At 59.3% G+C, this 115343-nt stretch carries 86 protein-coding genes and 2 tRNA genes (2 of these 88 cut by a window edge); 58 read left to right on the top strand and 30 right to left on the bottom strand.

Going from position 1 to position 115343, the window contains the following annotated elements; translation table 11 throughout:
- On the bottom strand, nt 1-38 hold the 5' end (the start) of the coding sequence (gene cysS / locus KG007_RS10400; protein ID WP_213348675.1) for a cysteine--tRNA ligase. The gene continues 1438 nt to the left of window position 1, outside the view; only the first 38 of its 1476 coding nucleotides appear in the window; its start codon is at nt 36-38; its stop codon lies off the left edge, out of view.
- Between the two features lie 72 nt (nt 39-110).
- Nucleotides 111-782 (bottom strand): M15 family metallopeptidase, encoded by a 672-nt coding sequence (locus KG007_RS10395; RefSeq protein ID WP_213348673.1) that lies wholly within the window; start codon nt 780-782, stop codon nt 111-113.
- An 89-nt stretch (nt 783-871) separates the two neighbouring features.
- On the opposite strand from KG007_RS10395, the gene KG007_RS10390 reads away from it, so the two are divergent.
- The 3 genes from KG007_RS10390 (at nt 872) to asnA (ending at nt 7416) form a co-directional block, all read left to right on the top strand.
- A complete protein-coding gene (locus KG007_RS10390; RefSeq protein ID WP_213348671.1) occupies nt 872-2545 on the top strand; it encodes a DEAD/DEAH box helicase in 1674 nt (557 codons plus the stop codon).
- A 205-nt stretch (nt 2546-2750) separates the two neighbouring features.
- Nucleotides 2751-5978, top strand: coding sequence for a glycosyltransferase family 117 protein (locus KG007_RS10385; RefSeq protein ID WP_195461248.1), 3228 nt, complete (start codon nt 2751-2753; stop codon nt 5976-5978).
- Between the two features lie 403 nt (nt 5979-6381).
- A complete protein-coding gene (gene asnA / locus KG007_RS10380) occupies nt 6382-7416 on the top strand; it encodes an aspartate--ammonia ligase (RefSeq protein ID WP_195461247.1) in 1035 nt (344 codons plus the stop codon).
- A gap of 212 nt (nt 7417-7628) precedes the next feature.
- Here asnA and KG007_RS10375 read toward each other — a convergent pair whose 3' ends face one another.
- Nucleotides 7629-9299, bottom strand: coding sequence for an AMP-binding protein (locus tag KG007_RS10375; protein WP_195461246.1), 1671 nt, complete (start codon nt 9297-9299; stop codon nt 7629-7631).
- Between the two features lie 99 nt (nt 9300-9398).
- Between KG007_RS10375 and queG the strand changes: the two genes are divergently transcribed.
- Nucleotides 9399-10304, top strand: coding sequence for a tRNA epoxyqueuosine(34) reductase QueG (gene queG / locus KG007_RS10370; RefSeq protein ID WP_213348669.1), 906 nt, complete (start codon nt 9399-9401; stop codon nt 10302-10304).
- On the opposite strand, the gene KG007_RS10365 is transcribed toward queG, so the two are convergent.
- From KG007_RS10365 to KG007_RS10355, 4 genes are all read right to left on the bottom strand, one after another.
- Complete coding sequence (locus tag KG007_RS10365; protein ID WP_213348667.1) at nt 10294-12447, bottom strand: fimbrillin family protein; 2154 nt, start codon at nt 12445-12447, stop codon at nt 10294-10296. The genes queG and KG007_RS10365 overlap by 11 nt on opposite strands.
- A complete protein-coding gene (locus KG007_RS14060; RefSeq protein ID WP_262894109.1) occupies nt 12440-12565 on the bottom strand; it encodes a hypothetical protein in 126 nt (41 codons plus the stop codon). The genes KG007_RS10365 and KG007_RS14060 overlap by 8 nt, the downstream gene beginning before the upstream one ends.
- A gap of 193 nt (nt 12566-12758) precedes the next feature.
- A complete protein-coding gene (locus KG007_RS10360; protein ID WP_213348665.1) occupies nt 12759-13697 on the bottom strand; it encodes a tetratricopeptide repeat protein in 939 nt (312 codons plus the stop codon).
- A 99-nt stretch (nt 13698-13796) separates the two neighbouring features.
- Nucleotides 13797-14243 carry a nucleoside deaminase gene (locus KG007_RS10355; RefSeq protein ID WP_195461242.1) on the bottom strand — a complete coding sequence of 149 codons (447 nt, stop codon included), beginning with the start codon at nt 14241-14243 and terminating at the stop codon, nt 13797-13799.
- Between the two features lie 418 nt (nt 14244-14661).
- On the opposite strand from KG007_RS10355, the gene KG007_RS10350 reads away from it, so the two are divergent.
- The 5 genes from KG007_RS10350 to KG007_RS10330 all read left to right on the top strand — a co-directional run bounded on the left by KG007_RS10350 (nt 14662) and on the right by KG007_RS10330 (nt 24993).
- Nucleotides 14662-17976, top strand: coding sequence for a TonB-dependent receptor (locus KG007_RS10350; protein WP_213348663.1), 3315 nt, complete (start codon nt 14662-14664; stop codon nt 17974-17976).
- 20 nt (nt 17977-17996) lie between these two features.
- Nucleotides 17997-19940, top strand: a complete 1944-nt coding sequence (locus KG007_RS10345; RefSeq protein WP_213348661.1) for a RagB/SusD family nutrient uptake outer membrane protein — start codon at nt 17997-17999, stop codon at nt 19938-19940.
- An 18-nt stretch (nt 19941-19958) separates the two neighbouring features.
- Nucleotides 19959-20462 carry a DUF1735 domain-containing protein gene (locus KG007_RS10340; protein ID WP_213348659.1) on the top strand — a complete coding sequence of 168 codons (504 nt, stop codon included), beginning with the start codon at nt 19959-19961 and terminating at the stop codon, nt 20460-20462.
- A gap of 46 nt (nt 20463-20508) precedes the next feature.
- Nucleotides 20509-22689 (top strand): glycerophosphodiester phosphodiesterase family protein, encoded by a 2181-nt coding sequence (locus KG007_RS10335; RefSeq protein WP_213348657.1) that lies wholly within the window; start codon nt 20509-20511, stop codon nt 22687-22689.
- A 126-nt stretch (nt 22690-22815) separates the two neighbouring features.
- Nucleotides 22816-24993, top strand: a complete 2178-nt coding sequence (locus KG007_RS10330) for an alpha-galactosidase (protein ID WP_213348655.1) — start codon at nt 22816-22818, stop codon at nt 24991-24993.
- Between the two features lie 111 nt (nt 24994-25104).
- Here the strand turns inward: KG007_RS10330 and KG007_RS10325 are convergent, their stop codons facing one another.
- Entirely contained in the window at nt 25105-25638 is a 534-nt protein-coding gene (locus tag KG007_RS10325; protein WP_213348653.1) for a porin family protein, read from the bottom strand.
- Nucleotides 25639-25852: 214 nt separating this feature from the next.
- On the opposite strand from KG007_RS10325, the gene aspS reads away from it, so the two are divergent.
- On the top strand, nt 25853-27607 hold the full coding sequence (gene aspS, locus KG007_RS10320; protein WP_213348651.1) for an aspartate--tRNA ligase: 1755 nt from the start codon (nt 25853-25855) through the stop codon (nt 27605-27607).
- An 86-nt stretch (nt 27608-27693) separates the two neighbouring features.
- On the opposite strand, the gene KG007_RS10315 is transcribed toward aspS, so the two are convergent.
- Nucleotides 27694-28041: a hypothetical protein gene (locus KG007_RS10315; protein WP_213348650.1), complete on the bottom strand. Its 348-nt coding sequence runs from the start codon at nt 28039-28041 to the stop codon at nt 27694-27696.
- 310 nt (nt 28042-28351) lie between these two features.
- Here KG007_RS10315 and KG007_RS10310 point away from each other — a divergent pair, with 310 nt between their 5' ends.
- The 13 genes from KG007_RS10310 to KG007_RS10250 all read left to right on the top strand — a co-directional run bounded on the left by KG007_RS10310 (nt 28352) and on the right by KG007_RS10250 (nt 44763).
- Nucleotides 28352-29626: a replication-associated recombination protein A gene (locus KG007_RS10310; protein ID WP_213348648.1), complete on the top strand. Its 1275-nt coding sequence runs from the start codon at nt 28352-28354 to the stop codon at nt 29624-29626.
- Nucleotide 29627: 1 nt separating this feature from the next.
- Entirely contained in the window at nt 29628-30122 is a 495-nt protein-coding gene (locus tag KG007_RS10305; RefSeq protein WP_195461233.1) for a metallophosphoesterase family protein, read from the top strand.
- 384 nt (nt 30123-30506) lie between these two features.
- Nucleotides 30507-32960 carry an ATP-dependent Clp protease ATP-binding subunit gene (locus KG007_RS10300; RefSeq protein WP_195461232.1) on the top strand — a complete coding sequence of 818 codons (2454 nt, stop codon included), beginning with the start codon at nt 30507-30509 and terminating at the stop codon, nt 32958-32960.
- A 106-nt stretch (nt 32961-33066) separates the two neighbouring features.
- Nucleotides 33067-35112 (top strand): sensor histidine kinase, encoded by a 2046-nt coding sequence (locus KG007_RS10295; protein ID WP_213348646.1) that lies wholly within the window; start codon nt 33067-33069, stop codon nt 35110-35112.
- 119 nt (nt 35113-35231) lie between these two features.
- Nucleotides 35232-36590: an MATE family efflux transporter gene (locus KG007_RS10290; RefSeq protein ID WP_213348644.1), complete on the top strand. Its 1359-nt coding sequence runs from the start codon at nt 35232-35234 to the stop codon at nt 36588-36590.
- Between the two features lie 36 nt (nt 36591-36626).
- Nucleotides 36627-38195 (top strand): regulatory iron-sulfur-containing complex subunit RicT, encoded by a 1569-nt coding sequence (ricT, locus tag KG007_RS10285; protein ID WP_213348642.1) that lies wholly within the window; start codon nt 36627-36629, stop codon nt 38193-38195.
- Between the two features lie 4 nt (nt 38196-38199).
- The gene (locus KG007_RS10280; RefSeq protein ID WP_213348640.1) at nt 38200-38640 is read left to right on the top strand and encodes a hypothetical protein; all 441 of its coding nucleotides are present in this window, start codon (nt 38200-38202) and stop codon (nt 38638-38640) included.
- A 168-nt stretch (nt 38641-38808) separates the two neighbouring features.
- A complete protein-coding gene (gene trmB / locus KG007_RS10275; protein ID WP_213348638.1) occupies nt 38809-39558 on the top strand; it encodes a tRNA (guanosine(46)-N7)-methyltransferase TrmB in 750 nt (249 codons plus the stop codon).
- A 113-nt stretch (nt 39559-39671) separates the two neighbouring features.
- Nucleotides 39672-39929 carry a GNAT family N-acetyltransferase gene (locus KG007_RS13965; protein ID WP_394369669.1) on the top strand — a complete coding sequence of 86 codons (258 nt, stop codon included), beginning with the start codon at nt 39672-39674 and terminating at the stop codon, nt 39927-39929.
- A gap of 263 nt (nt 39930-40192) precedes the next feature.
- Nucleotides 40193-40567: a BlaI/MecI/CopY family transcriptional regulator gene (locus KG007_RS10265; RefSeq protein WP_195461226.1), complete on the top strand. Its 375-nt coding sequence runs from the start codon at nt 40193-40195 to the stop codon at nt 40565-40567.
- A 6-nt stretch (nt 40568-40573) separates the two neighbouring features.
- The gene (locus KG007_RS10260; RefSeq protein WP_213348634.1) at nt 40574-43081 is read left to right on the top strand and encodes a M56 family metallopeptidase; all 2508 of its coding nucleotides are present in this window, start codon (nt 40574-40576) and stop codon (nt 43079-43081) included.
- Between the two features lie 191 nt (nt 43082-43272).
- Entirely contained in the window at nt 43273-43935 is a 663-nt protein-coding gene (gene ung, locus KG007_RS10255) for a uracil-DNA glycosylase (protein ID WP_195461224.1), read from the top strand.
- 24 nt (nt 43936-43959) lie between these two features.
- On the top strand, nt 43960-44763 hold the full coding sequence (locus KG007_RS10250) for a hypothetical protein (protein ID WP_213348632.1): 804 nt from the start codon (nt 43960-43962) through the stop codon (nt 44761-44763).
- A 216-nt stretch (nt 44764-44979) separates the two neighbouring features.
- Here KG007_RS10250 and KG007_RS10245 read toward each other — a convergent pair whose 3' ends face one another.
- The 7 genes from KG007_RS10245 to KG007_RS10215 all read right to left on the bottom strand — a co-directional run bounded on the left by KG007_RS10245 (nt 44980) and on the right by KG007_RS10215 (nt 54718).
- Nucleotides 44980-45840 (bottom strand): sigma-70 family RNA polymerase sigma factor, encoded by an 861-nt coding sequence (locus tag KG007_RS10245; protein WP_010266169.1) that lies wholly within the window; start codon nt 45838-45840, stop codon nt 44980-44982.
- Nucleotides 45841-45895: 55 nt separating this feature from the next.
- On the bottom strand, nt 45896-47386 hold the full coding sequence (locus KG007_RS10240) for a Do family serine endopeptidase (protein WP_213348630.1): 1491 nt from the start codon (nt 47384-47386) through the stop codon (nt 45896-45898).
- Between the two features lie 176 nt (nt 47387-47562).
- Nucleotides 47563-48867: a methionine adenosyltransferase gene (gene metK, locus KG007_RS10235; RefSeq protein WP_195461221.1), complete on the bottom strand. Its 1305-nt coding sequence runs from the start codon at nt 48865-48867 to the stop codon at nt 47563-47565.
- 406 nt (nt 48868-49273) lie between these two features.
- Complete coding sequence (locus KG007_RS10230) at nt 49274-51307, bottom strand: transketolase family protein (RefSeq protein WP_213348628.1); 2034 nt, start codon at nt 51305-51307, stop codon at nt 49274-49276.
- A gap of 60 nt (nt 51308-51367) precedes the next feature.
- Nucleotides 51368-52636, bottom strand: a complete 1269-nt coding sequence (gene clpX, locus KG007_RS10225; RefSeq protein WP_195461218.1) for an ATP-dependent Clp protease ATP-binding subunit ClpX — start codon at nt 52634-52636, stop codon at nt 51368-51370.
- A gap of 5 nt (nt 52637-52641) precedes the next feature.
- Nucleotides 52642-53310, bottom strand: coding sequence for an ATP-dependent Clp endopeptidase proteolytic subunit ClpP (clpP, locus tag KG007_RS10220; protein WP_195461217.1), 669 nt, complete (start codon nt 53308-53310; stop codon nt 52642-52644).
- 82 nt (nt 53311-53392) lie between these two features.
- A complete protein-coding gene (locus tag KG007_RS10215) occupies nt 53393-54718 on the bottom strand; it encodes a trigger factor (RefSeq protein ID WP_195461216.1) in 1326 nt (441 codons plus the stop codon).
- Between the two features lie 163 nt (nt 54719-54881).
- Between KG007_RS10215 and KG007_RS10210 the strand changes: the two genes are divergently transcribed.
- From KG007_RS10210 to rnr, 5 genes are read left to right on the top strand one after another with little or no spacing between them, the layout of a single operon-like run.
- Complete coding sequence (locus KG007_RS10210; RefSeq protein WP_213348626.1) at nt 54882-55697, top strand: glutaminyl-peptide cyclotransferase; 816 nt, start codon at nt 54882-54884, stop codon at nt 55695-55697.
- Nucleotides 55698-59312 (top strand): methionine synthase, encoded by a 3615-nt coding sequence (gene metH / locus KG007_RS10205; RefSeq protein ID WP_213348624.1) that lies wholly within the window; start codon nt 55698-55700, stop codon nt 59310-59312.
- The gene (gene metF, locus KG007_RS10200; RefSeq protein ID WP_195461213.1) at nt 59309-60265 is read left to right on the top strand and encodes a methylenetetrahydrofolate reductase [NAD(P)H]; all 957 of its coding nucleotides are present in this window, start codon (nt 59309-59311) and stop codon (nt 60263-60265) included. The genes metH and metF overlap by 4 nt, the downstream gene beginning before the upstream one ends.
- A gap of 13 nt (nt 60266-60278) precedes the next feature.
- Complete coding sequence (locus tag KG007_RS10195; protein WP_195461212.1) at nt 60279-61391, top strand: M20 family metallopeptidase; 1113 nt, start codon at nt 60279-60281, stop codon at nt 61389-61391.
- Nucleotides 61391-63622, top strand: coding sequence for a ribonuclease R (gene rnr / locus KG007_RS10190; RefSeq protein WP_213348622.1), 2232 nt, complete (start codon nt 61391-61393; stop codon nt 63620-63622). Before KG007_RS10195 ends, rnr begins: the two co-directional genes overlap by 1 nt.
- A gap of 1 nt (nt 63623) precedes the next feature.
- On the opposite strand, the gene KG007_RS10185 is transcribed toward rnr, so the two are convergent.
- The 9 genes from KG007_RS10185 to KG007_RS10145 form a co-directional block, all read right to left on the bottom strand.
- Nucleotides 63624-65219 carry an ATP-binding cassette domain-containing protein gene (locus tag KG007_RS10185; RefSeq protein WP_213348620.1) on the bottom strand — a complete coding sequence of 532 codons (1596 nt, stop codon included), beginning with the start codon at nt 65217-65219 and terminating at the stop codon, nt 63624-63626.
- Between the two features lie 236 nt (nt 65220-65455).
- The gene (locus KG007_RS10180; protein WP_064974487.1) at nt 65456-65920 is read right to left on the bottom strand and encodes an ATPase; all 465 of its coding nucleotides are present in this window, start codon (nt 65918-65920) and stop codon (nt 65456-65458) included.
- Between the two features lie 25 nt (nt 65921-65945).
- A complete protein-coding gene (locus KG007_RS10175; protein ID WP_213348782.1) occupies nt 65946-67769 on the bottom strand; it encodes a V-type ATP synthase subunit I in 1824 nt (607 codons plus the stop codon).
- An 8-nt stretch (nt 67770-67777) separates the two neighbouring features.
- Nucleotides 67778-68386 carry a V-type ATP synthase subunit D gene (locus tag KG007_RS10170; protein WP_195461209.1) on the bottom strand — a complete coding sequence of 203 codons (609 nt, stop codon included), beginning with the start codon at nt 68384-68386 and terminating at the stop codon, nt 67778-67780.
- 6 nt (nt 68387-68392) lie between these two features.
- Nucleotides 68393-69715, bottom strand: a complete 1323-nt coding sequence (locus KG007_RS10165; RefSeq protein ID WP_195461208.1) for a V-type ATP synthase subunit B — start codon at nt 69713-69715, stop codon at nt 68393-68395.
- 12 nt (nt 69716-69727) lie between these two features.
- Nucleotides 69728-71482, bottom strand: coding sequence for a V-type ATP synthase subunit A (locus KG007_RS10160; RefSeq protein ID WP_195461207.1), 1755 nt, complete (start codon nt 71480-71482; stop codon nt 69728-69730).
- A gap of 163 nt (nt 71483-71645) precedes the next feature.
- A complete protein-coding gene (locus tag KG007_RS10155) occupies nt 71646-72482 on the bottom strand; it encodes a DUF2764 family protein (protein ID WP_195461206.1) in 837 nt (278 codons plus the stop codon).
- A 3-nt stretch (nt 72483-72485) separates the two neighbouring features.
- The gene (locus tag KG007_RS10150; protein WP_195461205.1) at nt 72486-73100 is read right to left on the bottom strand and encodes a hypothetical protein; all 615 of its coding nucleotides are present in this window, start codon (nt 73098-73100) and stop codon (nt 72486-72488) included.
- Between the two features lie 224 nt (nt 73101-73324).
- Nucleotides 73325-74530: an ROK family transcriptional regulator gene (locus KG007_RS10145; RefSeq protein WP_213348618.1), complete on the bottom strand. Its 1206-nt coding sequence runs from the start codon at nt 74528-74530 to the stop codon at nt 73325-73327.
- A gap of 364 nt (nt 74531-74894) precedes the next feature.
- Between KG007_RS10145 and KG007_RS10140 the strand changes: the two genes are divergently transcribed.
- Entirely contained in the window at nt 74895-76862 is a 1968-nt protein-coding gene (locus tag KG007_RS10140; RefSeq protein ID WP_213348617.1) for a glycoside hydrolase family 97 protein, read from the top strand.
- Nucleotides 76863-76967: 105 nt separating this feature from the next.
- On the opposite strand, the gene KG007_RS14055 is transcribed toward KG007_RS10140, so the two are convergent.
- Nucleotides 76968-77672 (bottom strand): L-rhamnose/proton symporter RhaT, encoded by a 705-nt coding sequence (locus KG007_RS14055; RefSeq protein WP_213348615.1) that lies wholly within the window; start codon nt 77670-77672, stop codon nt 76968-76970.
- On the opposite strand from KG007_RS14055, the gene KG007_RS10130 reads away from it, so the two are divergent.
- A complete protein-coding gene (locus tag KG007_RS10130) occupies nt 77565-78794 on the top strand; it encodes a glycoside hydrolase family 172 protein (RefSeq protein ID WP_262897748.1) in 1230 nt (409 codons plus the stop codon). The two genes, KG007_RS14055 and KG007_RS10130, sit on opposite strands and share 108 nt — an antisense overlap.
- Before the next feature lie 103 nt (nt 78795-78897).
- On the opposite strand, the gene KG007_RS10125 is transcribed toward KG007_RS10130, so the two are convergent.
- Nucleotides 78898-80886: a calcineurin-like phosphoesterase C-terminal domain-containing protein gene (locus KG007_RS10125; RefSeq protein WP_213348611.1), complete on the bottom strand. Its 1989-nt coding sequence runs from the start codon at nt 80884-80886 to the stop codon at nt 78898-78900.
- Between the two features lie 213 nt (nt 80887-81099).
- On the bottom strand, nt 81100-82533 hold the full coding sequence (locus tag KG007_RS10120) for a DUF4301 family protein (protein WP_195461174.1): 1434 nt from the start codon (nt 82531-82533) through the stop codon (nt 81100-81102).
- Between the two features lie 195 nt (nt 82534-82728).
- Here KG007_RS10120 and murB point away from each other — a divergent pair, with 195 nt between their 5' ends.
- The 23 genes from murB (at nt 82729) to KG007_RS10005 (ending at nt 109023) form a co-directional block, all read left to right on the top strand.
- Entirely contained in the window at nt 82729-83736 is a 1008-nt protein-coding gene (gene murB / locus KG007_RS10115) for a UDP-N-acetylmuramate dehydrogenase (protein WP_213348610.1), read from the top strand.
- A 13-nt stretch (nt 83737-83749) separates the two neighbouring features.
- Nucleotides 83750-84061, top strand: a complete 312-nt coding sequence (locus tag KG007_RS10110; protein ID WP_195461172.1) for a hypothetical protein — start codon at nt 83750-83752, stop codon at nt 84059-84061.
- Between the two features lie 30 nt (nt 84062-84091).
- Nucleotides 84092-85435 carry a tRNA lysidine(34) synthetase TilS gene (tilS, locus tag KG007_RS10105; RefSeq protein WP_213348608.1) on the top strand — a complete coding sequence of 448 codons (1344 nt, stop codon included), beginning with the start codon at nt 84092-84094 and terminating at the stop codon, nt 85433-85435.
- A gap of 1 nt (nt 85436) precedes the next feature.
- Nucleotides 85437-86507: a DNA polymerase III subunit delta gene (holA, locus tag KG007_RS10100; protein WP_213348606.1), complete on the top strand. Its 1071-nt coding sequence runs from the start codon at nt 85437-85439 to the stop codon at nt 86505-86507.
- Nucleotides 86504-87211: an aminotransferase class IV gene (locus KG007_RS10095; protein ID WP_213348604.1), complete on the top strand. Its 708-nt coding sequence runs from the start codon at nt 86504-86506 to the stop codon at nt 87209-87211. Before holA ends, KG007_RS10095 begins: the two co-directional genes overlap by 4 nt.
- Nucleotides 87212-87360: 149 nt before the next feature.
- Nucleotides 87361-87954 (top strand): DUF6549 family protein, encoded by a 594-nt coding sequence (locus KG007_RS10090; protein ID WP_213348602.1) that lies wholly within the window; start codon nt 87361-87363, stop codon nt 87952-87954.
- A gap of 78 nt (nt 87955-88032) precedes the next feature.
- Nucleotides 88033-89034 (top strand): FecR family protein, encoded by a 1002-nt coding sequence (locus tag KG007_RS10085; RefSeq protein WP_213348600.1) that lies wholly within the window; start codon nt 88033-88035, stop codon nt 89032-89034.
- A gap of 121 nt (nt 89035-89155) precedes the next feature.
- The gene (locus KG007_RS10080) at nt 89156-92671 is read left to right on the top strand and encodes a TonB-dependent receptor (protein ID WP_195461166.1); all 3516 of its coding nucleotides are present in this window, start codon (nt 89156-89158) and stop codon (nt 92669-92671) included.
- A gap of 19 nt (nt 92672-92690) precedes the next feature.
- The gene (locus KG007_RS10075; RefSeq protein ID WP_213348598.1) at nt 92691-94466 is read left to right on the top strand and encodes a RagB/SusD family nutrient uptake outer membrane protein; all 1776 of its coding nucleotides are present in this window, start codon (nt 92691-92693) and stop codon (nt 94464-94466) included.
- 33 nt (nt 94467-94499) lie between these two features.
- A complete protein-coding gene (locus tag KG007_RS10070; RefSeq protein WP_213348596.1) occupies nt 94500-95393 on the top strand; it encodes an endonuclease/exonuclease/phosphatase family protein in 894 nt (297 codons plus the stop codon).
- 30 nt (nt 95394-95423) lie between these two features.
- Nucleotides 95424-96485: a DUF1735 domain-containing protein gene (locus KG007_RS10065; RefSeq protein ID WP_195461163.1), complete on the top strand. Its 1062-nt coding sequence runs from the start codon at nt 95424-95426 to the stop codon at nt 96483-96485.
- 247 nt (nt 96486-96732) lie between these two features.
- A complete protein-coding gene (locus KG007_RS10060) occupies nt 96733-97272 on the top strand; it encodes an RNA polymerase sigma-70 factor (RefSeq protein WP_249413305.1) in 540 nt (179 codons plus the stop codon).
- A 73-nt stretch (nt 97273-97345) separates the two neighbouring features.
- Nucleotides 97346-97816 carry a pantetheine-phosphate adenylyltransferase gene (coaD, locus tag KG007_RS10055; protein WP_195461162.1) on the top strand — a complete coding sequence of 157 codons (471 nt, stop codon included), beginning with the start codon at nt 97346-97348 and terminating at the stop codon, nt 97814-97816.
- A gap of 2 nt (nt 97817-97818) precedes the next feature.
- The gene (gene lpxD / locus KG007_RS10050) at nt 97819-98859 is read left to right on the top strand and encodes a UDP-3-O-(3-hydroxymyristoyl)glucosamine N-acyltransferase (protein WP_213348594.1); all 1041 of its coding nucleotides are present in this window, start codon (nt 97819-97821) and stop codon (nt 98857-98859) included.
- Nucleotides 98860-98861: 2 nt separating this feature from the next.
- Nucleotides 98862-99920 (top strand): TlpA disulfide reductase family protein, encoded by a 1059-nt coding sequence (locus KG007_RS10045; protein ID WP_213348592.1) that lies wholly within the window; start codon nt 98862-98864, stop codon nt 99918-99920.
- Between the two features lie 91 nt (nt 99921-100011).
- Entirely contained in the window at nt 100012-100602 is a 591-nt protein-coding gene (gene ruvC / locus KG007_RS10040; protein WP_195461327.1) for a crossover junction endodeoxyribonuclease RuvC, read from the top strand.
- Nucleotides 100603-100627: 25 nt separating this feature from the next.
- The gene (locus tag KG007_RS10035; protein ID WP_213348590.1) at nt 100628-101695 is read left to right on the top strand and encodes a TlpA disulfide reductase family protein; all 1068 of its coding nucleotides are present in this window, start codon (nt 100628-100630) and stop codon (nt 101693-101695) included.
- 10 nt (nt 101696-101705) lie between these two features.
- A complete protein-coding gene (locus KG007_RS10030) occupies nt 101706-102767 on the top strand; it encodes a TlpA disulfide reductase family protein (protein ID WP_213348588.1) in 1062 nt (353 codons plus the stop codon).
- Between the two features lie 125 nt (nt 102768-102892).
- Nucleotides 102893-102966, top strand: a tRNA-Arg gene (locus KG007_RS10025).
- A 47-nt stretch (nt 102967-103013) separates the two neighbouring features.
- A tRNA-Val gene (locus KG007_RS10020) sits at nt 103014-103088 on the top strand.
- A gap of 458 nt (nt 103089-103546) precedes the next feature.
- Nucleotides 103547-104629, top strand: coding sequence for an efflux RND transporter periplasmic adaptor subunit (locus KG007_RS10015; protein ID WP_195461147.1), 1083 nt, complete (start codon nt 103547-103549; stop codon nt 104627-104629).
- Nucleotides 104630-104641: 12 nt separating this feature from the next.
- On the top strand, nt 104642-107683 hold the full coding sequence (locus KG007_RS10010) for an efflux RND transporter permease subunit (protein WP_213348586.1): 3042 nt from the start codon (nt 104642-104644) through the stop codon (nt 107681-107683).
- On the top strand, nt 107680-109023 hold the full coding sequence (locus tag KG007_RS10005; protein WP_213348585.1) for a TolC family protein: 1344 nt from the start codon (nt 107680-107682) through the stop codon (nt 109021-109023). Before KG007_RS10010 ends, KG007_RS10005 begins: the two co-directional genes overlap by 4 nt.
- 30 nt (nt 109024-109053) lie before the next feature.
- Here the strand turns inward: KG007_RS10005 and KG007_RS10000 are convergent, their stop codons facing one another.
- Nucleotides 109054-109614, bottom strand: a complete 561-nt coding sequence (locus KG007_RS10000; protein WP_213348583.1) for a hypothetical protein — start codon at nt 109612-109614, stop codon at nt 109054-109056.
- Nucleotides 109615-109700: 86 nt separating this feature from the next.
- Here KG007_RS10000 and trxA point away from each other — a divergent pair, with 86 nt between their 5' ends.
- The 3 genes from trxA to KG007_RS09985 are packed head-to-tail and all read left to right on the top strand — an operon-like array spanning nt 109701 to nt 110690.
- Nucleotides 109701-110150, top strand: a complete 450-nt coding sequence (gene trxA, locus KG007_RS09995) for a thioredoxin (RefSeq protein WP_195461144.1) — start codon at nt 109701-109703, stop codon at nt 110148-110150.
- Entirely contained in the window at nt 110150-110344 is a 195-nt protein-coding gene (locus tag KG007_RS09990; RefSeq protein WP_195461143.1) for a 4Fe-4S binding protein, read from the top strand. The genes trxA and KG007_RS09990 overlap by 1 nt, the downstream gene beginning before the upstream one ends.
- A complete protein-coding gene (locus KG007_RS09985; RefSeq protein WP_213348581.1) occupies nt 110337-110690 on the top strand; it encodes a MarR family winged helix-turn-helix transcriptional regulator in 354 nt (117 codons plus the stop codon). Before KG007_RS09990 ends, KG007_RS09985 begins: the two co-directional genes overlap by 8 nt.
- A gap of 75 nt (nt 110691-110765) precedes the next feature.
- On the opposite strand, the gene KG007_RS09980 is transcribed toward KG007_RS09985, so the two are convergent.
- On the bottom strand, nt 110766-111470 hold the full coding sequence (locus tag KG007_RS09980) for a FadR/GntR family transcriptional regulator (protein ID WP_195461141.1): 705 nt from the start codon (nt 111468-111470) through the stop codon (nt 110766-110768).
- A gap of 198 nt (nt 111471-111668) precedes the next feature.
- On the opposite strand from KG007_RS09980, the gene KG007_RS09975 reads away from it, so the two are divergent.
- Both KG007_RS09975 and KG007_RS09970 read left to right on the top strand, forming a co-directional pair.
- A complete protein-coding gene (locus KG007_RS09975) occupies nt 111669-112850 on the top strand; it encodes a FecR family protein (RefSeq protein WP_195461140.1) in 1182 nt (393 codons plus the stop codon).
- Between the two features lie 21 nt (nt 112851-112871).
- Nucleotides 112872-115343 carry the 5' portion of a zinc-dependent metalloprotease gene (locus KG007_RS09970; protein ID WP_213348579.1) on the top strand. The gene runs 216 nt beyond the window's last position, so only the first 2472 of its 2688 coding nucleotides appear in the window; the start codon lies at nt 112872-112874; the stop codon falls past the right edge of the window.

Genomic DNA, 115343 nt, shown 5'->3' with positions numbered 1-115343 from the left:
CGGGTAAGCGTATTGTAAAGTACGAGTTTGGAATTCATATCGTTATCGGTTATAATCGTTTTGAATGGGTAAAGTTACGACTTTTTCGGCAAACAACAGCCGTTTGGCCCCTAAAAATCGAGCAGGCGAAAGCGTTCGCGCACCTCGGGCATCGGCATCGGTTCCTCGTAGTGCCACCATTCGCGGCGGTAGGGAACCAGCCCGGCTTCGCGCATCACCGACCGGAGAAGTTCGCGGTTGCGGGCCGCCGCGGCCGTGATCTTCCCTGCGGCGACCAGCGCGGCTTCGTTCCCGGTGTGGGCCTCCTCGCCGAAGAAATCGACCGGCGTCCCCATGTCTGCCTCGCGCCCCGAGGCGTCGAGCAGCGTCACGTCGACCGCCACGCCGTAATTGTGCCGTCCTCCGCGGGCGCCGTTGGCCACGTAAACCTGGTTCGGAGTTCCCTCGACCAGGCTGTACATCAGCCGTTGGACGCTGATCGATCGCGCCGCATCGCACACCAGCAGCCGCCAGCCGGGTTTGCGCTGCCGCAGCAACCGCTGCGCCCGAACCACCTTCGCGGCGAAATGCGGCAGGAGGTAGGCCGTTTCGAGGTCACCGTAAACGTCGCGCCCCATGAAGTTGTCGGCGGTCGAATACATCAGCCGCACGCGCAGCGTCGAATCGGCCCCGAGGACATCCACCAGCCCCGCGGCCTGCATTTTCCGGTCGAGGCCGCCCTGCGCCCGCACGACGGCGCAAAGCAACAGGGCGCATGCCGCCAGCAGGAGTTTTCGTGTCATAATTTTTGCTCTATATGGCTGCAAAGATAAGAAATCTGCATACTTCCTGCGCGTCAACCGGGAAATTATCGTATCTTTACGCCGATTATATGAAATTTCAAGACTTACGACTCTCCGAGCCGCTGTTACGCGCCATCGAAGAAAAGGGGTACACGGATCCGACCCCCATCCAGCAACAAGCCATTCCTCCCGTACTCGAAGGCCGCGACCTGCAAGGCTGCGCCCAAACCGGAACGGGCAAGACCGCAGCCTTCACGCTGCCTATCCTCCAACTGCTCAACGCACAGCCCCCGGCCAAAGGCCGCCGCGAAATCCGCGCCCTGGTGCTCACTCCCACGCGCGAACTGGCTATCCAGATCGACGAATGCTGCCGCGACTACGCCCGCTACACCCCGATCCGCCACTGCGTGATCTTCGGCGGCGTCAACCAGCGTCCGCAGGTCGATGCCCTCCGGAAGGGCGTAGACCTGCTGGTCGCCACCCCGGGGCGCCTGCTCGACCTGATCGGACAGGGCTATGTGAAACTCGATACGATCCGCTTCTTCGTCCTCGACGAGGCCGACCGCATGCTCGACATGGGCTTCATCCACGACATCCGGCGCATCCTGCCGCTGCTGCCCGAACGCCGCCAGACGCTCTTTTTCTCGGCCACGATGCCCGAGTCGATCGCCGCGCTGGCCGCAAAAATCCTTCACGACCCGGTGCTCGTCACCGTCACACCCCCGGCCTCGGTGGTCGAGACCATCTCACAGACGGTCTATTTTGCCGAGAAAGCCGAGAAGAGCCAACTGCTGATCGACCTGCTCGGGGAATCGGACGCCGACCAGGTGCTGGTCTTCACGCGCACCAAACACGGCGCCGACAAGCTGGCCCGCATCCTCACCAAAGCCGGAATCAAATCCAGCGCCATCCACGGCAACAAGTCGCAGAATGCCCGCGTAAAAGCCATGAACGACTTCAAGTCGGGCGAATGCCGGGTATTGATAGCCACCGACATCGCCGCACGCGGCATCGACATCAGCCAGTTGCCGCTGGTGATCAACTATGAACTGCCGGAGGTTCCCGAAACCTACGTCCACCGCATCGGCCGTACGGGCCGCGCGGGATATGAGGGCGCAGCGTGGTCGTTCTGCTCGGAGGACGAGTACGACTACCTGAAGGACATCCAGAAACTCACCGGGCTGACGATCCCCACGGCGGGCCCCGTTCCGGAATTCGCCATTCCGAAGGCCGGACCGACACAAAAATCCACTCCGAAGAGCACACCGAAACCGGCCCGCGGCACAGGACAGCAACCCGCACAACGGAACGCCCGCAGCACAGGACCGCGACCTGCCCGCAGCGCAGAACAACAACCCCGCAACCCGGAGCCGAAACACGTTCCCGCAGCAGACACCGCCGAACCGGCCTCCCGCTCGCGTCGCAGACGGGGTACGCGTCCCGCCCCGGGAACCCCGATCCAGCCGACGGACAAAGCCGCCGACACGGCCCGCAAGCAGGAGCGGAAGCAGGCCTCCGGACCGGCTGCGAAGCAAAACACCCCGGCCGACACGTCCCGGAACCAAAACCGGAAACAGGGTTCCGGCAGCACCGCAAAACCCGCCGGAAACAAATCCGGGAACACCCCGGAAGCTCCGAAGGCCGCTTCGTCGCGCCGCCGCAAACGCCGTCCGGAAGGAGCGGGAAAACCGGCTGCTGCCCCGGCGGCAAAGCCGGCCACGGCCGAACCGGCTCCGCGCAAGAGTTGGTGGAAAATGTGGTAAAAACGGCTTTTCGCAAAATAAGGTTGGAAATAATACGTTAAATCACTACTTTTGACGATCAATTAAGGGATTTCCGGCCGCGCGCGACAAGCCCCTCCAGAGGGAGGGATTCGGGGTGAGGTCAGGTTTGCAAACGACGCCGAAAGCGGCGAATACGCCCTGCGGAACGCCGGATCGGTACAAAATTTAGGATAAACATTACGCTATGTACTTTTACAAACGCTGGAACAACATCACGGGCTGGGCGGTTTTCGCCATCGCGGCGATCGTCTACCTGATGACGATGGAACCGGTCTCGAGCCTCTGGGACTGCTCGGAGTTCATCGCCACCTCCTACAAACTCGAAGTGGGACACCCTCCCGGAGCACCGCTGTTCATGATGCTGGCACGCCTGGCTACGCTCTTCGCCTTCGGCAACCCCGACTACGTGGGCATCGCCGTCAACGCCATGAACTCGCTGGCCAGCGCCTTCTGCATCCTGTTCCTGTTCTGGACCATCACCCACCTGGCGCGCCGCCTCCTGACGCGCAACGGCGAGGAACTCTCGAAAGCCAACGTCTTCGCCGTCCTGGGCGCCGGAGCCGTCGGGGCCCTGGCCTACACCTTCACCGACACGTTCTGGTTCTCGGCCATCGAGGGCGAAGTTTATGCCCTCTCGTCGATGTTCACGGCCCTCGTGGTATGGCTGATGCTCAAATGGGAGGAGCAGGCCGACGAGCCGCACTCGTCGCGCTGGATCGTGCTGATCGCCTACCTGATGGGCCTCTCGATCGGCGTACATATCCTCAACCTGCTGTGTATCCCGGCACTGGTCTTCATCTACTACTTCCGCAAGACCGACAAAGTGACGTGGAAAGGCATCGGCCTCTCCACGCTGATCTCCGGGGCGCTGATCGTCTTCGTCAACAACTTCATCATCCCCTATACCGTCTGGATCGGGGCCCAGATCGACACGCTGTTCGTCAACACGTTCGGGCTGCCCGTCAACTCGGGCATCACGCTCTTCGCACTGGCGCTGATCGTCGGCATGGGCTGGGCTACGTGGGTCGCACACAAACGCGGCCACGTCCTGCTCAACATCATCCTGCTCTCGACGACGATGATCCTCATCGGCTACTCGTCCTACGCATCGGTGACGATCCGCGCCGCAGCCAACCCGCCGATGAACTCCAACAACCCCAACAACCCGCACGCCCTGCTGTCGCTCCTGAACCGCGACCAGTACGGCGACCGCCCGCTGCTGTACGGCGCCCAGTATTCGGCTCCCCCCGAAGGCGTGAAGGAGAAGACGGTGTGGTATCTCGACGAGGACGGCAAGTACAAAACCGCCACGGTGCTCACGGGCTACACCCACTCCCCGGAATTCCTGCAACTGTTCCCCCGCATGTGGAACTACTCGAAAGGCGAGAAGGAGTATAAGCAATGGGGCGCTTTCCGCACCAAGACCGAGACGCTGCGCGACGAGAAGGGCGAAATCCGCCGTGACTCCCAGGGCCGCCCGCTGCGCGGCGAGGTGCTCGACTTCGGCCGCAAACGGGCCTACACCGACTCCTACGGCGAAACCCGTACGGTCGTCCAGCCGACGTTCGCGGAAAACATCTACTTCTTCTTCAACTACCAGCTCTCGTACATGTACTGGCGCTACTTCATGTGGAATTTCGTAGGACGCCAGAGCGACATACAGCCTTCGCGCACGACGATCACCGACGGCAACTGGCTCTCGGGCATCAAATGGCTCGACGAGAAATACGTCGGTCCGCAGGACAACCTGCCGCGCGAAATCGCCGAGAACAAGGGGCGCAACACCTACTATTTCCTCCCCTTCATCCTGGGCCTCATCGGACTGATCTACCAGCTCAACCGCGACCAGCGGAACTTCTCGATCGTCCTGTGGCTCTTCGTCATGATGGGCATCGCGCTGGTCTTCTACTTCAACACCTCGCCCGGCGAGCCGCGCGAACGCGACTACGTCTATGCAGGTTCGTTCTACGCCTTCTCGATCTGGATCGGATTCGGCGTCCTGGCCCTGCGTGACTTCGCGGCGTGGATCACCAAGCGCAACAACGTCGCCACGGCGGCCGCAGCCACCGTCGTCTCGATGGCCGTCCCGGCTATCCTGGCGGCCCAGAACTGGGACGACCACGACCGGTCGCACCGCACCATGGCGCGCGACATCGGCTGGAACTACCTGATGTCGACACTCCCCAACTCGATCATCCTCAACTACGGCGACAACGACACCTTCCCGTTGTGGAACAACCAGGAGGTCTACGGCGTGCGTCCCGACGTAAGGATCATGAACACCTCCTACCTCGGCGGCGAATGGTACATCGACGAGATGAAGACCAAGGCCAACGAGGCCGAGGGCGTGCCCTTCTCGCTGCCCAAGCACAAGTACACCTATAACAACGACATGATCTACGTGACCAACAGCATCGACCGTCCCGTGGAGATCAAGGAGGTGATCGACTTCGTGCGCAGCGACGACCCGCGCAGCAAGGTGAAACTCGCCGACGGCTCGATGGCCGACTACATCCCGGCCAAGCGCATCGCGATACCCGTCAACAAGGAAAACGCCATCGCTTCGGGCATCGTGGCCGAAAAGGACCGCGACAAGATGGTCGACACGGTATTCATCAACATCAAGAAGAATTCGCTGGACAAAAACCAGTTGATGATCCTCGACATGCTGGCCAACTTCGACTGGAAACGCCCGATCTACATGACGCAGGTCTACATCCTGCAGGACTTCGGGCTGATGGACTACCTCCAGTTCGACGGCTACGCCTACCGCCTCGTGCCGATCCTCACCCCGACGACGAATCCCTATGAAATCGGACGCATCGACGCCGATTATGCCGCACCGCTGCTCAAAGACACGTTCCGTTACGGCAACCTCGAAGACCCGCGGGTATACGTCGACTATTTCATCCAGTACAACCTCTCGGCCTCGCACGCCCGCGACGCATTTGCCCGCGTGGCGAAGGAACTGCTGCGGCAGAACCGTGTGGCGGAAGCCGTCGAGCTGCTCGACCTGGGGCTGGAGCGGATGCCGACCTCGCAGATACGTTTCACCGACACCAACACCTATCCGTTCCTGGAGGCTTACTACGCCGCCTCGGCCCTGGGCGACAAGGAGGCCGCCGAAAAGGGCGATGCCCTGCTGCGCGCCTATGCCCAGACGCTGATCGAATACATCGAGTACTACCTCCGTTTCGAAGGAGCGCAGGGCGACATGGTTTCGGGTATCATCGACGAGAAACTCGACCAGTTGGGCGACATCTACTACCTGGCCAGCTACGCCAGCCGCAAGGATGTCATCGCCGAACTGAACGACTACTACCGTTCGCTGGGCGTCTCGGAAGAGAACCTCATCGACGTAGGCGACAAGCGCCAGCAGCCCGACTCGGCACTGCTGCCCGCCGCGAAATAACCGGAACATATTCCCGGTAACGAAACGACGCACGGAACAGTTTTGTTCCGTGCGTCGTTTTAATAAGGCAGCCCGGTGTTCGGCCTGCATCCGAAAGCAACCCGTAACCCCGGAAAACGCCGCATCCGGCCCACCCGGAACGCATATTTCGGCAAACTAAGAGCCTGTTTAAAAATGTTACCGAAGTTATTTACAGATGCTTTTCAGGGCTTTTTTCGTCTGGAAAGAGGCGCATAGTGGTTCTATACAACGATTTTCAGGCGAAAAAAGCGCAAAAAGAAGCATAAAAGAACGAGAGAAATATTTTTAAACAGGCTCTAAAACCCGGTCCGGTTTTTTTAAAACGACATTTTACGTATATTTGTGCGATAATCCGTATTTTACGAACCCAAACCCTGAACTTATGCCGCTTTTCATTCCGGAAGATTATACGGCCAAACTCGCTCCCGAAACGATGGAGCAGGCCATCAGCTACCTCAAGGAGATTTTCCCCGACATGCTCGCCCGCAGCCTGCGTCTGCGCCGCGTTACGGCCCCGCTTTTCGTACTTTCGGGCACAGGCATCAACGACGACCTGAACGGCGTGGAACGCGCCGTATCGTTTCCGATCCGCGACCTGGGCGACCGTCGGGCCGAAGTGGTGCACTCGCTGGCCAAATGGAAACGCATGAAACTCGGAGCCTACAAGATCGCCCCGGGATACGGGCTTTATACCGACATGAACGCCATTCGCGCCGACGAAGAGTTGGACAACATCCACTCGCTCTACGTCGACCAGTGGGACTGGGAACGTACGATGCGCCCCGAAGAGCGCAACCTCGGCTTCCTGAAGGGGATCGTCGAAACGATTTACGAAGCGATGAAAGCCGTCGAAGAAGAGGTCTACGAACTCTACCCGCACATTACGCCCATCCTTCCCGAGCGGATCACCTTCCTCCAGGCCGAAGAACTGTTGCAGGAGTTTCCTACCCTCACGCCCAAGGAGCGCGAGCAGGCGGCCGCCCGGAAATACGGTGCGCTGTTCCTGATCGGCATCGGCGCCGAACTGTCGAACGGGCAGCGCCACGACGGACGCGCCCCGGACTACGACGACTGGAGCACCCCGACCGAAGGGGGATACAAAGGGCTCAACGGCGACATCATCGTATGGAATCCGGTTCTGGAGAGCGCCTTCGAACTTTCGAGCATGGGTATCCGCGTCGACAGCGAGGCCCTCGAACGCCAGCTTGCAATCTGCGGCTGCGGACAACGCCGCGAAATGGAGTTCCACCGCATGCTGCTCGAAGGACGCCTCCCGCTTTCGATCGGCGGCGGTATCGGGCAGTCGAGGCTCTGCATGTTCTACCTGCGCTGCGCCCATATCGGCGAGGTCCAGGTCAGCATCTGGCCCGAGAAGATGATCGACGAGTGCGCCGCCCACGGCATCTATCTCAAATAACCCGCCCGCCTAAGAGGCGGGATTTAAGGGCGGAAGGGCCGCCGGCTCGCAAACTGTCCAGTTCTGCGCCCGGCAGCCTAAAAGGCGGGATTAAAGACGAAAGGATTGCGATACGCAGACGATCCTGTTCAACCGTATACCCCCCCCCTCCTGCGAAGAAGCCGCAGCCAACAGACAAAAACCCCGCTCCTTTTCGGAAGCGGGGTTTTCAATTATTGTTTCCCGGCGGCCGGCTGGTCGGGGGTCTTGTTGTCCTTCTTGTTTTTATTGTACAGGAAGCGTTTGATCTTATGCGTAGGGGTCTTGGCGAAGTCGTCCTTCTCCTCGACGACCTCGGAGATGCGCGAAAACCGGTTGACCTTGGCATTCACGAAATCCATGATCTCTTTCTTCAACTGCTCGGTCTTGGCCTCCCACGCCTCCTTTTTGCCTTCCCACTCTTCGCGCCAGTCGTCGATCATCGACTCGATCTCCTCGCGGTTGAAGTGCACGAGGGCGATCAGGCGCCCTTCCTGCTCCGTGACGATCGAATCGGCGATGCAGACATGCGAGTTCAACACCGTCTCGATGTCTTCGGGGTAGATGTTCTCACCGCCCGGGCCTACGATCATATTCTTCAGGCGGCCTTTGATGTAGAGCCAGCCGTCCTTGTCGAATTCGCCGAGGTCGCCCGTGCGGAACCAGCCGTCGGCCGTGAAAACCTCCTTCGTCGCCTCTGGATTCTTGAAATAACCCACCATGGCGCTCGGCGAGAGGGCCACGATTTCGCCCTGCCGGGTCTCGGGATTGATGTTTTCGAGCCGCAGCTGCACGCCCGGGGCCTGGGGCCCCGTCGAGCCCAGACGCACCATCGAAGGAGCCGCTCCGGCCAGCAGGGGCGCAGTCTCGGTCAGTCCGTAACCGATGGCGTAGGGAACCTTGGCTTCGAGCAGGAACTTCTCGGCCCCGCCGTCGAGTTTCGCCCCTCCGATTCCGAGGAAGCGCAGGCGGCCTCCGAAGAGCTTCGTCAGCTTCTTACCGGCAACGCGGTGCAGGTAACGGCGCATGAAACCGATCTTATAGAGCGTGCGCCAGAAGGAGTTCGAATTGAACTTGGCAAGCACCTGGTGGCGGTAGATTTTCTCGATGATCAGCGGCACGATCAGCATCACCGTCGGGCGGATGGCGCGCAGTGCGGGCATCAGCGCCGAGGCCGTGGGCGGACGGTCGAGATAGACGACCCGCGCACCCATCGAGAAGGGATAGATCATGCCGATCGAACACTCGTAAGTGTGCGACAGGGGCAGCACCGAAAGGAACGTGTCGTTGCCGTCGACCGGGAAGATCGACGACGAAATGCCGACTTGGGCACACAGCGCCGCATGGGTCAGCATCACGCCCTTGGGTTTGGACGTAGTGCCCGAAGTGTAGATGATCACGGCGATGTCCTGCGGCTGGGGGATACCCGTCGAACCCTCCTCCTTGACGCGCTGCGAAATGACCCCGAGGTTTTTGGTACGGACCACCACGTTGAGCCGTTCGATGGTCTGCTTCGAGAGTTTGGTGAAGAGTTTGTCCGACACGAGCAGGGCCTTCGCCTCCGAGTGCTCGATGATCATGTCCAGCTCCTCGCCCGAGAAGTCGGGCAGGATCGGCACGGCCACCATACCCGCCGACGTGACGGCGAAATAACAAACGCCCCAGTTGGGCATGTTGCTGCTCAGCAGGGCCACCTTGTCCCCGGCGCGAAGCCCCGCACCGGTCAGGATTTCCTGCACTTTGGCAATACGATTCCCCACTTCGGCGTAAGTCACGTCCTCGCCTTCGTGCATCGCAAAGGCGATTTTCGACGCGAACTTCTCCACGCTGTTGCGGGCCAGTTCGTACAGTGTATTGATCGTCATATTGTGTTCTCTTTTAACTACGTTTCGATAACGCGAAACTTTGGGGCGAAATTACTAATTTCCGGTTAAAAAACACTATTTTTGGCGTAAATTATCAATATGCTCGACCATCTGCACATCAAAAAACTTGCCGCCGATGCGGGGTTCGACCTCTGCGGCATTGCTCCGTGCCGCCACCTGGCCGAAAACGAGTCCTATTTCCGGGAGTGGCTTTCCAACGGCTACCAGTCGTCGCTGGACTACATGGAACGCAATACGGAGAAGCGTTTCGACCCGCGCCTTTTGGTGGAGCATGCCCGCACGGCGGTAGTCTGCGCCGTAAGCTACAAGAACCGCATCAGCGAAGGCTATCCCCCGCAACACCGCGCCAAAGTGGCCTCCTACGCCTGTGCAGCGGACTACCATACGACGATCCGGACGATGCTCACCCGGATGCTCGACGCCCTGCGGGCCGCTTATCCCGGGCTCTCGGGCCGCGCCTTCGTCGACACGGCGCCGCTGGCCGAAAAACAACTCGCCGTAGAGGCCGGACTGGGCTGGGTAGGCCGCCAGTCGCTGCTCGTAACACCCCGCTTCGGGACGTTCGTCCTGCTGGGCGAGCTGATCCTGACCGACGAAACGGATCTCTACGACACCCCGACCCGGACATCGCGCTGCGGAACCTGCCACAACTGTATCGACAACTGCCCCACGGGAGCCGTCACCCCCGACCGGACGATCGACACGGGGCGCTGCATTTCGTGCCACACGATCGAAAAAGAGCCCGCTGCCGGAATCAGCCTTCACGGCTGGATCTTCGGCTGCGACTGCTGCCAGAACACCTGTCCCTACAACACCCGAACCCCGCTGCACCGCAACACGGCTTTCGACCCTGTTTTCGATCCGCTGGCGATGGACGCCGCGGCATGGCTCGAAATGGACGACGCGGCCTTCGAAGCCCTCTGCGCCCATACGCCGCTGACGCGCAGCGGCCTCGCCCGCATCAAAGGCAACGTCAGGGAGTAGGCAGATCGCGCATGCAGCGCACCGGAAGCCCGAAGCCGCGCGGGTCCGAGATACGCTGGTAAACGGTCGTCGCAGTCAGGCCGAAGACCCATGCCCCGAACGTGTCGGACGGCGCCGGGGAACTCGACCAATAATAACCCGAAGGCGTGAACCGGAACAATCCGTATTCATCATAGCGGTAACCCACGCCCGGATAATAGGTCGTACCGGAATCGCCGTAGAGAAAATTCCATCCCTGCACGAACGGACCCTGCGTCCGCACCTCGCCGCTGGCGACGGTCGCCGTCGCGCCCGTTTTCGTGAAAGCCGTAAATGCGTAAGGGTGCGGCATGACCCACCCCGGGGGACAGGGGTCGAAAAGCGTCTTCACGGTCTTCTGTCCGACCTCATATCCCGTAGGATTGCCCCACAGTTCGTCGTTGCGGAACGACGGACCGTTGCCTTTGCCGCCGCCCCAGTACCAGTCGTAAGACGACTCGCCGGTCGTGGCAATGAAGGTAACGGGGTGCGCCGTGGCATACCGCGTGTTGCCCGTATAGCCGGCAGACTGCCCGGGCGATCCCGAGGTCTGCACGGCCGTCCACTCCGAAAGGTAGGTGTGCGGTGCATCCTGCGCATCGAAAATCACCGTTCCCCACGGGAAGGGATCCTTGCGGCCCCACTGGTAGAGCGGCGCCCGGAACGAGCGGGCATAAGGCCCGTCCTCCTTGTAGATCGCCCCCAGGTTGCGGTCCATCATCTGCACCGATCCGGAGCCGTACTCCTGTTCGTAATCGGACGAAAGGATATAGGTTTCGGCAAGCGATGTCAGGGTTTCGTTGTCCGCATCCGTAATCCAGATGTGCCAGCTCCACAGTGCCTCGTCCGACGACGCGTCGGCATAAAGTCCGATAACGGCATTGCCGCCCAGCGACGTGGGGCGCGTCGTAAGCGTGAAATAGATTCTGCCGCCCTCCACACGCACGCTCGCCGGGTCGATCAGGTGGGGATTGCTCTGCCACAGCAGGCGGGCCGCCGAGCCCGACAGCGAAGCCGAAAGCGTACGGCCTTCGTAACGCTGTACGGCTTCGGAAAGGGCCTGCGAAATCGAGCCGTTCCCGGCCATCGTGGCGTCGAACGAATACTCCTGCCCCGCTTGCGAAGCCACATAGCAATTTGCCCGGGGACCGCTGCCCGACAGGTCCGCCACAGGCTGCGGGGCCGTGCCCGCAGCGACAGCCTGCGTGATGACTTTCATTTGTGCCGCAGCGATCGCCAGTCCCGGACGGGTGTAGGTCGCCGTATAACCGTCGGCGGTCCGCACCACGACATATACTTTTCCGCCGCCGCGCGAATAATCCGCCGGATTGACCGTCAGATAGGCCTTTACGGGTTCACTCCCCAAAACCGGAGCCTCCGTAAACCCGAGGCTGCAATAGTTGATCTGCGCCGAACCGCCCGCATACGCCGCCGTGTTGTTGCCCGAAGCGGCCGTCAGGTCGAACGTGAACGCTCCGGTCATGTTGGACATCTCCCCGAGGTTGCCCGCCGAATCGACCGATGCGGCGTCCGTACAGTAGAGCGTCACCTCCGAGAGTCGTTTGCCGGCCATCGTCCCCGACCCCGTCAGGTCGACTTCGATCACCGCGAAGGCGTGGCGGAACGCCAGCGCCGGAAAATCCCCCGTCGCACTCACGACGGCTCCCGCCACGAGGAAATCGGAATCGCCCAGATGCGAAGAATCGCCCGCAGCGGCCTGTACCTGGGATGTTCCCAGCGTAAAGGCGACCGCCGAAGCGTCGTCCGACGCCTGCTCCGACCACGGGTAATAGGCATAAAGGGTATAATCCGAAGCACCTTCGGTAAGTGTAATATCGCCGCCGAAAGTGCCGTTGGCCGCGGCTTCCGTGCCTTCGAACGTCAGCGGGGCATTGACCGTGGTGAACGTATCGCCGCTTTTGACATAAATTCCGATCCGGTCGCCGGGCGTCCACAGGACGTTGTAACCGTCCGGAGCCAGTTCCGTGCGGGTCGAAGGGACCGCCGCCGCAATCCGGATGCTGCGCGTCACGGCCTGCGGCGGGACCGGGTCCCCGGTCCGATCGGCCGTACAGGCGCACAACAGCCCGCATCCGGCCAACGCCGCAATCGTAAACCTATTCATTCCAGTCCTCCCGGTCGAAACCTTCGACCCCGCCGTCTACGGTCGATCCGGCGAATCCGCGCCCGATGCGCACCTCCACCACTTCGACCTCCGGCCGCAAATACGTTTCCTTTTCCATTGCCAAAAATCGTTAAACGCCGGAAAAGGAAGCACATACCGTACCAAACCCCATTCACCGCAGGGCACGAAAAAGCGGACCCCACAGTGAAGTCCGCTTTCAGTTCGGCCCGTCGCCCGCGTAAAACGCGGAGTTCAGAGGCGAAAGGGTTGCCGCAGCGCGCACCGTCGGGTTTCGCGCACCGACTTCCCGACTATTTCGTCAGCTCGGCAAGCGCGGCTTTCGCACTTTCGACAGCGGGACCTGCCGTCACCTTCTGGAAGGCGGCGATAGCCTGCGGCTTCATCTCCTTGGCGTTGTAAGCAGCGCCGAGCGTCAGGTACATCAGGCTCTTGTCCTCGGGATCGGTCTGTGCATCGGCAGCAGACTGGCCCAGTTCGATCACCTTGTTGAAATCCTTCTTGCTGGCATAAGCCTGCAGGCGGACTTTCTCAGCCAGGGCGTTGGCGGGATTCTTCGCGAGCAGCGCGTCGGCCATCGCGATGATACCGTCGAAATCGTTCGCTGCCTGCAGCGTAGCCACTTTGTTATTGGTGTAAAGGGCAATCATCTCCTTGGCTTTGGCTGCATCCTCGGCATACTTGGGATGCGTCTTGGCAGCAACGGCCTCGTAGATGTCCATACCCTTCTCGTACTCGCCCATCTCGCAATAGCTCATCGCGAGGTTAAGCGCCATCGCGGTATTGTCGGGGTCGGCCTTGTAGCCCTTCTCGAACACGCTTGCAGCGGTTGCATAATCCTTGTTGTTGAAAGCCTCGCCGCCCTGGATTTGGTAGATCTTGGCTACCCACCCGTTGGCCTTGGCCATCTGGCTCATATCGCCGTAGAGTTCGGCCAACTCGGCAGACTTGGTGAAATTCTTCAGTGCCTCGTCGTACTTTTTGGTCCGGATGGCGCCGCCACCCATCATGAAATAACACGTGGGAAGCGTCTTTTTAGCGGTGGCCACCTGCGAAGCGGCATCTTCGTTGTCCATGCCCTGTTCGATCACCTGCTCGAATTTCGCGGCTGCGCCGGCAAAATCCTTGGCGTTGTAAGCGGCGCCCGCTTCATTGTAGATTGCTGTGACATCCTGCGCCGAGAGCGACCCCGCCGCCAACAGCACAATTGCAAGTACTAATAATTTTTTCATGGTTGTTTCCTATACGTTTTTTTAGTTTTCGGTTCATACACCCCGTTCCCGGAATGCGTTGGATGCAAAAGTATAAAAAAAATTCCTTTTTTACCAAATCTATCCGCGTAAACCCGCGAAAAAACTGCTCATCAACTCCTCGCACTCCTCCCGGAGCACACCCCGTGCCACTGTGGTTTTGGGATGGAATACCGCCTCGGAATAGCGCCTGTAACCCTTCTTGGGATCGTCCGCGCCCCACACCACGCGACTTACCTGTGCCCATCCGATCGCCCCGGCGCACATGATACACGGTTCGACCGTGACGTACAACGTGCAGTTTTGCAGGTACTTGCCCCCGAGCGTCGAGGCAGCGGCCGTCAGGGCCTGCATCTCGGCATGGGCCGTCGGGTCGGCAAGGGTTTCGACGAGGTTGTGCCCCCGCCCGATCACCGCACCGTCGGCCACGACGACCGCCCCGATGGGGACCTCCTGTTGTTTTAACGCTTTTTGTGCCTCGTTTAGTGCCAGGCGCATGAATTTTTCGTCGGTTTGCTGCTGTTCCATGTCGGATCGTTTTCGGCAAAAGTAACCATTTTTTCCGAAGAACGCACCTCTTTACCCTTCGAATCCCGCCCCGGAATGCCGCTGCACGGCTTATTTCGATTCAAAACAATACTTCCACCAAAAAGAATAAAATCAAAATTAAAAATTACTTGCATTGTACATCTTATTTTCTATATTTGCATATGGAATAGTCCACAAAACCTTTAAATTCAAGCCGATTCTACAAAACAGACATTTCAGACTCCAAACCAGACACAACCACACGCCCACTACATTTCGAAACTTCATCAATTACTAACCAGAACCTTATTAAAACCATTATGGAAGAAACTCGCCAAAAAACACTTGGGAACGGGCATTTTCCGGCAATCCTGCGATTCATCGCCGTTTTGCTGATGTCCGGAATTCTACCCTGCCTGTGGGGGGGGGAAATGTATCCGCCCAAATCCGCGGCATCTATGTAACGATAGATGTAACCAACGCAAGCCTCAGGGAGGTCCTCGAATCCATCGAGTCGCAGAGCGAACTGCGCTTCACCTACCCCGATGAGGTAAAATCCATCCTGACAAAAGTCGTCACGGTCAAGGAAAAAAATGTAAGCGCAAACAAAATTCTCGACCAGATCCTGCCCGGCGTCGGGCTGCAATACTCGGTCAGCGGCACTCAGGTCCGCATCCACCAGGCCGCCAGCGGTTCGCGCGATGTCGCCCAAACGGTCAGCGGCACGGTAATCTCCGGAACCGACAACTCCCCGCTCGCGGGCGTTATGATCTATGTCGAAGGCACGAATGCCGGCACGATCACCAACGGCGACGGTTCGTACACCTTCACCATTCCCGCCAAATCCAAATATGTAACCTTCTCGTATGTCGGTTTCGACACCAAGAAACTCCATACCGAGGACGCAGAGTTGTTCAAACTCGTATCGCTCGTCGAACAGAACAACACGCTCGACGAAGTCGTCGTCGTCGGCTACGGCACGCAGAAAAAGGAGTCGATGGTATCGTCGATCACCTCCGTCAAACCCTCCGACCTGAACATCACGTCGAGTTCGCTGACCACGGCGTTCGCCGGCAACATCGCCGGCATGATCTCGCGCCAGACCACCGGCGAACCCGGCTACGACAGCGCCACCTTCTACGTCCGCGGTATCTCGACCTTCGGTTCGAGCAACAGCCCGCTGATCATCCTCGACGGCGTGGAGGTACTGAGCAACATGCTGAACAACATGCCTCCCGAATCGATCGAGTCGTTCTCGGTGCTGAAGGACGCCGCCGCAACGGCCGTCTACGGTTCGCGCGGAGCAAACGGCGTAATCCTCATCAACACGAAAAACGGCCGCAACTCGGAGAAGATGAACGTCTCGGTCCGCCTGGAAAACACCTTCTCGCTGCCTACGATGGTGCAGGATGTCGCCGACGGCGTGACCTACATGCAGCTCTACAACGAAGCCGTTTTCAACACGGCCAAGGAGACCGGAACGCTCCACACCTACCAACCGTTCTACTCGGCCGACAAGATCAACGGAACGAAGGCGGGCCTCAACAAATACCTCTACCCCAACAACGACTGGTACGACCTGCTGTTCAAGGATTTCACGGTCAACCAGAACCTGAACCTCAATATTCGCGGCGGCGGCCAGAAAGTCAGCTATTTCCTCAACGCGGCGGTCTCGAACGAGAACGGCATCATCGCCGACATCGAGCAGAACCCCTATGACGTGAAGATGAACCACCAGAAATACATCTTCCAGAGCAACGTCAGCGCCAACATCACCAAGACGACGACCGTCGGCATCAAGGTCAACGCCCAGTTGGAGTACAACACCCGCCCGATCGAGGATATCGGCGACCTGTTCTACTACTCGATGCGCGCCAACCCCGTTCGTTTCCCGGCCACGCTTCCGGCCGAAGAGGGCGACACGTTCGTCCGCTACGGCAACAATGCTTCGTGGGACACCGGCGCCACCGACCTCAACCCGCTGGCCAAGTTGGCCCGCGGCTACGGAAAACGCTACTACTCCTACATGACAACGGCCTTTACGCTGGACCAGAACCTGGATTTCTTCACCAAGGGCCTGAGTGCCAACCTCACGGCGTCGTTCTACAACTACACCTATTCGGCGACCTACCGCACGGCGACCCCCTACTACTTCAAGGTCGAGGACGGAAGTTCGCTGAATCCCGACGGCACAGCCAACCTGATCACCAACTCGATCGGCGACACGGGTACGACCTACCTGACCAGCACCGACGGCAACGGCGGCCACCGCCGCTACGCGTTGCAGGCATCGCTCAACTACGCCCGCAAATTCGGCAGGCACGACGTGGGCGCGATGTTCGTCTACCGCATGAACGAGAAGAAGAACAACATCGCCGGCACGAGCGAGGAAAACCTGCTGCCTTACCGCGAACAGGGCATGGCCGGCCGTGTGACCTACGGATTCGACAACCGCTACCTGTTCGAGGCCAGCTTCGGCTACAACGGTTCGGAGAACTTCGCCCCCGGCAAGCGTTGGGGTTTCTTCCCCTCGGCCGCCGCCGGCTGGGTGATTTCGAACGAGTCGTTCTGGGACGGCATCCGCCAGACGGTCAACAACCTGAAGATCCGGGCATCGTACGGCCTGGCGGGTAACGACGCCCTGAGCGAACGTTTCCCCTACCGCTCGATCGTGGCCATGGGCGAAGATTCGGGGTTCTACTACAACTGGAACACCCAGGGCAAAGGCCCGAAGATCACCACCTACGGCAACCCCAACGCGACGTGGGAAGAGTCCAAGAAGTTCGACATCGGCCTCGAACTGGGGCTGTTCAACGCACTGAGCATCGAGGCCGCCTACTTCACCGAAGACCGTACGGGCATCTTCATGCGGCGCACCTCGCTGCCTTCGTCGACCGGCCTGCTGGGCGTTACGCCCTACGGCAACATCGGCCGCGTGAAGTCGCACGGACTCGATCTTTCGGCCGTCTATAACAAGCAGCTCAACAAGGATTGGTCGCTGAGCCTGCGCGGCACGTTCACCTTCTCGCGCAACGAAGTGATCGAGAAGGACGAAGGCGACCTGATGTACGACTATATGTCGGTCGTAGGCCATCCGGTCAACGCCATCACGGGCGTACTGATCGCCGACGGCCTGTTCACCTCGCAGGAGGAGATCGACAACTCGCCCAAACAGCAGTTCGGCAACTACACGGTCGGCGACATCAAATACCGTGACCTGAACGGCGACGGCATCGTCGACGGCAACGACGTGACGACGGCCGGCAGTCCCACGATCCCCGAAATCCAGTACGGCTTCGGCGCGACGGTGAAATGGCGCAGGTTCGATTTCTCGTTCATGTTCCAGGGCGCGGCCAACGTATCGCTGCGGATGTACAACATGCACCCGTTCTGCGACGCTTCGCACTTCGGATACGGCATCACGCAGTACATCGCCGACAACCACTGGTCGGAGGATAACAACCGCGCCGACGCGGCCTATCCGCGCCTGACCTCGCAGATGAGTTCCAACAACACCCAGAGTTCGACCTTCTACATCCACGATGCGAAATACCTGCGTCTGAAGACCGTGGAACTGGGCTACACCATCAAGAAATTCCGTGTATACCTCTCGGGCAACAACCTCTTCGTCATCTCCCCGTTCGACTACTGGGATCCCGAGAAAGGCGGCGGCCACGGCCTGACCTACCCGCTTCAGCGCACGGCGAAGATCGGTGTTCAATACCAATTCTAATCCATAAGAACGATACAGCTATGAAAAAAATAGTATTGGCTTTAGCCCTCCTTCTCGCAACCGCATCCTGCGATTTCCTGGATGTGGTCCCCGAGGGCAGTCCTACGCAGGACGACATTTACAAGACCCAGGCCCAGGCCGAGAAGATGCTCTTCATGATCTACGGCAAGTGTCCCGACCTCTTCCACGCACAGGCCATGCCCGACCTGAACGGCGGCGACGACCTGATTTCGAGCTACTACGGCTCGGTGCGTTATTTCTCGTGGAAGAGCCTGGTGTACGCCACCTCGCAGGAGTCCCCGACCAACACCTACTTCAACCTGTGGGGAACGACCACGGGGCTTCCGACGGGCAACTACTCGTATAACATTTACGAGGGCCTGCGTTACGCCTATAACTTCCTCAACAACATCGAATCGGTTCCCGACATCACGGAAGCCAACCTGCGATACTGGTCGGGTGAGGCGCACTTCCTGATCGCCCGCCTGCACCACATCCTGCTGGAGTACTACGGCCCGGTCGTGCTGGTCCGCGAGGAGATCGACCTGAATTCTCCGTCGAGCAGCGTAAACGTGCCGCGCAGCACCTACGACGAATGCGTCGACTTCATCGAAAGCGAGTACTGGAAAGCCTCCCAGATGCTGCCCGACTACTGGGGTCCCATCCAGTACGGCCGCGCCATCAAAGCCACGGCACTGGCTTACCGCGCCCGGCTGCTGCTCTACGCCGCATCGCCGCTCGTTAACGGCAACACGGAGTTCTACTCGGACTTCGTCAACAAGGACGGCACGCACCTGATCAACCAGACCTACGACGCCGAGAAGTGGAAGCGTGCGATGGACGCCGCCAAAGACGCCATCGACTGCGTCGAAGCCTCGGAAGACACGGGAGCCTACACGATGGACAGCCGCAAACTCGGCCTGTCGGTATCGAAGACCTCCGGCGTAACCGACCCCTTCGAACTGGGACGCATCAACTACACGTATATCTTCACCGGCGACGGCAACTCGACGCAGTTCATGAACCAGAACGAATACCTGATGAGCCTCAACAAGTCGGGTTCGATCACCTACACGCAGCGGCAGTTCGGCTGCCACCTGGCCAACGACTACACGAAGGTTTCGGGCGCTTACCGCGGCTATTCGTGTCCGACGGTCGAGGCCGTCCAGATGTACTACACCAAAAACGGCCTTCCGTGGGAGGACGACCCCGAAACGAAAGACATCGACCCGCTGGCCTACAACGCAGAGGCGGGAACGGTCGAGATGCACCTCCACAAGGAGCCGCGTTTCTACGCGTCGGTGGGTTACGACCGCGGCACGTACCGGTTCAACGGCGGTAAAATGACCATCAAGGCGCGCAAGGGCGAGCCCCAGGGCTTCACCGGCAGCTACGACAACGAGTACCAGTCCTACAACGGCTACTTCTGCCAGAAATGGGTCAACGAGCAGTCGAAGATGTCGCTCAATTCGAGCGGCAACTACGCCGTCAGCACCTACATGAGCTACGTCTACCCCTACATGCGCGTCGCCGAACTTTACCTGAGCTACGCCGAGGCCGATTTCGAATACGACGGCACGCTGAGCGACTACGGCTACGACTGCCTGAACAAAATCCGCCAACGCTGCGGCCTGCCGACGTTCCAGGAGTCGTGGAGCAAGGCCGGCGGCATCCCGTCGGGCCAGAAACTGCGCGACATCATCCGCCGCGAGCGTTCGATCGAGTTCATGATGGAGGGACGCCGTTTCCACGACATCCGCCGCTGGAAGATCGCCGAGGAGTGCCTGCGTCCCATCCCGAAAGCCTGGAACATCGAGGGCGACACCGCCGAGAAATTCTACAAACTGGGCGACATGAAGGAGAACGACACGCGCATTTTCTCTTCGCCGAAGCACTATTGGCTGGCGATTCCCAACTCGCAGCTCAACATCAACGGCCAACTGGTCCAGAATCCGGGTTATTAATCATTCAAGGAAACGACTATGAAAAAAATATTTTTAGCGCTTGCGTTGTCGGCGGCCGCCTGCGTCGCCGGGTGCTCCGACAACGAAGAGGTCGGATACGACATCGACTCGAAACTGCTGCTGCCGAAAAGCGGGCTGCAACAGATCGACCTGACCGAAACCGCGACCCGGGTCGACTACAACGTCTGGGTCTACCGGAGCGGCTACAACGACGGCCGTTCGACGGCTACACTGACCGTCGATGCCAAGGCGCTGGCCGACTATAACGCGGCGAACGGCACGTCTTACGTGCTGATGCCCGAGGCCTACTACGACCTCCCGGCTGCGACCGTGCGGCTCGGCAACGACGACAACACCGTCAAAGTCAGCGTCAGTCTGGACGTGTCGGCGATCACGGCGGGCAGTCTCTACGTACTTCCGATCACGGTCGGCAGTCCCGACACGGCGATCAGCGAGTCCGGAGCTACAGTACTGCTCCACCCGGTTCGGCCCGAAGCCGAAGAGCCTGAAAATGCCGGCTGACAACCGGATCAAACAACTGAAAAATTAACCACATAACCTTCCTATTATGAAAAAAGGTTTTTTATCGGTCTTCCTGTTCACGGCCTTTGCACTGGCTCTCAGCACATCGTGTAAAGACGACGAGACGGCCGAATGGAAAGACTTCGATTTCTCGGTAACCTCCAACCTTACCACCGAAACCGGAACCGTTCCCTATGAAGGCGCCACGGTCGTGTTCACCGTGACGACCAACGGCAAATGGACCTACGCAATCGACCAGAGCAAGACGAACTGGTTCACCCGACCTACGGTCGACGGCATGACGCTGGCGATCGTGATTCCCGAAAACTCCGTGAGCAAGGAGCGCTCCGGCGCACTCCGGTTCATCTCGGTTTCGGACCCCACCCTGATCGAGGAGTTCACCATCACGCAGGATCCTTCGCCCGAAGCCCCCGAGCCCGAAGCCCCGAAAGCCGACCTGCTCGACGTTGTTTTCCATGCGGACGGCACAGCCGAAGACGTATCGCCGCTGAAGAACGAGGTGATCAGCTACCCCGGAGCGGCGCTGACCTACTATTACCACGACGTTTACAAGCGCATCGTCAGCAATTATACGCATACCCCCGGCCAGGGCTCCCGCACCAACTCCTATTACCGGGTTGATTACTACCAGAACGAGACCTTCAAAAACGGGCTCGACGACGGTCACTCGATGGAGGTGGTCCTGCGTTCGAACAAGAACGACGGCACGAAAGAGTACAAACCGTTCTCGGCCCATGAAGCCGGCGGCACGGGCTTCCTGATCTGCAAGGAGGGCCAGGGAGGCCATTCGGCCTGCATTACGTTCCTTCCCAACGTGAGCACCACCGGCAGCAGCAAATGGATCTGGGCGCAGAGCGACGTTTATCCCGAACCGGGCCGCTACTACCACGTCGTGGGCGTATGGGACAAAACCGAAGGAAAAGCGTACATCTACGTCGACGGCGAGCTGAAAGGCACGGCCGACGCAGTCGGCAACCTCAACCACGCCAAGGACGGAGCGCGCTGGTTCGCACTGGGCGGCGACTCGGCAGTCGGCTCGATGGGCAACGCGTGGAACGGCGAGGTGGTCCTGGCCCGCATATTCGACGATGCGCTGACCGACGAGCAGGTAGCCCTGCTCTACAAGGACGCAAAGTTCGAGAACCAGGCTCCCGTCGAATTCGCCGTTTCGAACCTCACCTATCTGGCCAGGTGCGAGATCGGCGCGGGTTACACCTACACGATCTACGGCAACGGCTTCGAAACCGGCGACAAGGTCAGGTTCACCTCGGCGACCGATGTGACCGCAGCCTTCACGGCCGACGCCGCGCTTACCGAGCCCTCGGGCGAGGCGACCCAGCAGTCGCTGGCCGCAACGCTCCCGGCGCTTCCCGACGGACAGGACCGGTACTTCATGACGCTCGTCCGCGGCAGCAGCCAGTATCCGCTCGGCATCGTCGAATTCACCGTCAACGACAATCCCCGCATCGCGACGCCCAAAATCATCGCACACCGCGGCCAGCACCAGGACGGCGTACAGGACGCCACCGAAAATTCGATCGCTGCGCTGGCCAACGCCCAGAAACTGGGCATCTACGGCGCCGAGTTCGACGTATGGATCACGACCGACGACGTACTGGTCATCAACCACAATGCGACCGTCGCGGGCAGCGACCTGAAGATCGAAGAGAGCGCCTATGCACAGATCAAGGACCTCACGCTGGCCAACGGCGAAGTGCTGCCGACGTTCGACGCCTATCTGGAGCAGGGCGCCAAGGACGCCGCGATGAAACTGATCTGCGAGATCAAGACCCACAGTTCGGCCTCGATCAACACCCGGGCCGTCAACGCCGTCGTAGCCGCCGTCAAGGCGAAATCGATGGAGGCCCGGGTCGATTACATCGCCTTCGACTACGAGGTCTGCAAACAACTCAAGGCGGCCATGCCCACAGCCAGCGTACAGTATCTCGGCGGCGACAAGGCCCCGGCCGAGGTTGCGGCAGACAAACTCACGGGCATCGACTACCAGTATTCGACCGTCCTTTCGAAAAAGCCCGAATGGGTGACCGAAGCCCACGCGAGCGGAATCGAAGTCAACGCCTGGACCGTCAATTCGACGGCCGACATGATCGCCTGCATCGGGCTGGGCGTCGACTACATCACCACCGACAACCCCGCCACGCTGCAAAAACTGCTGGCCAGGCCGTTCGTCACGGCCCCGAAATAGCCGTGAACGCTTTGCTGTAAATTCCAGGGTTCGCAGGCCGGACGATCGTCCGGCCTGCACCTTTTCGGGATTTCACATTTTTTTTCGTATGTTTATACCGGAATTCAACCTTATACCAAACCCTTTATGAAGAGACTTTTAGTATTGGCATGGGTCGGCGCTGCACTGCTGTCCGGCGGCATGCTCCGGGCGGAAAACATCCTGCTCTCGACCAAAAACTCCTCGCTGCTGCTGACCGCCGAGAAGGGCAAAGCGCCCCTGTTCCAGTATTTCGGGGCGCATGTCGCCTCGCCGGGCGACATCCTCGACAGCGGCGTGGCATTCGGCGATCCCGCCTACCCGCAGTTCGGCGCCCAGTGTTACCGCGAAGTCGCCGTCCAGGCGACGCACAACGACGGCAGCATGTCGCTCGAACTCGTCGTCGAATCGGTATCGCGCGACCGGAAAGACGGGGCCGAAACGACCGCCATAGCCATGAAGGACAAACACTATCCGTTCTTCGTAACGCTCTATTACAAGACCTACGACGACTGCGAGGTCATCGAGACCTGGACCCAGATCAGCCATGCGGAGAAGAAACCCGTGACGCTCTACCGCTTTGCATCGGCCTACATGCCCGTCCGCCGTGGCGACACATGGCTTTCGCATTTCCACGGTACGTGGGGCGCGGAATGCTACCTCTACGAGGAGCCCCTGACCGACGGCATGAAAGTGCTCAAGAACAAGAACGGCGTGCGCAATACGCAGACCGACAACCCGTCGTTCATGATTTCGCTCGACGGACAGCCCCGCGAACTGGCGGGCCGCGTCATCGGCGGCACGCTCGCATGGGGCGGCAACTACCGCATCGCCTTCGACAACGACAACACCCACACGACGCACGTCTTCGCCGGCATCAACGAAGAGCAGTCCCAGTATACGCTCCAGCCCAAAGAGCTCTTCACGACCCCGGTTTTCGCGTTCACCTTCAGCGACGAGGGCAAAAGCGGCGTGAGCCGAAACATCCACCGATGGGCGCGGCTCCACCGGCTGAACCACGGGACCGAGCTGCGCGACGTGCTGCTCAACTCGTGGGAGGGCGTCTATTTCAAGGTGAACCAGGAGGTGATGGACCGGATGATGGCCGACCTCTCGGACCTGGGCGGCGAACTGTTCGTGATGGACGACGGCTGGTTCGGCGACAAATACCCGCGCAACGACGGCTCGACGAGCCTGGGCGACTGGATGGTCTGCAAAGAGAAACTCCCGCAGGGTATCGAAGGCCTGACGGAGTCAGCTAAAAAACACGGCGTGAAATTCGGCATCTGGATCGAACCCGAGATGACCAACACCAAAAGCGAACTCTACGAGAAGCACCCCGACTGGGTGATTCAGCAGCCCTACCGGGAGAACCGCCTGGGCCGCGGCGGCACGCAGCAGGTGCTCGACCTCTCGAATCCCGAGGTGCAGGAGTTCGTCTTCGGCGTGGTCGACAACCTGATGACCGCCCATCCTGAAATCGCCTACATCAAGTGGGACGACAACATGACCCTCTACAATTACGGTTCGACATACCTCCCGGCCGACCGGCAGTCGCACCTCTACATCGACTACCACCGCGGCATGGACAAGGTGCTGCGCCGCATCCAGGAGAAATATCCCCGCCTGGTGATGCAGTCGTGCGCCAGCGGCGGCGGGCGCGTCAATTACGGCGTACTGCCCTATTACGACGAGTTCTGGACCAGCGACAACACCGACGCCCTGCAACGCATCTACATGCAGTGGGGCGTGTCGAACTTCTATCCCGCCGCGGCGATGGCGTCGCACGTGAGCGCCTCGCCCAACCACCAGACAGGCCGCAGCGTGCCGCTCAAGCTGCGCTTCGACGTGGCCATGTCGGGACGCCTGGGGCTGGAACTGCAACCCGCAAAGATGAGCGACAAAGAGAAGGAGTTCGCCCGCAAGGCGATCGCCGCCTACAAGGACATCCGCCCCGTCGTACAGCAGGGCGACCTCTACCGGCTGATCTCGCCCTACGACAAGACGGGCTACGCTTCGCTGATGTACGTCACGCCCGGCAAGGAACGCGCCGTCTGGTTCGTCTATAAGCTGGAGCACTACCTCAACATGCCGTCCCCGGCTTTCCGGATGGCGGGCCTCGACCCCGGCAAGCGCTACACGATCACCGAGTTGAACATCGAAGGCAAGCCGATCCCACAGCACGGCAAAACTTTCAGCGGCGCCTTCCTGATGGAGAACGGACTCGAATTTTCGGTAGGCAAGGAGTACGCGAGCCGCGTACTCGAAATCAAAGCGGCGGAGTAATCCGGCCGCAGTAACACGATTCTAATCCCCGGGGCAAATGTCCCGGGGATTATTTTAATGCAAAAATCCGCCCGGGAATCCCCCGGACGGACCGTTCGCAGAGGTTCCGCCTCAGAACCGCCAGCCGACGTTGAGCTGGAACACGCCGTTCTTCGTGGAAGTGCTCTTCTCGATGTCGACGAATCCGAAGTTGTAGTTGGCCGAGAACATCAGTCCCCATCCGAACTGATAACCCACGCCGAGGCCCAGACCGAAATCGGCCGTCTTGACCAGGCTCTTTATGCTCTCGCCGCCGCTCTTGGCGCGTACGTTGAAGCCCACCTGCGGACCGGCGAAAACATTCAGCCCGCCCAGCACATAGTACTTCGCATAAACGGGAATGTTGATGTAGTCGAGATGGACCTTCTCGGTGTCGATCTTCGTTCCCTGCATCGAGAAGAGGACGCCCGGTTCGATGCCGAACTTCTCGGAAAGGAGGATTTCCAGCGCGACGCCGGCATTCAGCCCGGCGATCGATTTGCCGTCGACATGCGACAGGCTCGAAAGGTTCAGACCCACTTTGGGGATGATGTGGATGCCCTGTGCGTGGGATTCGACGGCCACGAGCGCAAAGGCAGCCAGCAGGAGCGTAGCGATTTTTTTCATAATTCAGTGCATTTAGAATTAAACGGTTTGACAGGAAACGAAGGCATACAATTTCGTGCCATTTCCGCCTGTTTTTCCCATGCGCCGTTTTTTTATCCCCCGCCCGGCCGGAACGGCAAATAAAATAACCGTCCCGATTCCGTTTTTTCGGGACTTTTACTTAACTTTGCGGGTTACTAGGACAAATCGTAAATCGTACAAAATAATTTTCCCTATGTACAGAACCCATACCTGCGGCTGTTTAAGGGCCTGCAATGTCAACGAGACCGTCACCCTGGCCGGCTGGGTGCAGAAAGTGAGAAACCTCGGCGCCATGACCTTCATCGACCTGAGGGACCGCTACGGCATCACCCAGATCGTCGTCGAGGAGCACTCCCCGGCCGAGGCGCGCGAAACGGCTTCGAAAGTGGGCCGCGAGTGGGTCATCCAGGTCGTCGGCAAAGTAGTCGAGCGCCAGTCGAAGAACCCGAAGATGGACACCGGCGACATCGAGGTCACGGCCGAAAAGATCGCCGTACTGCACGACGCCGAAGTGCCGCCCTTCACCATCGAGGAGGTCTCGGACGGCGGCGACGACCTCAGGATGAAATACCGCTACCTCGACCTGCGGCGCCCGCCCCTGCAGCGTAACATGATCCTGCGTCACAAGATGGCCCAGGAGATTCGCCGGTTCCTCTCCGACGAGGGATTCCTCGAAATCGAAACCCCCTGCCTGGTCGGTTCGACGCCCGAAGGCGCCCGCGACTTCGTCGTCCCCAGCCGCATGTCGCCCAACCAGTTCTACGCCCTGCCGCAGTCGCCGCAGACGCTCAAACAGTTGCTGATGGTCGCCGGCTACGACAAATATTTCCAGATCGTGCGCTGCTTCCGCGACGAGGACCTGCGCGCCGACCGCCAGCCCGAATTCACGCAGATCGACTGCGAGATGTCGTTCGTCGAGCAGGAGGACGTGCTGGAGATTTTCGAACGCTGGGCCAAGCACATGTTCAAGCATGTGATGGGGATCGACCTGACCGAACCGCTGCGCCGCATGCCGTGGATCGAGGCGATGGAGAAATACGGTTCGGACAAACCCGACCTCAGGTTCGGCATGGAGTTTTCAGACATTACCGATCTTGCCAAAGGACACGGCTTCAGCGTCTTCGACGATGCCGAATACATCACCGGATTCGCCGCCCCGGGCTGCGCCGCGTACACCCGCAAGCAGATCGACGCGCTGACGGAGTTCGTCAAGCGCCAGCAGATCGGCGCGAAAGGACTGATCTGGATACGTGTCGGGGAGGACGACGTGAAGTCGTCCGTCGACAAATTCTACGCACCCGAAGAGGTCGCCGCCATGGCTTCGCGCTGCGGCGCCAAGACCGGCGACATGGTCTTCATCCTCTGCGGCAAGAAGTTCAAGACGCTGACACAGTTGTGCGCCCTGCGCCTCGAAGTGGCCCAGCAGTTGGGCCTGCGCGATCCGCAGAAGTTCGCACCGCTGTGGGTCGTGGACTTCCCGCTGTTCGAGTGGGACGATGAGACGCAGCGTTACTACGCCGTACACCACCCCTTCACCTCGCCCAAACTCGAGGACGTGCAATACCTCGACAGCGACCCGGGCCGCGTGCGCGCCAACGCCTACGACTTCGTCTGCAACGGTACGGAGATCGGCGGCGGCTCGATCCGTATCCACGATTCGGCTCTGCAGGCCAAGATGTTCGGCCTGCTGGGCTTCACGCCCGAAGAAGCCCAGGTGCGTTTCGGCTTCCTGATGAACGCCTTCAAATACGGCGCGCCCCCTCACGGCGGCCTGGCGTTCGGTTTCGACCGCCTGTGCTCGCTGTTCGGCGGTTCGGAATCGATCCGCGACTATATCGCCTTCCCGAAGAACAACGCGGGCCGCGACGTGATGCTCGACGCCCCGGGCTACATCGACCAGGCGCAGTTGGACGAACTGTATCTGGAACTGCGGAAGCCGGAGGAATAACCCGGAAAACCGACAGCATACGGCAGGCGGACCTCTCGTCCGCCTGTTGTTGTTTTATTCGATTCCCAAAAACTGGCGGCGGACACTCAAACCGGCTCTTGCATTTTGATCCGCGTCTTTACGGCGGATTCTTCATAGCCTCTGGGCAACAAATTCAGGTTGAACCGCTTGAACAGGTTGAAGAACGACGAGAGGTCGCAGTTGACTTCGACAGCGACCAGCGAACCATCGTCTCCGGCCTGCATGTCGCGGCACAGAAGTGCGAAGATCATCTCTTCGTAACGTGCATAAAATTCGAATCCTACGACCGTATAACGTTCGAAGTCGGGAACATTCCGGGGAATCAATGTATTCAAACACTCCTTGTCGAGGTAATCGCTGATATCGGCCGCAACCGTGCCGATAAAATCATCATACCAGGTTTTCGCTTTCATGAAAATCATTCGTATTTGACGCAAGACACCCTTTGCAGCCCACATGTATACAGAAAGCGTGGTGCCGAAGACTTATTTCAGAATCGTAGGTCGTAGGATACCTTTGGCACAAAATAAGCAACAGCTCCCACGCCTATATCCAAATTATGGATACGACGCGGCAAGATGTCCGCCATTCCCATGCCAGAGTGAATTTCCTACGTTCACGATTCGGGAACAGACTTACACTTTCCGTGTTTGTCAGTATGTTTGACAAATATAGGAATAATTCTTGGAAATTCGTATCTTTGAACCATAAAACGAACCTGCCATGTCCGCACCCTTAGCCGAACGACTCCGTCCCCGCACGATAGACGAATATATCGGGCAGGAGCACCTTGTGGGTAAAAACGGGGTGTTCCGCAAGTTTTTCGAGACGGGCAACGTCCCGTCGTTCATCCTCTGGGGACCTCCGGGCGTGGGTAAAACCACGCTGGCCAAGATCGTCGCCACGCAGCTCGAACGCCCGTTCTTCACCCTCTCGGCCGTCACGTCGGGCGTGAAGGACGTACGCGAAGTGATCGAGTCGGCGCGCAAACAGCGTTTTTTCGACCAGAAAGCGCCGCTGCTGTTCATCGACGAAATCCATCGCTTCAACAAATCGCAGCAGGATTCGCTGCTGGGGGCCGTCGAACAGGGCGTCTTCACGCTGATCGGCGCAACGACCGAGAACCCCTCGTTCGAGGTGATCTCGCCGTTGTTGAGCCGCTGCCAGGTCTACATCCTCAAATCGCTCGAGGACAAAGACCTGCAGGTGCTGCTCGACCGCGCCCTGACGACCGACATCGAACTGAAGGAGCGCGACATCGAGGTCAAGGAGACCGGCGCGCTGTTCCGCTTCTCGGGCGGCGATGCGCGCAAGCTGCTCAACATCCTCGACATCGTCGTCGGAGCCACCGACGGCAAGGTGACGATCAGCGACCAATACGTCACCGACTGCCTCCAGCAAAACATCGCCCTCTACGACAAGAACGGCGAACAGCACTACGACGTTATCTCGGCCTTCATCAAATCAGTCCGCGGCAGCGACCCCAACGCCGCGATCTACTACCTGGCGCGGATGCTCGCCGGGGGCGAGGAACCGCGTTTCCTGGCCCGGCGGCTGGTGATCCTGGCCTCGGAGGACATCGGGCTGGCCAACCCCAACGCCCTGCTGCTGGCCAACGCCTGCTTCGACACGGTGCACAAGATCGGCATGCCCGAAGCGCGCATTACACTGGCCGAGACGACGATCTACCTCGCCACCAGCCCCAAGAGCAACTCGGCCTATATGGCCATCAACAAAGCCATGTCGCTCGTCGAGCACGACACGACGAACCGCCCCGTGCCGCTGCATCTCAGGAACGCCCCGACCCGCCTGATGGACAAGGCGGGTTATGGCAAAGGCTATAAATACGCCCACGACTACGCCGGCCATTTCGCCGAGATGGAGTTCCTGCCCGAAAGCCTTTCGGGTACGAAATTCTACGAACCCGACACGCAGAACGCCACCGAGGCCAAGATCGCCGAACGCATGGCTCTGTTGTGGAAAGATAAATATAAGTAAAGTGAAACGCATCGGCATCATATCCGACACCCACGGAACCTTCGACGCGACGCTCCGCGAATTTCTCAAGGACGTTGACGAGATCTGGCATGCCGGCGACATCGGCTCGATCGAACTTGCCGACCAGATCGCCGCTTTCAAGCCGCTGCGTGCCGTGAGCGGCAACATCGACGGCGGCATGACCCGCCGCGTCTACCCTGCGTTCCTCTGCTTCGAATGCGAACAGGTCCGGGTGCTGATTACCCACATCGGCGGCTATCCCCGCCACTACGATCCGCGCGCCGTGCAGAAAATACAGTCCCTGCACCCGAAACTCTTCATCGCCGGACACTCCCACATCCTCAAGGTCGTCTACGATCCCGTCTACGACCTGCTCCACGTCAATCCCGGAGCCGCCGGAGAGTTCGGATTCCATAAAGTCCGCACGGCCGTTCGCCTCACGATCGACGGCAGCGAAATGCGCGACATGGAAGTCGGCGAATGGCCCCGCAAATAAGCGGCGGCCGGAGCTAAAAGCGACTGCTTCGAAGAGCCTTTTCCGTCACAAAATCACCCGAAATAAAAATTTATACCCCAAAAAGCCGGGAACACATTCCCGGCGGATTTTCGTGATCGTCAACGAAATAATGGCGACATTCCGACTGGACGCACCACAAAAAAGAGTACGCTATACAATTCCGCCCCAAAAAGCTCCAATATCGCCCGCAACACACTGATCGCCAACCGGTAAACCCGAACGCTTGGGACGCCCTCGAAATCGCCTCCGGGACGGAATGCCCTCAGCGCCAACTGCCACAGTTCATACACTAAACAAAAACGCTCATATAATAATCACATATGGGCCTACGTTATTAGAGTGAATTCATAACGACGACGCAACATGCAATTAAAAATTTCGAAAACGCTGGAGGGCATCATCGCCCGATCGGCATTTAACACTACGAAGGCGGGAATGACGCATTCGCTCAAGGACTTCCTCACGCTGGAACTGCTGCGTGAAGAGGGTTCGCTCGCCTACCAGCTTTTGTCCGCCCGACTCAAGGACTGGGAACTTTACCAGGTACGCCTGCGCATCGAGCGCGAGGTGATTACCGCCAAACAACAGGAAACCCAGTCGCCGGAGGAATACTACCGCGACTTCACCGAAGAACTGCTCTCAATGCCGGGCGTCGCCCGGAGTGTATCGACGGCCCATGCGCTGCTGGCCATCATCAGCGACCGCACGACGGCTACCGCGCGCGTATTGGAGATGTACGGCGTAACACCCGACACCGTGTCCGGGGACCTGGAGAAATTCACCGTGGGCGACGATTTCCGCACCGAGGTGCAGGTCCACATGCTCGATTTCGGCGAGGAAAACAAGGCCGAGGAGAAAAGCGCGGCCCACTTGCTCGACAAGTTCGGCGTGAACCTCACGCGCCTGGCCCGCGAAGGAAAGATCGACCCGGTCGTAGGCCGTGAACAGGAGATCGAGCGCGTGGTACAGATCCTTTCGCGCCGCAAGAAGAACAATCCGATCCTGATCGGCGAGGCCGGCGTTGGCAAGAGCGCCATCGTCGAGGGGCTGGCGCTGCGCATCGCGCGCGGCGAAGTTCCCTACACCATTGCCGACAAAACGCTCTTCTCGCTCGACGTTTCGTCGCTCGTGGCGGGCACGAAGTTCCGCGGCGAGTTCGAGGAACGCATGCAGCAACTGCTCGACGAACTGCGCAAGGCCAAGGATACGATCATTTTCATCGACGAAATACATACCATCGTGGGCGCAGGCTCCACGCAGGGCAGCCTCGACACGGCCAATATTCTCAAACCGGCCCTCGCACGCGGCGAGCTGCAGACCATCGGCGCCACGACGCTCGACGAATACCGCGAGAACATCGAGACCGATTCGGCCCTCGAACGCCGTTTCCAAAAGGTGCTGATCGAACCGACGACGCCCGAGCAGACGCTCCAGATCCTGCACAACATCGCTCCCCACTACGAGCGCCACCACAAGGTGCGCTACACCGAGGAGGCGTTGCAGGCCTGCGTGACGCTCACCGGACGCTACATCACCGACCGCTATTTCCCCGACAAGGCCATCGACGTACTCGACGAGGCCGGCTCGCGGGCACACCTGCAGTCGGCCCGGGAACCGGAAGAGCTCCGCGCCATGAAAACAGCACTCTGCGACGCCAAACGCGAACGCCGCGAAGCGGTCGAAGCGCTGGTCTACGAAAAAGCCGCGTCGGCGCGCATGCGCGAAATCGCGCTGCGTTCGAAACTGGGTGAAACCCGTGCCGAATGGAAACGTTCGCTCGAAAACAACCCTGTGGAGATCACCGCAGGACACATCCAGGAGGTGATCACCGCCATGACGGGCATCCCCGCCGAGCGCGTCTCGGGCGGCGAGATCAGCCGCCTGCAAACCCTGCGCGAGCACCTCGCGAAGCGCGTCGTGGGACAGCAGGAGGCCGTGGAGAAGATTTCACGCACCATCCGCCGTTCGCGCGCCGGGCTCAAGGACGAGAACCGCCCCATCGGCGTATTCCTCTTCGTGGGTCCCACGGGCGTAGGCAAGACGCTGCTGGCTAAAGAGGTGTCGAAATGGCTGTTCGACGAACACCGCGGACTGATTCGCATCGACATGAGCGAATACGGCGAGAAACACAACGTGGCGCGCCTGATCGGCTCGCCCCCGGGATATGTCGGTTACGGCGAAGGCGGCCAGTTAACGGAGGCCGTACGTCGTCAGCCCTACGCCGTGGTGCTCTTCGACGAGATCGAGAAGGCCCACCCCGAGGTCTTCAACGCCATGCTGCAGATCTTCGACGAAGGACACCTCACCGACGGTTCGGGCCGCAAGGTCGACTTCCGGAACACGATCATCATCATGACCTCGAACGTAGGTTCGCGCGCCGTGGTCCAGAAATCGGTACAGGTGGGTTACAGCACCACTTCGAAGAGCGCCGTGGCCGATGTGACGCCCCAGAGCGAGTACCGCAAGGCGCTGGAGCACACCTTCGCCCCGGAGTTCCTCAACCGTATCGACGACATCGTGCTCTTCCGCACGCTGGAAATCGGCGACGTGGAACGGATCGTCGACCTGGAACTGCAAGGGTTGATGGCCCGCACAGGCAAACTGGGCTACAAGGTGAAGATCACCGACGGGGCCAAACGCCGGCTGGCGGCCATGGGCTACGAATCACGCTATGGCGTCCGATCGCTCAAGCGGACTCTGATGGACAACGTCGAAGAACCGCTTTCAGCACTGATCATCGACGGGAAACTCCACGAAGGCGATACCATTGTCGTGGAATCCGACAAAGCCCGCGGCGTGAAACTGCGTGTGGCGTAACAACGCCCAAACACCAAAAAGCCGGGGAAATTTCTCCGGCTTTTTTTATTTTCCTGATTTATCGTTAAATTTGTCCTGAATTTTTCATAAGCGTAACTGAACCGACATGCGTCCGATTATCTCGAAGACCCTTTCCGGGGTCGCATTCCTGACAATCTGCGCCGCTTTGACGGCGCATTCCGCATCCCCGGCAGCCGACAGTCTGCTGACAACACTGCCCGGCGCGCGCACCGCCGCCGAACGGGAACAGATATACATCCAACTGGCCGACCTGCACGCCGACAGCGTCATGCTCGCCACCGGCTATTGGGAAAAGGCGCTCGCCGAAGCCGACAAGGCCGGTGACGCTTACGGCTGCATGGATGCGCTCGATATGCTGGTATCCACACTCTCCGACAAGGATCCGCAGCAGGCCCTGGCCTGCGTCGAACTCGCCGACAGCCTCCTTCCCGAACGCCGCTATGCCCTGTTCCGCGCATCGCTCCGGGTTTTCCGGCTCTGGAAACAGATGATCGTCTCCGATTCGTCCGAAGCGGTCGACAGCGCGCTGGAGAAACTCAAACAGAAGGAACCGGGAGGTCTCACCCCCGAAGAACTGATCGAATGGGAGTTCCTGACGGGACTCTCCGTCGACTACTCGTCGATCGCCGCCGAAGCCTACGGCAATATCGGGCAGGCGATCCCCTATGTGGAGCGCGCCCTGCAAAAACTCGAAAAGTACCCGCTGGAAGAGCGGCTTCATTTCGAAAAACTCTGCCGCGAGGAACTCTGCGACCTCTACATGTACACCGAAGACAAACGGGCAGCGGGCGAAATCGAAAAGTGCATCGACCTGCACCGCCGGTGGATGGCGATGGAAAACCGCTTCGGAAGGCCCCACCGCGACACGACCAAATACCTGATGCGCGCCTACGGCAAGATGGTTTTCCTGCGCGACCTGATCACCCGCGAGCAGGCGACCGATTATTTCAACAAATGCATGCGGCTGGCCCGGGAACGGAACGACCGGGAAGAGATTTACACGACCAGCGCCCGTTATTACCAGTATATGGGCGACGACCTGCGGGCGATAGCCTATATCGATTCGGCCCTGATGTTCTACCGGCAAACCGGCAAAAAGGTCGACCTGGCGGCGATTTATGCCGTGCAGTCGCGCCTGTACGAAAAAGCGGGAGATTACAAAAATGCACTCCGGACCGTTCGGGAAGCCAACGAACTGCGCTATAACAACCGGATGGCGGAGGCGCAGCAACGCCTGGCCGAAATGCAGGCGCTGTTCGAAGTCAACCGGCTCGAACTCGAAAAGGCACAGCTGGACGACCGCATCAAGTTCTTCATGCTTATCGCCGGCGGTGTCATCCTGCTGCTGCTCGCTATCTGGAGTATCTTCCAGCACGTCATGGTGCGGCGGCTGAAACTGACGCGCACACAACTGCTGGCGGCCAACGGGGAGGCGCAGCGGCAAAGCTGCCGCGCCCAGGAGAGCGAAAAGATGAAGACCGCCTTCATCAACTCGATGTGCCACGAAATCCGCACGCCCCTGAACGCCATCAACGGCTTCTCGGGGCTGCTGCTGACCGAAGAGGACCCCGAAATCCGGCACGAGTTCCAATCGGAAATCCAGAAAAGCACCACGGCGCTGACCACCCTGCTGGAAAACATGCTCGAACTCTCGGGCCTGATCAGCAGCGAGGAACCCCTACCGCGGACCGAAACCGATGTCTGCCTGCTCTGCGCCGAGCGGCTCGAAGCGCAGCGGCAGCTGTCCGGCAACCCGGCTGTCGAATACGTCTACGAAGCGGGGGGGGGTGACGGCCTTGTTTCCACCAACGCCTTCTACCTGATGCGTGTCGTCGACAACCTGCTGCAAAATGCGGCCAAATTCACCGCCACGGGGCGTATCACACTCTCCTGCCGCAACGACGAAGTCCGGCGCACCCTGCAAATCAGCGTCAGCGACACGGGTATCGGCATCGAACCCGAAAAACGGGAGTGGGTGTTCGAACGCTTCACGAAAGTCGACCCCTTCAAACCCGGCTCGGGCATCGGGCTTTACCTCTGCCGCCTGATCGTCACCCGCCTCGGGGGAGACATCCGCGTCTGCCCCGAATACCGCGGAGGCTGCTGCATACGCATCGAACTGCCCTACTGATCCATTCCGGATATAAACACATTCCAACCCCTCCCGGTGTTTTTTTCAGCCCCGGGAGGGGCCTATGAATTGTAATCCTGCCGGAAATGGCTATCTTTGCACCCTAATATCCGAATCCGATGTACAAATTCGCAACATACAAGGACCAATATAAAGCCAACCTGAAACTGGCGCTTCCCGTGGTGCTGACGCAGTTGGGGCAGATCCTGACGCAGGTCGCCGACAACCTGATGGTGGGCCGCTACGGCGGCGACGACCCGGGACCGCTGGCTGCGGTGTCGTTCGGCGGCGCCGTCTTTTTCATCCTCTTTATCGCCGCCATCGGCATCGCGCTCGGCATGACGCCCCTCGTGGGCGAACTCTATGCCCAGGGCGACCGCGAGAAATCGTCGGGACTGTTGCAGAACGGCATTCTCTTCTACGGGCTGCTGGGTATCGCGATGGCCGTCGTGCAATACGCCGCCATCCCGCTGCTGTACCATCTCGGCCAACCCGCCGAAGTGGTCGACATGGCCATTCCTTATTACAAGATGCTGGTTTACAGCATGCCCTTCATCATGCTGTTCTTCACCTTCAAACAATTCCTCGAAGGCGTGGGCAACACAAAAGTCGAGATGGTCGTCACGATCGTCGCCAACCTGGCGAACATCGGTTTCAACTGGGTATTCATCTACGGCCGCTACGGATTCCCCGAAATGGGCGCCGAGGGCGCCGGCCTGGGCACGCTGATGTCGCGCATCATCGCCCCGATGCTGATGATCGGTTACTTTTACAGCCGCGACAAATACCGCGTCTACCTCGACGGATTCTCACCCCGCAAATATTCGTGGGCCGCGGTCAAACAACTGCTCCACATGGGCCTTCCGATCTCGCTGCAAATGTTCCTCGAAGCCTCGGCGTTCGTCGGCACGGGGATCATGATGGGCTGGTTCAACAAGGAGACGATGGGCGCCAACCAGATCGCCACCACCATCGGCAACTGCGCCTTCATGATCGTCATGTCGATCGGTGCGGCCACCACGATCCGCGTATCGCACTGTTACGGAGCCCGCAACATCGGCGAACTGTCGCTGGCGGCCAAGGCGTCGTACCACCTCGTGCTGGCGTGGAACGCTTTCGCTGCCATCGTCTTCATCTCGATGCGCCACATTATCCCGACCTTCTTTACCTCCAATGCCGAAGTGATCGCCATCGCCTCGCAACTGATGATCTTCGCCGCGCTGTACCAGCTTTCGGACGGCATCCAGAACGTCTCGGTGGGCATCCTGCGCGGCATCCAGGACGTAAAGATCATCATGCCGATCGCCTTCGTGTCCTACTGGCTGCTCAACCTGCCGGTGGGCTACCTGTTCGGTTTCACGATGGGCATGGGCCCCTCGGGCCTCTTCCTGGGCTTCTCGTTCGGACTGTCTGCCGCCGCCGTGATGATGATTCTGCGTATCCGCCGCAGCATCCGGAAACTCTACGTGACGAAATAAATTTTTTTTCGTATCTTTACGCAAATTATACCCATAATGGATACCGAAAAACAACATACAGGCGCCTGCAAACCCGAAGTGGGCCGCGGATGCGCCTTCTGCAACTGCGGCGCGGAACCCGAAGCCAAGCTCTGCGACGGATGCTTCAAGCTCCACGAAACGGCATGGCTCGACGAATACCCGGTCAACATACCGAGCGACATCGTCGAAGTGCGCTTCAAGAATACCCGCCGTTCGTTCTACCAGAACGTCAACAACCTGCCGCTCAAACGGGGCGATATCGTAGCCGTCGAGGCTTCGCCGGGTCACGACATCGGTGTGATCTCGTTGACGGGCGACCTCGTGGCGCGCCAGATGCGCCGCACGGGTTTCAACCCCTTCAACGGCGAATACAAAAAGATTTACCGCAAGGCCAAGCCCTACGACATCGAAAAATGGCAGGAAGCCATCGCCATGGAGCACGAGACGATGATCCTCTCGCGCCAGATTGCCGCCGACATGGGACTCAACATGAAGATCGGCGACGTGGAGTACCAGGGCGACAAGATCAAAGCCATCTTCTACTACATCGCCGACGAACGCGTCGACTTCCGCGAACTGATCAAGGTCTTCGCCGAACGGTTCCACATCCGCATCGAGATGAAGCAGATCGGCGCCCGCCAGGAAGCGGGACGCATCGGCGGACTGGGCGCCTGCGGCCGTGAACTGTGCTGCGCGTCGTGGATGTCGAGTTTTTCGAGCGTCACGACCGGAGCCGCCCGTGTGCAGGACATCTCGCTCAACCCCCAGAAACTCGCCGGGCAGTGTTCGAAACTCAAATGCTGCATGATGTACGAATACGACACCTACGTCGACGCCCGCAAGGAGTTCCCGCGCCTGCGCGAACCGCTGCAGGCCGCCGAAGGCGAATGGTTCCTCGTCAAGAGCGACGTGCTGGCCGGTACGATGACCTTCTCTTCGTCGAAGGATGCGATGGCCAACGTCACCACGCTGCCTGTTTCCCGCGTACGGGAGATCATCTCGCTGAACCGCCAGGGCAAAAAGGTCGAGCAGTTGCAGCATGCCGACGACATCCGCCCGGTGGTCGAAGAGCCGACTTACCGTTCGGAGGAGGACAGCATCACACGCTTCGACCAGGCCAAACGCCGCAAACGCGGCGGCCGCAACAACAAAGGCCGCGGCGAGCAGGGCCGCCCTGCAGGCCAGAACGGACAGGCGCAGGCCGCCCCGCAGGAGGGGAACGGAGAAGCCCGCCAGCCGCGTGAAGGCCAGTCCGGCCGTTCCGATCAGCGTCCGCGCCGCAACGACCGTCCGCGCAATGGCGGCAACGGCGGGGAACGTCCGAACAACGGGAGCGGGAACAACGACCGGCCGCGCAGCGAGCATAACAACCGCGGCGAAAACAACGGCAATCGCGACCCCCGCGAAAACAACGGCGGCAACGATAATCGCGAGCCCCGCGAAAACAACGGAGCTAACCGCGAAGGCGGAAACCGCAACCGCAACAACCGCAACCGCCGCCGCGGCAACGGAGGCAACGGAGGCAACGGAGGCGGCAACCAGGGCGGCCAGGGCAACGACGGCGGAGCGCCCCAAAACCAATAACGCATTGAGACACTCGGCAGGGCATATCGCTGCGGCCGCAGTCGCCGCGCTCCTGGCCGGAGGCTGCATTTCGCCCAACCAGTCGGCGGCGACCGATGTCGACCCCGTCCGGTGGGATTCCCGGGCCGAAATCCGCCTGCCGAATGCCGATACCGTAACGTTGCGCGATGCGACGATTTTCCTGCGCTGCAACGACCGTTTCACGGAAGACACGCTGACGGTCCGCATCACCACCATAACACCCGACTCGCTCCGTTTCGGCGAATGGTTCCTGTTGGTAGTTCCGCGCCCGGAAGGCCCTGCAGCCCTTGTGCGCGAAGCCGCCATCCCCTACCGCCGCCGCATCGGCCTCACCCAGGCCGGCGATTACCGCTTCGTCGTCATGCCCATCCGCCCCGTCCGCGGGATCGAGGCCATTGGCATCGACCTGGAAAAGAGCCGGTAATTCACAGGCTCTCCGAAATGCCGGTTTTACCGCAAAGAGGCAGCCCCACCCCGGGAGAGGGATTCGGAGAAGGGCCGGATTTGCAAACGCGGCAGTACGCCGCGCAAACGACGCCGTCGGCGCCATTTGCAGCCGACTTGTATATTATATCCTATTTTATTAACTGCCATGGGCAAAGACAAACTCCGCAGGTTCCGTGAGAACCTGACTTTCGAATGTTTCGTACAACCCGAATTCGACGAGGTGTTCCACAGCGACCACCCGCTCAAAGGGAACTGGAACCGTGATTTTTTCCGCAACGACAACCCCATCGTCCTGGAGTTGGGTTGCGGCAAGGGCGAATACACCGTAGCGCTGGCCCAGCGGGACCCGCTGCGCAACTACATCGGCATCGACATAAAGGGTGCGCGCATGTGGCGCGGTGCAAAGACTGCCACAGACAACAAGATGCATAACGTGGGCTTCCTGCGCACGCGCGTCGAGTTCATCAACGGGCTGTTCGCCGAAAACGAGGTGTCCGAAATCTGGATCACCTTCCCCGATCCGCAACTCAAGACCCGGCGCGCCAAGAAACGCCTCACCTCGCCGCTCTACCTCGACTATTACGCCCGCATCCTCCGTCCCGAGGGGTGGATCAACCTCAAAACCGACTCCAAACATCTCTACGCCTACACCAACGAGGTTATCCGCCACTACGGCCTGCCCTGCGAAGTCTCCCAGCCCGACATCTATGGTTCGGGCTATGCCGACGAAGTGCTTTCGGTCAAGACGGCCTACGAAAAACGCTTCCTCGAAATGGGACTTCCGATCACCTATACGCGCTTTGGGCTCGGCGGGAGACACGATTTTCCGTGGTTCGACTGGGACGGGGACGACGAGACCGAAAAGGACAACGAGGCCGAAAGGCAGCTTCGATAACCCGCCCACTCCGGCATGCAGATCGGGACCGAACGGCTGGAAATCAGGATCCTGACTCCGGAACACCTCGCCCTGTGGCTGGACGACCTGCCCCGGCTGGAACAGGAGTTCACATGCCGTTACCGGGCCGAACCGCTCGCGGGCGATTTCCGGACGACCGTCGAAATCGGCTACGGACTGGGCCGCGACTTCGAACACAACGGCACATGGCCGAGGCCGTCGAAGCCCTCTGCACCTGGACCTTGCAGCAGGAAGGCGTCCGGCACATCACGGCAGAAACGGATGCCGACGGATTCGCCTCGCAGCGGCTCCTGCTAAAATGCGGATTCCGGGAGCACAGCCGCGCCGAAACCTGCCGGTGGATCCGGTAAGCGGCTTCCCGATCCTACGACGCCTCTCCACGGCCATCATCGCCCGTCACCGCATCATTCCAACCGTTCTGTTCCGTATCTCTCCCACGATTCATTCTGTCTGCCGCTATACCCCTCCCCTCCCGTACTTCCCGGCTTTTTATCCCATATAAACATAGGTATCAATTATTTTCGCCCCATCTACTAAAATTTTAGATTGAAAATTTGTTTTACTAAAAATTTAGTAGTAAACTTGTATCGTAAACCTGAAAACAAGCGCAACTATGAATACCGACATCACGGAACTGACACGCGGCGAAGAGGAAATCATGCAGATTCTCTGGCGACTGGGCGACGCAGTGGTCAACGACATCATCGCCCAGACCGACGAACCCCATCCCAAATATACCACCGTCGCCACGTTCCTCAAGATTCTCGAAAACAAAGGCTTCGTCAGCCACACGTCCGAAGGCAAGAGCCATCGCTATTACCCGCTCATCGGCCGCGAAGCCTATGCCCGCGGTGTGATGTCGTCGATGCTTTCGACCTATTTCGACGGCTCGCTGGCCCAACTGGTATCGTTCTTCTCGCGCCACGAAAACATCCCTGCCCGGGAGATGGACGAAATTCTCGAAATCATGCGTAACGCCAAAAAATAACACGCCATGAAAGCCCTCGCCATCTACGCCCTCGAAGTGCTCGCCTGCAGCGGCGTGCTGCTGGGCGCCTACGCCATCCTGCTCGACCGGCGCGTACGGTTCCGCTGGTGCAGGGCCTACCTGCTCGCATCGACCCTCGTCGCGGCCCTCATTCCGTTGCTGCGCATCCCCGTCTGGCCGGGCAAGGTAATCGAGGTTGCCCCCACGGTCGCCCTCCCCGCAGAGGAGTGGACCGCCGAAGTGATCGAAGAGGCCGCCCCCGTCGTTACGCCCGAAATCCTGTGCCTCGCAGGCTATCTCGTGGGCGTCAGTCTGATCGCAGGCGTCATGCTGTGGCAGGTCGTGCGCATCCGCAGGCTCCGCCGGGGTGCAGCCATCACCCGCACCGACCGCTTCACGCTCGTACGGACTCCGCAGCGAATCGCATCGTTCTCGTTCTTCCGCTCGATTTATATCTGGGACCAAACCCCGGCCGCCGAGTTGCAGGCCATCGTAGCCCACGAAGCGAGCCACATCGCCCACCGCCACTCGGCCGAACGCGTCGCCATGGAGTGCATGAAGGCTGCCCTGTGGTGGAACCCCTTCGTGTGGCTCACCGCACGGCGGCTCACCGAAGCCGAGGAGTTCGAGGCCGACAGCGACGTGCTGGCCAGCGGATACGACATCGAACACTACATGAAAACCATATTCAGGCAGCTTTTCGGTTATAGTCCGGAAATAGCCAACGGGCTGCGGGATTCCTTAACCAAAAAACGCTTTAAAATGATGACAACTAAAACTCCCGGCAGGCACTCCCTGCTGCGACTGGCGGGCACGCTTCCCGCCGTGATAGGTCTCCTGTGCGCCTTCTCCTTCACCACGCGCGCCGCCGAAATCCGGATTGCGGAGACCGAAAAGACCCCGGCCGACAACGTTGCGACCGCCTCCGACGAGACGAAAAAGGAGGTTTCCGTTACGGTTATCAAAGACGGCAAACCGCTCTCCGGCGCCATCGTGCTGATCACGGGTACAAATGCCGGGACCGTTACCGACACCAACGGCACAGCCCGGATTTCAGCAGCTCCCGGCAGCGAACTGGCTATTTCCTACGTCGGCTGCAAAACGGAAAAAATCCGTGTATCCGACACTCCCGGCGGGGAGGCCCATGCCCTCACGCTGACCTCGACCGACAACCAGCTCGACGCGATCAGCATAACCCCCGGCGCCAAAAAGGCCGATAAAAAAGCTGCTGCCGGGAAAGCCGTGCTGAAAATCACGCTGGCGAATACAACGGAACCGGCCGTCGGCGCTACCGTAGTGATCGCCGGGACAAAGACGGGTGTCGTTGCCGACGCCAAGGGAGAGGCCTCGATCGAAGCGCCCGAAGGGGCCGTGCTGGAGGTGGGCTATCCCGACTACCTGTCCGCCTCGGTCGTGGTCGGCAAGCAGAGCGATTACGTGGTCCGGCTCGTCCCCGAAAATTCCAAAACAGGGAAGCACCCCGCCAGCGGGGACAACGCTACACCGAAACCGCTCTTTGTCGTCGACGGCGTCGAACAGGCGAGCATCGACAACCTGGACCCCCGGAGCATCGAGAGCGTCTCAGTCCTCAAAAACCAGTCCGCCACCGCATTATACGGCCCGCGGGGTAAAAACGGCGTAGTAGTAGTCACCACGAAAGGCGCAGCCAAGCCGGTGACCGAAGAAGCCGCTTTCGATGAAAAGACAGGGGCGATCAAAAAAACCGCCGTCAATTACGACGAAGTCGAACCGTTCATCATCGCCGAGAAGATGCCTTCGTTCCAGGGCGGCGACCTCAACACCTTCCGTACGTGGGTACAGGAACGCATCCAGTACCCTGCCGAAGCCGCAAAGCAGAATATCCAGGGCCGTGTCGTCGTGTCGTTCGAAATCAAAGCCGACGGTTCGCTGGCCGATCTGAAGGTGTTGCAGTCACCCGACAAACTGCTCTCCGACGAGGCCTGCCGCGTCATCGAATCTTCCCCCAAATGGACGCCCGGCGAACAGCGCGGCCAGAAAGTAACCGTGAAATATACGCTGCCGGTCGATTTCCGTACCGCCGCGGCGAAACAGGCAACCGCACAAACCGCTCCTGCCGGCGACGAGCCGTTCCTCATAACCGAAGTCATGCCCTCGTTCCAGGGCGGCGATCTCAGCGCCTTCCGCCAATGGGTGCAGATGCACGTAAGATACCCCGCAGAAGCCATGAAACAAAACATCCAGGGACGTGTCGTCACATCGTTCATCGTCGAGAAAGACGGTTCGGTAAGCAATATCAACGTATTGCAGTCGCCCGGCAAACTGCTCTCCGACGAGGCCAGTCGCGTGATCGGAAATGTACCGGCGGACGCCTGGGCTCCGGGCAGGCAGCGCGGGCAGGCCGTCCGGGTGAAACTCACCGTACCCGTGGATTTCCGCCTGCAAGGCAGCGGCAAAGCCCCCGGGCAGGCTGAAAAAGTCAGCGGCAGCGTGGATGAAATTGTCGTCGTAGGCTACAGCACTCCCAAAAAATAACCCTTTCCCGCCCCATCAAAGACAGGCGGCGTCCCTCTCAGGAGCGGATGCCGCCTGTTTTTTGCGTTTGCCGGATTTTTCATTATATTTACGAGATTAAAAATCCGACCCTTGAAAACCCGACGGTCCTTTCTACCGCTCCCGGCCAAGCCGCGCCATAGAAAGAACCGGTCCGATAACCCTCAAAAACCATGGATGTAAAGATAGCCTCCGACTGGAAAGAGCTCCTCGCTCCGGAATTCGAAAAACCCTATTTCGCCGCCCTTACCGGGTTCGTACGGCAGGAATACGCCTCGCAGCGCATCTTCCCGCGCGGCAGCAACATCTTCCGGGCCTTCGACAAGTGTCCGTTCGAGAAATTGAAAGTCGTCGTCATCGGCCAGGACCCCTACCACGGTCCCGGGCAGGCCAACGGGCTTTGTTTCTCGGTCGCGGACGGCGTACCTTTCCCGCCCTCGCTGCAAAACATCTTCAAGGAGGTCGCCGACGACACCGGAACCCCCGTACCGTCGACAGGCAATCTCGACCGGTGGGCCGAACAGGGCGTGCTGCTGCTCAACGCCGTGCTCACGGTCCGCGCCCATGAAGCGGCATCGCACGCCGGACACGGCTGGGAGACCTTCACCGACGCCGTAGTCCGCGCCATCGCCGAACGCAAACAGGGTATCGTCTACATGCTCTGGGGCAGCTATGCCCAGAAGAAAGGCGCCATCGCCGATCCGCAGCGCAACCTGATTCTCAAAGCCGTACACCCCTCGCCGCTTTCGGTCTACCGGGGATTTTTCGGCTGCCGCCATTTTTCGCGTGCCAACGAATACCTCCGCTCGATCGGCAAAGAGCCCATCGTGTGGTAAAACCATACTAAAAACGACCTTCGGATGAAACACTTCGCACTACTGATTACAGCAGCGCTTTTGGTGCTTGCACCCCAGGCCCTCCGGGCACACGACTACAAAGACGCCACCATGCGCTTTACAGTCCCCGACGATTACAGCTACGAGCCTTTCAACAACGAGCAACAAGGCATCACAGGCTTCACAGCCGAAAAGGACGGCGTTAAAACGACCCTTTTCCGCATCACGACCGACAAGCGGATCGACCGTTCGAGCTGCCTTTCGCAGCGCGACGACAAATGGCTGCCTGCCCTCTCCAAACTTACACTTATCAATCAATCCAATTCGCTCTGGAAACGCTACGACAAAGTCAGCGACTACCGCAACGACCAGGTATACCTGCGCGTTTACCGCTATGTCGACCGCAAAGGAATCGGATTCCTGATCGCCGAGAGCAAACAGCCGGAGTGGGAAATAGCAGACCGGATCGCTTCCGGCCAGCGCTATCAGCTCTCCGTCGGACATCTCCTCGACCGGGGCTGGTATCTCATCTCCCAACTGCTGGGATACCTCGTCCTCGGATTGGGCGGCCTGTATGTGCTCTATACCTTGCGGGAAAACGCCCATAACACCCGGATGTGGCTGTTCCTGCTGCTGATCGGGATTGTCGGCGGCCTGCTGATCTATTTCGAGCCGTTTTTCGGCCGGAAGCTATGGATGATCATCACGGCCATCAGTCTCTGTGTCTGCGTCTCCTCGTTCGACGGCACGGAATCCGACTCTTCGGGCGACGACAGCGATTCCGGCGGCTACGACGGAACCGGCACGACGATCAACTACGACGTGTAGCCTTTCGGGCCGTATAAAACTGAATAATCCGGATACCTTTGGCATCCGGATTATTTTATTGTGAATATATAACCGAGAAAAGCAGAACATCAGTTTTTGCATTTTAAGCGAGCAGGTTTCGTGCATCGTAAAGAACGGGACGGATGGATAGTACTCAGGTACATTCCATTCGTCCCGTTCGAGGGATGTGCGGAAATTGCCGCTTAAAATCGAAAACTACCCCAGGTAGGATTTCAGAAGCTTCGACCGCGACGAGTGGCGGAGGCGGCGGATTGCCTTCTCCTTGATCTGGCGCACGCGTTCGCGCGTCAGGTCGAACTTCTCGCCGATCTCTTCGAGTGTCATCTCCGAAGTTCCGATGCCGAAGAAGTACTTGATGATGTCGCGCTCACGCTCCGTCAGGGTCTCCAGCGCACGGTCCACCTCGGTCGACAACGATTCGTTGATCAGTCCGCGGTCGGCGTTGGGCGAATCGGGGTTCACCAGTACATCCAGCAGCGAGTTGTCCTCGCCGTCGGCGAACGGAGCGTCGACCGATACGTGGCGGCCTGCGACACGCAGCGTGTCGGTAACCTTCTCCTTCGGGAGTTCCAGTTCCGTAGCCAGCTCCTCGGGCGACGGCGTACGCTCGTGCTCCTGCTCGAAGCGGGCGAAGGCCTTGTTGATCTTGTTGAGCGACCCCACCTGGTTGAGCGGCAGACGCACGATGCGCGACTGCTCGGCCAAAGCCTGGAGGATCGACTGGCGAATCCACCACACGGCGTAGGAGATGAACTTGAAACCGCGGGTTTCGTCGAACTTCTCGGCGGCTTTGATCAGGCCGAGGTTACCCTCGTTGATCAGGTCGGGGAGGCTCAGTCCCTGGTTCTGGTATTGTTTGGCGACGGACACCACGAAACGCAGGTTGGCTTTGGTAAGCTTTTCGAGCGCTTCCTGGTCTCCTTTTTTAATTCGCTGGGCGAGTTCCACCTCCTCCTCGACCGTGATGAGCTCCTCCTTGCCGATTTCCTGCAAGTACTTGTCCAGCGAGGCGCTTTCGCGGTTGGTGATGGACTTTGTAATTTTTAATTGACGCATATTTTTTCCTAACTATCCAATAATATTCCATTCCATGAACCCGCCCGGGTTTCGCCTACTCCACAAGCGTGTAGCTTGCCGAACGGCCGTTGGGATAAACGCCGTCGATCGAACTGACCTTCTCTGTCATACGCTGCATATCGCTGAGCGAATAGACCGGGCGGTCGTTGATGTGAGTGATCACAAATCCCTGCTTAACACGGGCTCGGGCCAGAATTCCGTCGGCCTTGATGCCGACCACCTGTACGCCGCCCTTGATGTCGAGCTCGCGGCACAGTTTGGCGCCCGCATCGGCGAACTTACCTCCGAGCGCATCGACAACATCGACATCCTCTTTAGTAACCAATTCCGTTTTACCTGCTTTATTACGCAAAGTAACGTCAAATTGTTTCACCTTTCCGTCTCTTTTTACGGATAATTTAACCGTATCGTTGGGTCGGCGCTTTGCAATCTGCTCCTGGAGCGTCGAAGGCTCAACAATTTTCACGCCATCAATGTCCAAAATCACATCACCTTTACGGATGCCCGCCTCGGAAGCGGCTCCGCCTTCGACCACAGCGGCCACATAGGCTCCGCCGATCTCCTTAATTCCCAGTTCCTTGCCCTCGCCTTCGAGGAAGTCCTGATCCACGACGCGGAACTGAACGCCCAGCAGGGCCCGCTGCACAACGCCGAACTCCTTCAGGTCGACCACGACTTTGCGGACGATCGACTCGGGAATGGCGAACGAATAACCTACATAACTTCCCGTCTGCGACTTGATCAGCGTATTGATGCCCACCAGTTCGCCGTGGGTGTTGACCAGCGCACCGCCCGAGTTACCGGGATTCACCGCTGCGTCGGTCTGAATGAACGACTCGATGCGAAAATCGTTGGGAATGGCTCCCAACTGGCGGGCCTTGGCGCTCACGATACCTGCCGTGATGGTCGACTGCAGGTCGAACGGCGAACCGATCGCCAGCACCCACTCGCCCAGACGAAGGGCATCGGACGATCCGAACGCCAGCGTAGGCAGCTCCTTGGCTTCGACCTTCAGCAGCGCGAGGTCCGTCGCCGAGTCCTTGCCGATGAGTTTGGCGTCGAACGAACGGCCGTCGTTGAGTTTTACCCGCAATTTCGAAGCCCCGTCCACGACGTGGTTGTTCGTCACGATATAACCGTCCTCCGAGATGATCACGCCCGAACCGCCGGCCCGCTGTTCGCGGAACTGCGGCCGGCCGTCGCCGCGACCACGGCCATAGTCCTGCGGAATCCCGAAGAACTCCAGGAACGGATCGTAACCGCCCCGGCGCTGCGGCATCTCGACCTGCTGGATGGCCTCGATGTTGACCACGGCCTTCACCGCATTTTCGGCGGCATAGGTGAGGTCGGGATATTGTTCGGCCTGATAAGATGTAAAGTGATTCCCGAGCGCAGGCGTACGTTCCACCTCACGCTCGATGTATGCCACGGAACCGTCACGGTCTCCGGAAACAGTCCATGCCGTAAGTCCGCCGGCGGCAGCCGACACGGCAACGAGTCCTAAAATTAAAAATGCCTTTTTCATAATAAATTTAAAGTGTTAGTTTCTATTAATCAGAGGCAACTTCATCGCATAAGCTGTGTTTTTAGATTTCTATTTTCGAATGACAAACGATCAATAACGTCCGGTTAGTATGTTCATTTCGTACAAAAATCGGGACATCCATCGCGGATGTCCCGATTTCTCGGCATATACCGACACTAAAGGCCGAATTCCTTTTTGATCTGATCCACGGCGTCGAGTTTCTCCCAGCCGAAGAACTCGATTTCGCGCTCGGTCTCGACACCATTCTCCCAGACCTTCTCCACCGACGTATAGGGACGGTTGCCGAAATGTCCGTAGGAAGCCGTAGCCTCGAAGATCGGATTTTTCAGGCCGAAGCGTTTCACGATGGCCGCGGGGCGCAGGTCGAAGAGCTTGCCGATACGGCGGGCGATCTCGCCGTCGGTCATCCCGGCCAGTGCCGCGGGACGGGGCGAATTGTAGGTCTCGACATAAATCGACAGCGGCTGTGCGATACCGATGGCGTAGGAGAGTTCGACCAGCACCTGGTCGGCGACACCCGCCGCCACGAGGTTTTTCGCGATATGGCGCGCGGCATAGGCTGCCGAACGGTCGACTTTCGAAGAGTCTTTGCCCGAGAAGGCGCCGCCGCCGTGTGCACCGCGGCCGCCGTAGGTATCGACGATGATCTTGCGGCCCGTAAGGCCCGTGTCCCCGTGGGGACCTCCGATCACAAACTTGCCCGTCGGGTTCACATGCAGGATATACTCGTCGCCGATCAGCTCCGCGAGTTTGTCCCCGGCACGTTCCAGGCGCGCCTTGACACGCGGAATGAGAATCGTGCGTACATCCTCGCGGATCTTCTCCTGCATCTGCTTTTCCGCATCCTTCTCCGAGCGGCCTTCGCCCGGGAGGATAAATTCGTCGTGCTGCGTCGACACGACGATCGTGTGCACGCGCAGCGGTTTGTTCGTCGTCTCGTCGTACTCGATCGTCACCTGTGACTTCGAGTCGGGACGCAGGTAGGTCATCACCTCGCCTTCGCGGCGGATAACGGCCAGTTCCTTCAAGATTACGTGCGAGAGGATCAGCGTCGCCGGCATCATCTCGCGGGTCTCGTTGCAGGCGTAGCCGAACATGATACCCTGGTCGCCGGCGCCCTGCTCCTCCTCCGCTTCGCGGACTACGCCCTGGTTGATGTCCGACGACTGCTCGTGGATAGCCGACAGGATGCCGCACGAGTTGCAGTCGAACTGATACTCGCTCTTGGTGTAGCCGATGCGGTTGATGACGCGGCGCGCCACACCCTGCACGTCGACATACGCCTCCGAACGCACTTCGCCCGCCACGACCACGAGGCCCGTGGTGCAGAGGGTTTCGCACGCGACTTTCGAGTTGGCGTCGCGGCGCAGGAATTCGTCGAGGATTGCGTCGGAAATCTGATCCGAAACTTTATCGGGATGTCCTTCGGACACCGACTCCGATGTAAATAAAAAGCCCATTTTCATACATTTTTAATGGTTAAACGTATAAAATGGGAAAAATTGGCTGTTGGTAATAAAAAAAGATGCTGCTTTAGCGCTTTTTTATTGTGGTTTGCAATCAGTCAAATCTTTCCACATTTCCCCGCTTGACAGACGGGACTGCAAAGATAGGGATAATATCGCAATATGAAAAATATTCCGGGAAATTCTTTCCGGGCAGGCCGAACCCGGAATAAAACAGCGATTGTTCAGATACCGCCCGTCCCTTAGGTGACGCTCAGGATGCAGTAATAATTAAAAGATCCGATTCAGGACCCGGATTCGCATCCGGATAAAGAGGGCGCAAATGGGATGTACTACTACACTACCCATTTGCGCCCTGCAAGTGCAAAGATATGCCCCCTGAAACCAAAGGGCTATCGTCTTATTTTCCCAGCATCTTCTTCACTTCCGCGGCAACGGTCGCCCCGTTGTAGCCGAACTTCTCGTCCAGCACTTTATAGGGAGCCGACCAGCCGAAGTGGTCGAGGCCGTGGATCACGCCGTTTTCACCCACGAGGCCCTGGAGGTTCACCGGAAGGCCCGAGGTCATGCCGTAGCGCGGAATACCCACAGGCAGGATGCTCTCCTGGTAGGAACGGGGCTGGTCACGGAACAGGCCTTCACTCGGAACACCCACCACACGGACCGGAATACCTTCGGCAGCCAGCAGTTCGGCGCCCTCGACGAGCGTCGCGACTTCCGAACCCGTAGCGATCAGCACCGCAGCGGGTTTGGCGGCGTCGACAACCACATAACCGCCTTTGGCGACCTGTGCGGCTTCCTCGCGGCGGCTGGCGCCCAGCGTCGGCAGGGTCTTGATATCCTGACGCGAAAGCACGAGCGCCACGGGACGGTGCTCTTCGACAGCCAGTTTCCACGCCATGACGGTCTCGTCGCCGTCGGCAGGACGCAGCACGAGCATCGAACGCTCGTCGTGGTGGTTTCTGAGGTGCTCCATCAGGCGAATCTGCGCTTCGTGCTCGACAGGCTGGTGCGTCGGGCCGTCCTCGCCCACGCGGAACGAGTCGTGCGTCCAGACGTAAACCACATGCAGGCGCATCAGCGCCGAAAGGCGCACGGCGGGTTTCATATAATCGGAGAAGACGAAGAACGTGCCGCCGACCGGAATCACGCCTCCGTGCAGCGCCATGCCGTTCATCACGCAGGCCATCGTCAGTTCCGAGACGCCCGCCTGGAAGAATTTCCCGGAGAAATCGCCCTTCGTGAACGCCTTGGTCTTTTTGAGGAAACCGTCGGTCTTGTCCGAATTCGAAAGGTCGGCCGACGCGACGATCATGTTGTCGATCTTTTCGGCATAAACGCCCAGCACCGTCGCCGATGCGGCGCGCGTAGCCACGTTGGGTTTCATTTCGATGGACTTATAGTCGATCTCGGGAAGTTTTCCCGAGAGGAAATCGTCGAGTTTGCGCGCCAGGTCCTTGTGCTCGCTGCGCCACGATTTTTCGACGGCGGCCTGCTTGGCAGCCCACTCCCGGAGCGACTCGCGGCGTTCGGCGAACACTTCGCGGCTCTCTTCGAACACGGCGAACGGATTTTCGGGATCGCCGCCCAGATTTCGGATCGTGGCGGCAATGTCGGCTCCGGCAGCCGTCAACGGCTGTCCGTGGGTCGAAACCTTATCCTCGAAGCACTCCCCGGCAGGGCCTTTGGCGCCTTTGCCCATAACGGTATGGCCGATGATCAGCGTCGGACGCTCCGTCTCGCTCTCCGCGGCAACCAGCGCCTCGCGCAGTTCGTTGATGTTGTGTCCGTCGACCGACAGCACGTTCCAGCCCCACGCCTCGTACTTCATGGCTACGTTCTCGGTCATCACTTCGTCGACCTTGGTCGAAAGCTGAATGTTGTTCGAGTCGTAATACATCACGAAGTTCGACAGGCCCAGGTGGCCGGCGATACGGCCCACGCCCTGCGAAATCTCCTCTTCGACAGCACCGTCGGAGATGTAGGCATAAGTCTTGTGCGCCATCCATTCGCCGAAGCGGGCGACCATGAAGCGCTCCGCGATGGCGGCTCCCAGCGCCATGGCATGACCCTGGCCCAGCGGCCCCGACGTATTCTCCACACCACGCATCACATCCACCTCGGGGTGACCCGGGGTCACGCTGCCCCACTGGCGCAGCGACTGCAAATCTTCGGTCGAATAGTGCCCGGCCAGCGACAGCGCCGAATAGAGCATCGGCGACATGTGGCCCGGATCGAGGAAGAACCGGTCGCGGTAGGGATAAGCCATATTATCGGGATCGTAACGCAGAAACTCGGCAAAAAGCACCGTGATGAAATCCGCGCCGCCCATAGCACCGCCGGGATGGCCCGACTTGGCCTTCTCGACCATCGCGGCCGACAGGATGCGGATATTATCGGCAACGCGCGTAAGTTTTGAATTCGTTGTAGACATGGAGTTAGTGTTTTATGGGTTTTATGCTATTTATTCCCGGCAAAGATAGCCAAAAAGAAATTATCCAACTTGTTTAAGCTCTAAAATATTTGCCTTTTCTATCTTTTTCTTTGCATATGACAAAGTAACGGTAAATTTCCGGGCATCGGACGAGGGGATGTCGAACATCGTGTCCATCATGATCGCCTCGCAAATCGAGCGCAGTCCGCGTGCGCCGAGCTTGAACTCGACGGCCTTGTCGACGATGTAATCCAGCACGTCGTCGTCGAAAGTGAGTTTCACGCCGTCGAGTTCGAACAGGCGTTTATACTGCTTGACGATGGCATTCTTCGGCTCGGTGAGGATCGAACGCAGGGCTTCGCGCTCCAGCGGCTGCATGTAGGTCAGCACCGGGAGACGCCCCACCAGTTCGGGGATCAGGCCGAACGACTTCAGATCCTGCGGCGTGACGTACTGCATCAGGTTCGAGCGGTCGATGGGATCGGCGTTCAGCCGTCCGTAGCCCATTGCACGGGTGTTGAGCCGCTGGGCGATCTTCTTTTCGATACCGTCGAACGCACCGCCGCAGATGAAGAGGATGTTGCGCGTATCGACCTGGATGAATTTCTGTTCGGGATGCTTGCGGCCGCCCTGGGGAGGCACGTTGACCACCGTTCCTTCGAGGATTTTCAGCAGGGCCTGCTGCACGCCCTCGCCCGAAACGTCGCGCGTGATCGAGGGATTGTCGCCCTTGCGCGCGATCTTGTCGATCTCGTCGATGAAAACGATGCCGCGCTCGGCCTGCTCGACGTTGTAGTCGGCGACCTGCAACAGCCGCGAGAGGATGCTCTCGACATCCTCGCCCACGTAACCCGCTTCGGTCAAAACAGTTGCGTCGACGATCGTAAACGGCACTTTCAATAACTTGGCAATCGTGCGGGCCATCAGCGTCTTACCCGTACCCGTAGGACCTACCAGCACGATGTTCGACTTGTCGATCTCGACTTCGTCCTCCTTCGGGGCGTAAAGCAGCCGCTTGTAGTGGTTGTAAACCGCCACGGACATATACCGCTTCGCAGCGTCCTGCCCGATGACATACTGGTCGAGGAACTCCTTGATCTGCGCCGGTTTGAGCAGCTCCTCCATCTTGAGCGGAGCCGCCGCCGAACGCCGTCCCTGCTCGGAGGCGATATCGTTGTCGACGATGATCTTATAGCCGTTCTCGATACATTTGTTGCAGATGTTCGCTCCGTCCGAGCCCTGGAACATGATCTCCACGTCCGAGCGCTTGGCGCCGCAGAACGAGCAGCAGTCGCCGCCGTTCTTATTGTTGTTCTTGTTTTGTGCCATGCGGTTTATTTATCACGTTTGGAGAGGACTTCGTCGATCAGTCCGTATTCTTTCGCCTCTTTGGCCGACAGCCAGTAATCGCGGTCGGCGTCCTTCTCGATCTTCTTGACCGAGACGCCCGAGTGGGCCGAAAGGATTTCGTAGAGTTCGCGTTTGGTTTTCAGGATCTCGCGCGCCGTGATCTCGATATCCGACGCCTGGCCCTGCGCTCCGCCCAGGGGCTGGTGGATCATCACCCGCGAATGCGGCAGCGCCGAACGCTTGCCCTTGGCGCCCGCCGTGAGCAGCACGGCGCCCATCGAAGCCGCGAGGCCCGTGCAGATGGTCGCCACGTCGGAGTTCACGAGCTGCATCGTATCGTAGATGCCCAGTCCGGCCGAGACCGACCCGCCGGGCGAGTTGATGTAAATCTGAATATCCTTTTCGGGATCGACCGATTCGAGAAACAGAAGCTGTGCCTGGATGATGTTGGCCGCGTCGTCGTAGATCGGCGCGCCGAGGAAGATGATGCGGTCCATCATCAGGCGCGAGAAAACATCCATCGTAGCGATATTGAGCTGACGCTCCTCGATGATCGTAGGCGACACGTATGCCGCGCTTATCGACTGGAAATCGTGGAGTTTCAGCGAACTGATCCCGCAATGACCTTTTGCGTACTTTTCAAATTCTGACATGTTGCGTAGTATTTATTTCAAAACAAAGGACTTTGCAAACATCACGCCTGCAAAGTCCAAAGATACAAAAAATCCGGGAATCTTAAAGCTCCTTCGCCAATTTAGCGAAATCGTCCGCAGATACGGCTTTTTCAGTTACTTTGATCTTCGATTTGATATCCTCGACGACCTTCACTTCGTAGAGCTTCTCGAAAATCTTCTGGCCCTGCTCCTTGTCGGAGAGAATCTTCTCGGCATAGCCTTCGAGCATATCGTCGGGGGCCGACGGCATGCCGTACTGTGCGAACTGCGCAGCGGCCAGCGCCTTGGCTTCGGCCAGCGCCTCTTCCTTCGAAACGGCGAGGTTGTCGGCCTTGATGAAGTGCTTCTGGAGGTAGTTCCAGGTAAACATCGTCAGGAACTGGTCGAAATCCTTCTCGATGTCCTCCATCGAGAACTTGCCTTCGTTGATCGTGTAGAGCCAGCGTTTGAGGAACGTGACGGGCATCTTCAGCCCGGCCTTCTTCACGACGAAATCGCGCAGTTGCAGCGTGAAGAGGTAGTCGCTTTCGCGGCGCAGTTCGGCCTCGATCTGGGCGTCGATGAACTTGTCCAGCCCGGCCTCGTCGGTAACATTGCCGGCGGGGAACGCCATCTTGAAGAACTCCTCGTTCAGTTCCGGCTCGGCGAACTTGCGGATCTTGGTGATCTCCAGCTCGAATTCGGGGTTGATGCCCTCCAGCTCGGCCTCCTTCACCTGCAGGCAGGCGGCACGCTGGGCGGGATTTTTATAGAGTTCGTTGAGATTCACCTTCATCTTCGCGCCCACCTTCTTGCCGATAAAGGGCTTGCGATCGGCCTCGTCCATCGAGATCAGGCCCACGTAAGCATCCGCAACGTTCATTTCGCCGTTGTCGAGCGTCACCGACAGCGCCTCGTCCGAAGTCACCTTCTCGGCGTCCACCAGGCGGCCGAAACGGCGCAGGTAGTTGGCACGGTAGTCGTCGTGCATCTTCTTGTCGACCTTGATTTTGTTGTAGGTCAGCTTATCCTTGTCGGAGAACTCCAGTTTGATCTCGGGAGCCTCGCCGATCTCGAATACGAATTCGAACTCGGTGGCGTTGTCGAAATCGAAATCGCCCTGCTGCTCGGAGGGGATCACGTCGCCCAGGTAGTCGATACCCTCCTTCTGGAGGTACTCAAAGACGGAGTTCGAAGCCAGGCGGTACGACTGCTCGGCCAGCACGCCCTTGCCGTACATCTTCTTGACGATGCCCATGGGGACCATGCCCGGACGGAAGCCGGGGATGTTGGCCTTGCGCTTGTACTCACGCAGGGCCTTCTCGACCTCCTGCCCGTAATCCGACTCGCCGACGGTTACCCGGATCAGCGAGTTATTCTCTTCGCGTTGTTCTCTTACGATGTTCATAATGAATGTGTTCTATTTGTTATTTTTCGATTTTCTTCTCGGAATCGGGTGGCAAAGATATTAAATTATTCCCTTTCCGGCAAGATATTCCGTATATATATAATGAAATTATGATATATGGTTTGCTTTTCGTACCTTTGTAAGCTATTTTGTTGCGAATTGAATGAAAACGACCCCGATACTTCTGTTCTCCATCCTGCTGCTGGCCGCATGCGGCGGCCCGGCGGCACGCGCCAAACGCCCCGGCGAAAAGGCGCAGCCCGCTGCGGCACAGGTTCAACCGAAAGAGTACACCTACCGGATCGCGGCGGTCTATCCCCACTCGACGACGGCCTACACCCAGGGGCTGCAATACGTCGGCGGACAACTGTGGGAGGGCACGGGACAGCACGGCGAATCGGTCGTGCAGCGAATCGACCTCGCGACGGGAAAGGCTGACGTGATGGTGCGCCTGCCCCGCTCGGAGTTCGGCGAAGGGATCACCCTGCTCGGCGACAGGCTCTACCAACTGACCTGGCAGTCGAACACGGCCCACGTCTACGACCTGACGAAAGGGTGCGAAAAAATCCGCGACCACCGCTATCCGGGCGAGGGCTGGGGGCTGACGACCGACGGGAAGAAACTCTACATGTCGGACGGCACGGCCAGCATCCACACCGTCGACCCCGAGACATTCCGCCGCGAAAAACGTACGACGGTGACCTACAAAGGCGTTCCGGTCGAATACCTCAACGAGTTGGAATGGATCGGCGGCAAAATATGGGCCAACGTCTACACCACGGACCAGATCGTGATCATCGACCCCGCAACGGGCATCGTGGAGGGCATCGTCGACCTGACCGGCCTGCTGCCTGAAACGGAAGTCACCGAGACGACCGACGTGCTGAACGGCATCGCCTACGACGCCGAACGGGACCGCATCTTCGTGACGGGCAAGAATTGGAGCAAACTGTTTGAAATAGAGATTATCGAGAAATAAATGGCAACGACGCTATACGAACAACTGAACCGGCGCATCCTGCTGCTCGACGGCGGTTTCGGTACAATGGTGCAGGGCTACGGACTGCAGGAGGAGGATTACCGCGGCGAACGCTTCCGCGACTGGACGGTACTGCTCAAAGGCTGCAACGACCTGCTGGTGCTGACCCGTCCGGAAATCGTCGGCGAAATACACCGAAAGTACCTGCAGGCAGGAGCCGACATCATCGAAACCGACTCGTTCAACGCCAACGCCGTGTCGCTGGCCGACTACCGGCTCGAAGGCTATGCCTACGAGATTTCGAAAGCGGCGGCGGCGGTCGCCCGCAGTGCGGCGGAGGAATTCACGGCACGCAATCCGCAGAAACCGCGTTTCGTGGCGGGGTCGATGGGCCCCACGAACCGCACGGCCTCGATGTCGGCCGACGTGACGAACCCCGCGGCGCGCGAGGTCACGTTCCGACAGTTGGCCGAGGCCTACGCCGACCAGGCCCGCGGGCTGGTGGACGGCGGCGCGGACATCCTGCTGGTCGAGACCGTTTTCGACACGCTCAACGCCAAGGCGGCCCTCTACGCCATCGACACGCTCTGCGCCGAACTGGGCCGCGCGATCCCCGTCATGGTCTCCGGAACGCTGGCCGACGCCAGCGGCCGCACCCTCTCGGGGCAGACCGTCGAGGCCTTCGCCGCGTCGGTGTCGCACGCCCGCCTGCTCTCCGTCGGCCTGAACTGCGCCTACGGGGCCAAACAACTCCTGCCCTACCTCGAACGGCTGGCAGCAGTGGCCGAAACACGCATCTCGGCCCACCCGAACGCAGGACTGCCCAACGTGATGGGCGGTTACGACGAAACGCCGCAGATGTTTGCGAAGGATGTCGGGGAGTACCTGCGGCGCGGACTCGTGAACATCGTGGGCGGCTGCTGCGGCACGACGCCGGCACATATCTTCGAACTGTCGAAAATCGCCGGGAACTACGAGCCGCGGCCCGTTCCCGAACCGAAACATATCACGACGCTGAGCGGGCTGGAACCGCTGCGGATCGTCCCCGAGGCCAATTTCATCAATGTCGGCGAACGTACGAACGTCGCCGGATCGGCCAAGTTCGCCCGGCTGATCCGTGAAGCCAACTACGAGGAAGCGCTCTCGGTGGCCCGCGCGCAGGTCGATGCCGGGGCGCAGATCGTCGATGTCTGCATGGACGACGGAATGATCGACGGTCCCGAAGCGATGCGCACGTTCCTCAACCTGATGGCCTCGGAGCCGGAGATCGCCCGTGTGCCGACGATGATCGACTCGTCGAAATGGGAGGTGCTGGTGGCGGGCATGGAGGTCACACAGGGCAAAGCCGTCGTCAACTCCATATCGCTCAAGGAGGGTGAGGCGGAATTCCTGCGCCGAGCCGGGGAGATTCACCGTTTCGGCGCCGCGGCAGTCGTGATGCTCTTCGACGAACGGGGGCAGGCCGACACTTACGAACGCAAGATCGAAGTGGCCGAACGGGCCTACAAGTTACTCACGGAGAGCGGATTTCCGGCCGAGGATATTATTTTCGACCCCAATGTGCTGGCTGTTGCAACGGGTATTCCCGAGCATGACGGCTATGGCAAAGCCTTCATCGACGCGACGCGCTGGATCAAGGAAAACCTGCCCCACGCAAAGGTTTCGGGCGGCGTGTCGAACCTCTCGTTCGCCTTCCGCGGCAACAACGCCATGCGCGAGGCGATGCACTCGGCGTTCCTCTACCACGCCATCCATGCCGGGATGGACATGGGCATCGTCAACCCCCAGATGGTCCGCGTATACAGCGAGATCGAACCCGAATTGCTCGAACGCGTCGAGGACGTGATCCTCTGCCGCCGGGCCGACGCCGCCGAACGCCTCACGGAGTATGCCCACGAGGTGCAGCAAACGACCCAGGCGCAGCCGCAGGCCCCCGACGCATGGCGCGCGGGAACGCTGGCCGAGCGGATCGACTACGCGATGCTCAAAGGCGTGGCGGACTGCGTGGAGCAGGATGCACTGGAAGGCTACGAGGCACTGGGAAGCCCGATGGCCGTGATCGACACACTGCTGATGCCCGCGATGGAGAAGGTCGGAACGCTGTTCGGCGAAGGAAAGATGTTCCTGCCGCAGGTGGTGAAAACCGCCCGCGTGATGAAGCGCGCAGTGGCGGCGCTGACACCCTATATCGAACAGGGCTCAAGCGGCACTTCACATAATGCCGGGAAGGTACTGATCGCCACCGTGAAGGGCGACGTACACGACATCGGGAAAAATATCGTTGCGGTCGTGATGGCCTGCAACGGATACGAAATCAAGGACCTGGGCGTGATGGTCGAATCGGAGCGCATCGTCGACGAGGCGGTGGCGTGGGGTGCGCAGTGCATCTGCCTGAGCGGCCTGATCACCCCGTCGCTCGACGAAATGGCCCATGTCTGCGAAGAACTGGAACGCCGCTCGCTGCGCATCCCGGTCATCATCGGCGGTGCGACGACCTCGGACCTCCACACGGCGGTGAAGATCGCTCCGGTCTATACGGGCGTGGTGGTACACTCGCCCAACGCCAGCCGCAACAGCCAGATTCTGGCGCAGTTGCTCGGCACTGACGGCGACCTCTACGCCGACAAGGTGAAAGCCGACCAGCAGGCCATGCGCGAAGATTACACCCGCCAACTGCGGGCGCGCGACCTGATTCCGATCGTCGAGGTCCGCAAGGCCCTCCGCGGACGCACGCCCCACACGCCCGTCGTGCCGCTCCACCCGGGGCGCATGGTCTTCCCCGACTACGACGTGGCCGACGCCGAACCGTATATCGACTGGAGTTTCTTCTTCCTGGCATGGGGGCTCAAAGGACGTTATCCCGAAATCCTGGACCATCCCGACCGGGGCGCCGAAGCGCGCAAGGTCTTCGCCGACGCACAGGCCCTGCTGGCCCGCATCCGCGACGAGCGGTTGTTGACCCTGCAGGCTGCGGTGGGTATTTTCCCGGCACGCGCGGAAGGCGACGACATCTGGGTCACGAACTCCAAAGGGGTCGAAAAACGCCTTCCGATGCTCCGCAACCAGACGCGCGGGCAGGAGAACCGTTCGCTGGCCGACTGCATAGCCCCGAAAAACGACTGGATCGGCTGTTTCGCCGTAACGGCCGGCATCGGCTTGAAGGAGTTGGCCGAAAAGTTCCGCGCGGAGGGCGACGACTACTCCGCCATCATGGCCAAACTGCTGGCCGACCGCCTGACGGAAGCCTTCGCCGAAGCCGTACACGTGTTCGTACGCCGGGAGATGTGGGGCTACGAGACCGGCGAAGCGCCGACTCCCCAACAGATCATCCGCGGCGAATACCGCGGCCGCCGCATGGCATTCGGCTACCCGGCATCGCCCGATCACTCGCTCAAGCACGAGGTTTTCGACCTGCTGGCAGTCGAACTGACGACCGGCATGCGGCTCACCGAAAACTACATGATCGACCCCGGGGAGGCGCTGTGCGGCCTGCTGCTGGCCGATGCCGACTATTTCTCGGTGGGAACGATCGACACCAAGCAACTGCTCGACTATGCCCGCCGCAGGGGTATGGAGGTCGACGAGGTCAAGAAGATTATACCGAACAACGTATGAACGTAGTAGAGATCATAAACGACGCGGTCGCCTCCGGGCGCACCCGCTTTGCTTTCGAACTGCTCCCGCCGCTGAAGGGCGACGGCATGCAGAAGATTTTCGCCGCCATCGAGCCGCTGATGGAACTCGACCCGGCCTATGTCAACATCACCTTCCACCGCGAGGGAATCAAGGAGACCGAACGCGAGGACGGCAGCATCGAATGGCACGTCGTGCGGCGCCGTCCCGGGACGGTCGGCATCTCGGCGGCCATCCAGCACCGTTACGGCGTGGAGGTGGTTCCCCACCTGATCTGCGGCGGACTGTCGAAGTACGACATCGAAGATACGCTGATCGACATGGACTTCCTCGGACTGCACAACGTACTGGCGCTGCGCGGCGATAAGTCGCAGAACGAAAAGCGTTTCATGCCCCATCCGCAGGGCCACGCCCACGCCATCGACCTCGTGCGGCAGATCGCGGCCATGAACCGCGGGGAGTTCGTCGACGGCGAAGTCGAGGAGTGCCACCACTCGAAATTCTCGATCGGCGTGGCGGGTTATCCCGAAGTGCATTACGAAGCGCGCGACATCACCTCGGACATCGCCCACCTCAAGGCCAAGATCGACGCCGGGGCGGAGTACGTCATCACGCAGATGTTCTTCGACAACCGCAAGTATTTCGACTTCGTGCGCCGCTGCCGCGAGGCAGGAATCACCGTGCCGGTCATCCCCGGCATCAAACCCATCTCGACGCTGCGCCACCTGGAGGTACTGCCCGAGACGTTCGGCGTGGAACTGCCCGCGGAACTCGTAAGCGAAGCCCGGGCCCACCCGGACAACGTGCGCGAAGTGGGAACCGAATGGGCCATCGCCCAGAGCCGCGAACTGATGGCGGCGGGCGTTCCCGTGCTGCACTATTACACGATGAGCCGCACGACGAATATTCAGAAAATCGTGAAAACGGTATTTTAAAACATTGATACTTATGAATCCGGTCGAATTTCGCCGCCGTCTGCACGCGCATCCCGAACTCTCGTTCAAGGAACACGACACGGCGACGTTCATCGAACAGCAATTGAGCGAACTGGGCATCGAACACCGCAGGGTCGCCACGACAGGCGTACTGGCCCGCATCGCAGGCCGTAAAACCGCCGAGGGCGACCGGCGCGCCGTCGTGCTGCGCGCCGACATCGACGCCCTGCCCATCGCGGAGCACAACGCCTTCGAATGGAGGTCGCAGAACGAGGGCGTCATGCACGCCTGCGGCCACGACATGCATGCCGCAGTGCTCTTCGGCGTACTGAAAGAGTTCGCCGCGGCGCCCGACTTCCGCGGAACGCTCTTCGGGCTGTTCCAGCCGGGCGAGGAGTGCAACCCCGGCGGGGCGTCGCTGGTGCTGGCCGAAAACCCCTTCGAGGGTTACGACGTACGGGCCGTGGTCGGCGAGCACGTCGAACCGCAGTTGGAGGTCGGGACCTTCGGGTTCCGGGCCGGGAAATACATGGCCGCAAGCGACGAACTGCGCATCCGCGTCCACGGTACGGGCGGACACGGCGCCATGCGCAAACAACTCAGGGACCCCGTGGCTGCGGGGGCCGAGATGGTGACGCGCATGCTGGCGCTCAACAGCGAAGAGTGCGTCATGTCGATCGGGCGCGTGGAGGCCCAAGGCGCCACGAATATCGTTCCGGACGAAGTTTACATGGAAGGAACGCTGCGCACGTTCGACGAACGCGAACGCGAGATCATCCACCGCCGGTTGCAGATCATCGCATCGGACATCGACGCACGCATGGGCGTGAAGATCGACGTGGACATCAGCAGGGGGTATCCGTGCGTGGTGAACGACGAAATGCTGGTCAAGAAAGCCATCGCGCTGGCCCGGACTTCGAACCTCAAAGTCGAGATGCTGTCCCTGAGGACCACGGCCGAGGATTTCGGATTCTACTGTACACAATATCCGTCGCTGTTTTACCGGCTGGGCGTGGGCGCCGCGGCCGGACGGCCCCATACGGCAACATTCGCTCCCGACGAGGGAGCCATCGACGTGGGCATCGGCTTTATGCGCCGTTTAGCCCTGCAAATTTTGGAAAAATAATGAAAAAGCAAAACCACCGCTCCGATAAAGGAGCCCGGAAGACGGATCGTACTTCGATAATACTGAGTATGTTCCGGGAATTCCCCAACAATAAATTCTCGCTCAAGCACCTGGCTTCGGCATCTGGCGGCGCCACGAAAGAGGGCCGCCGCGAAACGCTCGAGATCCTCGGACGCCTCTTCGAAGAGGGTGTCGTGGAGGAGTGCTCGCGCGAAAAATACCGCCTGATGCAGACCCACCTGCCCCACTACGAAGGCATAGCCGACATGACGCCTTCGGGTTCGGTCTACGTGAAGGTCGAAGGGCAGGAGAACGACATCTTCGTCAACCAGCGCAATGCGGCCAACGCCCTGAACGGCGACCGCGTAGAGGTCGTGGTGATGCACCGCGGCCGCAACGGCCAGTTGGAGGGCGAGATCACCCGGATCGTCGAACGCAACCGCAAACCCTACGTAGGCGTGGCGGAGGTCGGGGCGCACCAGATTTTCGTGCGGGCCGACTCGCGGCGCATGCCGATGGACATCTACCTGTCGAAGCGCACCTATCCCGACGTGAAGGACGGCGAAAAAGTCGTCGTACGCATCGCCGACTGGCTGCCCGGCAGCAAGAGCCCCGTGGGTGAACTGGTCGAGCGGCTCGGCATGGCGGGCAACAACGACACGGAGATGCACTCGATCCTGGCCGAGTACGAGCTTCCGTATCACTTCGAACCGGAAATCGAGAGCGCGGCTGAAAGCATCGACGCCAGCGTTACGGCCAAGGAGATCGCCCAGCGGCGCGATTTCCGCAACGTCACGACCTTTACGGTCGACCCGGCGGACGCCAAGGACTTCGACGACGCACTGTCGGTGCGCCGCATCAAGGACGGCGTTTGGGAGATCGGCGTACACATCGCCGACGTGACCCATTACGTACGTCCCCACTCGGTGATCGACGACGAAGCCGTGGAACGCGGCACGTCGGTCTACCTCGTGGACCGCACCGTCCCGATGCTCCCCGAGCGGCTCTCGAACGAGTTGTGCTCGCTGCGTCCCAACGAAACGAGTCTCTGTTTCTCGGCAGTGTTCACGCTCAACGAAAACCTCGACATTCTCGAAGAGTGGTTCGGCCGCACGGTGATCCACTCCGACCGCCGTTTCACGTATGCCGAAGCGCAGGAGATCATCGAGACCGGCCGCGGCGACTACGCCGAAGAGGTATTGACGCTCAACCGGCTGGCGCAGGCGCTGCGCAAGGAGCGGTTCAAGAACGGCGCGATTTCGTTCGACCGCGAAGAGGTGAAATTCCGCCTCGACGAAAACGGGAAGCCGCTGGGCGTCTATTTCAAGGAGCAGAAAGAGTCGAACCAGATGATCGAAGAGTTCATGCTGCTGGCCAACCGCCGCGTAGCGGAGTTCTGCGGCAAACGCAAGACCGACAAAGACCGTACGGTAGAACGCACGATGGTTTACCGCGTGCACGACACCCCGAGCGAGGAGAAACTCGACCGTTTCAGGCAGTTCATCCTCCGCTTCGGGCACATCTTCAAGGCCACGAAGGGCCGCGCCGTGGCCAAAGAGATGAACAAACTCTTCAAGCAGATAAAGGGGACAACCGAGGAAAACGCCGTCTCGACGATGGCCGTACGCTCGATGGCCAAAGCCTACTACACGACCGACAACATCGGTCACTACGGCCTGGCATTCCCTTATTACACGCACTTCACCTCGCCGATCCGGCGCTATCCCGACATGATGGTCCACCGCCTCCTGGCGCGTTACCTCGCAGGAGGCAAGTCGGCCGACAAGACCGAACTGGAAGAACTCTGCGCCCGCGCATCGGACCGCGAAGTCGTGGCCGCCGAGGCAGAACGCGCGTCGATCAAATACAAAATGGTCGAATTTATGAAGGAGCACATCGGCGAAGAGTTCGAAGGCCATATTTCGGGCCTCACGGAGTGGGGCGTCTACGTGGAACTGGACGAAACCCACATCGAGGGCATGTCGTTCCTGCGCGACATCGAGGGCGACTTTTTCGCCTTCGACGAACAGCTTTACGAGATCGTGGGGCGCTCGACGGGAATCCGCATGACGCTGGGAAGCCCGGTGCGCATCCGCGTCAAACGCGCCGACCTGCAGAAACGCCAGCTCGACTTCGAAGTGCTGCTGCCCGAGGGTGCGGCGCGACGGACCGAAGAGCGACGCGGCAAAGGCCCGAAAGTAAGCACTTCGCCGCGCCGCAAGGGGCGATAGCTCAGGGAACGAGTTCCAACTCGTTTGTAATACCGAGATTCCGAAGGAACGGTTCGTCGTGGGAAACCACGACAACCGTTCCTTTGTATTCGGAGAGCGCCGAGACAAGTAGTTCCTGGCTCCGGAGGTCGATGTTGTTGGTCGGCTCGTCGAGCAGTATCAGGTCGGGCGCCGAAGCGCCGAGTGTCTCCCCGAACAGCAGCAACTTCAGCTTCTCGCCCCCGCTGAGGGTCCCGCACGCCTGCGTCCATTGCTCCTGCGCAAAGCAGTAGTGGTCGAGCCAGGCACGCAGTTCGCCCTCCGGGCGATGTGCCGTATCACAGCGCAAGACAAACTCTCCGACCGTTCCGCCGCCGGATAGCGCCGAATACTCCTGGTCGAGCAGGAGCGTGCGCAACGGCCCGGCCCGGCGGCACGAACCGCACGCAGGAAGCAGTTCTCCGGTCAGAAGACGCAGCAACGTAGTCTTTCCGGTCCCGTTGCCGCCGCGGATACGAAGCCGCTCGCCGGAAAAAAGTTCCAATGAAAGCGGCTCCGGCCACAGCATCCGACCGCCGAAGCAGACATTTACGCCTTCGAGCGCCGCGAGCAACCGACGGTCCTGCCGCTCGGGCGAATGAAGATGCACCGAAAGCGGTTGCTCCGCAGCGATCTGCGCCCGGACCGCATGCAACTCCGCAGCGATCCGTTCGATCCTCCGGCCGCGCTCCTCCTCCAGACGTGACGCCGACCGCTGCGACGCCGAAGCCAGGCCCCCGGCCACGATACGGGCCAATCCCCGGCGCTGGGTATGGCCTGCGGCACGGCTCTCCTGCCGCTGCCGCCGTTCGTCCAACTCCAGTTCGCGTTCCCGGGCCTGCCGGAGCGTACGCTGCCGCTCGTCGGCACGCCGATGGAGCGCCTCCAACTGCAGATCGCGCTGTTCGCAATAGAACGTATAATTTCCGCCGTAACGGACTGCCCGGCCCGAGCCCAGTTCGACAATGGCGTCCATTCGTTCCAGCAAAGCCCGGTCATGGCTCACGATCAGCATCGCCGCACGGCTCCGGCCGACGAAATCGTACAAAAGGTCCCGTGCCCGGGTATCGAGGTGATTGCTCGGTTCATCCAACAAAACGGTATCGGCCCCAGAGAGTTCCGCACCGGCCAACAGAACACGCGTACGTTCGCCGCCGCTCAGCGTACAGGACCGACGGTCGAGGGGGATTGCTTCGATGCCCCACCGTTCACGCACGAGGGCAAGCCGCTCTTCGATGCTCCAATCGTCATCGAGCGCCGAAAAATCGGATTCCGCACCCCGCCCGGCCTCGATGGCGTGCAAGGCGTCGAGTTTACGGGCCGCACCCAGCAGTTCCGCCACCGATTCATCGGGTCGGCAGAGGGCGTTCTGAGGCAGATACCAGCGATCGGCCGGACAGTCGACCGTACCCGCCGCAGGCAGCAATCCGGCGGCAATACGCAATAAAGTAGTCTTGCCCGAGCCGTTGGGCCCGACCAATGCGACCCGTTCGCCGGAACGGACCGAGAACGTAATATCGGAAAACAGGGGTTCTGAATCGGGGTATGCGAACGACACCCCGCTGAGAATAAGCGACATAAAACATCGGATTTAAAAATTTACAAACAGACTAGTCCCGCATCCGCAACAGCGGAGCGGCAGAAAAAAGTGTATGAAATTTTTAGATCCTCATCGCTTACAACAAATTTTGATTCGGGGCAAAGATACGGAAATTTTCCGAAACGACAAAAACAGGCTCTCAACGCATCCGAGGACGGATACCGAAAAAAGGGAGGTCCCGAAGGCCTCCCTTTTCAATGTCGCGAATATTTTCTTTAGAAGAGATTCACACCGTCGAGCGTTGCGATCAGGTAGGTGGCAGCCACCGTCAGGATGGCGTACAGCTCGGGGAAAGCCGCGAGGATCAGCGTCTTACCCATCACGTCGTGACCGTTGCCGATAGCGGCGATACCGTTGGCGCAAACCTTGGCCTGGTAGATCGAAGCCGCGAGGTTCACCATACCGACCAGCAGACCCGCACCGAAAATAGCGGCGCCCTGCACCAGCGTCGGAGCCGTCAGGCCCTTCTGTACGAGGAAGAAGCAGACAAAACCGTAAAGGCCCTGCGAACCCGGAAGGGCCGAAAGGATCATGTAGCTACCGAAAGCGCCGCCGTTCTTTTTCATGGCCCCTACTGCGGCCTGACCCGTAATGGCAGTACCGATCGACGAAGCGACACCTGCCAGGCCCACCATCAGCGCTACGCCGACGTAAGCCAATACCAATGCTGTTGTTTCCATAATGTTTTAAGTTTTTTAATTGTTATTATTCGTTAGTATCATTCATTTTCCGGATCGGGTCGAAATTGCGCGAGGCCATTTCGAAACCGGCATTCTTGAAAAACTCGACGAACGTCAGACGCAGCGGGTGCACGAACGACGAGATGGTCGACATGAAAAGGTTGATGCCGTGGCCGATCAAGAGGATCGGAATCATCACCAGCAGCCGCACCACGATCCCCGACCCCTCGGGGACGAAGCCCGCAGCCAGCGTATTGAACACCAGCGCCAACACGCCGCCCGAAAGGCCGATAGCGAACAGACGGATGTAGGAGAGCACGTCGCTCAGAAGCCCCGTGAGGTTGTTGTAAAGGTCCCACAGGCCTGCGCCGAAGTTGACGAGCGGATTGCGCCGCGGATTATTCAGCAGCAGCATCAGCACCGCCCCGACGCCCAGCGCGACGTAGAACGCCACCGAACCCGAAGTGAAGCCCGGAATGGCTAGGCCCGCCATCGGAAGTCCCATAGCCAGGCAGCACGAGACGAGGATGATGAACCACCCCAGCAAACCCAGCACGCGGCTGAAGCCGAAACTGCGGATCGTCATCCAGATGTTGAGCGTCATGCCGAAAAGGATCTGCACCACACCGATAACCAGCGCGATGGAGAAGAACTGTCCCTGGAAATCGAAGAACTTCACCGAAGGGAACCATTCGTTCATGTTGATACCGAAGAACGAGCCGCAGAACAGTCCGAAAAGAACCGTCGAGAGTCCGCACATCGTGGCGAACCACGCCGCCCGGCGCATCATGCCGGGCTTCTTGTTCTTGGCAAGCATCCACGCGCCCAACAGGGTCAGGATCAGTCCGTAGCCCGCATCGTTCAGGCAGATGCCGAAGAAGAGCACGTAGAACGGCGCGAAGAAAGGCGTGAGGTCCATCGTTCCGTATTTCGGACGGGCGTACATGTCGCCCACCAGTTCGAAATTGCGGGCGAACCAGCCGTTGCGGAGTTTCACGGGCGTATTGTCCTCGGGCGTAGGGTCGCTCTTGAGGAAAACCACGTTGGGGTATTTCTCCAGCAGGGCGTCGACCTTGTCCGAAGTCTCTTTCTCGGCCCAGCCCTCCATGACCACCAGCGTGCCGTCGGCGGCCTGCTGCGCCGTGGCTTTCACCTGCACGCCCTGCAAACGCTCTTTCAGCGAGCAGGCATGCTGCGCGAGCTTCTCCTCCGAAGCGGCCACGCGCGAAAATTCGGCGTCGAGGGCGCGGAGTTTCTTTTCAGACTCGGCAATGCGCCGCTCGGCCTCGCGGATGTCCATCGCAGGAGTTTTCATCTCCTGCGCATCGAGCGTCACCTCCTCGCCGGGCTTGGCCACGACGACGAACCAAACCATGGCATCGGTACGGCTGACCTCGGAAACGGTATAGCTCTCCGACCACTCGGCAAGCTGTTTGTCGAAGGTGTTGCGCTGTGTGAAGAAATAGCGCAGCACGATGCCCTGCGCGGCGAGTTTCTTCGTGGTTTCCACGTCGAACCGACCCCAGGGGCGCAGTTCGTCGGCAGATTTTTCGAGGCGGCCGATCTCGGCATGGAGCGCCGCAGCCTGCTGGTGCGCAGCGGTGTAGTGCTCGTAAGCCTCCCTGCCCGAAGCGAAGGGTTTAGCCCCGGCGTCGAAGCGGCCTTCGGCCCGAAGGGTTCCCAAAAAATCCAGGGCCTTCGTATGGCCTTCGATGTCCAGGAGCAACTGGCGGTCCTCCTCGGAGGGCTCCCAGCCGGTAGTGGTGATATCCACCAATCCCAGTTCGCGGAGTTTCTCAACGAAATCCTCGCTCTGCGCCGCAAAGAGCACAAAGTCGTATTTCGACATTTTCGCTATCATAACATCGCGCCCTCCCCGGCTGCCTGTTGTTTGGTTTTCACGATCTTCTGGGCCGATTTGGAGAGGTTCTCCTCGTCCTCCATGAAGCGTTTGATCTTACGTATGGCGTCCTCGTACCCGGGTATCTGCACCTTCTCGTACAAGTTCACCTTCTGAGTGGTTTTGCGGCGCGCATGGTCCAGCAGTTCCATCTTGCGGTTGTAAACCTCGAACTCGATCCCCAACTGCGCCATGCGCTTGAGGATGTCGACTCCGTCGGCAAACCACACCGGCGAGGAGAACAAATCGTAGGGTTTCTCCTCGAACAGGACATTCTGCAGGACAGGCGTGCGCACGCCCGCGATCTTCTGAACCGAAAGTTCGACATCGGCGATGCGCAAGAGGTCACAATCAAACTCTCCCCAGAGCGACACCATATAGTCGTACTCGGCCTTCAGGGCATCGAGCCGACGACGGTAGTCGTTTGCGGAGTCCTTCGCTTTCTTCACTTCGGAGCGCAGGGCCGACTCCTTACTTTTGATTGTAGGGAGGGCCTTCTGGCGCATTTTCAACTGTTTGCCGAGGTCGCCCAGCGAGGTCTTGTTATATTGAAATTTGATTGCCATTGCGTGTTACGCCTCCTTCCAGTATTTTTTGATGAGCTCCTCCTTGATGGCGACCTCCTCCTTGGTAAAGTACTTGGCGAAGAGTCCCCACGCAGTGTCGAGCATCTGGTTGATCTCGATATTCACGTCGATGGCCAGCAGTTTCTCGGAGTAGTCGAACGCGAACTTCAAAGTACGCTCGTCGTAATCCGAAAGGTCGAAGCCGTTCTCCAGTTTGGTCTTGGCGTTGGCCGCATCGGCGTAGAGACGCACGCAGGCGTTCATCACCTGCGGATGGTCCTCGCGGGTCTTCTTACCGATAACGAGCTGTTTCAGACGCGACAGCGAACGGAACGGGTCGACGATGACCTTGCCCGTGTCGGAGTCGTTGCGCAGGAACAACTGTCCCTCGGTGATGTAACCCGTATTGTCGGGGATGGCGTGCGTGATGTCGCCGCCCGAAAGCGTCGTCACGGCGATGATCGTGATCGAACCGCCGTTAGGCAGCTGCACGGCCTTCTCGTAAATCTTCGCGAGGTCCGAGTAAAGCGAACCGGGCATCGAGTCCTTCGAAGGAATCTGGTCCATACGGTTCGACACGATGGCCAGCGCATCGGCATAGAGCGTCATGTCGGTCAGCAGCACCAGCACCTTTTCGCCCTTGTCGACGGCGAAGTATTCGGCGGCGGTCAGCGCCATGTCGGGAACGAGCAGGCGCTCCACGGGAGGATTCTCCGTCGTGTTGACGAACGACACGATGCGGTCGAGCGCACCGGCGTTCTCGAAGACCGACTTGAAGTAGAGAAAGTCGTCGTTCGTGAGCCCCATGCCGCCCAGGATGATCTTGTCGGCCTTGGCACGCAGGGCCACGTTGGCCATCACGGCGTTGTAAGGCTGGTCGGGGTCCGCGAAGAAAGGAATTTTCTGGCCCGTTACGATGGTGTTGTTCAGGTCGATGCCGGCGATACCCGTGGCGATGAGCTCCGAAGGCTGGATACGCCGGAAGGGGTTCACCGTCGGGCCGCCGATCTCGCGGGCCTCGCCCTCGATGATCTCGCCGCCTTCGAGCGGCTCGCCGTAGGCGTTGAAGAAACGCCCGGCGAGGTTGTCCGAAACGCGCAGCTTGGGCGGTTCGCCGTGGAAGACGACCTCGGAATCGGTGGACAGGCCCTCGGTTCCGGCAAAAATCTGCAGCGTGACGTTTTCGCCCATAATTTTCACCACCTGCGCCAGCTTGCCGCCGACGGTAGCCAGTTCGTCGTTGCCGACGCCCGTGGCACGGAGCGTCACGGTAGCCTTGGTGATGTTGTCGATCTTGGTATATATTTTCTGAAATGCTCGTGTTGTCATAATTTCTCCCGCTTATTTGGATTGTTCACTCACATACTGCTCGATCTGCTTCCGGTAACCCTCGAACTTCTCCGACTTCCACTCCGAGTAGTTCATCTGGCGGAAGAGGTTGATGAGCCCCTTGAAGAACTGCGAGCAGGCCTCGAAGTCGGCGAACGCAAAATCCTGGTTGCAGATGCCGAGGACCATTTTGTACATCATCTGCTGGCGCTCCATCGGGCAGTTGGCGTCGATGGCGTCGAAGGCGTCCTGCTGCAGGATGACGAAGTCGATCAGCTCCGATTTCCAGAACCGTTCGTGGTACTCCACGGGAACGCCGTCGTCGCCCAGGATGTTGATCTGGTCGTTGGCCTCCTTGCCGCGCTGCACGATGGTCTTGCCCGCATAGACGAGGTCCACCCAGTCCTTCTCGATATGGTCGTCGAGGTATTCGCGGATTTCGGGGTATTCGAGGTATTTCGAATAGGACTCCAACGGGTCGATGGCCGGGTAACGCTTCGAGTCGGCACGGCCCTGCGAAAGGGCGTAGAAACAGCGAGCAGCCTTTTTGGTCGATTCGGTAACCGGCTCCTTGAGGTTACCGCCCGCAGGCGACACCGTACCGAGGAACGTCACCGAGCCGGTCTGGCCGCCGACGAGCTTCACCAGGCCCGCACGCGAGTAGAAGTTCGAAATGATCGCCGAAAGGTCCATCGGGAAGGCATCCTGTCCGGGAAGCTCCTCCAGGCGGTTCGACATCTCACGCAGCGCCTGCGCCCAGCGCGATGTCGAGTCGGCCATAACCAGCACCTTGAGGCCCATCGAGCGGTAGTACTCGCCGATGGTCATACCCGTATAAACCGATGCCTCACGCGCGGCAACGGGCATGTTGGAGGTGTTACAGATGATGATCGTGCGCTCCATGAGCGTATGGCCCGTATGCGGGTCGATCAGTTCGGGGAACTCCTTGAAAATTTCCACCACCTCGTTGGCGCGCTCGCCGCAGGCGACCATGATGATCACGTCGGCGTCGGCCTGCTTGGAAATGGCGTGCTGGAGCACGGTTTTACCGGCGCCGAACGGCCCCGGGATAAAGCCCGTACCGCCTTCGGCCATCGGGTTGAAGGTGTCGATCGGGCGCACGCCGGTCTCCATGACGCGCGACGGACGGGGTTTCTCGGTATAGCAGCGTACGGCCTGCTTCACGGGCCACTTCTGGACCATCGTCACGTCGTGGTCCTTACCCTCGGCGTCGGTAATGACGGCGATGGTGTCTGCAACCTTGTATTTGCCGGCCTTGGCGACGCTCTTGACCGTATAGCTGCCGGTCATCGTGAAAGGAACCATGATCTTGTGCATCACCCACTGCTCCTTCACTTCGCCCAGCCACGAGGCGGCGGTGACTTTATCGCCCGCCTTGGCCAGCGGCGAGAACTCCCACTCGGCATTGTAGTCGATCGGTTCAGTGATCGAACCGCGGGCGATGAACAGACCGTCCATCTTTTCGAGGTCGTTCTGAAGACCGTCGTAGTTGCGCGACAGAAGGCCCGGGGCCAGCGTCGCTTCGAGCATGTGTCCCTCGAACTCGACCTTGTCGCCGATCTTCAGACCGCGGGTGCTGTCAAAAACCTGGACATAGGCCGCGTCGCCTATGACCTTGATGACCTCGGCCATCATTTTGGTATCGCCTGTCCAGACATAGCAGATCTCATTCTGGCCCACGGGTCCGTCGGCCTTGACGATCACGATGTTGGAGATGATACCGTTTACACGTCCTGTAGTTTTCATTGGTATTTTTATGTTATTTACTTTTTCTTCGCAATTCCTTTCGTCCGGGTCCATGCCACGCAGAAGGCCATTGCAGCCGTCTCCGGCGTCATGTACAGGCCCGGTCCCGCCCGGAGTCCTTCCCTTAGGAAAGGCTTCTCCGGAGCGCTGGCGCTTTTCCGGACTATTCCTTATGGTCGATCAGTTCTTTCGCATCCAGCTCCTGCATCAGGCGGGCGAACATCTCGCGGCCGCGGGCGGCGTCGAGCTGCGTCCAGCGGGCAACGATGTTGATCCGTACCAGGTAGGAGAGAATGGCGTTGATGTCGAAATAGTCGAAAGTCGCCAGTTCCGCGGCTTCGTTCCAGCGGATCAGGTCGATCTTATGCTCTTTCTCCACGAGATTCGCCTCGTCGTTCACCGCCGCGATCACCGCGTCGATGTAAGGCAGTTCGCCGCGCAGGCCGAAATCGGCCGCCGAACTGCGCTGCAGTTGCTCGGCGACGTCGCCTCCGCCCACGACCACCTCTTCGACCGCACGGCCTGCGGCACGCGCCGTAACGGCAGCCGAGACGTTGCGCAGGTTCAGGTCGAAGGCCGACCATTCACGCAGGAAACGGCTCCCGGCCTTTTCGCAGGCAGCGTAGTAGGCTCCGAACAGTTCCTTCTCGAAACGCCGCGACGTATCGACCGTCTCGGCGTCCTCGCCCTCAGGATCGGCATAGGCCCTCACCACGCGGGCTACCGCTTCGGGCAGCCGCTTCGGGGCTTTCAGCTCCTCCTCCAACTCCTCGCGCGTGAAGTTGCCCAGCGGATTGTGCGCCGAGCGCCCCGCACGCAGGGCGGCGATATTCTCACAGTCGTAGTAGCCGTACAGGAGCCGCACCTCGCGGGCGTCGCCGCGGTCCACCTCCTCCAGAATTTCGGAGATGATGGCCCGGGCATCGAAGCCTTTGGTATCGGCGTCGAGCGTGTACTCCTTCAGGGAGGCTACCAGACAATAATAATCGGTTGCAAACATGCCTTACGCCTTAAACAACAATTGGAACACCTTGCCGCGCAGGTACTCGCCCAGCAGCGCCTCGATGTCGGCATCGGCGAACGAAATGTAGTAGCCCCCGTCCTTGGCGCCCACCTTGAAGCCGGTCTTCACCTCCTTCGACCAGCCGACCTCGATGCCGGCGGCGAGCAGTTCCTTCGCGCTCTTCTCGAATGCGGCGTCGAGCGTTTTGCGCTCGGCCTCGGGCAGCAGGGCCTGCAATTCGACCTTGCCCGAATCGGAACCGTTCCAGTTCTTAGCCACGGCAACGAGCATCTCCTTGATGAACGCCGGATCCACGACGGCCTCCTTCACGCCCTGGGCCGTAGCCTTGGCGATGATGAGCGACGCAATTTCGGACTTGATCCTGGCAACGGCCTGTTTGCCGGCCAGCGAAATCTCGGTCATGGTGTTTTTCCCGACATCCTCGGCCTTGGCTTCCGCCTTCTTAACGATGTCTTCGGCCTGGGCGCGGGCTTCGGCGACGATCTTCTGAGCTTCGGCCTTGGCGTCGGCGACCAGCTTGTCGGCATCGGCACGGCCTTTCTCCAGCCCCTCGTCGTAGAGCTTCTGAGTCAACTGTTGAAGTTTGTTTTCCATAGCGTTATTTAGTTTTAATTATCGTTTTTTCTTTTTCGAACACAAATATATAAAAGATTATCAACAATCGGGAACCGTAAAGATCAATTTATCCTATTTTGACGAGTTTCCGGCACAAATAGAGCAGGTACATAACCGCAGGACGGACGACACGCCTCCCGGCCGGAAACAGAAACCCCGGACTTCGAAAGGAAGTCCGGGGTTTTATCGCATTGCGCGCCGCATCAGAACAGGCCGAGCGACTTGCTCCGGGCCAGCAGGCAGGCTCCCATCACTCCGGCGCGCTCACCGAGCGCCGAGAGTTTGATCTGGGTATCCTTGTTGACCAGCATCAGCGAATATTTGTTGACGGCGTTGCGTACGGGAAGCATCAGGTACTCCTTGGCTACGGACAGCGTACCGCCGATAACGATCATTTCGGGATTGAACATGTTGATCAGCCCGGCGATGGCCTTGCCGAGCGTATGCCCCACGGCGTCGAGCGTCTCGATGGCCAGCACGTCCTCCTTTTGCAGGGCGTCGAGGATGTCATTGAGTGTGATCTCCTCGCCCTTGTTGAACTTCTCGGAGAGCATCGAAACACGCCCCTGCCGGAGTTTTTCGAGGAAAATGCGGTGCATGGCCGAACCCGACGCTCCGGTTTCGAGGCAGCCGCGCTTGCCGCAGCGGCAGATGATCTCGTTGTCGAGCAGCGGAAAATGGCCGAATTCGCCCGAGAAGCCCGACTTGCCGTAGAAAATCTTGCCGTCGATGATCATGCCCAGGCCCAGGCCCCAACTGGCATTGATATAGAGCATCGTCTGCTCGTTGTGGGCGTCACCGTACATGTATTCCCCGTAAGTAGCCGCACGGGTGTCGTTCTCGATATAGACCGTACTGCCCAGGCGCTCTTCGAGCAGCATCGTCAGCGGCTGCTCCTCGACGAAGAAATAGCTGTAACTGTATCCGGTCTGGGAATTGACCCGGCCCGAAATATTGACACCGATGGCCAGTACCTTGTCGGTGGCGATCTTGTGCGTACGGATGAAATCCTGGATCACCTCGCAGAGCCGGTCGAGCGAATGGGGGTCGTTGTCCATCAGGAAATCGACCGTCGTTTCGTCGATCAACTGTCCTTTGAAATTGACGACCGCCATCACCACCGAATCCTTGCGGATGTCGACGCCGATGAAATAACCCGCATAAGGGTTCAGGCCATAGATATTGGGACGCCGGCCGCCGGCCGTCCCCTGCTCGCCGAAATTGTGGACGAAGCCTTCGTCGATCAACTCACCGATCAACTTGGTAACGGTCGGCACACTGAGGTTCACAGCCTTGCTCAAGTCTGTAATACTCGAATCTCCGCCGAAGATATACTGGCAGATAATCTGCTGCTTGAGGATTGCATTTTTATTGCCCTCCGTGGCCTCTTTCAGGAACGAACTGGTCATGTAGTATTCTTGTTTTCGTTTATACGCTCATTCAAGAGGTAAAGGTAAAAATAATTCATGAACAAGCCAAGCAAAACAAAGAAAATGCAATCACACCGACAATTTCGTAATAATATTTGCCATACATACGGTTTTCATACAGATTATTTACAGTCAGCCCCGAATCCGGCATCAAGACAAGTCGGCTTCAAAAGCAACTTTTTCCAACAAAGCACCTGCATAAATAAAAATTATTACCAACACTTCAATCGATAGCAATATTTATTACTACATTTACACCCGACAAAAAAACGATTCATCGGCAATCGACACCGAACTACGAAAACACACCGACCAAACGAAGTAAAATACGCAAAAAATACCCATGAAGAAATTACTTATTCTGCTCTCCGCGCTCCTTACAGGACTCGGTACGGCCACATCCAAAGAGTACACCGCAACCTCGCCCGACGGAAAGATCGCGGTGAGGGTTTCGACCGCGCCCGAGCTCGCATGGAGTGTTGCGCGCGAAGGTGAACAACTGCTCGGCGCAAGCCGCATCGGGCTGAAACTGGCCGGGGCGGAGGAGTTCGGCACAAAGCCTGCGGTGCGGCGCGTCGCGACACGTGCGATAGATGTCCGCAGCGAAGCGGAGGTCCCCACCAAGTTCCGGGAACTGCACGACCGCTGCAACGAACTGCTGATCTCGTTCCGCGGCGACTGGTCCGTACGGTTCCGGGTTTACGACAACGGCGTGGCCTACCGTTTCGAGACGATGCGCAAAGGCACGGCCGATGTGGAGACGGAGACCGCCGAATTCAACTTCGCAGAGGACTGCACGGCCTATTGGGCCAACGAAACGAATCCCGACTTCATCTCGCACTGCGAGGCATTTTTCCAACCCGTAAAACTCTCGCAGATCGAGGCGGCGAAATACGCCTACCTGCCCGTCAGCCTCTCCACCCCGAAGGGTACACGCATGGTCATTACGGAAACCGACCTGGAGGAATATCCCTGCATGTTCCTTTTCGGAGGCCAGGGGCGGAAACTCCGCGCCGGATTCCCGCCCGTCGTACTCGAAAGCCACCTCAAAAAGGGATCGGACCGCAACGAGGTGTTTCTGAAAAAAGCACCTTACATTGCCCGCACCGACGCTTCGCGGACGTTTCCATGGCGGCTGATGACCATCGACCCCGACGACTGTTCGCTGCTCGAAAACTACCTCTCCTACCAACTGGCTTCACCGTCGGTCGAAGGCGACACGGAATGGATACGCCCGGGTAAGATTTCGTGGGACTGGTGGAATTCGCAGAACCTTTACGGCGTCGATTTCAAAGCCGGGATCAACACCGAAACCTATAAATATTTCATCGACTTCGCCGCGAAATACGGCATCGAATACATCCTGCTGGACGAAGGCTGGTCGGTCAGCACGCTCAATATCCGCGAACCCCGCCGGGAGGTCGACCTCGCGGAGTTGATCCGTTACGGCAATGAAAAAGGCGTCGGAGTGATCCTCTGGACCCTTTGGAACCCGATGAAAAAGGATCTCGAGGGAATACTGGATACTTACCGCGACTGGGGTGTCAAAGGCATCAAAATCGACTTCATGCAGCGTTCCGACCAGGAGATGGTCCGTTTCTACGAAGAGATCGCCCGCGCCTGCTTCGACCGCCGGTTGCTGGTCGATTTCCACGGGTCGTTCAAGCCCGCGGGCCTGCAACGCAAATACCCAAACGCGATGACCTTCGAAGGCGTCTACGGCATGGAGAATGACAAATGTTCGACCGATATTTCACCGGCACACGACTGCACACTGCCCTTTACACGCATGGTCGCCGGGCCGATGGACTACACCCCCGGAGCGACACAGAATGCCACCCGACAAGATTTCTCGATCAACTGGAGCCATCCCATGAGCCAGGGCACACGCGCCCACCAGGCGGCGCTCTACGTCATCTTCGAAAGCCCGCTGCAAATGCTCTGCGACTCGCCGTCGCACTACCTGCGCACGCCCGAATTCACCAGATTCATCGCTGCCGTACCCACTGTCTGGGACCAGACCGCGGCGCTGCACGCCTCGGCCGGCGAATACGTCGCCGTAGCCCGCCGCAACGGCGGCAAATGGTATATCGGTGCGATCACCGACTGGTCGGACCGCACGCTGGAACTCGACCTCGGATTCCTCGGCGAGGGCCGCTACCGGATGCAGATGCTGGAGGACGGCGTCAATGCCGACAGCTATGCACAGGACTTCCGCGTCGGAAAACGCAACGTGACACGAAACGACAAAATCACCGTTCGCATGGCCCCGGGCGGCGGATGGGCGGCAATCCTGACCCCGGTAGAATGAGACCCCGAATCTTTCAACTGCTTATTCCGATGCTGCTCGCCGGTTCCTGCATCGTGACAGGGCACGAAAAGCCGCTCAAATCCCCGGGCCGGTTCTACGGCATGTTTATTTACTGAACGCCACGATAAAAACCCCGGCCAGCAGGCACGACAGCCCGAGCCACATCGTTCGCCGCGACGCAGGGGAGGCATCGCGCCATTCGCCCGAGAAAAGCCCGGCGAGGTTGCCCGTCAGGATTGCCAGCGACTGCATCAACGCCCAGCCGACCGACGTTCCGGCATCGCCGAGGAAACTGCCGCCCATGCCGTAAAACATCATGCTCACATACCAGAGCACCCCGGCCAAAGCGGCCCAGCACCAGTTTGCCCACCGCCCGCAACGGTACAACGCCCCTGTTTTCCGGCTCCGCAGCAGATAAATGCAGTAACCCGCATTCACAAGGCATCCGGCGGTCAGCGCAATGCTCCAGACGGCATTGGACGTATATACCGAATCGGTTCCGGCGGCGAGCGCCTGCTGCTGCAAAGGCGCCCCGAAAACGCCCGAAAAACGCTGACTGCGACTAAAAAGGCAGCAAACGGCTCCCCGAAACCGGGCTTCGTCCGGCTGAAAGCGACCCTTGCACCCGACCAGACGGCCGGACCGACCATCCGCGGAACGCGTGCCATCCGCGAAATCACACTCCGCCTCGAAGCGCAGGACCTGCCCCAGGCGCTTCGGTCGACCGTCATGAGCATTCGCTTCGACGGCGAACAAACCGTATGGATTCCGGTCGGCGAATTCTTCGGCATCGGCTATAAGCCGATGCACAACGATACGTTCTTCACCGAAACCGACGAACAGGGCACGATGAAGGCATACTGGGTCATGCCGTTCGAAAAAGAGTGCGAAGTATCGTTCCGCAACTTCGGCACGCAGGAGGTAACGCTGGAGGGCGGAATCGTCCACGCTCCTTGGAAATGGGACCGCCGCAGCCTCCATTTCGGAGCCGCATGGCATCAATACACCGATGTAAAAACAGGAGCGAACGGCAAATCGGCGCCCCGGGACATCGTCTACACCGAACTCTCCGGCGAAGGCCGTTATGTGGGCGACTGCCTGACGCTTTACAACACGGTAAACGGCTGGTGGGGCGAAGGAGATGAGAAAATTTACGTCGACGGCGAGACATTCCCGTCGCATTTCGGAACAGGAACGGAGGATTACTACGGTTATGCCTGGTGCAGGCCCGAAGTTTTCACCGGACATCCGTTTATCGCCATGCCTGCCGGCGACGGTAACCTCGGCATCGGATACACGGTCAACAGCCGCTACCGCATGCTCGACGCCATTCCCTTCTCGCGCTCGCTGCGTTTCGACATGGAGTTGTGGCACTGGCAGGAAGCACGCATGAACTATGCCCCGGCAACGATGTGGTACATGCGTCCGGGCGGCGTCTGCAAAATCGCACCCGACACAGCCGGAGTGCGCCGGCCGGTCGTCCTGCGTCGCAGCCAGTTGGTTCCTCCCGTCCTGACGGCCGGGATCGAAGGCGAAGACCTCGAAATCCGCGGATGCACGGGCGGCAAGGCCTACGGCCAATACCGCACCAACGGACTGTGGAGCCAGAATACGCAGCTTTTCTGGCACAACGCCCCCGTAGGCTCCATGCTCACGCTCGGCTTCGAATCCGCCGTGGAAACCGCAGCCCGGTTCGAAGGCATCTGCTCGCTCGCCAAAGACTACGGAACATTCCGCATCTGCCTGAACGGCAAGGAACTGGCGCCCGCCATAGCGCTCTATGCCCCTGAACTCATCACCCGGGAGGTTCCGCTCGGAAGCGGGCATATCCGCAAAGGCGAAAATACGCTGACGATAGAGGCCATCGCCCCGGCAACCGGTTTCACGGAGTGTTTCTTCGGCCTCGACCGGCTCGTTTTGCACCTGCAATAAGGGCCGGACAGAACAAGACCGTGTGAAAGCCCCGCTCTTTTCGGTTAAGAGCGGGGCTTTCACACAGCCTCGAGTCCGACACGATCGCCGAAGACAACCGTCGTCAGTCGAAGGACGAGACAAACGGTTTGGGGCGGATCATAGTCTCCTCGGTTACCTGCCCGAAACTGTCGGTAATGCGAATGGTAACGGGTGAAGTGGCCGAGGAAGCTTTGGCCGAGAAGAGTTTGCAAACCGGAGCCGGATAGCCCGGGCTGTCCATGGTCGCGTAGGAGGGAATTTCGTAGCAGAGCAGGTAGAGCGGGTCCTTATCCTGCTTTTCGGTAACGGGAAGCGGCTGACCGTTTTCCAGGATTTCGACCTTCCATTCGGGATTGTACTCCCATATCTTGACCAGTATTTCGTTCTCCGAACTGGAAACCGCATAACCGCCCATCGACGCATCGAACGCCTGTCCGCGGGGGCCCTGTGCCAGCGCAGGGGTCAGGTAATCGGCCGCCGAAAGCCGCATCGCGTTGCGGTCGTAAGCCCGGAAACGCTTGGTGCGCGACAGGTTGACGCCCTTGACGCAATAGTCCGCGACCCGGCCGCCTGAGAAGGACAGCGTGCCGTAGCTTGCGGGCGAACCGTCGGTATTGACCGCCTGCCGCCGTTCGGCGAGCAGCGTTGAAAGCCGCCACGTGGTCCAGTGTCCCGACGTGCCGCCCAGCGTGTTGTAATTGTGTTCGGTGATGCGTCCGTTTTCGAGCACGGAGGTATACATGCGGTGCGTATGTCCGGAGAGGATATGGATGTTGGAGAATTCCCGGAGGCATTCCATCACCTCAGCGCCATTCGGAAGCCAGAAGCGGCCGTAGGTGGCATCGTTGTAGCCGTATATCGGGGTGTGAAGGGCCAATAACAGCGGGGCAGTCTTATCCTCAACCAGCGCGAGGTCCTTGCGGAGCCATGCCAACTGCTGCTCGGACACCGAGTAGCTCGTCTTGGAGTCGTCGGCAATCCGAACGTTGGGGTTGAGCACGACCAGATGCGCCCGACCCAAATTCACCGAATAATAAAGCGGGCCCATCGTATGTTGGTAACGGCGGATTTCCGTCATGGCCTCCTCCGAGGCGATGTCGGGATAGAGCACATAGTCGTTCAGTTCGTGGTTGCCCGGAACGTTGAAGATCGGGCAACCAACCTGCTTGAGAAGCTCGGCGGCGTCCTCCAGCGTAATGCGTTCGCGATAGTTGGCGGCTACCAGATCCCCCAGATTGATCAGATAGGCCGGGCGTCCGGAGGCTTTGACCTCAGCGATACAGGCATTGATATCCGGGATGCAGCAGTCGGCGAACAGCTTCGGAGCCTGGGCCGCCGAAGCCGCCGTGAGGTGGGTGTCGGTAATAACGATCAGTTCGAAATCGTCGTTGGAAACGCGGGCGAGCGTGAAATCGACCTCCACGCAGGCTTCGGGATCAGTGGCCGCGGGAATCGGTTTATAGAAGGCCGTGAAGCGTCCTTTCTGCTCCACCGGCATATAATTCGGCGGCAGCGTTACGAACAGGTGCGGGTTCTGCCGCTGCGTGGCGAGCCAGTAGTGCCCATCCTCGTCCGTAAGGGCGATCTCGACGCCGTCGGACAGAACCACGCCCGCGATCGGTCTCCCGTTCGTGTCACACACCGAACCTTTGACGTTCATCCCCTCGCGGTCGGGAATCACTTCGCGGCAGAACCGCGCTTTTCCATATCGAAAGACCATGCCGTCACGCAGGACGAAGATCGCATAGTCGCCTGCCACGAAGTTGCCCGGCAGGACGAAATGCAGTCCCGTGTCGGTGGCAACCGTTTCGATCAGGTAGGAGTGCTGCGAAAGCCCCGCGTCGGTGAGGCGGACAACGTCGCCGGTCAGGAATCCCGATCCCGGGAGCCATATCGTACGCTCGTCGGTGATCAAGTATTCGGTTTCGCCGGAAACGTCGTCAATCGTGAATCCGGGGGCCGGCGACGGAGCGTCGTCGGTGCAGGAAGCGATTCCGGAGGCAAACAGCAACAGGACGGCCCACAGGATGAGCAGGCCGTGCGATGTGATTGAAAGAAGCGTTTTTTTCATCGGTAATTGGGTTTTAGTTGGAAAGACAAAAAAAACTGTTTTCCGCAATCCTCGCTTGCCGGGTCGTATCGAAAATTTATCCGATAGTCTACGGGAGGACAGAAAAACAATGTTCCCGTGTTTTCAAGCCGTAACTTACAGCCTGAAAACACGGGAACAAACATTCTTTCTCATCGAATGCCGCCTTGCGCAGACGGCATGCCGAACCGGGAGCTACTGGTGCTGGGGACGCAAAAGATCCTGCACGACCTTCACCGGGGAGAAGGTGGTGATGGGAACGTCGACGAAAACCGTGTTCCACCTGGCCATCGCGCCGTTCCAGAGGCCCGGCAACTCCTGCGCGCGCAGGTCGCGGCCGCCGCTCGACTTCGAAGAAATGAAGCCTGTCGCGGGATCGGTATATTTGCGCAGGTCGAACCTGCGGCCTTTCGAATCACGCACGCCGCACACGAGGTCCACGGGATTGAAATGGGTGGCAGACTTCATCAACGGCAGATCGTCGGGTGAGATCTGGCTCGACTCGGCGATCTGGAGCGACTCCGTGCCGTCGGGATTCCCGACCCAGAACGGGCCGCCGCCCGGTTCGCCCTCGTTGCGGACCATGCCGCAGACGCGGATCGGACGGTCGAGCACAGCACGCAGCAGCGCCGTATCGTAATCGGCGGGGAGTTTCACGCAAAGCCGCTTTTCGATAAATTCGGCAATCGGCTCCAGTTCCGCACCACCCACTTCGAGCGCCTTGAGGTACTCGAAAGCACGTTCCTGCAGGTCCAGCAGCACGCCGGCCAATACCTTTTTAAAGCGAATCGTGTCGCCGCGGCGGGCATCGGTCGTCACGTTGTCGATATTCTTGATGAAGACGATGTCCGCGTCGATCTCGTTCAGGTTCTCGATCAGCGCCCCGTGGCCCGCAGGACGGAACAGGAGCGAGCCGTCGTCCTGGCGGAACGGCGTATTGTCGGGATTGACGGCGAGCGTATCGGTCGAGGGCTTCTGCACCGAGAACGAAATGTCGTAACGAATGCCGAACTTATTTTCGTAGAAGGGGACCTTCTCTTCGAGCAGTTCCTCGAAACCGGCGACATGCTCGGGCGAAACGGTGAAATGAATCCGCGCGACGCCTCCGGCCGCAGCATAGGTCGCACCTTCGACCAAATGCTCCTCGACGGCCTTGCGGGCCCCTTCGGGATAAGCGTGAAACGTGACCAGCCCCTTGGGTTTGCGGCCGTAGTCGAGCCCCTCCTTCACAATAGCGCTGACAATCGCCCGATCGTCGGCTCCGGCCGGCAATACGGCTTTCAGCTCGGGCCAGAAAGCGAATTTCCCGATGTTGTCAAGCAGCGTGTCGATGCCTTTGCCGCGTTTACCGTCGTTGACGAACTCGAATAACTCCTTGAACATGCGCGTCGCGGCGCCCGAGGCCGGAACGAACTTCACGACGCCCAACTGCGCAGCTTCCTTTTCATAACGCTCCGCGGCGGCATCGGCCTCCGCCGGAGTGACCATCAGCACACCGTCGCCCGGCGATGCGGCGCGTACGACGTTCAGGAAGGGAAATCCACGACGGAAGTTCTCCAACTGGGTCTCCGCCAGTTCGGGAGTAAGGCCGTGCTCCCGGATTTGTTGCAAATCTTGTTGCGTAAACATAGGTTATCGTTTTTTCAATATTATGGTCGCATGCGACAAGTCCCCGCCCGGGGCGGGGATTTAGGGATGGGTCAAACCTGTAAACACGCCAGTACGCCGCGGCAACGGCATCCTGACACGGGATGCCGGCCGAAATACGCAATGACACCCTATCACCATTCAAAGTTACGCAAATTATTCGTAACTTTGCGCATCATGATCCGAGAATTTCACCAAATAAGCCTGCGCGGGCGCAACAGTTTCGGCGTCGAACAACGCGCCGCGCGCCTCCTGGAGTTCGAAACCCCGGAGGATTTGCGAACACTCTTCGCCACAGGAATTCCGCAGCGGTGGACGGTGCTCGCCGGAGGCAACAACATCCTCTTCACGCAGGACTACGACGGACTGCTCGTGACCCCCGTAGCCCGGCAGATCACCCAACTCAGCGACGACGGCGAAACAGCCTGCATACGGGTCGATGCCGGCGTCGAGTGGGACGACCTGGTGGAATGGGCCGTCGGGCGCGGACTGTGGGGCATCGAGAATCTCTCGCTGATCCCCGGCAAGGCAGGGGCCGCCCCGGTGCAGAACATCGGAGCCTACGGCTGCGAAGCCAAAGACGTGATCGAACGGGTCGAGATGTACTGCGTCGAAACGGGCACGATACTGACGCTCGACGCCGAGCATTGCGGCTTCGGCTACCGCGAAAGCGTCTTCAAGCACGACCTGAAAGGGCGCGTGATCATCACAGCCATCGAAATACGCCTCTCGCATACGCCGCGCCCGAAACTGGGCTACGGCGACGTGGAACGCGAGGTCGAAGCCCGCGGGGGCACAACGCTGCGCAACATCCGCGAGGCGATCTGCGCCATCCGCCGCGCGAAACTACCCGACCCGGCCGTACTGGGCAATGCGGGCAGTTTCTTCAAGAACCCCGTGGTCGATGCCGCAACGGCCGAGCGCCTGCTGGCCGAATACGCCGACATGCCGCACTACCCTGCGCCCGACGGACGGGTCAAGCTGGCTGCCGGGTGGCTGATCGACCGGGCCGGGATGAAAGGCCGCCGCGAAGGCCCGGTAGGCATCCACGAACGGCAGGCGCTGGTGATAGTCAACCACGGCGGCGCGACGGGCGGCGAGGTAATCGCCTTCGCCCGCAAGGTGCAGGAGACGGTTCGCGAAAAGTTCGGCATCGCGATAGATACCGAGGTGAATATACTTTAGGCGCGGCACGACTATGAAATATTTAGTTATCGACGGTTATCTGAACGGAACCGGGATACGGGATAAATATGAAGGCTATATCCCCCTATCCGAACTAAATCTCTCCGCGGCGCTTTCGGAAAGAATAGAACTGTGGCTTCAAAAATACTGGAATGAATTTTACGCAAACTATCCAAAAAAAGACAAGGTAGCGGATCTTGATGCGGAGGGAGTGGAAATCACACGAGCGGTTTCTCGCGAACTGCCTGAAGATTATAAATTGGAATATTTCTCGGATGCCCGGATGCAGTATATTCCATGGAAGACACAAAACGGCAATAAATAGGGACCCGGGACCTCTAAACGAACGAATCCAATGGCATTGTTAGACGCATTTCAACGCTACGTCGACGAGAACAACCTCGCCACGCACGACGACAAAATCCTACTGACCGTCTCGGGCGGCGTGGACTCGATGGTCATGCTCTCGCTGTTCACCCGCTGTGGCTACCGGGTGGGGGTCGCCCACTGCAATTTCCAGTTGCGCGGCGAGGAAAGCGACGAGGACGAGGTACTGGTGGAGAACGAAGCGAAGAAATACGGCGTGGCGTTCTACAACAAGCGTTTCGAGACCGTCGCCGAGATGGAGCGCACGGGCGAGTCGATGGAGATGGCGGCCCGGCGGCTGCGCTACGCATGGTTCGACGCCCTGAGCCGCGAACACGGCTACACGGCCATCGCCATCGCCCACCATGCCGACGACTCGATCGAGACTTTTTTCATCAACCTGCTGCGGGGAACCGGACTGCGGGGCCTTACGGGAATCTCGACCCAGGTCGGGAAGATCATCCGCCCGCTGATGTTCGCCTCGCGCAAGGAACTGCTGGAATACGCCGTTGCAAACCACATTCCCTTCCGGGAGGATTCGTCGAACCGTTCGACCAAATACCTGCGCAACAAAATCCGACTGGGGCTGATTCCGCGCATCCGTGAAATCAACCCCAAGTTCACAAGCCTGATGAGCCGCAACCTCGCGCGCCTGACCGACGCCCAGTTGTTCATCAACCACGGCATCGAACGCATCCGCGAGGAAGCCGTCACCTCTCAGAGCGGGATCGACACGATCCACCTCGACCGCCTCGACCCGGCATTCCCGCAGGGTTTCGTGATCTACGAACTACTCAACTCGGCCTACGGATTCAAGGGCGACGTGATCGACTCGCTGTGCCACGCCCTCGAACAGGGCGCCACGGGGCGGCGCTTCTACGCCCGCGAGAGAGTGGCCTGCGTCGACCGCGGGAAGATCGTCATCGGACCGATAGCCGACGACGACGTATGCCTCACGACGGTTCGCAAAGGCGCCCTGCGCAGTTACTGCGGCAACTCGGTCCTCTACTACGAATATTGCGACATCGACACGATCAAGAATTTCGGCGTACCCGAAAACATCGCGCAGCTCGATGCCGACCGCCTGCAATTCCCGCTCACACTGCGCCGCTGGCAGCAGGGCGACTGGTTCGTGCCGTTCGGCATGACGGGCCGCAAGAAGGTGAGCGACTTTTTGGTCGACGCCAAAGTTTCGGTCGCCGAAAAACAGCGGCAGTTCGTACTGCTGTCGGGCGACGAAATCGTCTGGCTCGTCGGACGGCGCATCGACGACCGTTACCGCCTTACGCCCGACACGGAAAACGTGCTGCGCATCACCAAAGAAATCATTTAGAATGGCTAAAAGCGCTCTGAAATTCAAAGATTCCGTCGCCGAATACGAGCAGATCGCCGCCGACGTAGCAGCCCGCAAATTCGCAGGCATTTACCTGCTGATGGGCGAAGAGAGCTACTTTATCGACGCACTCTCGGACCGGCTGGCCACGACGATTCTCGACGAAGCTTCGCGGGACTTCAATCAGGTCACCGTTTACGGCCGCGATTCCGAGGCGGGACAGGTAATCAACCTCTGCCGCCAGATGCCGATGATGGGATCGTACCAGGTGGTGATCCTCAAAGAAGCCCAGCAGCTCAAGGGGCTGGACAAGCTCTCGCTCTACACACAGAAACCGTCGCCGACGACCATCCTCGTGATCTGCCACAAGGAGAAAAACGCCGACAAACGTTCGGCCTTCTATAAGGGCTGCGCCGCGAACGGCGTGGTGCTCGAATCGGTACGGCCGCGCGACTACGAGATCGCAGCGTGGCTGCAACAGTTCATCCGGAAGAAAGGCCTCACGATCGACCAGAAAGCGCTTTCGATGCTGACCGACCACCTCGGAACCGACATTTCGAAGATTTCGAACGAACTCCACAAACTCACCGTATCGCTGCCCCAGGGCACACAGCGCATCACCGACGCCGACATCGAGGCCAACATCGGCATTTCGAAGGATTTCAACAACTTCGAACTGTGCAAGGCCGTCGTTACGCGGGACATGGCCCGCGCGCTGATGATCGCCGAACATTTCGGCCGCAACCCCAAGGACAACCCGCTGCTGCTGACCATCATGGCGCTGTTCGGGCAGTTCAAGGAGATGTTCGTGGTCAACTACCTGCGCTGGCTCTCGCGTCACAAGGGACAGCCCTTTCCGCCGGACACCGAGCTGATGCGCATCCTGCGCAAAAACAACACGTTCGTCATCAATGAAATCAAGCAGAACGCCGCCGGATGGGACAACCGCAAGGTATTCAACATCCTGGGGCTGCTGCGCGAATACGACGCCAAGAGCAAGGGACTCAATACGGGAGGCGCTTCGGACGGCGAACTGCTGCGCGAACTGCTGTTGAAAATTTTCATGCTTTGACGGAGCTTTACCTATATCAGACCGTACACCTCGCCCGGGGACGCGCACGCAACGTCGCCGGACACATCGCCGTGCTCGACGCCGCATCGCACGACCTCTTCGGACGACGTTACGCCCCCGGAGCAGAACGGCTCGCGGCGCGTATCGAAGCCCTGGCCGCCGCGGAGCGTTATCCCGCAGGCGTGTCCGGATTCGTGCGCATCGAACTGCTGCCCGACGGCACGGAACGCCTGCTTCCGGCAGGAGTATCGCTCTACGACGGCTACGCCTTCCGGAGCCTTACGCCCGAAGCCGTGACGGTCGACTACGATTTGCCGCTTTCCGCCGCACCGACCTCTGCGCGCGAGGCAGCGGCGCAACTGGCCCGCTTCGAGGCCGAACTGGCCGGAGCCGAGGTCGCGGTGCGGTGCGACAGCGCCGGGATTCTCCGTTCGGCCGACGACGCACCGCTGTTCGGCATCGGCGGCCACACCGTCCTGACGGCCCCCGGCCCCGCGAGCGTCGAGCGCGAACTGGCCGTCCGGGCCATACTGGCCGCAGGACTGGAACTGCGCGAAGAGCCGTTCGGCCGAGCCGACCTGCCTTACCTCGACGAACTCTTTTTCGCCGACCACCGGGGCATCACTTCCCTTTCGCGCTGCGACGGACGGCCGCTGATGACCCTCGTCGCCGAACGCGTCGCCGAAGCGATGGAGCCCGTTTAAGAAACAGGATTCCAAGCGACCGACAGGTTAAAACCGATTATCCGGCAACCGGCCGCCCGCCGGAGAGGCGCCGAAGACCGCTTCTGAAAAAATAGAAACCGGAGGCTCCCCGCACACCCTATCTTTCGGGGAATCAAAACCCGGAAACCGTGAAAAAATACCTGTTGCTTTACGCCGTCGCCGTGACGGCGCTATTCGCTTTTACCTACCGCCGCTACCACGCCGAAAACCGGCGGCTCGCCCAGAACCAGACAGCCCTCACGGCTGAAATCACGCACTACCGCACACAGGCCGGAGCCGATGCGGCCTCGGTCCGGGCGCTCCGGCTGCGGTGCGGGGAGTTCGAAAGCCTGCGCGCAGCCGACGCCAGAGAGATTCGCCGCCTCGGCATCCGAATCCGCCGCCTCGAAGCCGCAGCCAAGGCCGTCACCGCGACCCAAACCGAAGTCCGCATGCCGCTGCGCGATACGGTTGTCGCCGGCATACGCGGCTCGCTCCCGGTACACGACACCATGCGGATGTTCCGCTGGCGCGATCCGTGGGTCAGCGTCGAGGGCCGTATCGGCAAAGACTCCGTCGCCTGCCGCATCCGCAGCGTCGATACCCTCCGGCAGGTGATCCACCGCATCCCCCGCCGCTTCCTCTTCATCCGCTGGGGAACGAAAGCCATCCGGCAGGAGATCGTCTCGACGAATCCGCATACGCGGATCGTCCATGCGGAGTATGTGAAAATCGAACGATAAAACTTTTTTCGAAGAAATCCGGCAGGCCCGTAGGGGTCGGCCGGATTTTTCGTGTCTTAGGAAAAACGACAGCAACCTATGAACCCTGACAAACATACCTGGGACCTCCTTATCAGCGCACTTAAAGGCACGCTCGACGACGCCACGCAACGCGAATTCGACCAGTGGACCGCCAAGGCGGAAAACCGCCGTTTCTACAACAGCCTGACCCGCGTGTGGCGCGAGATACAGCAGCGGGCCTCGGCTTACGAGCCCGACCGCGACCGGTTATGGCAGCAGTTGCAGCAACGCGTCGGCGTCTACGAAATCCCGCAGGCCGACAAAACCCCGAAGCTCCGCCGGAGCCACCTGCTGCAAACGGCCATAGCCGTGGCCGCAGCAGTCGCTGTGACCCTTTTCGTGGCCCGCACCGACACCTTACGTCCCGCAGTCGATTCGGCCGAACAGCAACTCTGCGCCTTCGAAGGCAAATCGCAGGCCCGGCTGGCCGACGGATCGACAGTCTGGCTTCACGGCGGTTCGACACTCACCTACGACGCCCGCTTCGGAGACAGGGAACGCCGCGTGAAACTCCACGGCGAAGGGTTCTTCGACATTGCGAAAGATCCCGAGCGCCCCTTCACCGTCGAGATCGAAGGCCTGAAAGTCAGCGTCCACGGCACGAAGTTCAACATCCGCACCTCGGCCGACAACGACATATCGATTTCGCTGGTCGAGGGTTCCGTGTCGCTCGACTCCGGCAACGGCAGCCGCCGGCTGCTCCGTCCCGGGGAAATCGCCCGCTACAACTCCGATACACGCAAGATCGTCATCGGGCGGGGCAACGTGGCGATGGAGTCGTGCTGGGCCGCGGAAAAACTCTCGTTTGAACGCCAGTCGCTGGGCGAAATCTGCCGCTACATGGCCCGCTGGTACAACACCGAAATCCATATCACCCCGGCCATCGCACACAACTACGCCTACACGTTCACCATCACCAACGAACCGCTCGAAGAGATCCTGCGCATCATGAGCCGGATCAACCCTATCTCATACTCCTTTGCGAAAGACAACACCGTTACAATTTCCGAACTCGAATAAAACCACCCAACCTCCCTAAAAACGAATGCCTATGGAGTGACAAACCGACTACTTCCGACCGTTCCACAGCGGTATCCGACCAAATGCCGCCACAACCATCCACAAACTTAAAACCTCAAACATGATGCACTTTAGACTATTTGCAATCTTTTTGCTGCTGGTCTTCAGCAGTACGACGGTTGTATATGGCCAGACGCAGCAGGAACCGACTCTCGACATGGAGTTCTCCAACATCCCGCTCTCGGAAGCCATATCCCGGATCGAGAAGAACAGCAAGTACACGTTCTTCTACGATGCCAAGCAAACCGACCTCTCCCGGCGCGTAAGCCTCAAGGCGAAACACATGCCTATTTCAGCCGCCTTGAAGGAAATGCTCGCCTCGACAGGGCTGAACTTTACCATCACCGAACGCCAGATCGCGCTGATCCCGGCCCGCAAAACCTCCGCCACACAACGTACGATCAAAGGCGTCGTCAACGACTCGTCCGAAGCTCCGCTGGCGGGCGTGGCCGTCACGCTCGTAGGCGACAACACCCGCGGCACGGTGACCGAGGCCAACGGCAGTTTCTCGCTCCCGGTTCCCGACGCCGACGTGACGCTCGACTTCACCTACCTGGGCTATGTCGGCAAGAAAGTCGCCGTATCGGCTTCACAAAACAACGTGAAGGTCTTCCTGACGGAAGACGCCGTGAATATGGAGGATGTCGTGGTCGTAGGTTACGGAACCCAGAAGAAAATGAACCTCACGGGAGCCATTGCCACGGTGGATGAAAAACAGTTGCAGAACCGCTCGGCGCCCTCGGTGGCCCACATGCTCCAGGGATCGGTTCCGGGCCTTACGATCTCGACCTCGTCGGGTCGTCCGGGCAACTCCGCCGACCTCAACATCCGCGGTATCACCTCGATCAACGGCGGTTCGCCGCTGGTGCTGATCGACGGAGCCGAAGGCGACCTGATGAAGCTCAATCCCAACGACGTAGCTTCGATCTCGGTCATCAAGGACGCCTCGGCCGCAGCCATCTACGGAGCCCGTGCGGCATTCGGCGTGGTGCTCGTGACGACCAAGAGCGGCGACACCACGGGCAAGACCCGCATCTCGTACAGCGGCCGCTGGGGCTGGAACGAACCCACCACCTCGACCGACTACGAGACCCGCGGTTACTACTCGGTCTACGTCAACGACCTGTTCTGGCATGCAGATGCGGGAACCAACTACACGAACTACACCGCCGACGACATGATGGAACTGTGGGCCCGCCGCAACGACAAGGTGGAACATCCCGACCGCCCGTGGGTCAAGATCGACCAGCGCGACGGCCGCGACACTTATGCCTACTATGCCAACTTCGACTGGTATCACTACCTGTTCAAGGACGAGCATCCCAACACGAGCCACAGCATTTCGCTTTCGGGCGGCAACTCGAAGGTGAAATACATGCTTTCGGGCAACTATTACAGCGAGGAGGGTCTCTTCCGCCAGGATCCCGACCGTTTGCAGCGTATCAACTTCCGTTCGAAGATCTCGTTCGACATCAACAAGTGGCTGAAGATCAGCAACAACACCAGCTACTACAACTATCAGTACTACTATCCCGGCCCCTCGGGTGTCAATACGGCATTCTCGCTGGGCACGGTACACGGTCTGGCCTCGATGATGCCCTACAACCCAGACGGCACGAGCGTCTACTACACCTCGCTGTCGAAGTACTCGATCATGGACGGTCTGCCCACGATCATGAACAAGGGCGGACACTACAACAAGGACAAGACCGACAACATGTCGACCACCACGGAACTGACCTGGACCCCGGTCAAGGGGCTGGAGATCAAGGGTAACTTCACCTACATGTTCAACACCCAGCACAACGTCAACCGCCAGGTCAACACCGAATACTCGCAGTATCCGGGCGAGGTGAAAACCCTTTCGTCGGGCAGCCGGTTCGAGGACAAGCTCTACGAAAAAACCATGATGCACAACTACTACCAGGCCAACATCTACGGTACGTTCAACCGCACCTTCGCCCAGGATCACAACTTCAAGGCGATGGTCGGTTTCAACTGGGAGACCAAGTTCCTTAAGGATGTCTCCGCAACGGGTTACAACCTGCTTTCCGAAACGCTGATGGACCTCAACCTCATAGGCCAGGACGCCGACGGCGACAAGCGCATGGAGGTAGGCGGCGGTCAGAACGAATACGCCCTGATGGGCTTCTTCGGCCGCCTGAACTACGACTACAAGGGCAAATACCTCGTCGAGGTAAGCGGCCGCTACGACGGTACGTCACGCTTCAAGCGCGGACATCGCTGGGGCTTCTTCCCCTCCTTCTCGCTGGGATGGCGCATCTCGGAGGAGGCCTTCTTCGACGGCATCCGCGACCAGTTCAACAACCTCAAACTGCGCTACTCGTACGGACAGTTGGGCAACCAGAACGTCGGCTACTACGATTACATCCGTCAAATCTCGATCGGCAACCAGAGCTACCTGTTCGGCGGCAACAAGCCCGCCACGGCGACCATCTCGGCTCCCGTAGCCTCGAACCTCTCGTGGGAAACGAGTATTCACAACAACTTGGGTGTCGACATGAGCTTCCTGAACAACCGTCTGGCCTTCTCCGCCGACTTCTACATCCGCGACACGAAGGACATGCTCACCGAGGGCGTCGCCCTGCCGGCCACCTACGGCGCAGACTCGCCGAAAATGAACAGCGCCGACCTGCGCACCAAGGGTTACGAACTCTCGCTCAACTGGCGCGACGAGTTCCAGCTGCTGCGCCGCCCGTTCTCGTACAGCGTGACGGTGACTTTCAACGACTACGTCACCAACATCACCCGGTACGACAACCCCGACCGCACCTTCGCCAAGAAGTACTACGAAGGCATGCGCTGGGGCGAAATCTGGGGCTACCGCATCGGAGGCCTGTTCGCTTCGGACGAAGAGGCCGCCAACTACCCCGTCGACCAGACGAACGTCAACAACCGCATCAATGCCGCGGCCGGATCGGAGCGCGGCCTGCATGCCGGTGACCTGAAATTCCTCGATCTGGATGGCGACAACATGATCTCCATCGGCAAAAACACCGTCGACGATCCGGGCGACCGCGAGATCATCGGCAACAGCCAGCCGCGTTTCCAATACGGATCGACGCTCAGCATGTCGTGGGCCGGCATCGACTTCTCGATCTTCTTCCAGGGCATCGGCCGCCGTCACTGGTATCCGAAAGCCAACACTATCGCATTCTGGGGGCCCTATGCCCGCCCCTATGCAAGCTGGATGCCCCGCGACTTCCACACCCAGTACTGGACCGAGGAGAACCCCGACGCCTACTTCCCCCGTCCGCGCGGCTATGTGGCCCTGTCGGGCACCAACCGCGAGCTGACGGCCACCAACGACCGCTACATGCAGAACATCCGCTACTGCCGCCTGAAGAACCTCACGGTAGGATACACGCTGCCCAAGAAATGGACCCGCAAGGCGCTGATCGAAAGCCTGCGCATCTATTTCACGGGTGAGAACCTCGCCACCTGGTCGCCCATCCACTCGGACTACATAGATCCCGAAATGGCTGCCATGAACGACGAGATGCGCACCTACCCCTGGCAAAAAACCTATATGTTCGGTGTAGACATCACCTTCTAACCGTTTAAATGAGAAGAGAATGAAAAAGATTCCATTGATACTGATCGCGAGCTGCGCCCTGACGCTTTCGTCGTGCGAGGACTGGCTCGACAAATACCCGCTGTCGAAGATGTCGCCCGAGACCTTCTTCTCGAACGAAAACGAATTGCAGGCCTTCAGCAACAAATTCTATACGGCGTTCCCGAGCGACGGACTCTACAACGAGTACTGGGACAACCTGATCCACAGCGACCTGCCCCAGGAAATGCGCGGCGGCCGCACGATCCCGGCATCGGGCGGCGGCTGGACCTGGACCGGCCTGCGCGACATCAACACGCTGCTCGAATATTCGGTCAACTGCAAGGACACCGAGGTCCGGACGCGCTACGACGCCCTGGCCCGCTTCTTCCGCGCCTACTTCTACTTCGAGAAGGTGAAACGCTTCGGCGATGTGCCTTGGTATGCCAAGCCCCTCGGTTCGGCCGATCCCGAGCTCAAGCGCCCGCGCGACCCGCGCGAATTCGTCATGCAGCGCATGATCGAGGACATCGATTACGCCATCGCCCACCTCTCCACCAAACGCGACCTCTACCGCATAACGAAGTGGACGGCCCTGGCTCTCAAATCGCGGTTCTGCCTCTTCGAGGGAACCTTCCGCAAATACCACAAAATCGACGGCTACGAGCACGACTGGAAATGGTATCTCGAACAGGCCGCCGCTGCCGCCGAAGAGTTCATCAGCAACAGCGGTTACGGTCTCTACACCGAAAGTGGCGCCAAGGAGGCCTACCGCGACCTGTTCGTATCGGAGGAGGCGCAAGGCATCGAGGTCGTGCTCGCCCGCGATTACAGCAGGAGCCTCAGTGTATTCCACAACAGTACGTTCTACTCGCTGAACACTTCGTACGGCCGCCCGGGCATAACCCGCAAGATCGTCGACAGCTACCTGATGGCCGACGGTTCGCGCTTCACCGACCGCCAGGGCTGGCAGACGATGGAGTTCAAGGATCAGTGCACCAACCGCGATCCACGCCTCGAACAGTCGATCCGCACGCCGGGATACACGCGTATCGGTTCGACGAAAAAGGAAGTGCCGAGCCTGTCGACCTGCATGACGGGATACCAGCCCATCAAGTTCGTCGCCCCGACCAACTTCGAGTCCGACGGCTACAACCTCTCGTACACCGACCTTCCGATCATCCGCTCGGCCGAGGTTTACCTCAACTACGCCGAGGCCAAGGCCGAAATCGGAACCCTGACGCAGAATGACATCGACCTGACGATCAAGAAGCTGCGCGACCGTGTAGGCATGCCCAACCTCGATATGGACGACGCCAACGCCAACCCCGACCCCTACCTGTCATCCGCAGAGACGGGCTATCCGAACGTCAGCGGAGCCAACAAGGGCGTCATTCTCGAAATCCGCCGCGAACGCAGCATCGAGCTCCTGCAGGAGGGACACCGCTATTACGATATCATCCGTTGGAAAGAGGGTAAGACCTTCACCCAGCCGCTGCGCGGCATCTACATCCCCGAGGGAACCAAGGAGTACGACCTCGACGGCGACGGAACGCCCGACATTTACCTCAAGAGCAAAGGCGAAACCCCCTCGACCAAAGCTCCGCTGGTGATGGAGATCGACCAGGACATCTATCTTTCGGAGGGCAGCTACGGCTATATCGCCCCCCACAAGAACAATCCGGGCGAATGGAACGAGGCACGGGACTACTTCTACCCGATCCCGACCAACGACCGCTCGCTGACCGGCGGAGCCCTGACTCAGAACCCCGGCTGGAACGACGGGCTGGACCTCTGATTTCGAAACAGATAACTTTAAAACACGACAAAAATGAAACATACGATCAAAAAATACCTGACAATCCTGCTGCTGCTCGGACTCAGCTGCAAGGTAACGGCATGCAGCAGCGACAAACCGTTCGACGAAACCGAAATCCCGCCCCACCTGAAACCCGGCGAAGGCGAGAAGCCGGATGTGGACTACTACCCGAAAAACGAGGGTACGACGCGCCTGGTGAGCTACAACGTCGGCATCTTCTCCAAATACACCGACAGCTACCAGATGGTCGCCGACATGATGACCGAAGCCAAGGCCGACCTCGTGGGTATCAGCGAACTGGACAGCTGCACGGTGCGCACGATGCGCGTCTTCCAACTCAAGAAGTTCGCCGAACTGATGGGAGAGGACTGGAATTACAGCTTCTTCCGCGCCATGGCCTACCAAGGCGGCGCCTATGGCGACGGCATCGTCTGCCACGAGAAACCCATCCGAACGTTCTCCGTTGCGCTGCCCAAGGGCGACGGAGCCGAGCCGCGCGTGATGGTGGTCGCCGAGTTTGAGAAATACGTATTCGCCACGACCCACCTCGACCACGTATCGTCGCGCTCGCAGCTGGAGCAGGTAGCACAGATCAACAAGGCCATCGAGCAGGAGTTCGCCGCGTCGAAGAAGCCGGTCTTCCTGGGCGGCGACTTCAACGCCCGTCCCGAAACCACTACGCTGACCAAACTGAAGGAGGAATGGAAGGTGCTGAGTCCTCACGGGGAGAACGACTTCACCCACTCTTCGCAGAAGCCGAACAAGTGTATCGACTACATCATGCTGTGGAAAGGCAACGACGCCAAGTGCGAGGTGATCAGCACCAAGATCATGAACTCGTTCCGCAATGGCGACATCAAGCAGGCATCGGACCACATCCCCGTAATGGTCGACGTCAAATTCTAACACGGACACGAACCCTAAAACCAACCGATTATGACACGACATACAAAACTCCTCACCCTTACGGCCGCCCTGCTCGTCGCATTGGTCGGCTGCAAGGACGACGACGGACCGGTGGTAAAGGAGGCTGCCGTACTGGGTATTCAGAACGCCTATTCGACCGACGCACAGGTGATTTCGCTGGAAAGCCCCAAGAAGCAAACCGTCAACATCCGTGTCGCCGCCGAGCAGATCAGCGGCAACTATGTCACCGTAGTGCTCAAGACCGCTCCCGAGCTGGTCGACGTCTACAACAAGGCTCACGGAACGTCCTACAAGCTCTGCCCGTCGGATGCCTATACGTTCTCGACCGACGAGGTGATGCTGCCCCGCTACAATACGCTTTCGACGACGATAAAGGTGGAGTTGCAGAGCCTGCGCATGCCCGACGAGGAGGCCTACCTGCTGCCGATCGCCATCGACTCGATCAAAGGCGATCCGCGGGCCACGATCTCGGAGACCGGCAACGTCCATTACATCCTCTTCAACAAGACCGTCAAACCGGGACCGCCCGCTCCCATGCTGCTCGACCGCAACAACTGGAAACTGCTGGCCTCGCCCAAGGCGAAACCCGGCTATGAGGTCAACAAGATGTTCGACGAGGACATCAACACGTTCGGTTACTGCAACGCCGACGAAGAACAGGCCAATCCGCCCTACGACTTCGTCCTCGACCTGGGGCGCGAGGTGACCGTGCGCGGTCTCCAGTTCTCGCAGCGCTACATGACCACGGGCAACCCCGAGGCCGGCGCCCGCTACGGAATCGCCCACCTCGAAGTCTGGACCGCCAAGACGATCACCGGCGACGGTCTGGGCGCCGAGAACGACCAGAACTGGACCTACCGGCAGGAGTATCGCGACTACAGGACCGATCCCGAGACTCCGCTGGATCCGCTTGCCGTGGTTATCGACCCGATGCTCGAAGATTACCAGCACGCTCGTTATATCCGCTTCCGTATCAATATCAGCTATACGAACAAGACCTACAACCCGACTTTCCGGGGCTGGTGCATCGCTGAACTGAACGTATGGGGCAATAACGAACTGCTCGAATAATCCGCGTTCTTACCAAAAGCCTGCGGGAATGATCCCGCAGGCTTTTGTCATTTCCGGCCAACCCGACTCCGGGCGGGCATCGGAACGAAACAGGATGCCGTACCCGGGCGGACGCCGGGATGCCGGACAAAGCGGGCCCCGGACCGGAAAAACCGCCGTCTTGCAACGGCCGGGCATACGGAAAACTGTTTTATATCGCCAAGATTCATTATCTTTATGTACCGATATATGCAATAAAGACCCGCACATGTCAGACAACGAACGTGATATGGCCCTATGGCTGCAACTCAGACGGGGGGGGGAAATCACCGCCTTCCGGGAGTTGTTCGACCGCCACTATGCGCCGTTGTGCCGCTTTGCCGAATTCTGGCTCCGCGACCGTACATCGGCCGAAGAGGTCGTGCTCGATGTCTATACCTATCTCTGGCAGCACGCCGCAGAGTTGCAGATCACCGTTTCGGTGCGCGCCTACCTGTTCCGCGCCGTGCGCAACCGGGCGCTCAACCGCCTGCGCGACGATCGTTTTTCCTACATTCCGTTCGATGAACTGGGGGAGATTTTCGCCGGTCCCGACGAATTGCGGATCGAGACCGACGAGATCATGGAACTCGTGGCCGAAGCCGTCTCCCAACTGCCCGACCGCTGCCGCGACATCTTCCTCAAAAGCCGCCGGGAACAACTCTCGAACGCCGAAATAGCCGCCGAAATGCAAATTTCCGTCAAGACCGTCGAAGCGCAGATGAGCAAGGCGCTGCGGCGTCTGCGCAGATTGCTCCACAAGGAATGACCCGCTGCACCCCGCAATGAATAAAAAACGGAAAACGTGCGGCTTTTCCGTTTTTTTTCTACCTTTGTCCGATATGGAACGCACTGCAATCTTCCCCGGGTCGTTCGACCCCTTCACGCGCGGCCATGCGGCATTGGTGGACGAAGCGCTGAATCTTTTCGACCGTGTGGTAATCGGCATCGGCAACAATACCTCCAAACAAGGACTGCTGACCGTCGAAAACCGCAAGCGGCTCATCGACGATATCTACCGCGACGAGCCGCGTGTCGAAGCGCTCGTCTACACCGGATTGACCGGTGAATTCGCCGAGGAAACGGGAGCCTGCGCCATCATCCGCGGCGTGAGGAACACCACCGACTTCGAGTACGAGCGCACGATGGAGGCCACCAACCACCGGATTTATCCCGAGATCACGACCGTCATGCTGTTTACCCCCTCGCCCGTGGCCGACATTTCGTCGTCGACCGTGCGCGAGGTGCTCTCGTTCGGACGCAACGTGGAAGAGTTCATGCCCATAGGAATAGATATTAACAAATACCTGTAATTATGATGGAATTTACAGCCGAAATGATCGCCGGGTTCTTAGGCGGCGACGTTGTCGGCAACAAGGACGCCAAGGTACACACCGTCTCCTCGATCGAGGAAGGCAAGGCCGGTTCGCTGGCCTACCTCACGAATCCCAAATACGAACCTTTTCTCTACACCACGGAAGCGTCGATCGTACTCGTCAACCGTTCGTTCACTCCCGCGCAACCCGTGGCCGCGACGCTCGTCAAGGTGGACGACGCAGGCGCCTGCATCCTGAAACTGCTCGAGATGTACAACGCCGCGAAACCCCGCCGCACGGGAATCAGCGACCGCGCATCGGTTTCCGAAAAGGCACAGGTCGGCGCGGAGTGCTACATCGGCGATTTCACGGTCGTCGAAGAGGGCGTCACGATCGGCAAAGGCTGCCAGATTTATCCACAGGTCTACCTGGGACGCGGCGCGAAAGTCGGCGACAACACCACGCTCTACCCCGGCGTCAAGGTCTACGAAGGCTGCGTCGTCGGCAACAACTGTATCCTGCACGCAGGGGCGGTGATCGGCGCCGACGGATTTGGCTTCATGCCCAATCCGTCGGGTGGATTCGACAAGATTCCCCAGTTGGGCAACGTGGTGATCGAAGACGACGTGGAGATCGGCGCAAACACCTGCATCGACCGCGCCAAAACCGACTCGACCGTCATCCGCCGCGGCGTGAAACTCGACAACCTGATCCAGATCGGACACAACGTCCAGATCGGCGCAAACACCGTATCGTCGGCACAGACCGGCATTGCCGGGACTTCGAAAGTCGGCAGCAACTGCTTCCTGGCAGGACAGGTGGGCGTCGCCGACCACGTGACGATCGGCGACCGCGTAAAGATCGCCTCCAAGAGCGGCATCGACAAGAACGTTCCCGACGACCAGGTACGCATGGGCTATCCCGCACTGCCGGGGCTTCAGTACCACCGCGCATCGGCTGTTTTCAAACGCCTGCCCGAATTGGCGCAGCAGGTCCGCGACCTGGAAAAACAACTCGCAGAACTCAAAAACAAACAATAGCGATGAAAAAAATCCTGATCCTCGCAGCAGCAGCCGTCGCGCTGTGCAGTTGCGGCAACAAAAACAAGTATGCCATCGAAGGTAAGATCGAAGGAGCCAACGGCATGGTCTACCTCTTCGACGAGGAGGACAATATACTCGACTCGGCAACCGTCGCGAACGGGGCATTCCGCATCGAAGGCATCGCTGAGAACCCGCAGGTAGCCATCCTGCGCGACGCACGCGACGACGGAGCCACGTTCGGTGCAATGCTGATACTCGAACCGGGCACGATCACCGTAGCCGACAACGCGGAGACCCCCTACCGCAAGCAGGTGAAGGGCACTCCCGCCAACGACGCCAGCGACGCCTATGCGGCGGCCGGCAACGCACTCGTCCAGGAGTTCCGCGATCCGAACACCACCGACGAGCGCCGCGAGGCCATCGAAGAGGAATACAACCAGCTGACCCGTACGGTCATGGAGCAGAACCGCGAAAACCTTTTCGGGGCCATGCTCCTCGCACAGCAGTTGGGCTACGAACTCTCGGGACAGGAACTGCTCGACGAGATCGCCAAATTCCCGGCAGCCATACAGCAGAACACCGTGCTCGTGAAACTCAAGGAGAACGCCGAACAGAAGATAAAGACCGACATCGGCCAGCTGTTCATCGACATCGTGCAGCCCGATGCCGCCGGCGAGCAGGTATCGCTCGAATCGGCGGTTAAGAATCCGGCGAACAAATATGTCCTGCTCGACTTCTGGGCTTCGTGGTGCAGCCCCTGCATGGGCGAGGTTCCCCACCTGAAGAAGACTTACGACGAATTCCACCCGAAGGGTTTCGAAATTTACGGCGTATCGTTCGACCAGAACCGCGAAAAGTGGCTGGCCGCCGTCGACCAGAACGGCATGAACTGGCTGCACGTCAGCGAGGTGAAAGGCTTCGACAACCAGGCCGCAAAGGATTACGCCATCCAGGGCATTCCGTCGAACTTTCTGATCGACGCCCAGGGCACGATCGTCGCCAAAAACCTGCGCGGCGAGGCGCTCTACGAGAAAGTATCGGAGCTGCTGGCCCAGTAAACCTTCAGATAATCCGGCCCCTCCGTTCCGTTCCATCGGGAGGGAGGGGCTTTTAATTCGACAGATGGCAAAGACCGATTCATACCGCATCATGGGCATCGACCCCGGCACGAACTACATGGGTTACGGCGTATTGGAGGTCGAGGGCCGCACCGTGCGCTCGGTAGTGCTGGGCGACATCGACCTGCACAAACTCCCCGACCCCTACGCCAAACTGCGCTACATTTTCGAACGCGTGGGAGCGCTGGTGGACGAGTACGCCCCGCGGGAAGTGGCGCTGGAGTCGCCGTTCTTCGGCGAGAACGTGCAGTCGATGCTCAAACTGGGCCGGGCCCAGGGCGTGGCGATGGCGGCGGCGCTGAGCCGCGGCATCGACGTATTCGAATACGCCCCGATGCGTATCAAACAGTCGATCACGGGCCGCGGATCGGCCGCCAAGGAGCAGGTGGCCTCCATCGTCTGCCGCACGCTCACCATCGACCAGCCGCCCAAACGGCTCGACGCCACCGACGGCATGGCTGTCGCCCTGTGCCACTACTTCACCACGGCGAGCCCGCTCAACGCCGCGCTGGGCAGCGAGCGCGTGAAGGGGCTCGGAGGCGGCAAAAAAGCGGCCTCGAAAGGCGGTTCGCAAAGCTGGGAGCAATTCCTGAAAAAGAATCCCGACCGGGAGATCAAATAAAACCAATCCAAAACTACCTGCCATCATGAAAAACCTTCTGACCGCTGCCCTCGCCACCGCCCTGCTATGCAGTTGCGGAGGCGCAAACTACACCATCACAGGCCGCTACGAACTGCCTCCGGGCGACTCGGTCTATCTGCGGGCTTCCGACAACACGGTGCTCGCCGCGGGCATCGTGGACGCCGACACGACCGTTTCGCTGAAAGGGACCGTTACAACCCCGGAAATGGTCTTCCTGGCCAACCGGAACGGAACCAATGATCCAGCCTGGATCTTCCTCGAACCCGGAAAAATCCGAATCGAGAAATACGATCCCGCATTCGGCTACGTCGTCTGCGGAACACCGCTCAACGACCGGAAAAAAGCATTCGACGAAGCAATGTCCGCTTTCGGAGACAAACTCCGCAAAGGCTCTCAGGGACAGTCACTCGAAGCGATCCTGGCCGAGATGAATGCACTCTATGCCCAAACCGTAGACGCCAATCTCGACAACGTTTTCGGAGCCTGGGTCTTCAACAGCTACGAATTCCAGAACATCAAGGACAATCCCGATAAGGTCAAAACCCGCCTGGCGCAATTTACATCCGAGATGCAGGCACATCCGATGTTGAAAAAATCGATAGAAGTCTCCCAAGCCACCGCACAGAGCGCCGTCAGCCAACCCCATAATACCGTCGGCTATCCCTATACCGATTTTTCCTGTAAAAACGCCGCTGGTGAGACCGTTGCGCTTTCATCACTCGTCGGTCCCGGCCGCTGGGTGCTGCTCGATTTCTGGGCTACTTGGTGTCAACCCTGCATGCAGGAGGTTCCCCATCTGAAAAAGGCATACGAAGCCTATAAGGGAAAAGGATTCGAAATTTACGGCGTATCGCTCGACAAGGACCTGACCAAATGGAGACAAGTCGTCGAAGACAAAGGCTTGAACTGGATCAATGTAGCGAAGGAAAAAGGCGGAGGATTCGATCCCACCGCAATCTACAACATCAGCTCCATCCCCTCAAACTTCCTGATCTCACCCGAAGGCAAAATCGTAGCGAAGGACCTGCGCGGCGAACATCTCGAAGAAAAACTCGCAGAAGTATTCAAATAAAGACTTTCCGATGAACAGAATTTTCCCGACAATCCTCGCCGCTGCGACGCTATCCGGCTGCGGAGGCCCCAACTACACCCTTTCGGGCAAAGCCGGCCTCGCCCCGGGCGACACGCTTCGCCTGTGCTCGCCCTACGAGAACGACTCGGTGCTGGCCGTTACGGTCGTACGCAGCGACAGCACATTCCGCATCCGCGGATACGTCGCCGAACCGACGATCGCCAACCTGATGCACAACGACCGCCGCATCGGGGCCCCGATCCTGCTCGAAGCCGCCGACATCCGGCTCGAACCGACAGGGGACGTACGCGACTGGCAGTTCACCGGAACACCGCTCAACGATGCGTTCAACGCCATGAACGCCGCCCAGGTATCGCTCGGCAACATCATGCAGGCGATGGAAAACGAACCGGACACTCCCGAACGGAAGCAGCGTCTCGACTCGCTGAGTCGGATTTACCGCCAGATTCCCGGCGATGCGCTCGAAGCCAACCGCGACAACCTGCTGGGCGCATTCCTCTATTCCCGGCGCGCCGATGCGGACCCTGCAAAGGCCCGGGAACGGCTTGCGCAATTCCCCGACGAATTGCAGCACCACCCCGTGCTGGAGAGTGTGCGGCGGCAGATCGAAGCCATCGAGCGTTCTTCCGTCGGCCAGCCCTACATGGACCTCGCACTGAAAAACGCTGCCGGGGAGACGGTGACACTCTCGTCGCTCGTCGGTCCCGGCCGCTGGGTGCTGCTCGACTTCTGGGCTACATGGTGCGGTCCCTGCTGCCGCGAGATTCCGCATCTGAAAGAGGTTTACGACGCATTCAGCGATCGCCGATTCGTGATCTATGCCGTATCGATCGACCACGACACGGCACGCTGGCAGCAGTTCGTCTCCGAAAACGAACTTCCGTGGACGAACGTGCTGTCGCCCGGCGGAGGCAAGCAAAGCCCCGCCGCCGAAATGTACGGCATCCGCTTCATCCCGTCGAACTTCCTGATCTCGCCCGAAGGCGTGATTGTCGCCAAAAACCTTCCCGGCAAGCAATTGCAAGCCCGGTTGGAGGAATTAATGAAATAACGGCATCTGACTGATAATCCGGCCGATGAGTTTCTGACAACCGGCCGGATTATCATTTTTATTAAATTTTTTGAGCAATTATTTGCGTGTTTCGGATTTTTGCCCTACATTTGCAATCGCAATTCGGCACCGTAGCTTAATTGAATAGAGCATCTGACTACGGATCAGAAGGTTACAGGTTTGAGTCCTGTCGGTGTCACTCTTAAAATCAACCACTTACAGCAATGCAGGTGGTTTTTTTGTAAAGGGAGCATAGCTCAGTTGGTTTAGAGCGCCTGCTCGACAAGCAGGAGGTCTGCGGTTCAAATCCGCATGTTCCCACCGATGAAAACAAGCGACTTGCCTACATGACAGGTCGTTTTTTTATTCGTGGGCGTCCGGGCGTTTTTACAGCGGAATCCGGAATTGGTTTCAACCCATGTGCAAACCGGCCCCGATGAGCACGACAGGCGAAGCAATGCCGGCGTATTGTCCCCGATACGAGATACGGTTTAACGACGATTCGCCCGAACAGCACCGAGCACCTCTCCGGAATGATGGCAAAAGCGGTTATGCGACTGCTTTTTCGCGGACCGCCGCGCCGGAATACACCTCAAATTCCGGGATCGGCGCTATTTCACCTCCGATTTTTTCCGTTTCACCCCTCCGGGACCGGATAATCGGATGAAGAGCCGTAATTTTATGTCCCGAAGCCCGTTTTGCTACCGGGAGCCGATGGCAAAACCGCTTTTTATCGTATCTTTGCATACGACTTTCCAACGCAAAACCTGACTCTCGCAATGAATAAGAAAAAGAAATGGATCATCACAGCCATTGTTCTCGTGGTATTCTGCCTGGCATTGGGACTCTATAACCTGCTTGGCGACAAAGGTTCCGCATCGTCGGCCGACGCCGATGCGCCGATCGCCCCCCGCAGGCAGAACACACTCAACGTCAACGGTCTCGTCATCCGCCCCGAGCGGCTTACCGACGGCATCACCACGGTGGGCAACCTGCTGCCCGACGAGGAGGTAGACCTGTCGTTCGAAACCTCGGGCAAGATCGTGGCGATCAACTTCCAGGAAGGAACCGTCGTCCGCAAAGGCGAACTGCTGGCCAAGGTAAACGACCTGCCGCTGCTGGCCCAGCTCTCGCGTTACGAAGCGCAGCTCAAGCTGGCCGAGGACCGCGTTTACCGCCAGAGCGCCCTGCTCAAAAAAGACGCCGTCAGCCAGGAGGCCTACGAACAGGCCCGCACGGAACTGGCGATGCTCAACGCCGACATCGCCATCGTGAAATCGAACATCGCACTCACGGAACTCCGCGCGCCGTTCGACGGCGTGATCGGCCTTCGAAACGTCAGCGAAGGCGCTTACGCCTCGCCCAGCGTCGTGGTGGCCAAGCTCACGAAGATTTCACCCCTGAAGATCGACTTCTTCGTCCCGGAACGCTACGCCAACCAGATCAAGGCCGGAACGCGGCTCTCGTTCACCATCGAAGGACGCCAGGAGCGGTTCGAAGCCGCAGTTTACGCCACCGAATCGAAGGTCGACGTAGCCACCCGTACGCTGGCTGTCAGGGCCCACTACCCCAACACGCGGGGCACGCTGCTGCCGGGACGCTTTGCGACGGTGCAGATCCGCATGCACGAAATTCCCGACGCCATCGCCATCCCGACCCAGGCCCTCGTACCGGAAATGGGCGTCGACAAAGTATTCCTCTACAAGGGAGGCAAAGCACACACCGCCGAGGTGAAGACCGGGCTGCGGACCGATTCGAGCATCCAGATCATCGACGGACTCAGCGTCGGCGACACGCTCATCACTTCCGGCACGCTCCAGTTGCGCGAAGGCCTTCCCGTCAAACTCGACACCGTCGAATAACCCCGCCGCCGCATGAACATTTCCGAACTGAGCATACGGAGGCCCGTCCTGGCGTCGGTGCTGACGATCATCATCCTGCTATTCGGCTTCATCGGATACAGTTATCTCGGCGTACGCGAGTTCCCGAGCGTCGACAACCCGATCATCTCGGTAACGTGCTCCTACCCGGGCGCCAATGCCGACGTAATCGAGAACCAGATCACCGAACCCCTCGAACAGAACATCAACGGCATCCCGGGCATCCGCTCGCTGTCGAGCGTCAGCAGCCAGGGCCAGAGCCGCATCACCGTCGAGTTCGAACTCTCGGTAGACCTCGAAACCGCCGCCAACGACGTGCGCGACAAAGTCTCGCGCGCCCAACGGTTCCTTCCCCGCGACTGCGATCCCCCGACCGTAACGAAGGCCGACGCCGACGCTTCGCCCATCCTGATGGTCACGATCCAGAGCGACAAACGCTCGCTGCTCGAACTGAGCGAAATCGCCGACCTGACGGTCAAGGAGCAGTTGCAGACCATCAGCGACGTGAGCGGCGTGCAAATCTGGGGTGAAAAACGCTACTCGATGCGCCTGTGGCTCGACCCTGCGAAGATGGCCGGCTACGGCATCACCCCTACCGACATCAAAAACGCCCTCGACCGCGAGAACGTCGAACTGCCCTCGGGTAGCATTGAAGGCAACACCACCGAACTGACGATCCGCACGATGGGCCTGATGCACACCACGCAGGAGTTCAACGACCTGGTGGTGCGCGAGGATGCCGACCGCATCATCCGCATGAGCGACGTGGGACGCGCCGAACTGGGCCCGCAGGACACGCGCAGCTACATGAAGATGAACGGCATTCCGATGGTGGGCGTCGTCGTGATCCCCCAACCGGGCGCCAACCACATCGAGATCGCCGACGCGGTTTATTCACGCATGAAGACCATGAAGAAGGACCTTCCGGACGACGTGGTGACTTCCTACGGATTCGACAACACGCGCTTCATCCGCGCATCGATCAACGAGGTGAAGGATACCGTTTACGAAGCCTTCATCCTGGTGATCATCATCATCTTCCTCTTCCTGCGCAACTGCCGCGTGACGCTGATCCCCTGTATCGTGATCCCGGTGTCGCTGATCGGAACCTTCTTCATCATGTACATCGCAGGCTTCTCGATCAACGTGCTGTCGATGCTGGCCGTGGTGCTCTCGGTGGGACTGGTCGTCGACGACGCGATCGTGATGACCGAAAACATCTACATCCGCATCGAACGGGGCATGACGCCCCGTGACGCCGGCATCGAGGGGGCCAAGGAGATCTTCTTCGCGGTCATTTCGACCTCGATCACGCTGATCGCCGTCTTCTTCCCGATCGTCTTCATGGAGGGTATGACCGGACGCCTGTTCCGCGAATTCAGCATGGTGATTTCGGGTGCGGTCGTCATTTCGACCTTCGCGGCGCTTACGATCACCCCGATGCTCGCCACCAAACTGCTCGTGCGGCAGGAGAAGAAAAACTGGTTTTACAGCAAAACCGAGCCCTTCTTCATCGGGCTCAACAATTTTTACAGCCGGACGCTGGCCTCGTTCCTGCGCCGCCGCTGGCTGGCCCTGCCGCTCGTCGGCCTGATGGTCGGCCTGATCGGCTGGCTGTGGAGTTCGATCCCGGCCGAGATGGCCCCGCTCGAGGACCGTTCGCAGATTTCGATCAACACGCGCGGCTCGGAGGGCGCCACCTACGAATACATCCGCGACTACACCGAAGATATCAACCGGCTGGTCGATTCGCTCGTGCCGGAGGCCGAGTCGGTAACGGCCCGCGTGTCGAGCGGCTCGGGAAACATCCGCATTGCCCTGACGGACATCTCGACCCGCGAGCGGTCGCAGATGGAGATTGCCGAACAGATCTCGGCCGCCGTGCGCACCAAGACCAAGGCCCGCGCTTTCGTCCAGCAACAGAGCACCTTCGGCGGCCGCCGCGGACGCATGCCCGTGCAGTATGTGTTGCAGGCCACCAGCCTCGAACGACTGCAGGAGGTGCTGCCCGAGTTCATGCGGCAGGTCTACGAAAGCCCCGTGTTCCAGATGGCCGACGTGGACCTCAAGTTCAGCAAGCCCGAGGTACGCATCGAGGTCAACCGCGACAAGGCCAACCTGATGGGCGTTTCGACGCGCAATATCGCCCAGACGCTCCAGTACGGGCTCAGCGGCCAGCGCCTCGGTTACTTCTACATGAACGGCAAGCAGTACGAAATCCTGGCCGAAATCAACCGCCAGCAGCGCAACAAGCCCGCCGACCTGCGTTCGATCTACGTGCGCAGCGACAAGGGCGAGATGATCCAGTTGGACAACCTGATCTCGATGGTCGAGAATGTCGCACCGCCGCAGCTCTACCACTATAACCGGTTCATTTCGGCCACCGTATCGGCCGGACTGGCCAAAGGCAAAACCATCGGACAGGGCCTCGACGAAATGGACCGCATCGCCGACAAGACCCTCGGCGACGACTTCCGTACGGCGCTTGCCGGCGACTCGAAAGAGTTCCGCGAAAGTTCGTCGAGCCTGATGTTCGCCTTCATCCTGGCCATCCTGCTGATCTACCTGATCCTCGCGGCACAGTTCGAGAGTTTCAAAGACCCGCTGGTGATCATGCTCACCGTGCCGCTGGCCATCGCCGGAGCGCTGGTGTTCATGTGGGGCACAGACCAGACGATGAATATTTTCAGCCAGATCGGCATCATCATGCTGATCGGACTGGTGGCCAAGAACGGCATCCTGATCGTCGAGTTCGCCAACCAGAAACAGGAGACCGGACTGGACAAGATGCGGGCCATCGAGGAGGCTTCGCTCCAGCGCCTGCGCCCAATCCTGATGACCTCGGCCTCGACCATCCTGGGCCTGCTGCCGCTGACCGTCGCCACGGGAGAAGGCGCCAACGGACGTATCGCCATGGGCATAGCCGTCGTGGGCGGCATGGTGGTCTCGACGCTGCTGACGCTTTACATCGTCCCGGCCATTTACAGCTACGTCTCGACGGACCGAATCAAGCAATCGAAAAAAAACGACGCATGAAAAAAGCATTTTTAGCGGCCCTGCTGCTGGGAATCGGCAGTGCGGCCGGAGCGCAGGAGGTGCCGTCGAACCGGGAGGCATCCACTCCGCTCTCGCTGCGCAGATGCCTGGAAATCGGGCTGGAACAGAACTACGACGTGCGTATCGTGCGCAACGACGAACGCATCAGCGACAACAACGCCACGGCGGGCAATGCCGGAATGCTGCCGACGGTCGACCTCTCGGCCGGATATACGGGCGCACTGGACAACGACCGCACCACGACCCCGCGCGACGGGAACGCCTCGACCGAAAACAGCGTCTACGACCAGACGGCCAACGTGGGACTGGCGGTAAACTGGACGCTGTTCGACGGATTCCGCATCCGCACCAACTTCAAGCGTCTGAAGGAGATGCAGGAGATGGGCGCGCTGAAAACGCGCATCACTATCGAGGACTTCATGGCCAACCTCACGGCCGAATATTACAACTACATCCAGCAGACGCTGCGCCTGGAGAACTTCCGCTATGCGGTCTCGCTTTCGCGCGAGCGGCTGCGCATCACCGAAGCGCGCGTCCAGGTCGGCAGCTTCTCACGCCTCGACCTGTTGCAGGCCCGCGTCGATTTCAACGCCGACAGCTCGAAGTACATGTCCCAGCACGAACTGGTGACCTCCTCGCGCATCCGTATCAACGAACTGCTGGCCAACGAGAACCTCGCCGAAAAGTTCGTCATCCCCGACTCGGTGATCCGGGTCAACGCCACGCTCGACTGGAACGACCTGCTGGCCAAAACCCTTTCGGCAAACGCTTCGCTGCTGATGGCCGGGCATGACAGTTCGCTGGCCGAACTGGACCTGCAGAGCATCAAATCGCGCAACTATCCCTACGTAAACCTGACGACAGGCTACGGCTATACCTACAACCGCTACGGCTCGGGAGCGAATCTCTCCCGCGGAACGCTCGGGCTGAACGCCGGGGTGAAGGTAGGCTTCACGATTTTCGACGGCAACCGCCGCCGCGAGCAGCGCAACGCCCGCATCGGCGTCGAGAACGCGCAGTTGACGCAGCAGCAGTTGGAACAGTCGCTGCGTGCCGACCTGGCGAACTTCTGGCAAGCCTACCGCAACAACCTCGAAGTGATCCTGCTCGAAAAGGAAAACCTGATCGCCGCCAAGGAGAACTACGAGATCGCCATGGAGCGTTACCTGCTGGGCGTCCTGCCGGGCATCGAGATGCGCGAAGCGCAGAAGAGCCTGCTGGATGCCGAAGAACGCATCCTCACGGCACAATACAACACCAAGCTGTGCGAAATCTCGTTGCAGCAGATCAGCGGCAACGTCATGGTCTATCTGGAATAACAGGCTGCTGCCCGAACGGAACCGTATTTCTTATTCCGCCACGGGGCCTGCTTCCATCATATCCTTCGTGCCAATGTGAATCAGTTTGATTTCCGGAAATTCGGGAACGGAGAACCGAACGTCGGCGAAAATTTCCGCTCGGGGAAGCCGGGTCCCCTCGATTTCAATCACGCATTTGCCGTCGGACGACCGATATACCGCTTTGTAGGTTTCGGCTTCGGGAATCTCGATGCCGGTCATTTTGGCAAAATATTCGCGTACCTCGTATTCATCGTCCGCAATCAGATTGAATTCGCCCTCCTGATATTCGCTCATCTTGTTGGCTGCCACATTTCCATCCGCGTTATACAGATTTTCGCGGATAAACCCGATAACCTTTTCTTTCGGGAATCCGGGGGTGTCATCGTTCTTATCCGAACAGGAAAAAATACCCCCTCCCACGAAAACCATCAGGCACAGCAATGCCGACCACTTACCGAATACGCAACTTTTCATATTTAATCCGTTTTTGAATGAGTTTCCGCCCGATTTCCAAATCGTTATTGGATACAATATACTAAATAATCCCGACATCAGCCCGAAGTCAGTCATTTATTTATTTTCCTATGGAAATTTGTTTTATTGGAAAATAAATCATATCTTTGCATCGTTATTGATAGAGAACAATTGAAAAGACGATGAGAAAACTGCTTTTTACAGCCTTTGCGCTTCTGGCATTCGCAACCGGGAGCCATGCACAGGAAAACAACAAAAAAACGACAAATATGAAAACGATTGCAATGACCAAGGCCGACTTTCTGAAGAAGGTAGCCGATTACGAAAAAAACTCCCAGGAGTGGAAATATCTGGGTGACAAGCCCGCACTGATCGACTTCTACGCTTCGTGGTGCGGTCCCTGCAAGGCCCTCGCCCCGGTGCTCGAAGAACTGGCTGCCGAATACGGAGACCAGATTTACATCTACAAGATCAACACCGAGGAGGAACAGGAACTGGCCGCAGCGTTCGGCATCCGCTCGATCCCCACGCTGCTGTTCATCCCGCTCGAAGGCAAACCCCAGATGGCCCAGGGCGCAATGCCCAAGGATTCGCTCAAGGAGGCTATCGACAAAGTAATGTTGGGTAAGTAATGGCACTGACGGTCGACGCCGGGCTCTGTCCGCAAAACCACCGCTGTCCGATGATCGGAATCTGTCCGGCGGGCGCGATCTCCCAGACGGGAAACGCCCTTCCGCAGATCGACCCGGAAAAATGCATCGAATGCGGCAAGTGTATGAAACACTGCGGAAAGCAAGCGGTATATAAAGTGAAGACAGATGACTGACCTTTGCAGAATCCGCGACCTGCAACGCGCCGTACACCAGTTCGAAGCCGCGTTTGAAAAACGCTACGGCATCTGCCTGAACGAAGGCATGACGCTGTGCAGCCTCTCGAAAACCGAGCGCATGTGCCCGGGAGAACTGGGCGAACTGCTGGGCCTCACGCCCTCGAACACCTCGAAGGTGCTCCGCTCGGTGGAACTGAAAGGATTGGTGGTCCGTGAACTCTGCTGCAAGGACCGGCGCCAGATGTACTACTCACTTACCCAAAAAGGACACGAACTACTCGTATCGGTCTGCTGCCGGGAGGTAGAAATGCCTCAAATCCTGCGCGACTGGATCGACGGGTAGAACGTGACGCAACTAAACACAGCAAACGGCTGTCTCGAAAGGGACGGCCGTTTGTCATTTCAGGGCGCAGACCGGCTATTCGAGGAAATGGTTCTCGTCGTTGAAGGCCGCTGCGAACTCGCTGAGCGACTTGAGGTGGCGGCGCTGCATCGCCACAGCCCCCTCTTCGTCCTTCTCTCGGACGCAGCGCAGCAGTTCGCGGTGCTCGAAGCAAACCTCTTCCTGCGGGACCGTGCAGACGCGGTAACGCTGGTAGTAGCGCAGCACGTCGGGCGTAATGACCAACAGCATCGATGCAATCACGGGATTGTGGGCCCCGCGGGCCAAGGCCTGGTGGTAGGCGAAATCCTTCGAAACGCGCTCGTCGGTATAAAATTTCGCCTCGCACTCCAGCAATGCCTGCTCGATGAGTTCCAGATCCTCGTCCGTACGGTTACGGGCGCAGAGCTTGATGGCCTCGGCTTCGAGCAGCACGCGCACGTAGACCAGCGACGCGAAGTCGTACTGCTCGATCTGGAGCGCATCGGTAATCAAGCGTTCGAGCACCTGCATCTTCTCCTGCGCGACGACCGTGCCGCTCTGGGGAAAGGTCTGGACGATGCCGTAAAATTCGAGTTTCTGGAATGCCGCACGCACATGGGCCCGGCCCACACCCAGCATGTCCGCCAGCCGCCGCTCGGCAGGGAGGCGTTCTCCCGGCTGCAATTGCCCGGAATAGAGCTGATGCTTAATGTATTTCAGGACGGTTTCCACCTGTTTGATGTTCGGCGAGTTATTCATAAAATAAGGATTTGCAGCACAAAGATCGTAAAAAAACCAATTAAACCAAATAAATCCGTCTTTTTCATACACGCCCCGGACGCCGTTTACCGCCCCGAAGGCCCGGAATTTGAAAAAAATTGAAAAAGTTGTCATACTTTTCGGCATGCCGCGCATTCAATAGCGTATACCTGAAGCAAACAGGGTCTCAACAGAAAGATGAACAATTCAGAATTACTGGAGCATTGGATCGGACTTTTCATCAAACACCTCAGCGGCACGCTCGATGAAAGCGAAGCCGCCGAATTCGATGAACTGACCCGTGATCCGCATTTCGAAGCGCTCCGCGAACAGTTGCAGGACAGCGGCTACCTGGCCCGGCGTATGGCAGAATACGACCGTTACAACGGACGGGAAGCCTTCGGACGCTTCCGCACGGCGGCCGGCATCCAAAAACCTGCCGGCTCGCTGCGCCGCTGGAGCATCGCCGCCACGGGCGTAGCCGCCGCCGTTGCACTGGCCGCAGGCGTGCTGCTCGCCACCCGCACGAGCGTGCCCGACCAGCGCACCCGAACGCTGCAACTGGCCGATGCCATTTATCCCGCTCCCGACAAAGTGACGCTGACGCTCGCCGACGGGCGTAAAATGGTGCTCGACGAACAGGTCGAGCAGCAGATCGAGGGCGTAGGGCGCATCAGCTACGGCGCCGAAGGCGTGAAATACGAAGCGGCCCCGGAGGTTGCCGAGGAGGCCCCGCAGTACAACGAACTGTCGGTCCCCGAGGGCAGCAAATGCCTCGTCACGCTCGAAGACGGAACCCGCGTATGGCTCAACGCCCGTTCGACGCTCCGCTACCCGGTGAAGTTCACGGGCGGCGAACGCCATGTGGAGCTGAACGGCGAAGGCCTGTTCGACGTGACGCATAACCCCGAACGGCCGTTCGTCGTGAAGGCCGGGAAGACCACGATGACCGTCCGCGGTACGAAATTCAACGTCCGCGACTTCGCCGGGGAGAGCCTGGCAAGCACGACGCTGCTGGAAGGGTGTGTCGAGGTGGGCAACCAGAGCGGCACGGTGACCCTCGAACCGGGCATGCAGTCCCAGACCCGCGGCGCGGCCGACCCGCTCACCGTGCGCGAGGTCGACGCCGGAACCTATGCAGCCTGGACGCAGGACAAACTGGCCTTTTACAGCGCCGACCTGGAGGAGGTGCTGACCGACATCCGCAGTTGGTACCGCGTCGAGACGCAGGTCAACGTCAACCCTGCGGAGTACACGCTGACAGGCAAGATTCCGCGCGACTACTCGCTGGCGAAGGTGATCGAACTGCTCGAAACCATCACCGACCTCGAACTGGTGATGCCCGACGAAAACACCCTGATTGTAAACAAACGACCATAAAATCACTTTAACTCAAACTGTATGATACGAAAAGGCCTATTCCTCGCGTGCGCCCTGCTCATTCCGGCGCTCCTTCTGGCAGCCAAGCCCGCCAAAAGTAAGGGAAAGAAAAAAAACAAGACCGAGCAGGCGGACACCACGTCGAAAAAGAAGGTGACCGATTATGAAAAACTGTTCAAGGACAAGAAGTGCCAGACTGTCAAAGGCCTGCTCACCCTGCACAAAGTCGACGGCGAGAAACTCTATTTCGAGCTGCCGATGTCCGTATTCGGACGCGAAATGCTGCTGGGATCGACCGTTTCGGAGATCAGTTCCAACGACCACGGCGTGATCGGCTACAAGTCGAGTACCCCGCTGCATGTCACCTTCACCAAGCAGGGCAAGGGCGTCCAGTTGTGCCTTGTCAACGACATATACAGCGGCGACGAGCAGGACCAGGGGATCAAAGAGGCCGTACGCCGTTCGTCGATCCCGGGCATCTACCGCGCCTTCAAGATCGAGGCTTACAACGCCGACTCGACGGCCGTGGTGATCGACGCCACGAACCTCTTCATGGAGGACAACAGCGACCTGTCGCCGTTCGACCCGTACAGCACCTTCGGGTACAAACCCTTCACGCGCTCGACCTCGTTCCAGAAGTCGAACAGCCACCTGGGCGACATCAAAGCCTTCGACGACAACGTGACCGTGAAGAGCTACCTGAGCTACACGACGACCGTCACCTATTCGAACGGCCCCGTCATGGGCAAGATCGAGGATAAGCGCGCCTTCACCGCCCTGGTGACCCGCACGCTGCTGCTGCTGCCCGAAGAGCCGATGCGTCCGCGCATCGCCGACCCGCGCATGAACATCTTCGTAACGGGCAAGGCCCGCTTCTCGGCCAATATGAACCGCGGTACGCTGCCCGTTTATTATGCCCGTCACTGGCGCGTGGAGCCCAAGGACGTGGAGGCTTACAAGCGCGGCGAACTGGTGGAACCGGTGAAACCCATCGTTTTCTACCTCGACGACAACCTGCCCGAAGCCTGGAAACCCTACGCAAAGGAGGGTATCGAGGAGTGGAACCACGCCTTCGAGAAGATCGGCTTCAAGAACGTCGTGCAGGTGCGCGACTACCCCACCAAGGAGGAAGACCCCGAATTCGATCCGGACAACCTGAAATATTCGTGTATCCGCTACGCGCCGATCGCCATCCAGAACGCCATGGGTCCCTCGTGGGACGATCCCCGCACAGGTGAGATCATCAACGCTTCGGTAATGGTTTACCACGACATCGTCAAACTGCTCAACCGCTGGCGTTTCCTCCAGACCGCAGGCGCCGATCCCAACGTCCGCACGATGAACATCCCCGACTCGATCATGGGCAGCGCCCTGCGCTATGTGCTCTCGCACGAGGTGGGCCACTGCCTGGGCTACATGCACAACATGTGCTCGTCGGCCGCCATTCCCATCGACTCGCTCCGCTCGCCTTCGTTCACGCAGAAATACGGTACAACCTACTCGATCATGGACTACGCCCGTTTCAACCACGTGGCACAGCCCGGCGATTACGAGCGCGGCGTCAGCATGATGCCTCCCCGCATGGGCGTGTTCGACGAATATGCCGTGAAGTGGCTCTACACCTACCTGCCCGACGCCAAGACTCCCGAAGAGGAGCAGCCCTGGCTCGACAGCCTGATCCGCGTACATGCCGCCGACCCGATCTACCGCTACGGCAAGCAGCAGGTTTACAACACGCTCGACCCGACATCGCTGTCGGAGGACCTCGGCGACGACCTGGTCCGCGGTGCGGAGTACGGCATCAAGAACCTCAAGTTCATCATGAAGCACCTGAACGAATGGTACGGCGAGGACGACAATGACCTTACAGCACGTCAGGCGATCTACATGTCGCTGCTCAACCAGTACCTGACCTTCGTTAGCCACGTCTACAACATCAAGGGCGGTATGATGATGAACGAGCGCAAGGCCGGCGACCCGCGTCCCTCCTATTCGTTCGTCGACGGCGACTACCAGCGCCGCGCCCAGAAGTTCCTCGTCGACCAGCTCCACGACCTCGACTGGATCGACGATCCCGCACTGCTCAAGGAGCTGCCCCTGCAGGGCAACCTCTCGGTACGCGTACAGCGCCTGCTGGTGTCGTTAATCACCGCAGACAAAGGCAGCTTCGGCCGCATGATCGACCCCGCCCGCAACGCATACACCCAGTCGGAGCACTCCGACGACGCCATGAAGGGCATCTTCCGGAACACCATCCAGGGCCGGAGCACCACGCCGCGCGACCGCAGCAACCAGAACACCTATGTGGACTTCCTGCTGATGATCACGCGCCTGATGCCCCAGTCGGGCAGCGGCTCGGCAAAATCGCTGGCCGACGACCAACGCGGCTTCGGGTTCAGCCCCTCGATCGACGAGAACGGCTGGAACATCAACACCGGCGGACTCTATGCCGAAGCGATGGAAGGCGAAGACATGCTCACCAGCCTGGAACGC

Source organism: Alistipes montrealensis, assembly GCF_018362775.1.
In the GTDB taxonomy this organism is placed as follows: Bacteria; Bacteroidota; Bacteroidia; order Bacteroidales; family Rikenellaceae; genus Alistipes; species Alistipes montrealensis.
The sequence above is the reverse complement of the archived record's forward strand: the minus strand, read 5'-3'. Positions and strand labels throughout refer to the sequence as shown.

What these genes read in the sequence shown, in the direction of transcription:
- KG007_RS10395 (WP_213348673.1), bottom strand. Translation starts at nt 782, where the DNA reads ATGACACGAAAACTCCTGCTGGCGGCATGCGCCCTGTTGCTTTGCGCC.
- KG007_RS10390 (WP_213348671.1), top strand. Translation starts at nt 872, where the DNA reads ATGAAATTTCAAGACTTACGACTCTCCGAGCCGCTGTTACGCGCCATC.
- KG007_RS10385 (WP_195461248.1), top strand. Translation starts at nt 2,751, where the DNA reads ATGTACTTTTACAAACGCTGGAACAACATCACGGGCTGGGCGGTTTTC.
- asnA (WP_195461247.1), top strand. Translation starts at nt 6,382, where the DNA reads ATGCCGCTTTTCATTCCGGAAGATTATACGGCCAAACTCGCTCCCGAA.
- KG007_RS10375 (WP_195461246.1), bottom strand. Translation starts at nt 9,299, where the DNA reads ATGACGATCAATACACTGTACGAACTGGCCCGCAACAGCGTGGAGAAG.
- queG (WP_213348669.1), top strand. Translation starts at nt 9,399, where the DNA reads ATGCTCGACCATCTGCACATCAAAAAACTTGCCGCCGATGCGGGGTTC.
- KG007_RS10365 (WP_213348667.1), bottom strand. Translation starts at nt 12,447, where the DNA reads ATGAATAGGTTTACGATTGCGGCGTTGGCCGGATGCGGGCTGTTGTGC.
- KG007_RS14060 (WP_262894109.1), bottom strand. Translation starts at nt 12,565, where the DNA reads ATGGAAAAGGAAACGTATTTGCGGCCGGAGGTCGAAGTGGTGGAGGTG.
- KG007_RS10360 (WP_213348665.1), bottom strand. Translation starts at nt 13,697, where the DNA reads ATGAAAAAATTATTAGTACTTGCAATTGTGCTGTTGGCGGCGGGGTCG.
- KG007_RS10355 (WP_195461242.1), bottom strand. Translation starts at nt 14,243, where the DNA reads ATGGAACAGCAGCAAACCGACGAAAAATTCATGCGCCTGGCACTAAAC.
- KG007_RS10345 (WP_213348661.1), top strand. Translation starts at nt 17,997, where the DNA reads ATGAAAAAAATAGTATTGGCTTTAGCCCTCCTTCTCGCAACCGCATCC.
- KG007_RS10340 (WP_213348659.1), top strand. Translation starts at nt 19,959, where the DNA reads ATGAAAAAAATATTTTTAGCGCTTGCGTTGTCGGCGGCCGCCTGCGTC.
- KG007_RS10335 (WP_213348657.1), top strand. Translation starts at nt 20,509, where the DNA reads ATGAAAAAAGGTTTTTTATCGGTCTTCCTGTTCACGGCCTTTGCACTG.
- KG007_RS10330 (WP_213348655.1), top strand. Translation starts at nt 22,816, where the DNA reads ATGAAGAGACTTTTAGTATTGGCATGGGTCGGCGCTGCACTGCTGTCC.
- KG007_RS10325 (WP_213348653.1), bottom strand. Translation starts at nt 25,638, where the DNA reads ATGAAAAAAATCGCTACGCTCCTGCTGGCTGCCTTTGCGCTCGTGGCC.
- aspS (WP_213348651.1), top strand. Translation starts at nt 25,853, where the DNA reads ATGTACAGAACCCATACCTGCGGCTGTTTAAGGGCCTGCAATGTCAAC.
- KG007_RS10315 (WP_213348650.1), bottom strand. Translation starts at nt 28,041, where the DNA reads ATGAAAGCGAAAACCTGGTATGATGATTTTATCGGCACGGTTGCGGCC.
- KG007_RS10310 (WP_213348648.1), top strand. Translation starts at nt 28,352, where the DNA reads ATGTCCGCACCCTTAGCCGAACGACTCCGTCCCCGCACGATAGACGAA.
- KG007_RS10300 (WP_195461232.1), top strand. Translation starts at nt 30,507, where the DNA reads ATGCAATTAAAAATTTCGAAAACGCTGGAGGGCATCATCGCCCGATCG.
- KG007_RS10295 (WP_213348646.1), top strand. Translation starts at nt 33,067, where the DNA reads ATGCGTCCGATTATCTCGAAGACCCTTTCCGGGGTCGCATTCCTGACA.
- KG007_RS10290 (WP_213348644.1), top strand. Translation starts at nt 35,232, where the DNA reads ATGTACAAATTCGCAACATACAAGGACCAATATAAAGCCAACCTGAAA.
- ricT (WP_213348642.1), top strand. Translation starts at nt 36,627, where the DNA reads ATGGATACCGAAAAACAACATACAGGCGCCTGCAAACCCGAAGTGGGC.
- trmB (WP_213348638.1), top strand. Translation starts at nt 38,809, where the DNA reads ATGGGCAAAGACAAACTCCGCAGGTTCCGTGAGAACCTGACTTTCGAA.
- KG007_RS13965 (WP_394369669.1), top strand. Translation starts at nt 39,672, where the DNA reads ATGCCGTTACCGGGCCGAACCGCTCGCGGGCGATTTCCGGACGACCGT.
- KG007_RS10265 (WP_195461226.1), top strand. Translation starts at nt 40,193, where the DNA reads ATGAATACCGACATCACGGAACTGACACGCGGCGAAGAGGAAATCATG.
- KG007_RS10260 (WP_213348634.1), top strand. Translation starts at nt 40,574, where the DNA reads ATGAAAGCCCTCGCCATCTACGCCCTCGAAGTGCTCGCCTGCAGCGGC.
- ung (WP_195461224.1), top strand. Translation starts at nt 43,273, where the DNA reads ATGGATGTAAAGATAGCCTCCGACTGGAAAGAGCTCCTCGCTCCGGAA.
- KG007_RS10250 (WP_213348632.1), top strand. Translation starts at nt 43,960, where the DNA reads ATGAAACACTTCGCACTACTGATTACAGCAGCGCTTTTGGTGCTTGCA.
- KG007_RS10245 (WP_010266169.1), bottom strand. Translation starts at nt 45,840, where the DNA reads ATGCGTCAATTAAAAATTACAAAGTCCATCACCAACCGCGAAAGCGCC.
- KG007_RS10240 (WP_213348630.1), bottom strand. Translation starts at nt 47,386, where the DNA reads ATGAAAAAGGCATTTTTAATTTTAGGACTCGTTGCCGTGTCGGCTGCC.
- metK (WP_195461221.1), bottom strand. Translation starts at nt 48,867, where the DNA reads ATGGGCTTTTTATTTACATCGGAGTCGGTGTCCGAAGGACATCCCGAT.
- KG007_RS10230 (WP_213348628.1), bottom strand. Translation starts at nt 51,307, where the DNA reads ATGTCTACAACGAATTCAAAACTTACGCGCGTTGCCGATAATATCCGC.
- clpX (WP_195461218.1), bottom strand. Translation starts at nt 52,636, where the DNA reads ATGGCACAAAACAAGAACAACAATAAGAACGGCGGCGACTGCTGCTCG.
- clpP (WP_195461217.1), bottom strand. Translation starts at nt 53,310, where the DNA reads ATGTCAGAATTTGAAAAGTACGCAAAAGGTCATTGCGGGATCAGTTCG.
- KG007_RS10215 (WP_195461216.1), bottom strand. Translation starts at nt 54,718, where the DNA reads ATGAACATCGTAAGAGAACAACGCGAAGAGAATAACTCGCTGATCCGG.
- KG007_RS10210 (WP_213348626.1), top strand. Translation starts at nt 54,882, where the DNA reads ATGAAAACGACCCCGATACTTCTGTTCTCCATCCTGCTGCTGGCCGCA.
- metH (WP_213348624.1), top strand. Translation starts at nt 55,698, where the DNA reads ATGGCAACGACGCTATACGAACAACTGAACCGGCGCATCCTGCTGCTC.
- metF (WP_195461213.1), top strand. Translation starts at nt 59,309, where the DNA reads ATGAACGTAGTAGAGATCATAAACGACGCGGTCGCCTCCGGGCGCACC.
- KG007_RS10195 (WP_195461212.1), top strand. Translation starts at nt 60,279, where the DNA reads ATGAATCCGGTCGAATTTCGCCGCCGTCTGCACGCGCATCCCGAACTC.
- rnr (WP_213348622.1), top strand. Translation starts at nt 61,391, where the DNA reads ATGAAAAAGCAAAACCACCGCTCCGATAAAGGAGCCCGGAAGACGGAT.
- KG007_RS10185 (WP_213348620.1), bottom strand. Translation starts at nt 65,219, where the DNA reads ATGTCGCTTATTCTCAGCGGGGTGTCGTTCGCATACCCCGATTCAGAA.
- KG007_RS10180 (WP_064974487.1), bottom strand. Translation starts at nt 65,920, where the DNA reads ATGGAAACAACAGCATTGGTATTGGCTTACGTCGGCGTAGCGCTGATG.
- KG007_RS10175 (WP_213348782.1), bottom strand. Translation starts at nt 67,769, where the DNA reads ATGTCGAAATACGACTTTGTGCTCTTTGCGGCGCAGAGCGAGGATTTC.
- KG007_RS10170 (WP_195461209.1), bottom strand. Translation starts at nt 68,386, where the DNA reads ATGGCAATCAAATTTCAATATAACAAGACCTCGCTGGGCGACCTCGGC.
- KG007_RS10165 (WP_195461208.1), bottom strand. Translation starts at nt 69,715, where the DNA reads ATGACAACACGAGCATTTCAGAAAATATATACCAAGATCGACAACATC.
- KG007_RS10160 (WP_195461207.1), bottom strand. Translation starts at nt 71,482, where the DNA reads ATGAAAACTACAGGACGTGTAAACGGTATCATCTCCAACATCGTGATC.
- KG007_RS10155 (WP_195461206.1), bottom strand. Translation starts at nt 72,482, where the DNA reads ATGTTTGCAACCGATTATTATTGTCTGGTAGCCTCCCTGAAGGAGTAC.
- KG007_RS10150 (WP_195461205.1), bottom strand. Translation starts at nt 73,100, where the DNA reads ATGGAAAACAAACTTCAACAGTTGACTCAGAAGCTCTACGACGAGGGG.
- KG007_RS10145 (WP_213348618.1), bottom strand. Translation starts at nt 74,530, where the DNA reads ATGACCAGTTCGTTCCTGAAAGAGGCCACGGAGGGCAATAAAAATGCA.
- KG007_RS10140 (WP_213348617.1), top strand. Translation starts at nt 74,895, where the DNA reads ATGAAGAAATTACTTATTCTGCTCTCCGCGCTCCTTACAGGACTCGGT.
- KG007_RS10125 (WP_213348611.1), bottom strand. Translation starts at nt 80,886, where the DNA reads ATGAAAAAAACGCTTCTTTCAATCACATCGCACGGCCTGCTCATCCTG.
- KG007_RS10120 (WP_195461174.1), bottom strand. Translation starts at nt 82,533, where the DNA reads ATGTTTACGCAACAAGATTTGCAACAAATCCGGGAGCACGGCCTTACT.
- murB (WP_213348610.1), top strand. Translation starts at nt 82,729, where the DNA reads ATGATCCGAGAATTTCACCAAATAAGCCTGCGCGGGCGCAACAGTTTC.
- KG007_RS10110 (WP_195461172.1), top strand. Translation starts at nt 83,750, where the DNA reads ATGAAATATTTAGTTATCGACGGTTATCTGAACGGAACCGGGATACGG.
- tilS (WP_213348608.1), top strand. Translation starts at nt 84,092, where the DNA reads ATGGCATTGTTAGACGCATTTCAACGCTACGTCGACGAGAACAACCTC.
- holA (WP_213348606.1), top strand. Translation starts at nt 85,437, where the DNA reads ATGGCTAAAAGCGCTCTGAAATTCAAAGATTCCGTCGCCGAATACGAG.
- KG007_RS10085 (WP_213348600.1), top strand. Translation starts at nt 88,033, where the DNA reads ATGAACCCTGACAAACATACCTGGGACCTCCTTATCAGCGCACTTAAA.
- KG007_RS10080 (WP_195461166.1), top strand. Translation starts at nt 89,156, where the DNA reads ATGATGCACTTTAGACTATTTGCAATCTTTTTGCTGCTGGTCTTCAGC.
- KG007_RS10075 (WP_213348598.1), top strand. Translation starts at nt 92,691, where the DNA reads ATGAAAAAGATTCCATTGATACTGATCGCGAGCTGCGCCCTGACGCTT.
- KG007_RS10070 (WP_213348596.1), top strand. Translation starts at nt 94,500, where the DNA reads ATGAAACATACGATCAAAAAATACCTGACAATCCTGCTGCTGCTCGGA.
- KG007_RS10065 (WP_195461163.1), top strand. Translation starts at nt 95,424, where the DNA reads ATGACACGACATACAAAACTCCTCACCCTTACGGCCGCCCTGCTCGTC.
- KG007_RS10060 (WP_249413305.1), top strand. Translation starts at nt 96,733, where the DNA reads ATGTCAGACAACGAACGTGATATGGCCCTATGGCTGCAACTCAGACGG.
- coaD (WP_195461162.1), top strand. Translation starts at nt 97,346, where the DNA reads ATGGAACGCACTGCAATCTTCCCCGGGTCGTTCGACCCCTTCACGCGC.
- lpxD (WP_213348594.1), top strand. Translation starts at nt 97,819, where the DNA reads ATGATGGAATTTACAGCCGAAATGATCGCCGGGTTCTTAGGCGGCGAC.
- KG007_RS10045 (WP_213348592.1), top strand. Translation starts at nt 98,862, where the DNA reads ATGAAAAAAATCCTGATCCTCGCAGCAGCAGCCGTCGCGCTGTGCAGT.
- ruvC (WP_195461327.1), top strand. Translation starts at nt 100,012, where the DNA reads ATGGGCATCGACCCCGGCACGAACTACATGGGTTACGGCGTATTGGAG.
- KG007_RS10035 (WP_213348590.1), top strand. Translation starts at nt 100,628, where the DNA reads ATGAAAAACCTTCTGACCGCTGCCCTCGCCACCGCCCTGCTATGCAGT.
- KG007_RS10030 (WP_213348588.1), top strand. Translation starts at nt 101,706, where the DNA reads ATGAACAGAATTTTCCCGACAATCCTCGCCGCTGCGACGCTATCCGGC.
- KG007_RS10015 (WP_195461147.1), top strand. Translation starts at nt 103,547, where the DNA reads ATGAATAAGAAAAAGAAATGGATCATCACAGCCATTGTTCTCGTGGTA.
- KG007_RS10010 (WP_213348586.1), top strand. Translation starts at nt 104,642, where the DNA reads ATGAACATTTCCGAACTGAGCATACGGAGGCCCGTCCTGGCGTCGGTG.
- KG007_RS10005 (WP_213348585.1), top strand. Translation starts at nt 107,680, where the DNA reads ATGAAAAAAGCATTTTTAGCGGCCCTGCTGCTGGGAATCGGCAGTGCG.
- KG007_RS10000 (WP_213348583.1), bottom strand. Translation starts at nt 109,614, where the DNA reads ATGACTGACTTCGGGCTGATGTCGGGATTATTTAGTATATTGTATCCA.
- trxA (WP_195461144.1), top strand. Translation starts at nt 109,701, where the DNA reads ATGAGAAAACTGCTTTTTACAGCCTTTGCGCTTCTGGCATTCGCAACC.
- KG007_RS09990 (WP_195461143.1), top strand. Translation starts at nt 110,150, where the DNA reads ATGGCACTGACGGTCGACGCCGGGCTCTGTCCGCAAAACCACCGCTGT.
- KG007_RS09985 (WP_213348581.1), top strand. Translation starts at nt 110,337, where the DNA reads ATGACTGACCTTTGCAGAATCCGCGACCTGCAACGCGCCGTACACCAG.
- KG007_RS09980 (WP_195461141.1), bottom strand. Translation starts at nt 111,470, where the DNA reads ATGAATAACTCGCCGAACATCAAACAGGTGGAAACCGTCCTGAAATAC.
- KG007_RS09975 (WP_195461140.1), top strand. Translation starts at nt 111,669, where the DNA reads ATGAACAATTCAGAATTACTGGAGCATTGGATCGGACTTTTCATCAAA.